Annotated in this window: 104 protein-coding genes, 1 riboswitch and 1 other annotated feature (2 of these 106 cut by a window edge); of the genes, 81 read left to right on the top strand and 23 right to left on the bottom strand. The window is 39.5% G+C overall.

Annotated elements, in window-relative coordinates; genetic code table 11:
- The 4 genes in view from AA980_RS24480 to AA980_RS24465 are tightly spaced (at most 24 nt apart) and all read left to right on the top strand, a layout consistent with a single transcriptional unit that may run on beyond the window.
- Positions 1-102, top strand: partial view of a sensor histidine kinase gene (locus AA980_RS24480; protein ID WP_024026511.1) — the final stretch only. It extends 555 nt beyond the left edge of the window; 102 of the gene's 657 nt are visible here — the last part of the coding sequence; its start codon lies beyond the left edge, outside the window; its stop codon occupies positions 100-102.
- A 13-nt stretch (positions 103-115) separates the two neighbouring features.
- Complete coding sequence (locus AA980_RS24475; protein WP_024026512.1) at positions 116-769, top strand: response regulator; 654 nt, start codon at positions 116-118, stop codon at positions 767-769.
- Between the two features lie 15 nt (positions 770-784).
- Complete coding sequence (locus AA980_RS24470; RefSeq protein ID WP_024026513.1) at positions 785-1,231, top strand: GAF domain-containing protein; 447 nt, start codon at positions 785-787, stop codon at positions 1,229-1,231.
- Positions 1,232-1,255: 24 nt separating this feature from the next.
- Positions 1,256-2,323 carry a PAS domain-containing sensor histidine kinase gene (locus tag AA980_RS24465; RefSeq protein ID WP_024026514.1) on the top strand — a complete coding sequence of 356 codons (1,068 nt, stop codon included), beginning with the start codon at positions 1,256-1,258 and terminating at the stop codon, positions 2,321-2,323.
- 143 nt (positions 2,324-2,466) lie between these two features.
- Here the strand turns inward: AA980_RS24465 and AA980_RS24460 are convergent, their stop codons facing one another.
- The gene (locus AA980_RS24460; RefSeq protein ID WP_024026515.1) at positions 2,467-4,122 is read right to left on the bottom strand and encodes a glutamine--tRNA ligase/YqeY domain fusion protein; all 1,656 of its coding nucleotides are present in this window, start codon (positions 4,120-4,122) and stop codon (positions 2,467-2,469) included.
- 690 nt (positions 4,123-4,812) lie between these two features.
- On the opposite strand from AA980_RS24460, the gene AA980_RS24455 reads away from it, so the two are divergent.
- The gene (locus tag AA980_RS24455) at positions 4,813-5,799 is read left to right on the top strand and encodes a Gfo/Idh/MocA family protein (RefSeq protein WP_024026516.1); all 987 of its coding nucleotides are present in this window, start codon (positions 4,813-4,815) and stop codon (positions 5,797-5,799) included.
- Between the two features lie 39 nt (positions 5,800-5,838).
- Here the strand turns inward: AA980_RS24455 and brnQ are convergent, their stop codons facing one another.
- A complete protein-coding gene (brnQ, locus tag AA980_RS24450; protein ID WP_024026517.1) occupies positions 5,839-7,179 on the bottom strand; it encodes a branched-chain amino acid transport system II carrier protein in 1,341 nt (446 codons plus the stop codon).
- Between the two features lie 52 nt (positions 7,180-7,231).
- Positions 7,232-7,537: a binding site (T-box leader), on the bottom strand.
- Positions 7,538-7,778: 241 nt separating this feature from the next.
- Between brnQ and AA980_RS24445 the strand changes: the two genes are divergently transcribed.
- From AA980_RS24445 to kynB, 8 genes are all read left to right on the top strand, one after another.
- Positions 7,779-8,795 carry a 4Fe-4S binding protein gene (locus tag AA980_RS24445; protein WP_024026518.1) on the top strand — a complete coding sequence of 339 codons (1,017 nt, stop codon included), beginning with the start codon at positions 7,779-7,781 and terminating at the stop codon, positions 8,793-8,795.
- A gap of 261 nt (positions 8,796-9,056) precedes the next feature.
- Positions 9,057-9,422, top strand: a complete 366-nt coding sequence (locus AA980_RS24440) for an SCP2 sterol-binding domain-containing protein (protein WP_024026519.1) — start codon at positions 9,057-9,059, stop codon at positions 9,420-9,422.
- A 293-nt stretch (positions 9,423-9,715) separates the two neighbouring features.
- Positions 9,716-11,395, top strand: coding sequence for an ABC transporter substrate-binding protein (locus AA980_RS24435; protein WP_047772057.1), 1,680 nt, complete (start codon positions 9,716-9,718; stop codon positions 11,393-11,395).
- A gap of 58 nt (positions 11,396-11,453) precedes the next feature.
- Positions 11,454-12,410 carry an ABC transporter permease gene (locus AA980_RS24430; RefSeq protein WP_024026521.1) on the top strand — a complete coding sequence of 319 codons (957 nt, stop codon included), beginning with the start codon at positions 11,454-11,456 and terminating at the stop codon, positions 12,408-12,410.
- Between the two features lie 13 nt (positions 12,411-12,423).
- Complete coding sequence (opp4C, locus tag AA980_RS24425) at positions 12,424-13,344, top strand: oligopeptide ABC transporter permease (protein WP_024026522.1); 921 nt, start codon at positions 12,424-12,426, stop codon at positions 13,342-13,344.
- Between the two features lie 9 nt (positions 13,345-13,353).
- Positions 13,354-14,334, top strand: a complete 981-nt coding sequence (locus AA980_RS24420; RefSeq protein ID WP_024026523.1) for an ABC transporter ATP-binding protein — start codon at positions 13,354-13,356, stop codon at positions 14,332-14,334.
- Positions 14,331-15,296, top strand: a complete 966-nt coding sequence (locus AA980_RS24415; RefSeq protein WP_024026524.1) for an ABC transporter ATP-binding protein — start codon at positions 14,331-14,333, stop codon at positions 15,294-15,296. Before AA980_RS24420 ends, AA980_RS24415 begins: the two co-directional genes overlap by 4 nt.
- Before the next feature lie 87 nt (positions 15,297-15,383).
- The gene (gene kynB, locus AA980_RS24410) at positions 15,384-16,007 is read left to right on the top strand and encodes an arylformamidase (RefSeq protein ID WP_024026525.1); all 624 of its coding nucleotides are present in this window, start codon (positions 15,384-15,386) and stop codon (positions 16,005-16,007) included.
- Between the two features lie 145 nt (positions 16,008-16,152).
- Here kynB and AA980_RS24405 read toward each other — a convergent pair whose 3' ends face one another.
- Entirely contained in the window at positions 16,153-16,383 is a 231-nt protein-coding gene (locus AA980_RS24405) for a hypothetical protein (RefSeq protein WP_024026526.1), read from the bottom strand.
- Between the two features lie 270 nt (positions 16,384-16,653).
- On the opposite strand from AA980_RS24405, the gene AA980_RS24400 reads away from it, so the two are divergent.
- The 5 genes from AA980_RS24400 (at position 16,654) to AA980_RS28115 (ending at position 20,559) form a co-directional block, all read left to right on the top strand.
- Positions 16,654-16,905 carry a hypothetical protein gene (locus tag AA980_RS24400; protein ID WP_024026527.1) on the top strand — a complete coding sequence of 84 codons (252 nt, stop codon included), beginning with the start codon at positions 16,654-16,656 and terminating at the stop codon, positions 16,903-16,905.
- Positions 16,906-17,186: 281 nt separating this feature from the next.
- Positions 17,187-17,486, top strand: a complete 300-nt coding sequence (locus AA980_RS24395; RefSeq protein WP_024026528.1) for a DUF5658 family protein — start codon at positions 17,187-17,189, stop codon at positions 17,484-17,486.
- Positions 17,487-17,593: 107 nt separating this feature from the next.
- Positions 17,594-18,739, top strand: a complete 1,146-nt coding sequence (locus AA980_RS24390; RefSeq protein WP_024026529.1) for a DEAD/DEAH box helicase — start codon at positions 17,594-17,596, stop codon at positions 18,737-18,739.
- A gap of 164 nt (positions 18,740-18,903) precedes the next feature.
- Positions 18,904-20,367, top strand: a complete 1,464-nt coding sequence (locus AA980_RS24385) for an amidase family protein (RefSeq protein ID WP_024026530.1) — start codon at positions 18,904-18,906, stop codon at positions 20,365-20,367.
- Positions 20,368-20,424: 57 nt separating this feature from the next.
- Complete coding sequence (locus AA980_RS28115; protein ID WP_268874914.1) at positions 20,425-20,559, top strand: hypothetical protein; 135 nt, start codon at positions 20,425-20,427, stop codon at positions 20,557-20,559.
- A gap of 53 nt (positions 20,560-20,612) precedes the next feature.
- On the opposite strand, the gene AA980_RS24380 is transcribed toward AA980_RS28115, so the two are convergent.
- The 3 genes from AA980_RS24380 to AA980_RS24375 all read right to left on the bottom strand — a co-directional run bounded on the left by AA980_RS24380 (position 20,613) and on the right by AA980_RS24375 (position 22,874).
- Positions 20,613-22,142, bottom strand: coding sequence for an FAD-dependent oxidoreductase (locus tag AA980_RS24380; RefSeq protein WP_024026531.1), 1,530 nt, complete (start codon positions 22,140-22,142; stop codon positions 20,613-20,615).
- 101 nt (positions 22,143-22,243) lie between these two features.
- Positions 22,244-22,417, bottom strand: coding sequence for a hypothetical protein (locus AA980_RS27405; protein ID WP_156351150.1), 174 nt, complete (start codon positions 22,415-22,417; stop codon positions 22,244-22,246).
- 82 nt (positions 22,418-22,499) lie between these two features.
- On the bottom strand, positions 22,500-22,874 hold the full coding sequence (locus AA980_RS24375; RefSeq protein ID WP_024026532.1) for a DUF1360 domain-containing protein: 375 nt from the start codon (positions 22,872-22,874) through the stop codon (positions 22,500-22,502).
- 107 nt (positions 22,875-22,981) lie between these two features.
- Between AA980_RS24375 and safA the strand changes: the two genes are divergently transcribed.
- The 12 genes from safA (at position 22,982) to AA980_RS24310 (ending at position 35,684) form a co-directional block, all read left to right on the top strand.
- On the top strand, positions 22,982-23,596 hold the full coding sequence (gene safA / locus AA980_RS24370) for a SafA/ExsA family spore coat assembly protein (protein WP_024026533.1): 615 nt from the start codon (positions 22,982-22,984) through the stop codon (positions 23,594-23,596).
- Positions 23,597-23,738: 142 nt separating this feature from the next.
- Positions 23,739-24,086, top strand: a complete 348-nt coding sequence (locus AA980_RS24365; protein ID WP_024026534.1) for a lmo0954 family membrane protein — start codon at positions 23,739-23,741, stop codon at positions 24,084-24,086.
- 20 nt (positions 24,087-24,106) lie between these two features.
- The gene (locus AA980_RS24360) at positions 24,107-24,751 is read left to right on the top strand and encodes a PspA/IM30 family protein (RefSeq protein ID WP_024026535.1); all 645 of its coding nucleotides are present in this window, start codon (positions 24,107-24,109) and stop codon (positions 24,749-24,751) included.
- A 161-nt stretch (positions 24,752-24,912) separates the two neighbouring features.
- Positions 24,913-25,647 (top strand): cell wall-active antibiotics response protein LiaF, encoded by a 735-nt coding sequence (gene liaF, locus AA980_RS24355; protein ID WP_024026536.1) that lies wholly within the window; start codon positions 24,913-24,915, stop codon positions 25,645-25,647.
- Complete coding sequence (locus tag AA980_RS24350; protein WP_024026537.1) at positions 25,644-26,690, top strand: sensor histidine kinase; 1,047 nt, start codon at positions 25,644-25,646, stop codon at positions 26,688-26,690. The genes liaF and AA980_RS24350 overlap by 4 nt, the downstream gene beginning before the upstream one ends.
- Entirely contained in the window at positions 26,683-27,315 is a 633-nt protein-coding gene (locus tag AA980_RS24345) for a response regulator transcription factor (protein ID WP_047772040.1), read from the top strand. The genes AA980_RS24350 and AA980_RS24345 overlap by 8 nt, the downstream gene beginning before the upstream one ends.
- Positions 27,316-27,916: 601 nt before the next feature.
- On the top strand, positions 27,917-28,765 hold the full coding sequence (gene efeO / locus AA980_RS24335) for an iron uptake system protein EfeO (RefSeq protein ID WP_024026539.1): 849 nt from the start codon (positions 27,917-27,919) through the stop codon (positions 28,763-28,765).
- Positions 28,766-30,058 (top strand): iron uptake transporter deferrochelatase/peroxidase subunit, encoded by a 1,293-nt coding sequence (gene efeB / locus AA980_RS24330; RefSeq protein ID WP_024026540.1) that lies wholly within the window; start codon positions 28,766-28,768, stop codon positions 30,056-30,058.
- Between the two features lie 27 nt (positions 30,059-30,085).
- Complete coding sequence (locus AA980_RS24325) at positions 30,086-31,852, top strand: FTR1 family iron permease (protein ID WP_024026541.1); 1,767 nt, start codon at positions 30,086-30,088, stop codon at positions 31,850-31,852.
- A 109-nt stretch (positions 31,853-31,961) separates the two neighbouring features.
- On the top strand, positions 31,962-33,296 hold the full coding sequence (locus AA980_RS24320) for a polysaccharide biosynthesis protein (RefSeq protein ID WP_034723083.1): 1,335 nt from the start codon (positions 31,962-31,964) through the stop codon (positions 33,294-33,296).
- 84 nt (positions 33,297-33,380) lie between these two features.
- Positions 33,381-33,905, top strand: coding sequence for an RNA polymerase sigma factor (locus AA980_RS24315; protein WP_024026543.1), 525 nt, complete (start codon positions 33,381-33,383; stop codon positions 33,903-33,905).
- A 39-nt stretch (positions 33,906-33,944) separates the two neighbouring features.
- Complete coding sequence (locus AA980_RS24310) at positions 33,945-35,684, top strand: aromatic amino acid hydroxylase (protein ID WP_024026544.1); 1,740 nt, start codon at positions 33,945-33,947, stop codon at positions 35,682-35,684.
- A gap of 36 nt (positions 35,685-35,720) precedes the next feature.
- Here the strand turns inward: AA980_RS24310 and AA980_RS24305 are convergent, their stop codons facing one another.
- The 4 genes from AA980_RS24305 to AA980_RS24285 form a co-directional block, all read right to left on the bottom strand.
- Entirely contained in the window at positions 35,721-36,359 is a 639-nt protein-coding gene (locus AA980_RS24305) for a Bax inhibitor-1/YccA family protein (protein ID WP_024026545.1), read from the bottom strand.
- A 174-nt stretch (positions 36,360-36,533) separates the two neighbouring features.
- A complete protein-coding gene (mscL, locus tag AA980_RS24300) occupies positions 36,534-36,923 on the bottom strand; it encodes a large-conductance mechanosensitive channel protein MscL (protein WP_024026546.1) in 390 nt (129 codons plus the stop codon).
- 175 nt (positions 36,924-37,098) lie between these two features.
- Positions 37,099-38,331 carry an aminopeptidase gene (locus AA980_RS24295; protein ID WP_024026547.1) on the bottom strand — a complete coding sequence of 411 codons (1,233 nt, stop codon included), beginning with the start codon at positions 38,329-38,331 and terminating at the stop codon, positions 37,099-37,101.
- 685 nt (positions 38,332-39,016) lie between these two features.
- Positions 39,017-40,282, bottom strand: coding sequence for an MDR family MFS transporter (locus tag AA980_RS24285; protein WP_024026549.1), 1,266 nt, complete (start codon positions 40,280-40,282; stop codon positions 39,017-39,019).
- Between the two features lie 127 nt (positions 40,283-40,409).
- On the opposite strand from AA980_RS24285, the gene AA980_RS24280 reads away from it, so the two are divergent.
- Complete coding sequence (locus AA980_RS24280) at positions 40,410-42,599, top strand: DNA topoisomerase III (protein WP_024026550.1); 2,190 nt, start codon at positions 40,410-40,412, stop codon at positions 42,597-42,599.
- A 657-nt stretch (positions 42,600-43,256) separates the two neighbouring features.
- Entirely contained in the window at positions 43,257-44,783 is a 1,527-nt protein-coding gene (hutH, locus tag AA980_RS24275) for a histidine ammonia-lyase (protein WP_024026551.1), read from the top strand.
- A gap of 34 nt (positions 44,784-44,817) precedes the next feature.
- Here the strand turns inward: hutH and AA980_RS24270 are convergent, their stop codons facing one another.
- The gene (locus AA980_RS24270) at positions 44,818-45,018 is read right to left on the bottom strand and encodes a hypothetical protein (RefSeq protein WP_024026552.1); all 201 of its coding nucleotides are present in this window, start codon (positions 45,016-45,018) and stop codon (positions 44,818-44,820) included.
- A gap of 509 nt (positions 45,019-45,527) precedes the next feature.
- Between AA980_RS24270 and AA980_RS24265 the strand changes: the two genes are divergently transcribed.
- Together AA980_RS24265 and AA980_RS26695 are read left to right on the top strand one after the other, a co-directional pair.
- Positions 45,528-46,505, top strand: coding sequence for a carbohydrate kinase family protein (locus AA980_RS24265; RefSeq protein WP_024026553.1), 978 nt, complete (start codon positions 45,528-45,530; stop codon positions 46,503-46,505).
- A 257-nt stretch (positions 46,506-46,762) separates the two neighbouring features.
- Positions 46,763-46,854: riboswitch (cyclic di-GMP riboswitch) on the top strand.
- Positions 46,855-46,884: 30 nt separating this feature from the next.
- The gene (locus AA980_RS26695) at positions 46,885-47,034 is read left to right on the top strand and encodes an anti-repressor SinI family protein (RefSeq protein WP_024026554.1); all 150 of its coding nucleotides are present in this window, start codon (positions 46,885-46,887) and stop codon (positions 47,032-47,034) included.
- Between the two features lie 69 nt (positions 47,035-47,103).
- On the opposite strand, the gene AA980_RS24260 is transcribed toward AA980_RS26695, so the two are convergent.
- Positions 47,104-47,430 carry a helix-turn-helix domain-containing protein gene (locus AA980_RS24260; RefSeq protein WP_024026555.1) on the bottom strand — a complete coding sequence of 109 codons (327 nt, stop codon included), beginning with the start codon at positions 47,428-47,430 and terminating at the stop codon, positions 47,104-47,106.
- Positions 47,431-47,723: 293 nt separating this feature from the next.
- Between AA980_RS24260 and map the strand changes: the two genes are divergently transcribed.
- Positions 47,724-48,473: a type I methionyl aminopeptidase gene (gene map, locus AA980_RS24255; protein ID WP_024026556.1), complete on the top strand. Its 750-nt coding sequence runs from the start codon at positions 47,724-47,726 to the stop codon at positions 48,471-48,473.
- Positions 48,474-48,665: 192 nt separating this feature from the next.
- Here map and AA980_RS24250 read toward each other — a convergent pair whose 3' ends face one another.
- Positions 48,666-48,890 (bottom strand): DUF1128 domain-containing protein, encoded by a 225-nt coding sequence (locus AA980_RS24250; protein ID WP_024029733.1) that lies wholly within the window; start codon positions 48,888-48,890, stop codon positions 48,666-48,668.
- A 378-nt stretch (positions 48,891-49,268) separates the two neighbouring features.
- Between AA980_RS24250 and AA980_RS24245 the strand changes: the two genes are divergently transcribed.
- Together AA980_RS24245 and AA980_RS24240 are read left to right on the top strand one after the other, a co-directional pair.
- Positions 49,269-49,673, top strand: coding sequence for a YtxH domain-containing protein (locus AA980_RS24245; RefSeq protein WP_024029732.1), 405 nt, complete (start codon positions 49,269-49,271; stop codon positions 49,671-49,673).
- Positions 49,674-49,687: 14 nt separating this feature from the next.
- Positions 49,688-50,524 (top strand): YihY/virulence factor BrkB family protein, encoded by an 837-nt coding sequence (locus tag AA980_RS24240; protein WP_024029731.1) that lies wholly within the window; start codon positions 49,688-49,690, stop codon positions 50,522-50,524.
- A 227-nt stretch (positions 50,525-50,751) separates the two neighbouring features.
- Here AA980_RS24240 and AA980_RS24235 read toward each other — a convergent pair whose 3' ends face one another.
- Together AA980_RS24235 and AA980_RS24230 are read right to left on the bottom strand one after the other, a co-directional pair.
- Positions 50,752-52,668, bottom strand: coding sequence for a heavy metal translocating P-type ATPase (locus AA980_RS24235; RefSeq protein WP_024029729.1), 1,917 nt, complete (start codon positions 52,666-52,668; stop codon positions 50,752-50,754).
- Between the two features lie 347 nt (positions 52,669-53,015).
- On the bottom strand, positions 53,016-54,191 hold the full coding sequence (locus AA980_RS24230) for an MFS transporter (protein ID WP_024029728.1): 1,176 nt from the start codon (positions 54,189-54,191) through the stop codon (positions 53,016-53,018).
- Positions 54,192-54,382: 191 nt separating this feature from the next.
- Between AA980_RS24230 and cax the strand changes: the two genes are divergently transcribed.
- The 10 genes from cax to AA980_RS24180 all read left to right on the top strand — a co-directional run bounded on the left by cax (position 54,383) and on the right by AA980_RS24180 (position 65,999).
- Positions 54,383-55,441, top strand: a complete 1,059-nt coding sequence (gene cax, locus AA980_RS24225) for a calcium/proton exchanger (protein WP_024029727.1) — start codon at positions 54,383-54,385, stop codon at positions 55,439-55,441.
- 484 nt (positions 55,442-55,925) lie between these two features.
- A complete protein-coding gene (locus AA980_RS24220) occupies positions 55,926-56,726 on the top strand; it encodes a YfkD famly protein (RefSeq protein ID WP_407937485.1) in 801 nt (266 codons plus the stop codon).
- A gap of 128 nt (positions 56,727-56,854) precedes the next feature.
- Complete coding sequence (locus AA980_RS24215) at positions 56,855-57,052, top strand: SE1561 family protein (RefSeq protein ID WP_024029725.1); 198 nt, start codon at positions 56,855-56,857, stop codon at positions 57,050-57,052.
- 165 nt (positions 57,053-57,217) lie between these two features.
- Positions 57,218-58,762 (top strand): fumarate hydratase, encoded by a 1,545-nt coding sequence (locus AA980_RS24210; RefSeq protein ID WP_024029724.1) that lies wholly within the window; start codon positions 57,218-57,220, stop codon positions 58,760-58,762.
- A gap of 710 nt (positions 58,763-59,472) precedes the next feature.
- Positions 59,473-60,438, top strand: a complete 966-nt coding sequence (locus tag AA980_RS24205) for a nuclease-related domain-containing protein (RefSeq protein ID WP_024029723.1) — start codon at positions 59,473-59,475, stop codon at positions 60,436-60,438.
- A 57-nt stretch (positions 60,439-60,495) separates the two neighbouring features.
- The gene (pdaA, locus tag AA980_RS24200; RefSeq protein WP_024029722.1) at positions 60,496-61,263 is read left to right on the top strand and encodes a delta-lactam-biosynthetic de-N-acetylase; all 768 of its coding nucleotides are present in this window, start codon (positions 60,496-60,498) and stop codon (positions 61,261-61,263) included.
- Positions 61,264-61,376: 113 nt separating this feature from the next.
- Entirely contained in the window at positions 61,377-62,765 is a 1,389-nt protein-coding gene (gene rlmD / locus AA980_RS24195) for a 23S rRNA (uracil(1939)-C(5))-methyltransferase RlmD (protein WP_034724592.1), read from the top strand.
- Positions 62,766-62,975: 210 nt separating this feature from the next.
- Positions 62,976-63,194 carry a YjcZ family sporulation protein gene (locus AA980_RS28205; RefSeq protein ID WP_024029720.1) on the top strand — a complete coding sequence of 73 codons (219 nt, stop codon included), beginning with the start codon at positions 62,976-62,978 and terminating at the stop codon, positions 63,192-63,194.
- A 64-nt stretch (positions 63,195-63,258) separates the two neighbouring features.
- The gene (locus tag AA980_RS24185) at positions 63,259-63,681 is read left to right on the top strand and encodes a collagen-like protein (protein ID WP_024029719.1); all 423 of its coding nucleotides are present in this window, start codon (positions 63,259-63,261) and stop codon (positions 63,679-63,681) included.
- A gap of 242 nt (positions 63,682-63,923) precedes the next feature.
- Positions 63,924-65,999 carry a DUF4179 domain-containing protein gene (locus tag AA980_RS24180; protein WP_024029718.1) on the top strand — a complete coding sequence of 692 codons (2,076 nt, stop codon included), beginning with the start codon at positions 63,924-63,926 and terminating at the stop codon, positions 65,997-65,999.
- Between the two features lie 286 nt (positions 66,000-66,285).
- Here AA980_RS24180 and AA980_RS24175 read toward each other — a convergent pair whose 3' ends face one another.
- Positions 66,286-67,728, bottom strand: coding sequence for a L,D-transpeptidase family protein (locus AA980_RS24175; protein ID WP_024029717.1), 1,443 nt, complete (start codon positions 67,726-67,728; stop codon positions 66,286-66,288).
- A 272-nt stretch (positions 67,729-68,000) separates the two neighbouring features.
- Here AA980_RS24175 and AA980_RS24170 point away from each other — a divergent pair, with 272 nt between their 5' ends.
- The 13 genes from AA980_RS24170 to AA980_RS24115 all read left to right on the top strand — a co-directional run bounded on the left by AA980_RS24170 (position 68,001) and on the right by AA980_RS24115 (position 79,805).
- Complete coding sequence (locus AA980_RS24170; protein WP_024029716.1) at positions 68,001-69,035, top strand: ABC transporter permease; 1,035 nt, start codon at positions 68,001-68,003, stop codon at positions 69,033-69,035.
- A gap of 1 nt (position 69,036) precedes the next feature.
- Complete coding sequence (locus AA980_RS24165) at positions 69,037-69,717, top strand: ABC transporter ATP-binding protein (RefSeq protein ID WP_024029715.1); 681 nt, start codon at positions 69,037-69,039, stop codon at positions 69,715-69,717.
- A 14-nt stretch (positions 69,718-69,731) separates the two neighbouring features.
- Entirely contained in the window at positions 69,732-70,412 is a 681-nt protein-coding gene (locus tag AA980_RS24160; RefSeq protein WP_024029714.1) for a response regulator transcription factor, read from the top strand.
- Positions 70,409-71,788, top strand: a complete 1,380-nt coding sequence (locus AA980_RS24155) for a sensor histidine kinase (protein WP_024029713.1) — start codon at positions 70,409-70,411, stop codon at positions 71,786-71,788. Before AA980_RS24160 ends, AA980_RS24155 begins: the two co-directional genes overlap by 4 nt.
- Before the next feature lie 575 nt (positions 71,789-72,363).
- Positions 72,364-73,068: a FadR/GntR family transcriptional regulator gene (locus AA980_RS24150; RefSeq protein WP_024029712.1), complete on the top strand. Its 705-nt coding sequence runs from the start codon at positions 72,364-72,366 to the stop codon at positions 73,066-73,068.
- 255 nt (positions 73,069-73,323) lie between these two features.
- A complete protein-coding gene (locus AA980_RS24145) occupies positions 73,324-74,100 on the top strand; it encodes an alpha/beta fold hydrolase (protein WP_024029711.1) in 777 nt (258 codons plus the stop codon).
- An 80-nt stretch (positions 74,101-74,180) separates the two neighbouring features.
- Positions 74,181-75,089 carry a fumarylacetoacetate hydrolase family protein gene (locus AA980_RS24140; protein ID WP_024029710.1) on the top strand — a complete coding sequence of 303 codons (909 nt, stop codon included), beginning with the start codon at positions 74,181-74,183 and terminating at the stop codon, positions 75,087-75,089.
- Between the two features lie 83 nt (positions 75,090-75,172).
- Positions 75,173-75,427 carry a hypothetical protein gene (locus AA980_RS24135; protein WP_024029709.1) on the top strand — a complete coding sequence of 85 codons (255 nt, stop codon included), beginning with the start codon at positions 75,173-75,175 and terminating at the stop codon, positions 75,425-75,427.
- A 238-nt stretch (positions 75,428-75,665) separates the two neighbouring features.
- Complete coding sequence (locus AA980_RS24130; RefSeq protein ID WP_024029708.1) at positions 75,666-76,949, top strand: metal-dependent hydrolase family protein; 1,284 nt, start codon at positions 75,666-75,668, stop codon at positions 76,947-76,949.
- Between the two features lie 83 nt (positions 76,950-77,032).
- Entirely contained in the window at positions 77,033-77,260 is a 228-nt protein-coding gene (locus AA980_RS24125) for a DUF1450 domain-containing protein (RefSeq protein ID WP_160310258.1), read from the top strand.
- 21 nt (positions 77,261-77,281) lie between these two features.
- Positions 77,282-77,452, top strand: coding sequence for a hypothetical protein (locus AA980_RS27400; protein WP_156351204.1), 171 nt, complete (start codon positions 77,282-77,284; stop codon positions 77,450-77,452).
- A 354-nt stretch (positions 77,453-77,806) separates the two neighbouring features.
- The gene (locus tag AA980_RS24120) at positions 77,807-78,997 is read left to right on the top strand and encodes a macrolide family glycosyltransferase (protein WP_024029706.1); all 1,191 of its coding nucleotides are present in this window, start codon (positions 77,807-77,809) and stop codon (positions 78,995-78,997) included.
- Positions 78,998-79,046: 49 nt separating this feature from the next.
- Positions 79,047-79,805: a GNAT family N-acetyltransferase gene (locus tag AA980_RS24115; protein WP_024029705.1), complete on the top strand. Its 759-nt coding sequence runs from the start codon at positions 79,047-79,049 to the stop codon at positions 79,803-79,805.
- Between the two features lie 30 nt (positions 79,806-79,835).
- Here AA980_RS24115 and AA980_RS24110 read toward each other — a convergent pair whose 3' ends face one another.
- Positions 79,836-81,260 (bottom strand): glutamate decarboxylase, encoded by a 1,425-nt coding sequence (locus tag AA980_RS24110; protein ID WP_047772055.1) that lies wholly within the window; start codon positions 81,258-81,260, stop codon positions 79,836-79,838.
- 389 nt (positions 81,261-81,649) lie between these two features.
- Here AA980_RS24110 and AA980_RS24105 point away from each other — a divergent pair, with 389 nt between their 5' ends.
- Positions 81,650-82,138 carry a YehS family protein gene (locus tag AA980_RS24105; RefSeq protein WP_024029703.1) on the top strand — a complete coding sequence of 163 codons (489 nt, stop codon included), beginning with the start codon at positions 81,650-81,652 and terminating at the stop codon, positions 82,136-82,138.
- A 66-nt stretch (positions 82,139-82,204) separates the two neighbouring features.
- Here AA980_RS24105 and AA980_RS24100 read toward each other — a convergent pair whose 3' ends face one another.
- Positions 82,205-83,989 carry an ABC transporter substrate-binding protein gene (locus AA980_RS24100; RefSeq protein ID WP_024029702.1) on the bottom strand — a complete coding sequence of 595 codons (1,785 nt, stop codon included), beginning with the start codon at positions 83,987-83,989 and terminating at the stop codon, positions 82,205-82,207.
- A gap of 104 nt (positions 83,990-84,093) precedes the next feature.
- Between AA980_RS24100 and AA980_RS24095 the strand changes: the two genes are divergently transcribed.
- Together AA980_RS24095 and AA980_RS24085 are read left to right on the top strand one after the other, a co-directional pair.
- Positions 84,094-85,320 carry an MFS transporter gene (locus AA980_RS24095; protein ID WP_024029701.1) on the top strand — a complete coding sequence of 409 codons (1,227 nt, stop codon included), beginning with the start codon at positions 84,094-84,096 and terminating at the stop codon, positions 85,318-85,320.
- Positions 85,321-85,708: 388 nt separating this feature from the next.
- Positions 85,709-86,161: a MarR family winged helix-turn-helix transcriptional regulator gene (locus AA980_RS24085; RefSeq protein ID WP_034724581.1), complete on the top strand. Its 453-nt coding sequence runs from the start codon at positions 85,709-85,711 to the stop codon at positions 86,159-86,161.
- 115 nt (positions 86,162-86,276) lie between these two features.
- Here the strand turns inward: AA980_RS24085 and AA980_RS24080 are convergent, their stop codons facing one another.
- Positions 86,277-86,777, bottom strand: a complete 501-nt coding sequence (locus AA980_RS24080) for a CarD family transcriptional regulator (RefSeq protein WP_024029698.1) — start codon at positions 86,775-86,777, stop codon at positions 86,277-86,279.
- A gap of 242 nt (positions 86,778-87,019) precedes the next feature.
- On the opposite strand from AA980_RS24080, the gene AA980_RS24075 reads away from it, so the two are divergent.
- The 6 genes from AA980_RS24075 to AA980_RS25980 all read left to right on the top strand — a co-directional run bounded on the left by AA980_RS24075 (position 87,020) and on the right by AA980_RS25980 (position 96,115).
- A complete protein-coding gene (locus AA980_RS24075) occupies positions 87,020-88,468 on the top strand; it encodes a DHA2 family efflux MFS transporter permease subunit (protein ID WP_047772053.1) in 1,449 nt (482 codons plus the stop codon).
- A gap of 71 nt (positions 88,469-88,539) precedes the next feature.
- Positions 88,540-89,013 (top strand): universal stress protein, encoded by a 474-nt coding sequence (locus AA980_RS24070; protein WP_034724577.1) that lies wholly within the window; start codon positions 88,540-88,542, stop codon positions 89,011-89,013.
- A gap of 458 nt (positions 89,014-89,471) precedes the next feature.
- Complete coding sequence (locus AA980_RS24065) at positions 89,472-90,872, top strand: purine-cytosine permease family protein (protein ID WP_024029695.1); 1,401 nt, start codon at positions 89,472-89,474, stop codon at positions 90,870-90,872.
- Between the two features lie 734 nt (positions 90,873-91,606).
- Positions 91,607-93,301, top strand: a complete 1,695-nt coding sequence (gene abc-f / locus AA980_RS28200; RefSeq protein ID WP_024030569.1) for a ribosomal protection-like ABC-F family protein — start codon at positions 91,607-91,609, stop codon at positions 93,299-93,301.
- A 592-nt stretch (positions 93,302-93,893) separates the two neighbouring features.
- Complete coding sequence (locus AA980_RS24055; protein WP_024030570.1) at positions 93,894-94,601, top strand: M48 family metallopeptidase; 708 nt, start codon at positions 93,894-93,896, stop codon at positions 94,599-94,601.
- A 314-nt stretch (positions 94,602-94,915) separates the two neighbouring features.
- Positions 94,916-96,115: a C40 family peptidase gene (locus tag AA980_RS25980; RefSeq protein WP_024030571.1), complete on the top strand. Its 1,200-nt coding sequence runs from the start codon at positions 94,916-94,918 to the stop codon at positions 96,113-96,115.
- Positions 96,116-96,707: 592 nt separating this feature from the next.
- On the opposite strand, the gene AA980_RS24045 is transcribed toward AA980_RS25980, so the two are convergent.
- On the bottom strand, positions 96,708-97,046 hold the full coding sequence (locus tag AA980_RS24045; protein WP_024030572.1) for a hypothetical protein: 339 nt from the start codon (positions 97,044-97,046) through the stop codon (positions 96,708-96,710).
- 84 nt (positions 97,047-97,130) lie between these two features.
- On the opposite strand from AA980_RS24045, the gene AA980_RS24040 reads away from it, so the two are divergent.
- The 6 genes from AA980_RS24040 to AA980_RS24015 all read left to right on the top strand — a co-directional run bounded on the left by AA980_RS24040 (position 97,131) and on the right by AA980_RS24015 (position 104,994).
- Positions 97,131-97,730 carry a hypothetical protein gene (locus AA980_RS24040; protein WP_024030573.1) on the top strand — a complete coding sequence of 200 codons (600 nt, stop codon included), beginning with the start codon at positions 97,131-97,133 and terminating at the stop codon, positions 97,728-97,730.
- A 134-nt stretch (positions 97,731-97,864) separates the two neighbouring features.
- Positions 97,865-98,542, top strand: a complete 678-nt coding sequence (locus AA980_RS24035; protein ID WP_024030574.1) for a response regulator transcription factor — start codon at positions 97,865-97,867, stop codon at positions 98,540-98,542.
- On the top strand, positions 98,539-99,897 hold the full coding sequence (locus AA980_RS24030) for a sensor histidine kinase (protein ID WP_024030575.1): 1,359 nt from the start codon (positions 98,539-98,541) through the stop codon (positions 99,895-99,897). Before AA980_RS24035 ends, AA980_RS24030 begins: the two co-directional genes overlap by 4 nt.
- A 303-nt stretch (positions 99,898-100,200) precedes the next feature.
- A complete protein-coding gene (locus AA980_RS24025; RefSeq protein WP_024029145.1) occupies positions 100,201-103,317 on the top strand; it encodes an efflux RND transporter permease subunit in 3,117 nt (1,038 codons plus the stop codon).
- A gap of 168 nt (positions 103,318-103,485) precedes the next feature.
- Positions 103,486-103,923, top strand: a complete 438-nt coding sequence (locus tag AA980_RS24020; RefSeq protein WP_024029144.1) for a DUF4870 domain-containing protein — start codon at positions 103,486-103,488, stop codon at positions 103,921-103,923.
- Between the two features lie 159 nt (positions 103,924-104,082).
- Positions 104,083-104,994, top strand: coding sequence for a Gfo/Idh/MocA family protein (locus tag AA980_RS24015; protein WP_024029143.1), 912 nt, complete (start codon positions 104,083-104,085; stop codon positions 104,992-104,994).
- Between the two features lie 118 nt (positions 104,995-105,112).
- On the opposite strand, the gene AA980_RS24010 is transcribed toward AA980_RS24015, so the two are convergent.
- From AA980_RS24010 to AA980_RS24000, 3 genes are all read right to left on the bottom strand, one after another.
- Positions 105,113-106,603, bottom strand: a complete 1,491-nt coding sequence (locus AA980_RS24010) for a peptide MFS transporter (RefSeq protein WP_024029142.1) — start codon at positions 106,601-106,603, stop codon at positions 105,113-105,115.
- A 283-nt stretch (positions 106,604-106,886) separates the two neighbouring features.
- Positions 106,887-107,999: a GIY-YIG nuclease family protein gene (locus AA980_RS24005; RefSeq protein WP_024029141.1), complete on the bottom strand. Its 1,113-nt coding sequence runs from the start codon at positions 107,997-107,999 to the stop codon at positions 106,887-106,889.
- A gap of 144 nt (positions 108,000-108,143) precedes the next feature.
- Positions 108,144-108,509, bottom strand: a complete 366-nt coding sequence (locus tag AA980_RS24000) for a DoxX family protein (RefSeq protein ID WP_024029140.1) — start codon at positions 108,507-108,509, stop codon at positions 108,144-108,146.
- A gap of 262 nt (positions 108,510-108,771) precedes the next feature.
- On the opposite strand from AA980_RS24000, the gene AA980_RS23995 reads away from it, so the two are divergent.
- From AA980_RS23995 to AA980_RS23970, 6 genes are all read left to right on the top strand, one after another.
- Positions 108,772-110,541, top strand: a complete 1,770-nt coding sequence (locus AA980_RS23995) for a zinc ribbon domain-containing protein (RefSeq protein WP_024029139.1) — start codon at positions 108,772-108,774, stop codon at positions 110,539-110,541.
- 2 nt (positions 110,542-110,543) lie between these two features.
- Positions 110,544-111,743: an ABC transporter permease gene (locus tag AA980_RS23990; RefSeq protein ID WP_024029138.1), complete on the top strand. Its 1,200-nt coding sequence runs from the start codon at positions 110,544-110,546 to the stop codon at positions 111,741-111,743.
- Positions 111,740-112,891 (top strand): ABC transporter permease, encoded by a 1,152-nt coding sequence (locus tag AA980_RS23985; RefSeq protein ID WP_024029137.1) that lies wholly within the window; start codon positions 111,740-111,742, stop codon positions 112,889-112,891. The genes AA980_RS23990 and AA980_RS23985 overlap by 4 nt, the downstream gene beginning before the upstream one ends.
- Positions 112,852-113,643 carry an ABC transporter ATP-binding protein gene (locus tag AA980_RS23980; protein ID WP_024029136.1) on the top strand — a complete coding sequence of 264 codons (792 nt, stop codon included), beginning with the start codon at positions 112,852-112,854 and terminating at the stop codon, positions 113,641-113,643. The genes AA980_RS23985 and AA980_RS23980 overlap by 40 nt, the downstream gene beginning before the upstream one ends.
- Positions 113,644-113,748: 105 nt before the next feature.
- Positions 113,749-114,513 (top strand): MerR family transcriptional regulator, encoded by a 765-nt coding sequence (locus AA980_RS23975; protein WP_024029135.1) that lies wholly within the window; start codon positions 113,749-113,751, stop codon positions 114,511-114,513.
- A gap of 196 nt (positions 114,514-114,709) precedes the next feature.
- Positions 114,710-115,343: the 5' portion of an ABC transporter ATP-binding protein gene (locus AA980_RS23970; protein ID WP_024029134.1), read on the top strand. 380 nt of this gene lie beyond the right edge of the window; the window shows 634 of its 1,014 coding nt (coding positions 1-634); its start codon is at positions 114,710-114,712; the stop codon falls past the right edge of the window.

Genomic DNA, 115,343 nt, shown 5'->3' with positions numbered 1-115,343 from the left:
GCAATGCAGGAAAGAATGCTTCTAACTGGCGGACAGTGCACGATATCCTCTAAAATAGGGGAAGGAACATCTATTGAACTATCCCTGCCGTTAAAGGATTAAAGGAGAGTTAAGAATGATAAAAATCCTCTTGGTTGATGATCATGCTGTTGTGAGAAGTGGATTGAAAATGTTGTTAAACACAAACCCTGAAATAGAAGTAATCGGGGAAGCTTCGGAAGGAAATGAGGGCATCAAGAAGGCGTTAAAACTAAAACCAAATGTCGTGGTGATGGATTTAAGTATGCCCCATGGTAAAGATGGCTTGTCGGCGACAACAGAATTGAAAAAACTGATGCCTGAGATTAATATTTTGATTCTAACCATGCACGATGATGAGGAATACCTCTTCCGGGCGATTCAAGGAGGGGCATCCGGCTGTATATTAAAGAGCGCGCCGCACGATGAATTAATGTCTGCGATTGAATCGGTTGCTGCTGGAGATGCCTACCTTCATCCCTCTGCACAGAAGCGTTTAATGGAGGAATATATGGCGGGTGTGAAGCAGGATGGCAATGATACGTATAATCTACTATCTGAACGGGAAAAGGAAGTTTTAACCCTTATCGCAAAAGGTTACGCTAACAAAGAAATTGCGGAGCAGCTTGTCATCAGTGTGAAAACAGTCGAAACCCATAAAGGCAACTTGATGGAAAAATTACAAATGAAAACCCGGCCCGAGCTCGTGGAATATGCCGTTAAAAAGGGGTTATTAGGTTATGATATTTAAGGGGAATCAGCTGAGATGTCAGAGATAAGGGAATTGCGACCGGTTCTTGAAGTGTGCGACAGGTTAATGGCGGAGGCAGGCTGTGATTTTGTTGGGCTTGCGATCCAAAATACTGTTGGCCCTGATGTTAGGTGGCATTATGCCGCCGGAAATTTAAATGATAAATATGAGAGAATTACCGTCCGTTTCGGAAAAGGAATCGCTGGAAAAATTATTTCAAGTGGAAGTGCGATGATGTTGGCCGATTTTCCAAATGATATTTTTGGAAAAGTGACTGACTATCCGATTATGCTTGCTGAAAAACTTGTCTCCTCCTATGCGGTTCCTTTATTTTTTAATGCTGTTCCAAAAGGAGTATTGCTTATTGGCAAAAGAGAAAGCTTTACTTTTCCAGAGCATGTTCAGTATCAGGTTAAAGATGCAGCCGAAGCGTTGGAGCAGTTACTAAAAGAGCATTTATAACTATTCGGGGCAGGGGGGATGGAAATGGACAAGGAAATCCGCGAGCCTTTGAATGAGCTGGCAGACCTTGAACTAGAATTAAAAAAGTCGATGCAAGAATTGGTCGATATCAAGTTTGCGCTTGATGAATCTTCGATTGTCGCCATCACAGATTCCCGAGGAATCATTACATATGTAAATGATCAATTTTGCCGTATCTCCAAATACTCAAAGGAAGAACTGTTGGGCCACGATCATCGAATTGTCAATTCTGGATATCATTCCAGGGATTTTTTTCAAGAAATGTGGCGGACAATTGGGTCTGGTCAGGTTTGGAAGGGTGAAATTCGCAACAGGGCAAAGGACGGATCGTTCTATTGGATGGATACAACAATTGTTCCGTTTTTGAATGAAAAGGGGAAGCCTTATCAGTATCTCGCCATCCGCTATGAAATAACCGAGAGAAAGCGTGTCGAACAGGAATTACAAAAAATGATGTCTTCCATCATCGGTGTGCAGGAAGAGGAACGAAAGCGCTTGTCACGTAACCTCCATGATGGTATTGGTCAAAATCTTTATAGCCATTTAATAACGATCAATCGTTTGCTTTCAGAGATGGATCATCCGCTACTGCAGCAGATGCAGACAGAAGCAACCCAATTAATCGAGGAGATTCGTGAAATCTCATGGGAATTACGGCCATCGGTCTTGGATGACCTTGGTTTAGTTCCAGCCATTCGTTCCTTTTTAGCACGTTATTCAGAGCATTACAATATCGATGTATTCTTTGATTGCGTTTTAAACCAGCGCCTTGATATCAGTATCGAACTGACCATTTACCGGATTATTCAGGAGGCGTTAACGAATACTCGCAAATATGCGGCTGTTACAGAGGCCATGGTGACAATAAGAGAAATGGATGATGTCGTACGAGTAATGATTGAAGATAAGGGAAGGGGCTTTGACATCAGAAAACAAACTCCAGGAGTCGGCTTGTTCAGCATGGATGAACGAGCCCGTGCCGTCAATGGAGGATTTTCTATCTACTCATCCCCGGGAATGGGAACGAAAATCATTTTAGAAATACCGATTTCCACAGCTGAAGACGATTAAAAAAAGAGAGGGTGTCAGGCACTAATTAACAGTGCCTGACACCCTCTTCCATTTACCCGATGGGAAAGTATAACTCTCCATCGGGCATAAGTGCAACTACGCCTCATGAACCACCTAATGGCTCGCCAATCGGCGAGTTTTCTTTATATTTTAAATGAACTCTTCAAGGAAACGATTCTGTTAAAGACCAGCTTATCCACTGTAGTATCTTTCGGATCGACGTTGAAATAACCGTGTCTAAAGAATTGGAATTTTTCCTGTGGACGGCTTTCTTTCATGTTTGGCTCGACAAATCCCTGTAAGACTTCAAGTGAATGGGGATTTACGTTATCAAGGAATGTTTTCCCCTCGTCACTAGCTTCTTCTTCTTCGTCCAAAATAAGCGGTTCGTATAAGCGGAATTCGGCTGGAACGGCATGGGCTGCTTCTACCCAATGAATCGTTCCTTTTACCTTTCTTCCTGTGAAGCCAGTGCCACTCTTGGTTTCTGGATCGTAAGTGCAGCGTAACTCGACAACTTTTCCGCTCGCATCCTTAACAATCTCTTCGCATTTAATGAAATAGGCGTTCTTTAGGCGGACTTCATTTCCAGGGAACAGACGGAAATATTTCTTCGGCGGTTCTTCCATGAAATCGTCCTGTTCGATATAGATTTCGCGCGAGAACGGAATTTTACGTGAACCCATTTCAGGGTTTTCCGGATTGATTTCCGCATCCAGCAATTCAATTTGGCCTTCCGGATAATTCGTAATGACTACTTTTAAGGGATTAATCACACCCATGGTCCGCGGCGCTTTCAATTTCAAATCTTCACGGACAAAGTGTTCAAGCATTTGAGAATCAACCATACTGTTATTCTTTGAAATAGCCGTTTCGCTAACAAAGGTGCGAATCGATTCAGGGGTAAATCCTTTTCTTCTCATCCCAGAAATCGTCGGCATCCGCGGGTCATCCCAGCCATCCACGAACCCTTCATCGACGAGCTGCTTAAGCTTCCGTTTACTCATAACTGTATTCGTCACATTCAAGCGGCCAAACTCAATTTGCTGCGGCGTGTTCTCCATCTCACATTGTTCCACAACCCAATTATAAAGGGGACGCTGATCCTCGAATTCAATGGTACAGATGGAATGTGTGACACCTTCAATCGCATCTTCAAGCGGATGGGCAAAGGCATACATCGGATAAATGCACCACTTATCACCTGTGTTATGATGTGTCGCATGCGAAATTCGGTAAATTACAGGGTCACGCAAATTAATATTTGGTGAGGACATGTCAATTTTTGCCCGGAGCACCTTTTGACCGTTCTCGAACTCACCACTCCGCATCCGTGTAAATAAATCAAGGTTCTCCTCAATGGAACGCTCGCGGTAAGGGCTGTTCTTGCCAGGCTCTGTCAGCGTGCCACGGTATTCTCGGATTTCTTCAGCCGAGAGATCATCAACATAGGCAAGTCCTTTATTAATTAACAGTACAGCTCTTTTGTACATTTCTTCAAAATAATCGGAGGCAAATAATAAGTTATCCCATTCGAATCCAAGCCATTTGACATCTTCCTTAATTGAATTAACATATTCGATGTCTTCCTTTAATGGATTCGTGTCGTCAAAGCGTAAATTGGTTTGTCCCTTAAATTCATCTGCCAGACCAAAGTTGATGATAATTGATTTAGCGTGGCCAATATGTAAATAACCATTTGGCTCTGGCGGAAAGCGCGTCACGATTTTTTCGTGCTTTCCCGATTCCAAATCTTTTATCATAATATCTTTAATAAAATTTGATGTGTAATTGTCCACCCTTTTCAACCTCTTTCATTTATCTAGCTCCGGGCGTCATCGGCTCGAGTCATAAGCCGGCCCCTTACGTTTTCGTTATGTCTACTACTTATAAATACCATAAATATTGATATTTTTCCATTGTACCCAACAAATCAACGGAAAAACAACTTTAAGAGAGAATTTTTTTTGAAAAATTTGTGGTTGGATACAAGGGAGAATGGGCGAAGAACCTATTTTTGGGACTTATGATTTTAATTTGCCACTTACTACCTATTTTATTGGGCTTACGACATAAATTCGGGTAATTACTACATAATTCCGACCTCTTACGACATAAAATCCGGAATTTACGACATTACCTGGATATTAATTGGGAATTTGTCCGCCGCTCCGAAACTTATGACATATTTTCGGGCACTTACTACATAATTCTGGCCTCTTATGACATAAAATCCGGAATTTACGACATTACCTGGATATTAATTGGGAATTTGTCCGCTGCTCCGAGACTTATGACATATTTTCGGGCACTTACTACATAATTCTGGCCTCTTACGACATAAAATCCGGTACTTACCCACATTCGCTGGATATTAATTGGAATATACGACCGGAATTGCGGCAATCTCTAAAGGTCTCCTAAAGTTAGCATATTCCGCTTATTAACGTTAAAATTAGTATAAGTAAATCATAGGAAGGGGAAGTTCCATGCTTAAATTTGCCACAGTTGGAACCAGTTGGATTACAGAAAGCTTTATTAAGGCAGCAATCGCAAGCAAACAGCTGCAGCTAATCGGGGGTTATTCCCGCACAGAGGAGAAGGCAAAGCGAGTTGCAAATACATATAACGCTCCATATTTTTGGACGGACTTAGAGAAAATGGCGAAAAGCACGGAGTTCGAGGCAGTCTATATTGCTTCGCCCAACTCTGTTCATTTCGAACAAGCACTAACCTTTTTGAAAAATAAAAAACATGTCATCTGCGAAAAGCCGATTTTTTCAAATACTGCAGAATTAGCAGAGGCATACCAGACAGCGGAGGAGAATGGCGTCTATTTATTTGAAGCGATTCGCAATATCCATACGCCTAATTGCACTATATTAAAGGAGAAGCTTCATTTAGCAGGCAAATTGCGAAGCGCACTGCTCCCGTATATCCAATATTCCTCCCGGTATGATTTATTTTTACAAGGAGAGGAGCCAAATATCTTCTCTGCCAACTACTCTGGAGGAGCACTCGTTGATTTAGGCGTTTATCCTCTGTACTTAGCAGTTTGCCTGTTTGGAGAGCCAAAAAAGGTTACCTACCATCCTGTGGTCTTAACGAGCGGTGTGGATGGCAGCGGCACACTCGTGCTGGAATATGAAGAATTTGTCTGTACAATTCTTTGTTCAAAGATATCTCATTCCGAACTTCCATGTGAAATTCATGGAGAGGCTGGAACCTTCGTTCTTGAGGATGCCGCACCTATTTCGAGTATAAAATTCTTAGATAGCCATACAAAAGAAAGTCAAATATTGAGTGTCGAGCAAGAAGAACAAGACATGGTCTATGAGTGTATCAATATCGCAAAAATCATTGAAACGAAAAATGTTCAGGAATACGAGCGCTTAAAAAAATGGAGCAAAATTGTCCTGCGCATTACAGAAGAGGCAAGAAAGCAGAATGACATTATTTTTGCGTCGGAGAAATAATGGAACAGCCAGTGGCGATGTCGATCCACTGGCTGTTTATTAAGAAGCTTTTTTCAATTCTACTGCTTTGCTGCTTGATGTTAATCGGCTTAATTTCTCCCAGAAGATTCCCACTAAGCCGCCAGCCACCGCCGGCACGACCCAGCCTAAGCCGACTGAAGCAAGCGGAAGAGTGTCCATCCATGATTCTAACAAGCCCCACTTTAAGCCAAACAATTTCAACCCATCATACAAGCTGACAATGCCTGTTAGAGCCATTGCACATGCATAAACCTTTTGCGAACCGCTGAAGAAACGGTGTAAAAATGCGAGCGATACAAGTACAATTGTAAGCGGGTAGGCCATTACCAGGAATGGAACTGATACTTTAAGAATTTGGTTCAAGCCAAGGGTTGCAATCGAAAAGCTAACAACGGTTACAAGTGTGACAACCATCCGATAACTTAATATCGAAGCAATTTTTGAAAAGTACTGTCCGCAAGCAATCGTCAAGCCGACACAAGTAGTAAAGCAGGCAAGGGTAAAAATAACGCCCAACAGGATTTTCCCGCCGAATCCAAGGAGAATCGTTGCAGCGGATGATAACACGTCTGTCCCGTTTTCATAGGTTCCGTAACCAGCCATCTTTGCCCCTAATAATCCAATCCCGATATAAACCAATGCAAGAGCTCCCCCGGCGATAACACCTGTCTTTAGTGTATAAAGAGTTACTTGTTTTTTGTCTGAAATTCCTTTTTGTTTCAGGGCAGTGATAATAACAATCCCGAATGCAAGTGCCGCAAGAGCATCCATTGTCGAGTAGCCATCGATAAAACCTTTAAACAAGGAAGCGGTTTGATAGGTTTCTGTAGGTGCTTTTAACGGTTGGTTCAAATTAAGGAATCCTGTTACACACAAGATTACGATTGATAATAAAAGAACGGGGGTAATAAAACGCCCCATGTAATCGACCACTTTAGATGGGTTTAAGCTTAATAGATAGACGAGTAAGAAAAACACTACTGAAAAACTGCTTAAAGGCACTTGGCCGCTAACTGATATGGTTCCTAGAAAAGGTTTGATCCCCATTTCAAAAGCAACATTCGCATTCCTGGGAATGGCGAGAAATGGTCCGATTGATAAGTAGACAACAATGGTGAAAATAGTGGCAAACCAGGGATGAACCCGGCTGCCAAGTGTGTTAACTCCGTCCTTCACCAGTGCAGTCGCCATTAGAACAAGTAATGGCAGTCCGACAGCGGTAATGATAAATCCAGTGATGGCCGGCCAAAAGGAAGTCCCTGAACCCATTCCTAAAAACGGCGGAAAAATTAAGTTCCCTGCTCCAAAAAACATCGAAAATAACATCAAACCAACAAACAGCGTATCCTTCTTTTTCATTCTTCTCGCTCCCTTTTCTAATTTCTTTCAATACAAAAAGCCCGCCCCTATGGATAGGGACGAGCTAGCTCGCGTTACCACCCTACTTCCGCAACAAAAAAACAATTGCGGCTCTCGTTCAACGTACAATCATACGTGTCCCTAACTTAACGGCGGGCGGTCCGGCAAAGGCTTACTAAGATGTCTAGTGGATGCTCCCAGCAACGAAGGTACGTTACAAAAAAGTCGCTTCCGCTTTTCTATTTTCGGCCTTGCATCTCAGAGATGATTTTCACTTGTGTCCTGACACCGCCTTTCACCAACCGCCGGCTCTCTAAAGTCAAAATGAACAAACTACTCTTCTCGTCATTAATTTTGATTTTTTTAAAAATTCTATTTAAGTAATTATATTATATTTAAATAGTTTTGCAACATCAAATTTTCGATAAATTATGCAGTAATCGTTTCCATCGCTGCTATGACAATAATAAAAAATTTTATGACAGATTTAAGTCGCTAATATGACATTTTGTTGAATTGAATCTTTGCAATGATTTATATCACATCCCCTGTTTTTTTGCTTCTTTATAGTAAAAGTAAGGAAGAATGGAGGAATCGTGATGAAGTCAAAAGCGTGGTACAGGAAACAATTGAAAAGGAAGCCGGTTCAAATCACTAGGTATACTGTTCAGGCCTTGTTTCTTTTGTTTTTACTATATGTAGGCCTGCAGTTTTATCAATTTTATCAGCATTTTGAAACACTCGGAAAAACCCCTTTTGTTGAAAGGCCGTCTGCAGTGGAAGGTTTTTTGCCCATCAGCGCATTGGTTGCCCTGAAGGTTTGGCTGACAAGTGGCGATTTTGATGTGATTCACCCGGCAGGGCTAACCTTGCTGGCATTCTTTGTCGGAGCTGGTATCATTTTTCGGAAATCATTCTGCAGCTGGATTTGCCCTGTTGGAACGGCGAATGAACTGATCGGCTGGCTCGGCAGGAAAATTTTTAGAAGGAATTTTGATATGCCGCAATGGCTAGTGTGGTTTTTAACGCCAATAAAATATGTTCTGCTATTATTCTTTGTGGCAATGGTTATACAAATGGATACCTTCAGCGCGAAAAGTTTTCTTGTGGATCCGTATAATAAGGTTTCCGACGTAAAAATGTTATTGTTATTCCTTAATATTGGCGGCTTTACGTTGAAATTTGTCATTGTCGTCTTTATTCTCTCGTTATTCTTCAGAAACTTTTGGTGCCGGTTCCTTTGCCCGTACGGTGCATTGATTGGCCTTGGCTCCATCTTTCGAATTACAAAAATACAACGGAATGAAGACACTTGTACAAACTGCGAAATGTGCACAAAGGTTTGTCCGCAAAGATTACAAGTTCATAAGATTGAAAAAGTAAATTCACTTAATTGTTCCGCCTGTATGTCCTGTGTGGAAGCCTGCCCAGTGAAGGATACACTTAATATGACGGTGGCCCATAAAAAGGTAAATAAATGGTTCGTTCCAGTTGCCTTCTTCGTTCTGTTCTTCGTGGTTATCGGGATTGCAAAAATAACCGGCCACTGGGATACAATCATATCTTATAAAGAATGGAAAGAATTGATTCCAGATGCACGTTATATCGGTCATTAGAATTCATAATCAAAATTTATATCATTGGACTTCGAGAATTGTCCAGCTCCAGCGCCCCTCGAGGTCACAAGCCAATCCGGCCAAAAGGTTAAAAAGCAACCTTTCGTCCGGCTCGTCTTGTGCTATGCCTGAGGCTGAGCAAGGCGCTTGCGCTTATCTGTGAATGTTCAAAAAATGTCCATTGTCGCCATGGGTATGTCTTAGTATGATGGTTATATAGGGAATATTTTGGTATTTTTACCTTCGAGGGGGAATTGGCAGGTGGCAAAAAAAGTTGATGACTATTCTTTAACAGAGTTGATGGTAAGAATTGAAGAAATTTTTAATGAAAACCCGGGACCCATTCAAGGATTCGAAGCAATTGTTCAATATGACATTCACGGTGAGGCAGAAGCAACCTATCAGCATTTTTTCCATAATGGAAAGCTCACGATTAAAGAAGGAGTGGAAGCAACTCCAAACGTAACGATGGCATTATCGTATGATAACTTCAAAAAATTCCTATTAGGTAAGCAAAGCGGCACGATGGCTTTATTGACAGGGAAGGTAAAAGCCAAAGGAGATATTGGCAAGGGAATGAAAATCGAAACAATTCTTCGGAAATATAACATAAAAGAACCATTCTAAAATTCAGAAAAATAGTACATTCATCCGAGTGTGCTATTTTTAATTTTTAAATTTCTAGAGATAATGAACTATTAATAGCAATTTAAAATGAAATAGTAAAATAATAATTGACAATTTTGTTTTAAAAAAGTAATCTTTAAATTGTGTTAACAAAACCAATCGGATTTATCGGCTTTTAAAAATTTGCTGATGGTCAAGTGATTGGTTTTACATTTTAATTAAAAACCAAGTAAACAGGGGGGAATAAAGTGAAAAAGGGTTTGAAAGGTTTATTTAGTGTAATCATCCTTTCTATGATTCTATCTGCTTGTGCTTTAGATAGTTCAAGCACAAAAGATTCATCGGCATCGGACAAGAAAGGGAACACGGAAAGCTCTAGTGCAAAGAGCACTGAAGTAAAAGAATACAAAGCAACAAACTTAGAGGCACTTCCAAATAAAACAAAGGCAAGGAAAGATACATTCATCGCGGGCATATCAGCACCAGGTGGAGTATTTTTGCCGTATTTCTATGAAAATGGCTGGGATGGAAACGCAACCGACCCAATGTTTGCGCCGTTGGTAAACTTAGATCCTACTGGGAAACCTGTGGGGATTTTAGCAGAAAAATGGGATGTCTCTAGTGATTTGCTTACATATACATTCCATTTGAGAAAAGGCTTGAAATTCAGTGATGGTTCGCCATTAACAGCAGATGATGTTGCCTTTACCTTAACGTTATTACATGACCCGGCTTATGCTGGGGAACAAGATATTTCGCTTACTGCTATTAAAGGCGGTAAGGAATATAAAGAAGGTAAAGTGAAATCAATTGAAGGAATTAAAGTAGTAGATAAAGAGACAATTGAAATTACAACTGAAGAAGTGAATGCAAAATCTCTTCTGATTTTAGGCGGACAGGTATTATCGAAAGCTTATTACGGAAAAGACTATCAATTTGGCAAACTGGATTATCTAAAAGAACTTTATCCGAAGCCGCTTGGTGCTGGACCTTACAAATTTGTTAAGTATGTGCCAGGCCAAGAAATTCGTTATGTTGCCAATGAACATTACTATGCTGGTACACCAAAAATGAAGAATTTAATCTTTAAAGTAATTGATACCTCAACTTCTCTTCAATTGTTTGAAACGGGTGAACTTGATTATGCCGGTTTCTCTGCAGATGATGATACAGTAGAACAATTGAAAAGTTTAGGATTTGCGAACCTTGAAGTTGGTCCGGTTAATGATTATGGTTTTATTTATGTTAACAATTCACGTCCACAGTTCAAGGATAAAGCAGTAAGGCAAGCTTTGGTTTATGGTTTGGACCGCCAAAAAATTGTTGATGTTAAATTTAAAGGCTATGGAACTGTTGCGAATGTCCCAGTTTCTAAAGTTTCATGGGCTTATAATGATGAAGGTATTAACAAGTATGAATTTAATGCTAAAAAAGCGAAAGAATTACTTGATCAGGCAGGCTGGAAGGTTGGTTCCGACGGCATTCGTGAAAAGGATGGCAAAAAATTCGTTATTCGTTACTTAACGAGAACAGCAGATGATCCAATCATCCCGATTGCAAAAGAAAACTATCAGGATATCGGAATAAAATTTGAACCGGAAATTATGGACTTTAATGCGATTGTTGCCAAATTAGGCACGAAGGATTATGACTTTGCTGCCGTGTCTACGTCACAAATTTTAGATCCAAGTGATCCGGTTGAGGAGTTTGCAACAGGTAACGCAAATAACGCGGCAGGCTATTCGAATCCAAAGGTAGATGAGTTAATTAAAAAGGGATTAAATACGTTAGATATTGAAAAACGTAAAGTTATTTACCATGATCTCTACAAAGAATTAAATGATGATCCACCTGTTATTCTAATTCACTATCGTCAAAGTGCAAAAGCAATCAGCGGCCAAATCGAAGGCTTACATCCTGACAACTTTACAGGCATCAGCGCTAGCTTGCCAAACATTTCGATTAAAAAGTAACCAATAAAGTGCCTAGCGGATTAAGCTAGGCACTTTGTTCTGTAAAGGTGGAGAGTATATGAAACAGTATGTATTACAACGATTTTTACAAATGATTGTCATTTTATTCGGGACCTCATTTATTATTTTCTTCTTGTTTGCGATGCTGCCAGGGGATTACATTGATTCAAACATATCGTTAACCCCGCAAAGAGCGCAAGAATTAAAGGCCCTTTATGGGTTAGATCAGCCTGTGTTACAAAGGTACTTTACATGGCTTGGAAATGCCTTGCACGGTGATTTTGGCTACTCATTAAAGCACCAGGAAAAGGTTTTATCGCTATTAAATAAGTATGTGTGGAATTCCTTTTTTGTTGCGATTTTCGCGCTAGTTTTAACGTGGTCCATTGCTCTAGTATCGGGTGTTATCTCTGCCATCAAGCAGTACTCTTGGTTTGATGGTTTCGTGACATTTTTTGTGTTTGCAGCTATGTCATTCCCGTCGTTTTTTATTAGTTTACTTTTTATCAAATGGTTCGGTGTCGACCTGCAGATCCTGCCAATCGGCGGGATGATCGATACGGGAAGTGATAGTACGGGGCTGGCTCATCTTCTTGAAGTAGGCAAGCATATGATTCTGCCAGTGACTATTTTAACCCTGCTTAGCATTGGCTCATTAACGCGTTATTTTCGAACAGGGATGCTCGAGGTTATTCGCCAGGACTATATCCGAACAGCTCGCGCGAAAGGCTTGAAGGAACGTGTGGTTATTTTTAAACATGCGTTAAAGAATGCGATTCTACCAGCAATCACCCTGCTTGCCTTTGAATTGCCAGGTCTGTTTTCCGGAGCGATTATTATGGAGCAAATCTTTAATTGGCCTGGTGTCGGACGAATTCAGCTGGAGTCAGTTAGTTTCCGGGACTATCCTGTCTTGATGGCCTTTACGATGTTTTTGTCGTGTCTCACGATCATCGGGAACTTTTTAGCGGATGTAACCTACGCTGCTGTAGATCCAAGAATTAGATTGAAGTAAGGAGGGAAGCAGAATGGACACTCCAAATCCGATTGTAAATAAACAGGTGAAGACAGTTGTGAAATCACCTTCGATCTGGAAGCAAACCTTTCGTCGCTTAAAAAAGAATAAATTAGCGATGATCAGCTTGTTCTTTTTACTATTTATGTTTTTGCTTAGCTTCATCGGGCCGTACTTTTCCCCGTACATTCTCGACAGGACGAATGTAGCGAATATGAATCAGCCTCCAAGTGCAGCGCATTGGCTTGGCACAGATAATTACGGGCGGGATGTACTAACTCGACTCATGATGGCGGGGCAAATCTCGTTAACCATCGGGATTGCCGCAATGGTATTGTCGGTTATGATTGGTTCCTTATTAGGGGCAATTTCAGGTTTTTACCGCGGTGTTGTTGATATGGTCATTATGCGGGTAGCTGATATTCTTATGTCCATTCCTGGTTTGCCGCTGCTCTTGATATTAGCAGCCATTTTATCAGAATGGAAAGTTCCGGCTGAATACCGTCTTTATATTATTATGATTATGCTTAGCTTTGTTGGCTGGCCGGGACTTGCACGACTAGTGCGAGGCCAGATTTTATCATTGAAAGAACAGCCTTTTATGCAGGCAACAGAAGTTCTTGGATTAAGCGACCGGCGAAAAATTTTGCATCATCTAATCCCGAACACGGTTCCACTGCTCTTGGTTGTGGCAACCTTGAACGTGGCGGGTTCAATATTAAGTGAGTCGGCCCTTAGTTTTCTAGGGCTTGGCGTGGTTCCGCCAACGCCATCTTGGGGGAATATGATGGATGCGGCCAATAACTTCATGGATTTTAGAAAACGTCCATGGTTATGGATCCCGCCGGGAACTGCTATTTTTCTAACGGTTGTTTCGATTAATTTACTAGGAGACGGACTGAGGGACGCGCTTGATCCGAAAATGAGAAGGTAGGGATTACGAATGAATGAGACGCTGCTTCAAGTAAAGCACCTGCAGACAAACTTTTACACGGAAAACGGCGTCGTTAAGGCAGTAAATGACGTCAGCTTTGCAATCCGTGAAGGGGAAACGGTTTGCATTGTTGGTGAGTCTGGCTGTGGAAAAAGTATTACTGCTTTATCTTTAATGCAGTTAATTCCGGAAAACGGAAAGGTCGAAGGCGGCGAAATTAATTTTTCTGGGAAAAATCTGCTGGATTTATCTAAAAAGGATATCCGCCGTTTAAGAGGTAATGAGATTGGCATGATCTTTCAAGAGCCAATGACTTCTTTGAATCCAGTGTTTACCATTGGTGAACAAATGATTGAACCGATACAAGAGCATTTATTACTGAGCAAAAAGGATGCTTATAAAAAGGCAATGGAACTGATTACAATGCTGGGAATTCCTAATGCTGAAAAAATTGTCAATCTTTATCCCCATGAATTAAGCGGCGGGATGCTGCAGCGGATTATGATTGCGATTGCCCTTAGCTGTAATCCGAAGCTCATTATTGCCGATGAACCAACGACTGCGCTGGATGTGACCATTCAGGCGCAAATTCTAGATCTGTTACGTGATATCAAAAAGGAATTTAACACATCGATGCTGCTGATCACTCATGATCTCGGTGTCGTAGCGGAAATGGCTGATTATGTTGTCGTCATGTATGCCGGAAAAGTGGTCGAAGAAGGTCCGGTACTTGAGCTGTTTAAGAATCCGCAGCATCCGTATACAAAAGGATTGTTAAAGGCCAAACCTGTTATTGGTGAGAGGAAGGACCGGCTCTATACGATTGCTGGACAGGTTCCTAATTTAGTAGATTTGCATGAGGCTTGTTACTTCGCAGACCGCTGTGAGCATGCAATGGATATTTGCCGGATGAAGCAGCCTGTTTTAACGGAAATAGCTAAAGGACAAAAAGCAGCATGCTGGTTATACGAGGACGGTGAAAATCGATGAGCGAAGCACTATTAGAAGTACAGAATTTAAAAAAATATTATTCTGCCTCTAAAGGAATGTTTAAGAAATTTGGCGACTCCGTTAAAGCAGTTGACGGGGTTAGTTTTACAATTGAAAAAGGCGAAGTATTTGGGCTTGTCGGTGAATCAGGCAGTGGCAAATCGACGATTGGCAAAACAATCTTACGCCTCCATGAGAAGACAGACGGTGATGTGATGTTTAAGGGAAAGGATGTCTTTTCATTATCCAGAAAGGAGCTTCGTCAGCTTCGAGTCCAAACGCAGCTTGTTTTTCAAGATCCATTCAGTTCGTTAAATCCACGACTGAGGGTCGGTGATGCAATCGGCGAAGCGATGGTAGAACACGGTCTTGTTTCTAAAAGGGAAGTCCGCGAGCGGGTGCTGGAGGTAATGGATAAGTGCGGTCTGTCCCCCTTTCATATTGACCGCTATCCTCATGAATTTTCCGGAGGCCAGCGCCAGCGGATCGTCATTGCCCGTGCAATGGCTCTTAATCCTGAGTTTATCGTAATGGATGAACCTGTAGCCGCTCTAGATGTATCGATACAGGCACAAATTATTAATCTATTTAGTGACCTGCAGCGGGAAAACGGATTATCTTATTTGTTTATTTCACATGATCTAAGTGTAGTGGAGCACCTATGCACGAAAATTGCGATTATGTATTTGGGGAATATCGTGGAATTAGCTCCAAAGGAAGAGTTATTTGATCATCCCTTGCACCCATATACAAAAGCGCTTCTTTCAGCAATTCCGATTCCAGATCCAACGGCTAAAAGAGAACGAATAATATTAACAGGCGATATTCCAAGTCCAATCAATCCGCCTTCAGGCTGTAAGTTCCGTACCAGATGCCCGATGGCTACAGACCTTTGTGCCGAAAAAGCCCCGGATTACCGTGAAGCGGGCGCCGGTCATTTTGTCGCCTGTCATTATGTATAATTTATAATAAATAATGGAAAAGGATTAGGACAATATGAAATAATGAGTGTAGAAGTGCAAGTAGGATTGGAAGAGGAGTGAAGATGGATGAGGATTTTCGATATCTCAAGAAAGCTGGTCAATGGGATGCCTGTTTGGCCGGGAGATACCGCTTTTCAATACGAGGTCTCATGGCCAATGGAGGAAAGCGGCTCGGTTAATGTTGGTAGACTGGAATTAAGTACCCACACGGGCACACATGTCGACGCACCATTTCATTTTGATAACGACGGAAAAAGAATCTCTGAACTGGATCTTAATCTTTACATCGGTCCTGCAAGAGTCATTGATTTACCGCCGGAAATTGAGAGCATCAGCATTGAGGAATTAAAAGAAGTTGACTTGGACGGAGTCACAAGAGTTTTGTTTCGAACATGTGCTTGGAAAAACGGTACCGTCTTTCCAGAGAAAATTCCTCATATCGAACCAGAACTAGCTCCATATTTAGCTAAGAAGGGCATCCGATTAATCGGATTAGATGTACCTTCCGTTGACCCGATTGACAGCAAAGAGCTTCCTGCCCACCACAGTTTGAATGAAAACGGAATTCACATTTTAGAATCACTAATCCTAGATAAAATTGTCCCAGGCGACTACGAACTAATCGCCCTACCCCTCCCGCTAGTCGAAGGAGACGGCAGCCCCGTCCGCGCCATCCTCCGTCAGTGGTAAAGAAGGAGAAAAAATGGGTGTCAGGCACCATTTTACAAATAAAGTAAAATGGTGCCTGACACCCTTTGTAATTTTTAATGCAAAATAGCCCGCCGTGATAGGCGGCGGGCTAAAAAGTGGGATAAATACCATTTTATTTTGACGGTTAGGCTTGTTTTCTTCTGTAAATTAGCCAATAGCTTCCGAAGCCAACGACGATCAATAAACCAACTGTACCTGGTACAACATAATCTTTAAATGAAGGCTCTTCAGCGCCAGTCTTTTTTGTTATCGAGGATGCGTGGTTTGTCCACTTATCTAACTGTTCAGTTGCAAAAACATTGCTCCCTAGTAGAAAAAACAACAGCGAAGCGATAAGAGAAATCTTCTTAATCATATTTTCAACCCCGTTATATTGTTATCTTATTGTTGTTCATTTTATCACCAATCCCACAAGCTAATATCAATTTGACATTAATGTTCACAAATCTTTCGAAATTTCATTTTTCAAAATAATTACCGTATTTTTGTATAAAGCCAGGAATTTCAACGGGTTGCGCTGCTTTTACGAAGTTTTAATCTAAGCCTTTGACTTGATATAAATCAATTCCTTTCGAAGAAAAAGGTGCTACAATGAGCGTAAAATAGCCAAGGGGGTTCTGAAATTATGTTTGAGATTGTTGATAAAAAAGCCATCATGGATATCCGCGAGCGTGTAGCAAAGGGTGAACATCCGCGCCGGGAAATATTAAACTTTATTAAAGCAGCACCTGTGGGTACCATTTTTGAAATTCATTTACCGCATCGCGGGGAGCCGCTGATCGCAAATTTACAAGCACTCGGAATGAATGTCGTTGTTAACGAACTGGAACCGATGCATTTCCGGCTCATGGCAGTAAAACTAACTGAACTCTCATGATAAAATCATTCAATCAGAAGAAATGAATCGCAACCAATATAAATTAGCATTACGAACCTTTGATTAACTAGAGCTGCTCATAATGTGCAGTTTTTTTTTGTAAAGATGCACCTTAATTAAGAACAAAATTGTGCATTTTAAAAGAAAAATATTATATAATAAAACAATGGACTACTCTCAAAGTCAGCCTTCATACACTCAAGGTGTTCTCAATAAAGCACGAATAATTGTGCGAAAGGATAGAAATAATGGATACTGATCATTTTAATGGAGGTTGAACGATGAGACTTTGTTTATTCCTGCTTATTGCCGGTGTGGTGGATGCGGTCATGACCCATCTTGGGATTGTTTCAGGTTTTGTAGAGGAAGGGAATCCGGTAATGCAGTTTTTCATTGCCAAAAGCTGGTCTTATTTTTATCTGATTAAAATCTTCTTACCGTTAGCCCTGCTAGGTTTATTTTACCTTCGACCATTAAAAGGGTGGATTAAGAAGCTTTTGATTTCTACCTGTGTCCTTTATTTCTCCGTCTTGGTATATCATATGGTCTGGATTGTCCTCTATTTAAATACTAAATCATGATTCACACGTTCGTTGATCACTAGACACCTCAGGGTTATTAAGTTAGTATCAATAAGATATGGATAAACAAATAATATGGAAAATGACTATACATAAAGGAGTATATTATGTTAGATAATTTAAAGCCTTTTTTACAGGAAGCATGGCAAAAGTCAGGATTCGAGCAGCCTACTTCGATTCAAGTTGCTGCAGTCCCGATGATTCTTGACGGAAAAGATTTGATTGCCGAGTCACCGACAGGAACTGGTAAGACGCTTGCTTATTTACTTCCATTGTTAAATTCAATCGATGCCAATCTGCCATCCTTACAAGCAGTGGTCCTCGCCTCCTCGCAAGAGCTAATCATGCAGGTGTATCAAGAATTCCAAAAATGGTCAGAGGGAAGCGGCATTAGAGGCACTTCGATTATTGGCGGCGCCAACGTCAAACGGCAGTTGGAAAAATTAAAAAAACGTCCCCAAGTTATTTTCGCGACACCGGGCAGGTTGCTTGAGTTGATCAAGCAGAAAAAGGTAAAAATGCATGAAGTCAAAATGATTGTTTTGGATGAGGGAGACCAGCTCCTGATCTCTGAACACCTTAACACGGTTCAAAGCATTGTTAAATCCACGATGAGTGACCGTCAAGTCTTGTTATTCTCGGCAACGATGAAACCGGGGATTGAACAGCAGGCAATCGCGATCACAAAGTCTCCAGAGATCATTCGCATTGAAAAGGATGAGGCAGCCTCTTCAGGAGACGTAGAACATATCTATTTCTTGTGCGAACCAAGGGATAAAATCAAGCTTTTAGAAAAAATTACCCGCCTAGATGATAGTAAATCGCTTGCGTTTATTAATGACATTGGTGAAATAGAAGTGTTTAAAGAAAAGTTTCGCTTTAAAGAGCTTTCAACCGGAATCCTCCATAGCGACATGAAAAAGCTCGAGCGCCAAGCTGCGTTAAAGGCTTTCCGGGATGGAAAAATGAACATGCTTATTGCTACAGATGTCGCGGCCAGAGGTCTTGATATTCAAGGGATCACCCATGTGGTTCAGATCGATCTTCCGAAGGATATTTCGCAATATGTCCACCGAGCCGGTAGAACTGGGCGGATGGGGGCAGATGGAATCGTCATCTCGCTTGTGACCGAAAGGGAAGAAAGAGAACTGAAGCGTTATTGCCGCGAGTTAAAGGTCCCGCTCTATAAAAGAGTTTTTTATCAAGGTAAAATTGCTGAAGAAGGACAAAAAAATCAAAAGCTTAGAAGATAAAGGCAGTGGGAGAAATCCCACTGTTTTTTGTTTGGTGAAGGGGCGGCGCGGAGCTATAAGGAATCAATAAATCTAGATTGTGAAACGCCCTATTAGTTTTGTATAAAAAAGAGGAATTCCGCCGCTCATCTTGAATAGTAAAAAAGAGAAACGGAGGGGAAACGATGGAAAATCCAAAATTAAAAAAATGGCATGATGACTGGCTAGAGGAAGCAACGATCAGCCAGCTTCAAGAAAAAATGGAGTGTGGTGAGCTTACAGCGAAAGAACTGGTCCTAATGTATTTACATAGAATTTCCGTTTACGACAGCGGTCTTCATTCCGTTCTGGAAGTGAATCCTGACGCCTTGCATATTGCTGAAGCACTTGATGCTGAACGGAAAGAATCAGGACCGCGAAGCCGGCTACACGGGATTCCAATTTTAATAAAAGATAATATTGATACGCATGACAAAATGCATACAAGTGCCGGATCTCTTGCCTTAAAGGATTCAATTGCGCTTCAGGATTCTTTTGTAGCCGAGCAATTACGCAATGCTGGCGCTGTTATTCTCGGAAAAACAAATATGACCGAGTGGGCAAATTTCATGGCCCTCGGAATGAAAAGTGGCTATAGCTCACGCGGCGGTCAGGTATTAAATCCGTATGGACCTGGTGCGTTTGATGTCGGCGGCTCAAGCTCTGGATCGGGCGCTGCGATTGCCGCAACCTTTGCTGCCGCCGCAGTTGGAACGGAAACATCCGGATCGATTTTAAATCCATCCTGCCAGAATTCGTTAGTTGGAATCAAGCCAACAGTGGGCCTTATTAGTAGACGGGGTATCATTCCTATCGCCCATACTCAGGATACCGCAGGGCCGATGGCTAGAACCGTTGAGGATGCCGCTCTCCTATTGAATGCACTATGTGGAAAAGACGGGCGCGACCCTATCACCAATACAAATCCATTCAATGGATTCGACTTTACTGAATTTCTTTTGAAAGATGGTCTTAAAGGAAAACGAATCGGTATCGCTGCGGAAGGATTTATCGAGCTTTTAAGTAAGGAAAAACAAACAGTGGTGGCAACAGCATTTGAAGTATTAAAAACCTCAGGTGCCGAAGTTATCGAAAATATTGTTATTCCTTCTGCTAAAGCAGCTTGGAAAAATAATGTTTTAACGTATGAATTTAAACCAGACTTAAATGCATATTTGAGTCAATTGCACCCGTCCATACCTGTAAGAACTTTAGCTGATCTGATTGAGTTTAATGATAAGGATGAAGAAAAAATGCTAAAATACGGGCAGGCCGTGCTCCAAAGATCAGAAAAGACGAGCGGTACATTAACTGAAGCTGCCTATGTGGAAGCATTGGAATTTGACCTCTACCATGCAACCGAGCAAGGAATTGATTTTGCTCTAGAAAAATATAATCTGGATGTGATTGTTTTTCCAAGTGAGGAAGGTTCACATATCAGTGCTAAAGCTGGCTATCCGACTGTAGCAGTCCCTGCAGGTTACACAGCGGCAGGAGAGCCAGTTGGAATTACTTTTGCTGGATCGGCTTTTAGTGAACCGCTGTTAATTCAAACGGCCTATGCGTTTGAGCAAATGACAGCCTTTCGTAAGGCACCCGTCCTCGAATAGGTTTGCCTGAATTCAAGCATACTATCAATGAATTTCTTAGGAAAGGAGATGGTAGCTGTGGGAAGAACGAAACTAGGGAATGCCAATGCCCAGCGGAACAACAACACGAAAAAGCCAATGAAAACAAGCTCAGAGCTGGTCGAATTTACAACTGGGGAAGATTTAAAACGAAACCGGCCAAACAGTAAATAACAATGAAACGCCTCCCGTGAGTTGGGAGGCTTTTTTGGGTTGCACCATAAATCCTACTCTTCTGAAAGCAATGGCAGCGGTTTTTTGGTGGGACCTTCGATGACGTCGCCGGAATAGGCATACCGTGATCCGTGGCACGGGCAATCCCACGTTTTTTCAGCCCGATTCCATTCACATTCACAGCCAAGATGCTGACAAGTGGTGTCGACAACATATAGCTTACCATTTTCATCCTTGTAGGCACCGGCTCTTTTTCCGTTAAACATGACAACCGAACCTTCACCAACCTGCAAGTCATCAGGAGCCTTGTCCGTATACTCAAGCTTGCCTTTAATGAGGTGCTTAGCGACATCGGCATTGGTTGTTACAACGCTTTTTAAATCTGGATCAGCCTGGAATCGCGATGGTGAGTAGAGCTCTTTGTAGGGGGTATCCCGGCCGAGGACATAATCGGTCAATAAGTGTCCGGCAAGGATACCTGTGGTCATGCCCCACTTTTTATAACCCGTTGCCACCAATATTTGCTCACGCTCTGCCGTGATTGGACCAATATATGGAAGCTTATCAAGGGTGACTAAATCCTGCGCCGACCAGCGGTAATCGTATTCCTTAATGCCAAAAACCTCTTCCGCAAAGTCTTCAAGTGCATCGTAATGCTTAATTGTATCAATGCCTTGTCCCGTTTTATGATTTTCTCCGCCAATAATAATTAACTTTTCTCCATCAATCGGTGTATAGCGGATGGAACGGGATGGGCTGTCAGCGCTGATATACATGCCTCCAGGGTAGTCTTTATCCGTTTTTATTCCGATAGCGTAAGATCTATCCGCATGCATCCTTGCAAAATAAAGGCCAGGTAAATCGTAAAATGGAAAGTGTGAGGCGATAATTACCTGATTACAACTGACTTTTTGTCCGGACTTGGTAACCACCTTTGGCTGGGTCTTATCGTCCTCAATGTCGGAAGCAACAGTATTTTCGAATACAGAACAGCCACTCTTAACAGCCTCATCCAAAAGAAACTTCAAGAATTTAAGTGGGTGAAACTGACCCTGTTTCCGCATAAGTAAGGCCGCTTTAACTGGGATAGGAAAGGGGATAGTATCCTTTAAGGCACCATCGATTCCAAGCGTTTTATAGGCTTCCCATTCCGTTTTTAGCTTTTCTGCATATTCCTCGGTCGTTGCATACATATAGGCGTCTTCATTGCTGAAATCACAATCTATTGCCTTTTCCTTCACACTACTTTCGACGAACTGAATGGCATTCATATGGGATTCGAAATAGAGGCGGGCCCTTTCTTCACCAAAATGATTGATAAATTCATCATATACTAATCCATGCTGCGCGGTTACTTTTGCCGTTGTATGTCCGGTAGTCCCATTTAAAACGCTGCCAGCATCAAGTAAGGCAACTTTCTTTCCTTCCTTTGAAAGTAAATATGCGGCTGTAATACCAGTTATTCCGGCGCCAACAATTGCTACATCGACAGATAAATCTTCAGTTAATTTCCGAAAAGCAGGTAATTCGATTTCACGCCAATATGTCTTTGGAAATTGTGGGATTTTTTCAGATGAACTCATACATACTCCTCCAGCTTTATAATGAACTCGTGTTTAATTTTTCCTAAAGTGAGAAAATCATGTGAAAAAGGTAAAAAGAAAAAAGGATGAAACCTGATTAGTCAGGGTTCATCCTCTGTTGGAAAAAATAATTCTTCCTCTTCACTGTTTAATTTGTCAATTCGAACAGCATCTTCTGAATCAAGAGCTCTGCCTAAAAAATGAAAGATCATTCCGCCCACTAAACCAAGGCAAAGAACAAAACCAATGGTTGTAGTTAACCATATAGCAGTCATTCAAGTTCCCCCTTATTCCTGCTTAAGCTCTTCTAAAGATATATGCAGAGAGGGGACGTATCTTGCTTATTATCGGGCTTTGTCAATCTTTTTTCTTTAGTTCCGAATAATAATCCACCTTTTTAATATTGACGCCGACAAAGGTTTCAAGGATCGACTGGCCGCCGGCAATTGAGAAAATGAGAATAACCACGAAGGTTACTCTTGGAAAAAGTAAATAGGCACCTCCAAGTAAAACGGCACTCCAAACACCGGCACACCAATAACATTTCAAGAGATAACCAAACATCGATGTCGGGACTTCCTTTGTTTCAGTGCCAGTATCCGTTTCTACTTTTACTTTTTTCACAAATGGCTTGCGGATAAATTCGGTAATTTTATCAAAAACAATTAAATGGGTTAAACGGTAGCTTGCTAAAATTAACATAATATAGGTCATCCATGAAATATCGCTCACATTTTGCTCCTCCGAAAGCCCGCTAATGGCCAGCTAAATATAATTTTTCAGTTCCTTGTATATTTTGAGCCTGAAATCAAAATTATATATTCGGAGGAGGCGAAAAAATGAAAAAATCTTTTTGGCTTTGTTTTCTGTTTTTACTATCTCTTTTATGTATTCCAAGTGTCTCGTTTGCCCAGCAAGTATACACCGTTCAGCCGGGGGACTCCCTTTGGAAAATTGCCGTCAGGTATCAGGTTGGAATTACGGAGATTATTCAAGCAAACCCGCAATTTAAAAATCCTAATTTGATTTATCCGGGTCAAAAGGTAAACATCCCTGATTTAGGCGCTGTAAAATCAATTGAAAGTCAGGTCATCCAGTTAACCAACCAAGAACGGGCGAAGAATGGTCTAAAGCCATTAACAGCAGATTGGGAACTCTCAAGGGTAGCCCGCTATAAGGCAATGGATATGCGCGACAAAAATTATTTTAGTCATACGAGCCCAACCTATGGCAGTCCCTTTGATATGATGAAGAACTTTGGGATTACCTATCGTTCAGCAGCTGAAAATATTGCAGCCGGGCAAACGACAGCAGCATCTGTTGTTCAAGCGTGGATGAATAGTTCCGGTCATCGCGCCAATATTTTAAGTCCACAGTCTACCCGCATCGGCGTCGGCTATGCAAAAGGTGGCTCCCAAAGGTACTACTGGGTACAGATGTTTATATCAAAATGAAGTGGCAAAGGGTCAGTTTCCATTAGGAGGCTGACCCTTTCTACGTCTCAGGACTGATATAAAAATCAAGCTCTAGCGCAATTATGAAAAGCTTTAGAAAAAGGTAAGATGAAATCAAGAAAAGAAAGGAGTGAATGACAAAATGAAAAAATTTGGTTTACTGGTAGCTGGCGGGATTGCCGCTCTCATCTTGCTTTCAACAATTGGCCCGATGGTGGGGTTAGCCGTAAGTGTGGTGCTCCTATATTTCATCATTAAGCAATTTTTAAAGACTGAATCAACTGGGGCAAAGATTGGTCTTGGATTCATCGGCTTCATCGTCCTGATGGCTTCTATCCACAATGCACCAGCCATCATTGGTGTCGCAGCAGCATACGTGCTTTACCTTGTTTATAAAAAATGGAACGAGAACAAGCACACGAAGATCAAAGAAGACTCTGACCCATTTGCCAACTTTGAAAAGCAATGGAATGAAATCAAAAATTATTAAGCTTAAAGGAGAGAATAATTATGACAAAGTTATTTACGAGAATTAAAAACACCATTACTGCCGATTTACACGAGGTTCTTGATCAAAAAGAAAAACAAAATCCAATTGCTTTGCTCAATCAATACCTTCGCCAGTGTGAGCAGGAAACAGAAAAGGTTAGAAAGCTGTTAGAACGTCAATATACGTTGAAGGATGAGTTTACGAGAGAATATCATCAGGCAGCTGAATTAGCGGAAAAAAGAAAATACCAAGCGGAAATTGCTTCGAAGGCAGGGGAAACAGAGCTGTATCAATTTGCTGCTGCTGAACATCAGCAATATGCAGACCGCGCCCAGCGTCTCAGTGCTTCACTTGAACAAGTCAAAGGACAGCTCAGTGATTTAGAAAGAAAATATGAAGAAATGAAGCACAAGCTAAAGGATATGAATCTTCGCCGAATGGAATTAATGGGCCGCGAAAATGTAACCCGCGCCAACGTTCGCATCAACCAGGTGCTTGATTCCAATACGTACTCGGATAAATCTTACTCGAAGTTTAAAGACATTGAAAACTATTTGGACCGCCTAGAGCATCAAGTGAACAGTTCCTTTTACCGGAATACCATCGATGCAAGAATTGCCCAACTAGAAAAAGAAGCGAAATTAGACGAAAGCAAGTCCATTTAGTTGTAAATATGGTATTCTAAAAAGGCGTAGAGTCTCTGCGCCTTTTACCTATATTAAAAAACGGATTCGCAAATAAAACGTCAAAAATTCGCAAATAAAACAACCGGTCGTGCAAAAAAAAACGTCATTTCCGCAAATAAGAAAAAAGGGAGGTTGAGCCAATGTTTAAAAATGCAAAAAATGATTATATTGGATGGCTGTTCTTAATCGGCATTGTTATCCTGCTATTGGAGATTTTATTTTTCAACAGAGGACTTATATTCTCCCTTTTCATTTCTGGCGGGATGATCTATCTAGGCCGGAAAAAGGCAGGTAAGAAGCTCGGGAAAATTCTATTCTTCGGTGGAATTATCTTTTTTATTATCAGTATTTTAAATATGATGACATTTAAGTTTTTGTTGTTAGCGATTTTACTGCATTTTTTTATTCAATTTTTAAATTCTAAAAAGAATCCTAAGAAAATCACCCCGGATATCATAAAAAATGAACCTGCTCACCAAGAGGAAACAATGATTCTATCAAAGCCGCTGTTTGAAAATATCTTTTTTGGGCAGCAAAAGACTCCTTTTGGTGTTTATGAGTGGAATGATGTAAACATCCAGACCGGCATTGGCGATACGACAATCGATCTTAGTTACACAATGCTGCCAAAAGGAGAAACGGTCATATTTATTCGTAATATCATTGGAAATATTCAAATCCTTGTACCCTATGAAATTGATGTTAGTATCCACCATTCATGTGTGGCAGGGTCGGCAACGGTATTCGGAAATCATCACTCGAAAATTTTCAATCAAGTTTTTCAGCTTAAAACACCGGGCTATGAAAAGTCGGAGCACAAGGTAAAAATAGTTACCACGCTCGTTGTCGGGAATATCGAGGTGAGCCGGATATGAGTACAACCCAGCGCCAAATTGTCTGGAATGTCGGCTTCTCCTTCCTTATTGCCATCATTGTCGGAGTTGTTTTCTTTTTTGTCTTTCCGATAGGATGGTCCGAATTATGGGATCGCCATTTTATGGATATTCCAATTGTTATTTTTGTTCCTGCCTTTAGTATTGCCGTTGGGATTCTGCTAGGCGGAGCTTCAGGTCTTTTTTGGCGAAAGCAGTTTCTTGCGATTGAACACTCCTTGCACCAATTGGAGGAAGGAAGACAGATGGAGGAGAAAGGGAAGCCTGCGATCACGGAAATGCAATCCATTGCTGAGCGGATTGAAAAAATCGGCAAACAAATGACAGAGCAGGCTAAGCTTTCGCAGCGATTAGCAACCGAAAAAGTGGAAGACCAGGAAGCAAGGATTCAGGAGATCATTGAACAGGAACGGAACCGTCTAGCTCGTGAATTACATGACTCCGTCAGCCAGCAGTTGTTTGCCGCATCGATGATGATGTCGGCGATTAATGAGACAAAACCACTTTCAGAAACTGACCGGGAAGCGAAGCAATTGAAACTTGTTGAAGAAATGATTCACCAATCACAACTCGAGATGCGTGCACTGCTTTTACACCTGCGTCCTGTGGCCTTAAAGAATAAAACGCTCAAAGAAGGAATTGAAGAGCTGTTAATCGAATTATCTCAAAAGGTAACAATGGATATTAACTGGAAGGTTGAAGCTTTTCCGTTAGACAAAGGTGTAGAGGATCATCTTTTCCGCATCCTTCAAGAATCTGTCTCAAACACCCTTAGGCATTCGAAAGCGAACAAGCTCGAGGTTCTGATGATTAAACGGGATGACCTTGTTATTTTAAGGATTGTTGATGACGGAATTGGTTTTGAAGTAAACGAAATGAAAGCAGGATCCTACGGAATGCAAAATATGCATGAGCGAGCAGTTGAAGTCGGCGGTACGTTAAAGGTGATAAGTGTGAAAAATAAAGGAACAAGGCTAGAAGTGAAGGTTCCAGTGATGATTAATGGAGGTGGTGTGAATGATTAGAGTTGTTTTTGTTGATGACCATGAAATGGTGCGAATTGGTGTTTCCTCTTATTTATCGGCACAGCCGGACATTGAGGTCGTGGGGGAAGCGGCCGATGGGAAAAAAGGGATAGAACTGGCGCTTGAACTCCGCCCGGATATCATTTTAATGGATTTGGTGATGAAAGAAATGGACGGGATTGAGGCCACAAGACAAATTATTGAACAGTGGCCTGAAGCTAAGGTGATTATCGTTACAAGTTTCCTAGACGATGAAAAAGTCTACCCAGCACTTGAAGCAGGGGCAACTAGTTATATGTTGAAGACATCGAAGGCTAGCGAAATCGCCAATGCCGTTCGTGCCACCTACCATGGGCAATCGGTTCTTGAACCAGAGGTAACCGGAAAAATGATGGTAAAAATGCGCCAAAAGAACACACACCTGCCACATGAAGACCTCACCAGCCGAGAATTAGAAATATTACTGTTAATGGCGGAAGGCAAAGCTAATCAGGACATTGCCGATGAATTATTTATCGCCCTCAAGACCGTCAAAACCCATGTTAGCAATATTTTAAGCAAATTAAGCGTCCAAGACCGCACACAGGCTGTCATCTATGCGTTTAAACATTCATTAATAAAATAAACCCGAAACCAAGGCTATCTCGTAATAGCCTTTTTTTTGTGGAGATTTTGTGGAGCCATATTACAATATTTGATATTTTTCGAAGGGATGTGCACCATTGGGCGTGATCAGAGTGCCCGTGGAAGCTAAAAAAAGAAGGGGACGGGCACTGTGGAGGGTTCAGAATGCCCATGGGAGCTGAAAAAAGAAGGAGACGGGCACTGTGGAGGGTTTAGAGTGCCCGTGGGAGCTGAAAAAAGAAGGAGACGGGCACTGTGGAGGGTTCAGAGTGTCCGTGGGAGCTGAAAAAAGAAGGAGACGGGAACTGTGGAGGATTCAGAGTGCCCGTGGGAGCTGAAAAAAGAAGGAGATGGGCACTGTGGAGAGGTTAGAGTGCCCATGGGAGCTGAAAAATTAGTCGTAACAGTTACAAAAAAATTAATTGTGCCCATTGAAGGAAAAAAAGAGCCGCAACGGTCACAATCTCCCTATTTCGGTATCCAGCCCTCCACTTTTACATATTCAAAAATAAAAAAACAATTGAAAATACTTCTCAATTGCTGTTATTATAATTATTGAAAATGATTATCATTATTAACGAAATTGGGGGAACTAATTACATATGAAATTATTAAAAGTATCAGGAATATTATTGCTATCTAGCAGTCTTCTATTTGGATGTGCAACTACGGACAAAGCTACATCCACTGATAAGGTGAAAGAAACAAAGAATGCAGCATCAGAAGCTCTGAAAGGAGTAACAGATGAATACCGTAAATATGCCATTGGCGAAATTGAAGAATTTGTTAAAGCGACAGAAGCGTTTACAACCGCTGTTAAAAACGGGGAATTAGCTAACGCAAAGGATCTTTATGGGCCTGCCCGGATGTATTATGAACGTGCTGAACCAATTGCTGAAGTGTTTGGCGACCTTGACCCAAAAATCGATGCACGTGAAGGCGATGTCCCGGAGGCGGAATGGACCGGCTACCACCGAATTGAAAAAGGTTTATGGGTGGAGAACACGACAAAGGGATATGAACAATATGCCGACCAGCTAATGAAAGATGTGAACCTGCTCCGTGCTAAGGTAGAAACCGTCGAAGTCACACCAGACATATTAATTACAGGTGCGGTCGATCTCTTAAATGAAGTATCAACCTCGAAGGTAACAGGGGAAGAGGACCGTTACTCCCATACCGATTTATATGATTTTGCGGCGAATGTACAAGGAGCAGAAAAGATTTATCAGCTCCTCAATCCGGTATTAAAGAAAAAAGATGAAGAACTTTCAAAAGAAATTCAAACACGTTTTAATGAGGTCTATCAGTTATTGAACCAGCAAAAAAGTGGCGATGGCTATAAGCTTTATACAGAATTAACAGAAGGACAAGTGAAAGAACTAAGCCAGGCCGTGGATGCTCTTGCCGAACCGCTTTCACAAATAGGAATTGTTACGGAGGCGTCTTAATTGACAAAGAATATTAATAGCCAAGAGGAAGCTGTACTCCATCAAGCAAAGATTTCGCGAAGAAATATGCTTAAAACAGCGGGGGTTGGGGGTGTTGGCGTCCTCCTCGGTGCAACAGGACTGGGTGGCTTGCTTACGATAAAAGAAGGGAAAGCAAACAGCACCGGTAAAAAGGATATCATTCCTTTTTACGGTAATCACCAAGGTGGGATAACCACGAAAACGCAGAACCATGTATATTTTGTTTCCTTAGATGTAACGACGTCGAAAAAAGAAGAGGTAGTAAAGCTTTTCAAGGATTGGACCATCGCGGCAGCATTATTATCTGAGGGAAAGCCAGTCGGGGATCTTTCAAGTAATGAATTTCTTCCACCAAAGGATACTGGGGAAGCAGAAGGGTTATCAGCTTCAAATTTAACGATCACATTCGGGGTTGGTCCCAGTCTGTTTGTGAAAGATAACCAAGACCGATTCGGTTTAAAACAAAAGCAGCCCAACGAATTAGTCGATCTCCCTAAATTCCCGCTAGATGCGTTGGAAGAGGCATGGACTGGCGGCGACCTTTGTATCCAAGCTTGTGCTGATGATTTGCAGGTGGCCTTCCACGCTGTAAGGAACTTGATTCGGATTGCACGGGGGAAAGCGATATTACGCTGGGCGCAAACCGGCTTTCAACGTACGAAACAAGCCGACCCGGGTCAAGGAACGCCGAGGAATTTATTTGGCTTCAAGGACGGGACAATCAATCCAGATGTAAAAAACGAAAAGCAGTTGAATGAACATGTATGGGTCCAACCTGGTGATGGTCCGAATTGGCTTGTAAACGGCAGTTATCTCGTTGTCCGCCGAATTCAAATGTTTATTGAAGTGTGGGACCGGACCACATTAAAAGAGCAGGAGAAAACGTTTGGACGCTATCGTGACAACGGAGCACCGCTTGGACAAAAAGATGAATTTGAATCACTAGACTTGAAGCAGAAGAATGATCAGGGAGAATTTTACATACCGGTTGATTCACACACTAGGCTATCACATGGGGATGGGTCACAGCGAATTCTTCGCCGGGCGTACTCCTACTCCGATGGTATGGATGCTAAGACAGGGAGCTTTGATGCGGGTCTGCTATTCTTATGTTTCCAACGGACACCAAGTAAGCAATTCATTCCAATCCAAGAGCGTTTAGCAAAAATGGATAAATTGAATGAATATATTTCCCACCGTGGCAGTGCCATTTTTGCCTGTTTACCAGGAGTCAACCAGGGCGGATATATAGGGGAGACACTTTTCAACTGATGTGTTCCTTTGTGAGGAGAGAGATTGATGCAACGATGTTCAACGATATGCAAATCTGTACTATTATTAATGATCCTTTTGGTTTCTTTTCAAACAATCCATCCGGTCGCAGCGGCCGAAAATCATGACGAGCTATTTGTACTTATTGGCGATAGCTTAATGAAAGTAAAGGCTGGGGATTATACAGCTGTTACGAAAAATATGGAACTGTTTGCAAATGAATGGGCAGCAATGAAGCGTGCTGATAGCAAACAGGCAAAAAAGGTAGATCAAGAGCTGAAAAAGGTTCAAAGATTACTAGCTGCTAGTATGGAAGACACAAAGGCCCTTTCAGAGAGCCTCTCATCCTTATCGAGCGCTGTGGTTCAATATGATCAAGAACAGAATCCTAAAGATAAAGTGAAAGGAAAAGAGCAAGTCAAAAAGTTGCTGCCACTGATAAACAATCTTAAAGGGGCCATCATGGATGAGAATCTAACGGGGATAACAGCAAAGTATCAAGCGCTGCTAAACCAATGGACGGCATCAGAAATAGCTGTCCATGATGAGAGTATTGCTTCCTACGGGAACATTGAAAAATACATGGCCCTTATTCGAATTGCCATCACACAGGAACCTTCCGATTGGAAAAAGGCACAAACGAACATTGAACAATTGACAAGCGAAGTGGAAAACTACTTAGCTGGAAATGTCTCGAAACAGCTTGAGGGAAATTATACGCTTTCAGACCTTTCCTCGTTATTAACGAAAGCGGAAAAACAGATTGCACAAAATGATTACAAAGGTGCAAGCGCCGATTTAAATGAAACCCTGACCATTTGGCCGATGGTGGAGGGTGATGTTCAGACAAGGGATGCTAAATTATACAGTGATATAGAAACCAAAATTCCTGCCGGGATAAGTCTGTTAAATTCAAAAGTGGTGAATGCCGAAAAGGCTTCCGACATCATTAGGGAATTAAACACACGGATAGCTCCATTACTGAGCAAAACGAATTATTCGATTTGGGATGCGGCTCTGATTTTATTACGTGAAGGTTTAGAGGCCTTATTAATTGTGGCAACATTATTGGCTTTTTTGAAAAAGATGGGTCAATCCTCAAAACAAAAGTGGATTTGGTCCGGTGTTGCCGCTGGTATTTTCGCTAGTGCGATTCTGGCGATTATTATTAACATTGTTTTTTCACAAATTATTGCTGCTTCAAGCCGGGAATATATTGAAGGGCTAACAGGTGTTATCGCAGTTGTGATGATGCTGACGATCGGGGCTTGGCTACATAATAAGTCGAGTATCGGTCAGTGGAATAAGTATATTAATCAACAGATACAGCAAGCCATTGCCAAAGGAAGCCTGATTTCATTTACATTTATTAGTTTTCTTTCGGTCTTCCGTGAAGGGGCAGAAACGATTATTTTCTATGCCGGCATTACTCCATATATAGGTATAGCACAGCTTGTCACTGGAATCATTCTCGCGGTTGTCATTTTAGCAGTCAGCGGCTTCGCGATTATTAAATACAGTGTAAAAATTCCGATTCGCTTATTTTTTAAAGCGGCAACCATTCTCATTTACTTTTTAGCCTTTAAAATTCTTGGCATCAGTATTCATGCCTTGCAGGTTTCCAAGGTGGTTTCGACGACAACGGTTGAAAAACTGCCATTTATTGATTGGCTGGGACTTTACCCGACTTGGGAAACTACTGGAACACAACTGCTTTTATTGGCCGTGATTGTGTTCATGACCTTCTTGGTTAAAAAAAATGACGGTAAACAAATCGTTACTCCAAATGTGTAAAAAGGGCTAATTAATTGCCCTTTTTTACGTTGTAAAAAAAATTCCCTACTATTCAAAGTACTTGTCTCATAAGTTTATAAAAGTGAGATAGGAAAGAGGGAATTTGAAAGTGGCTATTTATTACAGAGGGATATTTTTTTTAGCGGCGTCTGCTTTCTTAGGAGAAGGCATTGAAGTCCTGGTTAATATGATTCTGGCACGGGAGTTGGGTTCACACGGGTTAGGGATGTATATGTCGATTCTTCCTACGATATTTTTAATTGTCCTGCTTTCGAGCTTTGAACTGCAGGTGTCGATTTCCAAATTCGTTGCCGAACGGGAGGAACGTTTCCATCGAAATATTCTTTATCACGCGCTAACGATTACCATCATCTTTACCAGTATTCTCTTTTTAGTGGCTGCGGCGATACTGCCGTTTATTCCGGTATTTAATACCTATCACCCCTATGTCAGATGGCTTGTGATGATCCTCATCCCCGTCATTTCGTTCACTTCTGTTGCCAGAGGCTATTTCATGGGTATGCAGCAGATGGGAAAAATCGCCGTCTCCAACTTTCTCAGGAAAATCATTCAACTCGGTGGTCTGTTTGTTCTGTTTCGCTTCTTTGCCTTCGATCCAGAAGCAGCATTGCTGGTTGCCATTGGCACTCTGATTGGCAGTGAAATTATTGTGTTTCTTTATTTAATCTACCTGTTTATTGCGCAATTTCAGCAGCTAAAACGGCAGCCTTTTTCCAATTTAAACAGGAAAGTGGTTCGGAAAAATTTAATGGCGGTTTCGATTCCAACAACTGGCTTGCGTTTGTTTTCAGCCTTCACTGGAGCGATTCAGCCTTTTATCATTAAGGCGGCATTGGTACGCTCGGGTATGACCGATATATTGGCTACAGAGCAATTTGGGATGCTGATGGGGGTGGCCATGTCCATTGGGTTCTTCCCGGCATTTATCGCCCACTCATTACTGATTGTTCTCATACCGGCCGTGTCGAAGACTCATTCTCAAAAGGATTATCCAACCTTGCAAAAAATGCTTCAGCAGGTGATGAAACTCACGGTGGTATACGGAGTTGCAGCCGTGACCCTTTTCTATTTTTTTGCTCCAGAATTAACTTCCTTGTTTTTTAAATCAGCAACATCTGCTGTTTTTCTGCAATTGCTATGGCCGTTTTTCTTATTTCATTTCTTTATCATGCCGCTGCAGGCCTTCATGATTGGCCTCGACATGATAAAAGAGGCGTTTATTCATATCGTTTGGTCGACTGTCATTTCCTTTGCCCTTATTCTCTGGCTTGGTTCATCAATGGATTGGAGAATGAATGGGGTTATTATTGGGATGAATACAGGGTCTGTTTTATTAGCGCTGATGCATTATTTAACGATTTGTAAGAAGATTGGTGTTTCGATATTTATGAAGGGATTGGTTCAAAAGGCAGCGAATCGATAAAAATATTATCCATTCATCTGTAGGGGTAAGCAAGGTCCTTTCCGTCTAATAGAATGAACAACATTTTACAGAAGGAAAGGTAGGATGAAAATGCTTGAAGGATTTACACAATCTTTTGAAGAATTAGTAAAGGAACATGGAAAAGCCATTTTTAAATATATTTTTTCGTTAGTAAAACATAAAGAACTTGCGGAGGATCTTTATCAGGAGGTTTTACTCTCTGCCTATTTGGCTTATCCCTCGATTAAGGAAAAAAGTAAATACAAAAGCTGGCTTTTTACCATCGCGATTAATAAGTGCCGTGATTATTGGCGCAAAGAAAATAAGTCAAAACATTTCTGGAGGGAAGAAGTATATTCCTATTCCGTTACATTCGAACCTGCGTTTATTCCGGAAGAGGAAGTCTTACATAAATTTTCAGCAGAACAAATGGCTGAAAAGATCAACCTATTGCCCGAAATTTATCGCAATCCTATCTATCTTTATTACTATCAAGATCTTTCTTTAGTAGAGATAGCTAGGAAAAGCAATCTGCCGATGTCGACTGTAAAAACAAGAATGAAAAGGGCGAAAGACAGGCTGCGGCCGAAAATGCTGTCACTTGCTTGATGGCTTCCAAAATATTCTTTGAAAAGGGGAAGGTTCACGATGATTGGAAATGTTGTAAAAAAGATTCCTGTCCAATTAAAGCAATTTATTTCTAAACAGTATTATGATAGCTATTCTCCGATCGATCATGCAGTCTGGCGGTTTGTCATGAAGCAAAATCATTATTTTTTAAAGGGAATCGCCCACCCCTACTATGTAAATGGGTTAAAGGATTCGGGTATCAAAACGGAATCAATTCCAAAGGTAGATGACATGAATACAAGCCTCGCAAAGGTGGGCTGGGGGGCTGTGACAATCGATGGGTTAATTCCCGGCTCCGCTTTTTATGGCTTTTTAGCAAATGGCATCTTACCGATTGCGACAGAAATACGAAAGATAGAAAACATTGCCTATACACCGGCACCGGATATGATTCATGAAGCAGCTGGTCACGCTCCGATTTTATTAGATGAATCATACCGTGGATTTGTGAAAAAGATCGGCGAAATGGGTTCCAAAGCTATTTCTAGTAAGGAAAAGCTGGAAGTGTTTAAAGCGGTTCGTCATTTAACAATTGTCGCTGAAGATCCTCATTCGACCGAAGAGCAAGTGAAAGAGGCGGAACGTCAGGTAGCTGAAGCACGCACAAAGGTAAAAGGTATATCTGAAGCCGATCAAGTGTCCCGGCTGTTTTGGTGGACAGTGGAATATGGCCTAATTGGCGAGCTCAGTGATCCAAAAATTTACGGAGCAGGTTTGCTTTCATCGGTAGGCGAGAGCCAGAGCTGTTTAGCGGATGATGTCCAAAAGATTCCATTTACCGTAGAAGAGTGCGTGAGGACCCCATATGATGTCACCAAACCTCAGCCGCAATTATTTGTTTGTAAAAACTTTGGTGAATTAGTTTCAGCTATCGATCAATTTGCCGCCACGATGGCATTTCGCAAAGGCGGCACGGAAGGTCTGGAGAAAGCACTGCAGTCCGATAGTGTCGCTACGATTTGTTTTTCTTCTGGTTTGCAGGTAACTGGCACGGTAGCGACAATTTTGAAGGATGATGACGGGGAAGCTGTTTATTTGTGGACAAAAGGACCGACCGCATTATCCTTCGAGAATAAGCAATTAACGGGGCATGGCATCGAAACCCATCGTAAAGGCTTTGGAACGCCGATTGGCCTTTTAGATGCTGGTATTGCACTTGAAGAATGCTCGGAGGATCAAGTACGCGATCTAGGAATTAGCGAAGGAAAGGCAGCATTGCTTCATTTTGAAAGCGGTGTCATTGTTAAGGGCACAGTCACTGGCATTCTGTCCTCAGGAGCGAAGCCAATCTTAATTTCATTTAAGGATTGTACTGTGACTTATGAGGATCAAGTCCTTTTTGAACCAGATTGGGGGACGTTTGATATGGCTGTTGGTGCCGGCATTCCATCTGTATTCGCAGGCGCGGCAGATCCTGACGCCTATTATCAGTTCAAGCCTGCTGAAGAAATTGAAGAAAGTGCAGTTCAGCGAAGTTGGAATGAATTAGAGACGCTGTATGAAGAAGTACGTAACATACGTGAGGGATCGAATTGGAATGAACAAAGTTTATCCCAGGTTGATAGAATTTTAGCCGTCCTGGAGGACAAATATCAACGCGAATGGCTATTGCGGCTGGAACTGCTAGAAATTTATCAAAAGCATAACCCAAGTCATCCTACTGTTACTCAGCTTGTCGAAAAGCTGCAAAACACCGACTGGGACCCTTCCGTCCAACAAATGATTCAGCGCGGATTAACCTTATTTTATTATAATTAAAAATTAAAGGAGCTTGGATATCCAAGCTCCTTTTAACTAATCTCTGCTATTAAGAATCCCAAATATACGCAGGATGCTGATGAATAGATTAATAAAATCTAAATATAAATTTAAAGCCATTAACGGCACATCTTCAGCTCGAACTCCATAGTGTTTCATTCGGCTAAAATCGAAAAGAACATAGCCGCTAAAAACTAATACACCGATAAAAGAGTATGCAAGCATTGCTGTAGATCCTAGTGGAGAGAACATGTTGAAAATCCCAATTGCCACCATAGCAAGTAGGGCTGCAAGCAGGAATCCACTTAAAAACGAGAAATTATGCTTTGATTTTGTTGCGTAAATGGCAACGCCTGTAAAGACAACTGTTGTACTGGCAAAGGCCATGGCAACAATATTGGCACCGGCAGTAGCTGAGTAAAAAGCTACAATTGGATATAAGGTAATACCTGAGATAAACGTGAAAATGTAAAGGAATGAATAGGACATTGATTTTTTACGTCTAAAGAAAAAAGCAGTTAAGAGCATGACAAATTCCAGAATAGCTAACGGCAGGAATAAAGCTGGTGGAACAAATACCCCTATCATTGTGCCCAAGAAGGCAATCGCAAGGGATAGCGCAAACGTCCGTAAAACAGAAGGTAAAAATTGAGTCGATGATGTTTGTGTATACAATTTATTCACCTCTAAAAAAATATTCTTATTGTCCAGCTACAGCGCCTAGCCCCTCGAGTCGCTTCGGACCTGCCAATGAAGTCAAAGAGCGACTTCACCGTCAGGCCCTCCAGCGCTTGTCGGGTCTGACCAAGGCGCTTTCGCTTTTCTTATTTAAGTTATACGAAAAAGTAGTCAAGATGTTTCATTTTTTCTTGAAATATCTCTATCTTCTTTTAATAAATCGCGAATCTCGGCTAAAAGTTCCTCACTTCGGTCTACTTTCTCAGGGACCTCATCTAATTCCTCTTTCTTCCTAAACCGATATAGAAACTTCACAAAAAGGAAAATGGAAAAAGAAATAATTAAGAAATCAACAACCGTTTGGATAAATTGGCCGTATTTTAATTTCCCATAGGCTAAATCACTAAAATCTACGACCCCGATGATCATTCCAACCAACGGCATAATAACATCGGCGACAAGGGAAGAAACGATTTTGCCAAATGCACCGCCGATAACAACCCCGACCGCTAAATCGATGACATTGCCTTTCATTGCAAATTGTTTAAAGTCATTCCACAAGAAGGATTCCCCCACAAACAGTTCTTATTTTCTTAAAAGTATATTTTAGCTTTAACCAAGGTGAAAATTCAAGTGCTATGTTCTTCCAACAATAGAAAAAAGAGCAGAATTCCTGCTCTTTAATAATGCTGTAAACTTAAACCACCAGTTACACAGCTCTTAATGAGCCTGCAAACTAAAATGCCCAATTACCTGCTCTAAATAGCGGTTCAATCTTTCCATCAGCAGTAATTCCGTCGATGTCCATTTCCGCTGAGCCAATCATAAAATCGACATGGGTAAGACTTTCATTAAGACCATTCTTCTCCAATTCTTCAGCAGACATTGTCTTGCCGCCTTCGATACAGAAGGCATAGGCACTTCCGATTGCTAAATGATTAGAGGCGTTTTCATCAAACAAGGTATTGAAGAAAAGAACATTGGACTGTGAAATAGGTGAGTCGTAAGGAACAAGTGCGACTTCACCAAGATAATGTGAGCCTTCGTCAGTGTCCACAAGACGCTTCAAAATCTCTTCGCCTTCCTCAGCTTTTACGCCGACAATTTTTCCGTTTTCAAAGGTAATTGAAAAGCGGTCAATGATATTGCCGCCATAACTTAACGGCTTTGTACTTGCCACAGTACCGTTAACACCTGTTTTCAATGGGACAGTGAAAACTTCTTCTGTCGGCATGTTGGCCATAAATTCAAATCCCTTTTCATTCACGCTGCCGGCTCCAACCCAAAGATGTTTTTCCGGAAGTTCAATCGTTAAATCAGTGCCTGGTGCTGTATAATGAAGCTTCTGATATCGTTTTTCATTTAAATAGTCAACCTTAGCATGAAGAGTTTCGTCGTGTTTTTTCCATGCCTCTACTGGATTCTCTACGTCGACACGAGTAGCTTTGATAATTGCATCCCAAAGCTTGCTTACTTGGGTTTCAGCAGGTTCATCCGGGAATACTTTCGCGGCCCATGCCGGTGAGGCTGCGGCAATAACGGTCCAGCTGACTTTATCTGACATCATTGCTTTTCGGTAGTTTTTTAACGCCGTGCCAGCCGCTTTATTGAAGTTTGAAATACGTTCAGGATCGACGCCTTTTAATAAATCAGGGCTCGAAGATACGACTGACATAAAGGCGGCCCCTTTGTCAGCAAGCTCTTCCATTTCTTTGGCACGCCAAACTGGATACTCTTGGAAGGCCACATCTGGTGCTAAATCATATTTTGTTCTTGTAACCGTATCGTCGTTCCAGTTGACAACGACATTCTGCGCCCCTGTTTCATAGGCTTTTTTTACAATTAAACGGACAAATTCTGCAGCATCGATGGAGGCATTGATGGCTAACGTTTGACCTGGCTGAACATTAACGCCTACCTTGACGGCCAGCTCAGCATATTTTTCAAGGTTTTTTTGAAATTCACTCATATGTATAATCTCCTTTTTCAGAATCTTCCTATATTGTAGCGTTTTTAATTGGAAAAAGAAACCGGAACTTCTAGTCTAAAAACGCAAAAAAAAAGTAAAGATTTTCATCTTTACCGTAGCTTGCTACCATATACTTTTATATTAAAATAAACACCTGCTGAAAATAGAACTAAAAATGTAATAATGCCTGACAATGAAGTTGGAGCCATGAACTGTGATAATTCCATTAATTCCACCGTCCTTATAATAGAAACCTTTACAAGGTAATTATAATATTAAAAGGGGTAAATGTGAACAAATTAGTACAATTTATTGACAATTTGTTAAAAAATATTTATGAAATCTTAGTGTGCTGAAGACAATTTAGATATTCTATAGCCACGCTGCCTTAAGGTGAAAAATGGATATCGGAAAGGTTCTTGTTTTAGATGATTCGATGAAAAATAGTAAATATTCGCTGATAAAATCAAAAATTCGCCGATCTGAACTAAAACCGCTGATAAAACATAAATTTCCGCTGATAAATAAATCACAGAGGGCATTGGTCCACCGCAAATCTATTTTATTTGCGAATTTGTGCTGTTTATTTGCGAATCTAGTCCTTTTATTTGCGAATTTATGCTGTTTATTTGCGATTCTCAACCTTTTATTTGCGAATTGCTATTTACCTTATGTGATTTCTTATTTAAGCTGAAATTTTTTGTTTTTCAAATGAATAAAACATCACCCAATACAAGCCCGCACTGACCAAAGCGAGAATAGTTAGAACGAAAAACGTCCAGCCATAGCCAATCCAAACCGTCATCGGGATGGAAAGTGGTGCAATTGTCCGACCAAGTGTGTAGCGCAAGCTTGCGGCGGCAAAATATTGTCCCCGCATATGCTCAGGAGCAAGTCTGGAAACGAAGCTTTGCTGCAGTCCGGCACCCATTAATTCAGCAAACGTGAATACCGCCATCGCGATTATTAATCCCCAAATCCAATGCGTTTGACTGAAAATAACAATTGAAATCGCGTAGACTACCGAGGAAAGAACAAACACGTTTCTTTCATAATATTTTCCCATCCACTTCGTCACGAAAACTGTAAATAGGGCAACAAGGAAGCCATTTTCGGCAAGGACAATTCCAAATGCCTGCTCACCCTTTAGAGTGAACGACCAATTGCCAATGGAAAAGAGGGTTTGATTTTTTACAAAATCCTTTATATAAACTGGAATTAATAAGTCCAATTGCATAAATGTCTGTCCTGCTAAAACCCCCGCCATGATAAATAACAGAAAGGTTTTATCCTTAATAATAAGCCCATAATCTCTCAGCTGATTTACTAAAAAGTAATACCACTTTCCACCGCTGGAAAGCGCAGCTGTTTTTTGAATGGGTGCGGTTTCCCGCGTCCATTTCGCCAGGATTAGACCCAGTAATATGCACACTGCACCTGCTACCAGCAACAGCTGAAAGCGATAGTGGACATAAAAAATCGCCCCTAATATTGGACCGACTACCACCGCTATATTGATAGACGTATAAAAAATGGCAAACACATTGCTCCGGTCCTTTTCGGGCACAACATCGGCTACCATCGCTTGGCTCGCAGGCCAGTAAAAAGAACCGAACACACCAGCAAATGCAAACGAGACAAAGCCCATCCAAGGGGATTGAAGCCATGGTGAACTGGCGATGGCAAAGGCTAAGAAGGAAAGTCCTTGCCCGATGGAAGAAAGAACCATCATCCGTTTTCGCCCAAAACGATCGGCACAATATCCGCCCATCAGATTAGCAATCACGGAAAAAATCTGTGAAAAAACTAATAACAGCCCTGCTTTATTTTTACCGAACTCTTCCGCAAAATAAATCGTTAAGAACGGAAAAAACATCCAAAAGGTAATATTCATCATCGCTTCCCCAAACAAGCGAACCTTTAAATTAGAATCCCAATCCCTTATCCTCATGTGAAAAATCCCCGTTTCTCTATTTTCATGCCTTTTTATCATACTATCCAGCCGGAAGTAAGTACAAGATAAAAAGCAAGCACGTATGCTATATTTAACTTATGGAAATTCGAAAGGATGTTTAACTATGGTAAAAAGTATTGTCATTGCTGAAAAACCTTCTGTCGCACGTGATATAGCACGTGTGCTGAATTGTAATAAAAAAGGAAACGGGTATCTTGAAGGAAATAAATATATCGTTACGTGGGCACTAGGACACCTAGTTACACTTGCTGACCCAGAAAGTTATGATGTGAAATATAAAACTTGGAATTTAGAAGATCTGCCTATGCTGCCTGAGCGGTTAAAGTTGACAGTCATTAAACAGACTGGAAAGCAGTTTAATGCTGTGAAAAGTCAACTGATTAGAAATGATGTCAATGAAATAATTGTGGCTACAGACGCAGGGAGAGAGGGAGAATTAGTCGCACGTTGGATTATTGATAAAGCAAAAGTCAATAAACCAATTAAACGTCTATGGATCTCATCTGTAACGGATAAAGCGATTAAAGACGGCTTTGCAAACTTGAAGCCAGGCGCATCGTATGAAAATTTATATGCATCAGCTGTTGCACGTTCAGAAGCTGACTGGTATATCGGTCTTAATGCAACACGTGCATTAACAACCAGGTTCAATGCACAACTAAACTGTGGTCGTGTACAAACACCTACTGTTGCAATCATTGCAGCCCGTGAGGACGAAATTAGAAACTTCAAAGCACAAACTTATTACGGCATCGAAGCGCAAACAATAGACCAATTAAAGTTGACATGGCAGGATGTAAAAGGCAACAGCCGCAGTTTTGATAAAGATAAACTCGATGCGATTGTAAAAAAACTTGGCAAGCAAAATGCCAAGGTAACGGAAATTGAAAAAAAGCCGAAGAAGACTTTTTCTCCAGGTCTATATGACTTAACAGAACTACAGCGCGATGCAAATAAAATCTTTGGGTACTCTGCAAAGGAAACATTGAATATTATGCAAAAGTTGTACGAGCAGCATAAAGTTTTAACGTATCCACGGACAGACTCACGGTTTATTTCATCCGACATTGTTCCAACTTTACCAGAGCGTCTGAAGGCATGTGGAATTGGTGAATATCGCTTACTAACAAGCAAAATCTTAAAAAAGCCAATTAAGGCATCAAAAGCTTTTGTTGATGACAGCAAGGTATCCGATCACCATGCGATTATTCCTACAGAAGGATATGTGAACTTTTCAACTTTTACAGATAAAGAACGGAAAATTTATGACTTGGTTGTAAAACGCTTCCTAGCAGTATTATTCCCGGCATTTGAGTACGAGCAATTAACGCTTCGTGCAAAAATTGGTGAGGAAAACTTCGTTGCTAAGGGCAAAACTATTTTATCGCTTGGTTGGAAAGAAGTTTACAATAATCGACTTGACGAAGACGATGAAGGTGATGATCTGAAAGAACAGATTTTACCACGGATTGAAAAAGGCGACACCCTAAACGTAAAACTAATCGCTCAAACATCAGGTCAAACGAAGCCGCCTGCCCGCTTTAATGAGGCGACATTACTGTCGGCAATGGAAAATCCAACGAAATATATGGATACGAAAAATAAACAATTAGCAGATACCTTAAAATCCACGGGTGGGCTTGGTACTGTTGCTACACGGGCGGATATCATTGATAAGCTATTCAATTCATTCTTAATCGAGCGTCGTGGCAAAGACATTCATATTACTTCGAAGGGTCGTCAATTGCTAGACTTAGTTCCTGAGGAGCTTAAATCACCGACTTTGACAGCCGAGTGGGAACAAAAGCTTGATCAAATTGCACATGGTAAGTTGAAAAAAGAAGTCTTTATTAGCGAAATGAAAAACTACACGAAAGAAATTGTTGCTGAAATTAAAGCAAGCAATAAAAAGTATAAGCACGACAACATCTCTACAAAGAATTGTCCAGACTGTGGAAAACCTATGCTTGAAGTAAACGGAAAAAAGGGTAAAATGCTTGTGTGCCAAGATCGGGAATGTGGACATCGTAAAAATGTTTCCCGCGTCACAAATGCACGCTGCCCACAATGCCATAAAAAACTGGAGCTTCGCGGCGAAGGGGAAGGACAAATTTTTGTTTGTAAATGCGGGTATCGTGAGAAACTATCTACTTTCGAAGCGCGCCGTAAAAAAGAATCTGCTGGTAAAGTGGATAAACGGACTGTACAAAAATATTTAAAAAACCAAAACAAGGAAGAAGAGCCAATTAATACGGCTTTGGCAGATGCTTTAAAAAACCTAAAATTGAAGTAAATCTTCATAAAAAAAGGGTTAGTTAATCTAAAAAATTGATGTTCTCTCAAAGAAAAGGACTTGGTACAGTCCTTTTTTTCGTATCCTCAACTTAAGAGCCCGGTATTCACAAAGAAAGCTTTCTTAAATAGATGTCGTAAGTTTTGAAAAATAGGTAATAAGTGACCGGAAATACTTCGTAAGAGGCTAAAAAAATGTCGTAAGTTCTCTAGATACGAGTAAATTACCAATTAATACCCAGGAAATGTCGTAAGTTATGAAAAATAGGTAATAAATGACCGGAAATACGTCGTAAGCGTCAAAAAATACGTCGTAAGCGGCTAAAAATATGTAGTAACCGCACAAATATATGTCGTCAGTGCCCGCCACCTTAATTTGAGGAATTACAAACACTCCAAATTCCCTTTTACATACTATCCTGCTAAAGTATTATCGTGCTAAAATTCAGAAAATTTAATTGACAGGAAAGCTTTTCTTCTCATACAATAATTATTAGAAAGAAAGTTAATCGAATGGAATGATAACCGATGAGGCATTTCCAAAAGACAGATCAATATGCGGTAATTTTTATAAAAGAGGCTGGACTCCAAATCTAATCTGATATGGAATCCAGCCTCTTTCTTTATTGTGATAAAGTGGTAGAGGAGCGGGATAGAAATGATTACACTTACAGGTGGAAGTTTAACATTAGAGCAAATAAATGCTGTTTTATATCACAGTCAAAAGGTCAGCGCATCCGAAAAAAGCATGGAAGGTGTCGCAAAGAGTCGCGAAGCAGTTGAAAGAATAGTTTCAGAAGCAAAAGTAGTTTACGGAATTACCACGGGCTTTGGAAAATTTAGTGATGTTCTCATTGATAAAGATCATGTGCAGGACCTGCAGCTTAACTTAATTCGTTCTCATGCCTGTGGAGTGGGCGACCCGTTTCCTGAGGCTGTGGCAAAAGCAATGGTTCTCCTTCGGGCCAACGCCTTGTTAAAAGGTTATTCCGGGATAAGACCGCTTGTTATTGAAAAACTATTAGACTTAGTAAACCACAACATAATTCCCGTTATTCCTCAGCAAGGGTCACTCGGGGCGAGCGGGGATTTGGCGCCGCTATCCCACTTAGCTTTAGTTTTAATCGGTGAAGGTGAAGTATTTTACAAAGGACAGCGGATGGAGGCACTAATTGCCTTACAGCAAGAGGGGATACTACCTGTCACATTGGAGGCAAAGGAAGGCCTGGCCCTCATTAATGGTACCCAGGCGATGACGGCAATGGGGGTTGTCGGCTATCTTGAAGCCGAGCAGTTAGCACATGAAAGTGAACTCATCGCGTCGATGACGATGGAGGGTTTAAACGGGATTATTGACGCTTTTGCAGAAGAAGTGCATATTGCAAGGGGCTATAAACAGCAAATTGATACTGCGGCTAGAATCCGTCAGTATTTAAGCGACAGTTTGTTAACGACACAGCAAGGGGAGCTTAGGGTTCAGGATGCCTATTCACTTCGCTGTATCCCGCAAGTTCATGGTGCTTCTTGGCAGGTGCTTGATTATGTAAAAGAAAAACTAGAAATAGAAATAAACGCTGCTACTGACAATCCATTAATTTTTGATGATGGTGACAAAGTCATTTCCGGGGGGAACTTCCATGGTCAGCCGATCGCCTTTGCGATGGACTTTATGAAAATGGCTGTCGCAGAGCTAGCGAATATTTCAGAAAGACGGGTTGAGCGACTAGTGAATCCGCAGTTAAATGATCTGCCCCCATTCTTAAGTCCTGAACCAGGCTTGCAATCCGGGGCTATGATTATGCAATATGCCGCAGCTGCGCTTGTATCAGAAAATAAAACACTGGCACATCCAGCAAGCGTAGACTCAATTCCTTCCTCGGCCAATCAAGAGGATCATGTCAGTATGGGAACGATTGCCTCAAGACATGCGTATCAAATTATCCAGAACGCCAGAAGAGTGCTGGCAATTGAGTTGATTTGTGCGATGCAGGCAGTGGAAATCCGCGGGGTCGATAAAATGGCCAGCCATACGAAGCTGTTCTACGAAAAAGGACGCGAGCAGGTTCCTTCGATTAAACAGGACCGAGTTTTCTCGAAAGATATCGAAAATGCGGCTGAGTGGTTGAAAACGGTTGAGTTTTCGCAATTCATTAGAAGTTTAAATACAGAAAATACAACATACTAAGTTCCAAATAAAAGGCGTGAGAAGTCCACGCCTTTTACTCCATTTGTTCCGGCAGCAAACGGGCAGTATCTCCGCGCATATCCTCTTCTTCGACTCTATTTTTAAAGGCTTCGCGGGTTACAAGGAATTCTTCATCCCCAATTGCTTCCTTTACATGTTTTTCCGTTAGACTGTCCTTAGGGAAATTACCAGGATGGTTTTTCTTTTTGTGTTCAAAATGTTCTCCACGTGACATACTTAAGCACTCCTTTCATCTACCCTTATAGCATTCCCTATGTGTAGTGAAATAATTACTTTTCTTTGAATCCAAAAGAAAAAGCTGTGTGAAAGAGACGATCTAATTAATAGATTTACTCCTCACCAGCTTTTTTAATTGGTTTATCAGGTTTGCACATTCGATCAAGTAGAAAACCAGCAAATACAATAAACGCAATCGGGATTGAAAAGTTTAACACATGGATAAAGGTCATAGCATGATCCACCACCATTATTCTGAATATTAAGTAAATTTTAAAGTTGTTTATATTATATTCTAAATGTCGCAATTTAGACAAATTTTTTTGTAGTAAACAATGAAAATAAGTATTAATACTGCATACCTAGCGGTTTTATCGGCTTTAATCCTCTTAATTCCCATTAATAACCAAGAGGATTTCAAGGATTAATATCTAATAGTTATAAGTAGAGATTATTATTGCCTTTCTGACATAACTCAATAAGGTTATAGAGGAGTGAGGACTGACAATGATGAAACAGAATGCAATAATTTCAGAAGAAAAAAAACTTCTTTGTATTGGCGGTGCCAACGTGGATTTGAAAATTCAAGCACTGAAACAATTAGAGCTTGGTACTTCGAATCCTGCGATTAGCACGAAATCCAGAGGCGGCGTAGCACGTAATGTCGCGGAAAACTCTGGGCGCCTAGGGCTTAATGCTTCGTTATTAGCCTATATTGGATCCGATACTGAAGGGGAATGGCTGCTGCAAAACACTAATCATTTCGCAGATATAAATCTAACAGAAATAATCGATGGGAAATCCACGGGAACCTATACAGCAGTGCTTGATGAAGAGGGTGAAATGTCTGTCGCTTTTGCAGACATGGAAATATACGATGAGGTTGAAGAATCCTTTATTGAAAAAAATTGGCCCCATATTCAAAATGCAAAAATGATTCTATTAGATACGAATTTTCCCGCTGAAATAATCAATGAAGTGATAAATTGCAGTAAAGACGAAGGAATTCCGCTTTGTATTGCGACTGTGTCAGCAGCTAAAACGGCTAAATTGCCAGTCTCCTTAGACGGTGTAACCTGGCTGATTGCCAATAAAAAGGAAGCCGAGGCCCTGTCAAAATTAGAAATTAGCTCTGAAGGCGATTTCTATCGTGCAGCAGAAATAATCTTAAAAAGCGGTGTCGAGAAAGTAGTTATTACTAGGAATGAAAAAGGATTAATTTATTTTACCAACAATGGGGAAGCAGGTGCCATTGTACCTCCAAGTGTTCCGATTGTGGATGTAACAGGAGCAGGCGATGCCCTTATATCCGGAATCCTATTTGGCTATTTAAAAGGTCTTAACACAGAAGATTCCTGCAAAATTGGGATTTCATGTTCAATGATTACAGTCCAAACGAGCGAAACCGTCCACCCCGATTTGAACCAGCAAAAATTACTTGAAACATTTCAGAAATACTTCAGCAAGGGGCTAAGCCATCGGTGATAAGAAAAGCGGAGGGAATTTGTACTAAAATCAACCTCCCTTTTTTTTTACAGAAATTATAAAATAAATGGGTACTTTTGTCGAAACTTGCCAAAATTTGCAGTAAAAAGAAGTGTGAAAATTCAAATGAAATGACAAAATATAACACCCTGTTAAAAAAGAACTAGATATAATGAGGATATCATTTGTAATTATGAATAAAGAACTAGTTGTTGCTTAACGAGATAAGAAATCGGTGATGGTCTTGAGAAATTTGAATCAGAAAAAGGCAAACCTGTTGAAAGGCAGGGACGCAAAGCCTAGGGTCTAAGGCAGGTGAAACGCTTGCTATGATGGCCGGGATGCCTGAAATACGAATTGTATTTTAGGGGTGAGGATATTGGTTATAACAGAAAAAGAGGTTGATGTTATCGATCAGGAATGGATGACCCTCATATTAGAAGCGAAGGAACTTGGACTAACCATCGAAGAGGTTCGTGACTTCTTTAATCAACATGGAGGATTAGAGCTAATCACGAATAACAACTGAGCAATTACATAACGAAAGAAAAGCATCCTGCAAAAATATTTGTAGAATGCTTTTTTTCTTGTTTACTGCTTAATCACTATTTTGTTTGTTCCGCCATTTATTAAATTCAAGGTAATCACGAAATTGTTCTTTTGAAACACCAGAATTCATTGCCTCTTGGACTAGGTTCATCCAATCGCTGTCTAATTGATCCTTATCAATTTGTTCATGGATTAAATGTTCAATGGGAATATTTAATACTGCAGCAATTTTTTCAAGAAATTGAATCGAAGGATTCTTTTGCAGGTTTCTTTCAAGAGAACTTAAATAAGATTTTGCAACTCCCGCCTGTTCAGCAAGTTCGGACAGTGACATTTTCTTTTCTGAGCGGAATTTTTTTACGCGGTCACCAATCATTGATTCTCACACACCTAATTATTATTATTGTTATTGTTGATATATTAATTCTACCAAAAAGAATAAGAAAGTACCATATAAAGAACGGCGTAATATTACAAAATAATGAACATTGAAAAATATTGTTTAAAGCTTTTCAAGCAAGATAGAAATTTTGAAAAAATGCTAGGTTAGCGTTACTATTAAAAGTGTTGCCATAGGTGTCCTAAGTATAATTTTCACATGGAAAAATATCTAAGATGAACAATATGGTTCATTATACATAAAAATAATTCAAAAAGGCAGGGAATAACATGATCGTCCTTAAATCACAACGAGAAATTGAAGCCATGAAAAAGGCAGGAGAAATACTGGCAGCCTGTCATAAAGAAATTTCAAAATTAATTAAACCAGGTGTTACAACGTGGGAGATTGAAGAATTTGTTGATGAATTTCTAAGACAAAAGGGGGCATCTCCAGAACAAAAAGGATATAAAGGCTATCAATATGCAACGTGCGCGAGTATTAATGATGAAATTTGTCATGGCTTTCCGAGGAAAGAGCCGTTAAAAGAGGGCGACATTGTCACGATTGATATGGTTGTCAAATACAATGGTGCTTTAGCTGATTCTGCTTGGTCCTATGCCGTTGGCCAGGTCTCCGAGGAAACAGATCATTTATTAAAAGTGACTAAGGAAGCTCTTTACAAGGGAATTGAACAGGCGGTAGTGGGTAATCGCATAGGTGATATTGGCCACGCGATTCAAAAATATGTTGAAAGTGAAGGACTATCAGTTGTTAGAGACTTTATCGGCCACGGGATTGGCGCGGTGATTCACGAGAAACCGGATGTTCCGCATTATGGGCTGCCTGGTAAAGGGGCAAGAATTAAAGAAGGAATGGTTTTTACAATTGAACCGATGGTAAATGTCGGCTGGTACCAAACAAAAATGGATGAGAACGGCTGGACAGCACGTACGCTTGACGGTAAATATTCAGCGCAATATGAGCATACGATCGCGATTACGAAAGACGGCCCGATTATCCTAACAGATCAAAAATAGACAAAAAACCCGTTATTCAGACGCAATAACGGGTTTTCGAATGGCTAGCTCCAGCGCCCTAGCGGCTAATGTCCTTCGCGCTCCGCCCTACGATAAGTCAACATCGGTTCGCTTCGCTCACCGTGTTTCCTTTATCTCAGTTGGAGCACTCCAGGCCATACGCCGCTGACCAGGGCGCTTGCGCTTTTCTGATTATTTCTTTCTTAGACTTCCTAGTTCTTCCACCAATGCCTGCATTTCATTTGGGCTAAAAGAATTTTTCCTTAGGACCATCTCATAAATTTCCTTTAATTCCTCGTACATTTCTTCATCAAAGTGTGACGGTTTGATTGCTCCGAGGTTGAGGACCTTTAACTTTTCTTTTATTTGTTCAATCATATATTCGACATTTTCAACAGATTTTTGAGATAAATTCATTTCGGCCACCCTTTCCGAATTAATATTCTCATCTTTTCATGTTAAAAAGCATCTGTCAATACAAACCTACTTATGGAAAAGGGGCGGAGCGCCGCAATAGCAAATTAGTATAGTCTAGTTTAGTGTTTGATGTACATTTTTGGACAATGAATGAAGTGAACCTTAGCTCTGCTCACACCGCCTTTATTGGCAGGAATGATTCTCTGAATATGTCTCCATAGTAAATGGTGGTGTGGAACGCCATATTGGTTTTGAATAAGAGGCCTTATATTTCCGGTAGAAAGTATATAAAAGTTTGGACGGGCTTGCAAAAGGGAATTGATATAAGCAAAATAAAGTTGAGCTTATTTTGGTATAATTTTCATTGGAGAAAGATTAATGATAATTATGATTGTGGAAGGAGAGTTTAAGATGACGAAGAAAAATCAATTCTGGAGAGGAATGCTAATCGGTGCGATTGCAGGCGGAGCAATCAGCCTTTTAGATAAACAGACCAGACTGGCAATGAAGGAGAACGTTCAAAAAACATCCAGCAAGGTTTCCGAAGTTCTATGTAATCCTAGAGAAATTATCGATAAGGCAAAAGAAACTGCGGCCAATATCAAAACAACCGCACAGCAGGTAAAGGAAGATATTTCCTACATAACAACTAAGGTTGATGAAATACGCGAGCTGACACCGCAAGTGACTGATATCTTAAAAGACACAAAAGATGCCTTTTCAAAGAATGAGGAATCACAACTCATAGAAGACGTAATGGGTGAAGAGGAAAAAATTAATTAAAAGGAGGGCTGGACATGGAAAAGACAGGGAATGTACGCTCCTCTTTATTAAAATTGCTTTGGCACCGGATTGGAGAAGATGACATTCCAGGATTGAGTGCGCAGTTAGCCTATTTTTTTCTTCTTTCCTTGTTTCCACTCCTGATTGTATTATTCACACTGCTGCCCTATTTACCGATTCAACAACCGGACATGCTGGGAATAATAAGGGATTTTGCCCCAGTTGAAGCGATGGATCTCATTGAAAAAAATGTAAAAGAGATTATGAACCATCGGAATGGCGGTTTGCTTTCATTCGGGATTATCGGGACGATTTGGTCTGCCTCTAACGGAATAAATGCTATCGTAAGGGCGCTTAATAAGGCCTACAATGTGAAGGAAAGCCGTTCATTTATTGTTTCAAGAGGAGTGGCAATACTATTAACATTTGGGATGATCTTTGTCTTTATCCTTGCCATTGTTTTACCGGTTTTCGGCAAGGAAATTGGACTATTCTTGTTTTCAAAATTTGGTTACACCAGCGAATTTATTAAGCTGTGGAATGCGTTAAGCTGGCTGGTAAGCGCCATTATTTTGTTCCTGATGTTTACCGGATTGTACTGGATTGCACCCAATGTGAAATTGCGATGCCGCAGTAGTTTTCCCGGCGCCATTTTCGCGACAATAGGATGGATTATCTCCTCAATAGGATTATCCTTCTATGTCGGGAACTTTAGTAACTATTCACTTACTTATGGAAGTATCGGGGCCATCATTGTGTTAATGATTTGGTTATATATATCGGCATTTATTATTATTATTGGCGGAGAAATCAATGCCTTTTACAGTGAAAGAAATCGTACGAACTGCTAATACTTTCCTTTATGAAAAAATCTTATCTGTCCAAACTATCCATATGGGCCTTCGCCCTAACATAAAGGGAGGTTTTACTGTTGACAAAACATACGAAAAAAGATGGCGGTACAAAGCAAAAAGGAAATAAGAGTAACCCAAAACAAAAAACTTCAGGGTCAGCAAATGGCTCGAATGGATATCATTAACAATTAGTCATAAAAAAAGGACCCATTGGGTCCTTTTTTTCACGACTTTAACAGCCGAAGACTATTTAGAATAACAAGGATGGTGCTGCCTTCATGGCCGATAACTCCAAATGGCAAATCAAGCATCTGAAAGAAATTTGATGCAATCAAGAGCATGATAACCGAAATTGAGAAAATGACATTCTGTTTGATAATTTTATTCATTCGTTGTGAAAGGTTAATGGCGTCAGCTATTCGCGGCAGGTCATTCTTCATCAGCACGATATCGGCTGTTTCCAGTGCAACATCTGTTCCTCCCCCCATCGCAATCCCGATGTTGGCAATCGCCAGTGCAGGAGCATCATTGATCCCGTCTCCTACCATGGCAACAGTTTTATATTTGGCTTTAAGCTGTTTAAGGTGTTCTACCTTTGATTCCGGCAGGCATTCAGCAAAAAATTCATCAACATGGCTCTCAGCGGCTATTGCACGAGCGGTTTTCTCACTATCACCCGTAAGCATAACGGTATGGATGCCCTGTTTCTTTAAATGATTAATTGCCAACTTCGTTTCCTCGCGAACGACATCCTTTAAGGCAATCATCGCACAAAGCTCCCCATTGATTTCAATGAAGACAAGGGTATTACCACGAATTGCGAGTTCTTTCGCTTTTCCATCAGCAAACTGGTCGACATCTTCCTTCCCAACGAAAGCGGCCTTGCCAATTTTCCATTGTTCTCCATTAATTTCTGCCTTAACCCCCCAGCCGGGTATATCTTCGAGACTGTCAGGATGAAAAAGTTCTTTTGTTACATTCCGCTTAGCATAATTCACAATCGCTATCGCAAGTGGATGGTTCGAATGGCTCTCTATCGATGCCGCCTGCCAAATGAGCTGTTCCTTTTTAAGTCCTTCTTTCACAAGCACCTCGGTTACTTCCGGTTTCCCCTTTGTAAGGGTGCCGGTTTTATCTAATGCTATTGCTTCAAGATGACCTAAATTTTCAAGATGGACACCGCCTTTTACTAATATCCCATGTCTGGCCCCATTCGAAATCGCCGATAACGACGCCGGCATGATCGAAGCCACCAAAGCACAAGGGGAGGCGACCACTAATAAAATCATTGCGCGGTAAAACGATTCATGCCAGCTCCATCCTAGTAAAAAATGAGGCAGGAAAAACATAACAACCACGACGAGCAGAACAACCTTGACATAGGTTCCTTCAAAGCGTTCAATAAACAACTGCGACGGTGACTTTTCACTTTGAGCGGATTGTACAAGCTGAATAATTTTTCGAAAAAGGGTGTCACTGCTTTCCTTTGTCACCTGTACGGTAATAGAACCTGTCATATTTACGGTTCCGGCAAACACATCTGCCTGCTCTCCTTTAGAGACGGGCATCGATTCACCGGTAATCGCTGCTTCATCAATATTTGTCTGTCCTTTAATAATCATTCCATCAGATGGCACCCGTTCACCTGGTTTAATCAGAATATGGTCGCCAACTCGAAGCTCCGAGACTGGAACTCGCTTTTCATAGCCATTGCTGATTAGCAAGGCTTCTTCCGGCTGAAGCTCCATTAAAGAGGAAATTTCCTTATGGCTTTTATTCATGGTGTAGGTTTCTAAGGCACCGCTGACGGCAAAAATAAAGATTAAAATGGCCCCTTCTGTCCAGTAACCAATAATCGCCGAACCAACAGCGGCAAAAATCATCAGCATTTCTACATTTAATTCCTTGTTTTCATACGTGGCTTCAATGCCTTCCTTTGCTTTTGCAAACCCGCCGATGACAAATGCCAGCAAGTAAAAAATAATGGAGTCCGTTCCAAATCCATATTTATCGAAAATCCAGCCAAGGGCAATGAAAACACCACTTAGCGATGCAGCAATTAGTTCCAAATGTGGTTTGATTTTTTCTAAAAGGCTACTATTCTGTTCCTTTTTTGTGAGTACTTTTGCACCTGAACTCATCTTGATCTCCCCCCTAATAATTTGATTGTACTGCGAGAAAAAGTGTCTGTCAATTCTAATTGATAAAATGTGTTTTTAATTGAGAATGAAAATCAGTGGTAATTCAAATAATATATGGTTTTTCATTAAGTTTGGTTAATTATAATTAATAATTATTATCATTTGATATATAGAAAAAATTGAAAGAAGAAAAAAACTTATTGGGAATTGAGAAGAATAATCAACCTCAATACCCCTAAAAAACACGAAAGCTGTCACCATAGTGATGACAGCAGAATTCTCTAAACTTCAATATTTTTTTTATTTTACCATACATATTATTCGTTAGATATCAATTTGCTTCTCTATTAGTTTTGTTGTTCGAGTACCACTTGGTTCTTCTTGCCAAAGGTAAAGATAATGAATGATAAGGCTAAGAGCATCGTACTAATAATGTAGAAGAAGCTGACACTTTGCAAGAATTTAATAAATAGGCCGCCGATGATTGGCCCGCTTAAGGACCCGAGGCTAAAAAAGATGCCGCATAATAAATTTCCAGTCGGTAATAGGTCCTTCGGTACTAAATCGGTCATATAACTGATGCCAAGCGAGAAAGTAGAGCCAACGACCATCCCGGAGATCAGGAATGCGATAAACAGGCCGATAAAAGAATGTTCAAGAAAACTAGCGGCTGTAAAGCTGAAAAATCCAAGGAAAAGGACGGTCATCAAGATATTTCGCCGACCGTATTGATCACTTAATATCCCTAACGGCAGCTGGGTAATAATACTGCCAATCGCAAAAGCGGACAAAACGAGCGAGACACTAGAAACATCAATATTCATTCTTAAGGCATAAATGGGGAAACTACCATTTAACGATGATTCTAAAAAACCGTAGGAAAATGGCGGCAGGAAGGCGACCCAGCCATATTTCAAAGCTCTTCTAAACTGCTTTATCGTTGCCAAGAATGAATTAATCTTTACCACTTGTTCTGGAAGTTCATTTTTTAAGGAAAAGACAAACAGCCAGCCTGCCAAGCAAACAATTGATGAGATAATAAAGGGCAGGGCTTCATTCACATTAACCAATGGCGTCATTAACGGTCCCGTTGCAAAACCAATTCCAAAAAACAAGCCATATAAGGAGATATTCCGACCTCTCTTCTTAGCGGATGAAAAGGATGTGATCCACGTCTGGGTGGCGAAATGCAAGGAATGGTCCCCAATGCCGATTAGCAATCGTAAGGCAAACCAAAACCAAAATGTTTTCCATAATGGAAATAAGGCAAGTGAGACGAATACAAGTGCACCGCCGAATATAATGATCGGTTTATACCCGTATTTTCTTAGCGGCATTTCCATAAATGGGGAAACAAGAAGAATGCCGATATAGAGAGCGATCGCGTTTAGCCCGTTTAAGGAAGGGGAAACACCGCCTTTTTCAAATATTACCGCGATAAGCGGCAGGAGCATCCCCTGGGAAAAGCCAGAAATGGCGACAATACTGACAAGTATCCAGAAACGAAAATATTGTTTATTCATATAACTTCCTCAATTCTACTTTCCATCAAAAAATATATGTCCTAAATGATGGTAACGAGAATATTCTGCATTTGCAAGAAAAAAATTGCCTAGTTATCATAAGTTTTTCTAGGCAAATATCAGAATAAAGGGAAACAACAAAGATAGGAGAAAAAATAAGCGGTTCAAAAATAATCTGTGGAGGGAACGCGATGACGAACAAAATATTCATGCTCCTGACTTTCATTGGAGTTCCACTTTCGGTCATTGGGACACTAATGCACTGGCCGAGTATTATTCTATTTATTCTTTACTGTATCACCATTATTGCGTTATCAAGCTTTATGGGTCGGGCAACCGAAAGTCTTGCGATTGTGGCCGGTCCGCGAATCGGCGGGCTGCTAAATGCAACCTTCGGAAATGCAGTGGAATTGATTATTTCTATCTTTTCCCTTAAAGCAGGACTTGTAGGGATTGTTCTTGCCTCGTTAACTGGTTCGGTCTTAGGAAATTTACTTCTTGTAGCAGGGCTTTCGTTTTTTATCGGCGGACTTAAATATAAGCGCCAAGAATTTAATGTCTTTGATGCCCGTCATAATTCGGGACTGCTCATTTTTGCGGTGATGATTGCCTTCGTCATTCCAGAAGTTTTTTCAATGAATATGAACGAAACGAAAACCATTTCATTGAGTATCGGGATTTCGGTCATTCTTATTGTTCTTTATCTGGCGGCCTTGTTCTTTAAACTTGTTACCCATCGCGGTGTCTATCAGCCTAGCGGGGAAACGGAGGACCATGAAGAGGAAGTACCGGAATGGAGTAAAGGGAAGGCTATCACAGTTCTCTTTATTGCAACAATTGCTGTCGCCTACATATCGGAGCATTTGGTTCATACGTTTGAGTTTGTGGCGGAATCCTTTGGCTGGACGGAGCTGTTTATCGGCGTGATTATTGTCGCCATTGTGGGAAATGCAGCGGAACACGCATCCGCAGTATTAATGGCCTACAAGAATAAAATGGATGTGGCGGTGGAAATCGCCATCGGCTCTACCCTGCAGGTGGCGATGTTCGTACTACCCGTGCTTGTCCTCATATCCCTTTTCTTTGATCAATCGATGCCGCTACTTTTTAGCTGGCAGGAACTAATCGCCATGGTATCATCAGTACTCCTGATGGTCATCATCTCCAACGACGGCGAATCCAATTGGTTCGAAGGCCTAACACTGATAGCGGCCTATGTAATAATGGGAATTGGGTTTTTCTTACTTTAGGCACCATTTCTTCAAAAAAATAAAGACTCTGAGCCAAGCTGGCTTAGAGTCTCTTTTTACTTTTTTCAATTTTTACAATGTACAGTTTAATTCTAATTGGTGTGCTATAATGAAACAGCACATTTTATTATGGGGAAAAATCAATCGCTTCTCTATAGGATCATCCATCACCAACCTTCATGTTTAGTTCGTAACAAGGAAAACACGAGTGTTGAATGTCATATTATACGAGAATCCCAACCTCCTTAAGGAATTTAAATAAATGGTTAGCCGATTGATTACAGCCCTCCTTTTTGAAAGGTTACTTATATTATAAATGGTAAATCGAATTTTGTAAATGTTCAGATTATTATATTTTCATTTCTTTTTATCAATATCTGAGGCGAAATATTGAAGAGGAATGGATAATATTTATCAACTCCGAAAAAACTAATAACAGACTTAGTATTGTTATTAGTGAAAGGAGTTAAACATAGTGAAAAAAATGGTTTCTGTCCTCATGCCACTGCTTTTAATGCTCACTTTTATTCCCTCCGCTTTCGCTGAAAAAGCGCCAGAGAAAAAAAGCTCAGTAAAATATCAGGTGCCACCCTCTGTTCGGAACATTTCGAAGGAGAATACCTATCCGAATTCGACACAGGACGTACCATTATTGCAGCCAAGCGATTTAACCAAAAAGTTAATCAATTCTTCGAGGGTCAAAATTGAAAATCCGGATTTAATTCGGATGCTGAATGAGTCGAGTATAAACAGCACTCCGTTTGCCCTTGGCTACCGGGCCATTGTTTACTTAGGCCAATGGCCATTGAATTACGAGTCCGCTGAGACATCACCAAACTGGGAGTTCCAAAAAATTAATACGAATTACTTTGATAATCGAGGCGGTAAAGTACCTTATCAAATTAAGTATGTTCAGGAATCGCAAAAAATTATCAGAGGCGGTCTCACAGCGAAAATCCCAAATGCGGAAGATGTCAAAAAGATGATGCTGCTAAAATCGATGGAAAAGACCCGGCTTCCGCTATCATTTGAAACGATTATCGGTTCAGGCACGAAGAATGACCATATTTATAACATCCCGGCAAATCGCTTAGGCTACTTGTATGCCTATGCACCTGGTGTAAACGAAAAAGGGAAAGTGACTTACGGTGAAGTTTATTTAATGCTTAAAGGCAATAAAAAATCTATCGTAATAAAAAATGTTACCTCACAGGGAATTGGTGCCTGGATTCCAGTTCAGGATTTTGTTTCCTTTGGCTTTCTCGCCTCAGAGCGGCCGAGGTAAGATTCGAGAATTGTTCATTAGTAAGTTAGGACTCCTCATGCAGGGGTCTTTTATTCATATAGAAAAAAATTTGTCAAAGTTTCATTCTTTCGGTAGGATGGAAGAGAAAATGAAAGGAGAGAAATTAGTTGGGTATCCCGATAAAAGATAAAAATTCACAAGTAGACTTTTTAAAACAACGCTTAAATATGTTCATAGATGTGCTCGATGCCATTGATCCTGAAGATACGGATCTTGAGGATATTGACCGCTTAATTTCCATGCTTGATGATATGGAATCAAAATGCAAGGAATTTAATAATCGTGAAGTGAGTGAGTCTGTATAATAACAGGCTCTTTTTTGTTGCTTAAAAATCCCCGTATTCTAACATGTATTCGTTTTCAAGCAAATCCTTTAATTCTAATGGCTATAGGAGTATAATGTAACCGTGCAAAATGTTGTAAAATTAAAATAGATTACTTAGAGGAACAAAGGGAAAGGGGTACTCGAATTGAATATCGCGAAATTTCAAGAAAGCATGTACAAGCTTGTTGTTGAAACTTCTACCAAACTTCCAAGGGATGTCCGCCGGGCAGTTTTATCGGCAAAGGAAAAGGAAAATGCCGGCACTAGTGCCGCAATGAGCCTTGATACGATCACAAACAATATCAAAATGGCGGATGACCAAGTGTCGCCAATCTGCCAGGATACAGGGTTACCGACTTTTAAAATAAAAACGCCGGTCGGTGTCAATCAATTAGATTTAAAAGAAGCCATTCGCAATGCAATCGTGCTTGCCACGAAAGAGGGGAAATTGCGTCCAAACTCAGTTGATTCCCTAACAGGTGAAAACAGCGGTGATAACCTTGGTGCGGGGGTCCCGGTTATTAAATTTGATCAATGGGAAAAAGACTACATTGATGTCCGCTTGATTTTAAAAGGCGGCGGTTGTGAGAATAAAAATATTCAATATAGTCTGCCATGCGAGTTAGAAGGGCTAGGCCGTGCCGGCCGCGACCTTGATGGCATCCGCAAATGTGTCATGCATTCGGTATACCAAGCACAAGGACAAGGCTGCAGCGCAGGATTTATCGGTGTCGGTATCGGCGGTGACCGTTCATCAGGTTATGATTTAGCAAAAGAACAGTTATTCCGTTCGGTTGAAGATGTGAATCCAAATGAGGACCTTCGCCGGTTGGAAGAGTATGTGATGGAAAATGCGAATAAATTAGGAATCGGCACCATGGGCTTTGGCGGCGAGGCAACATTGCTTGGCTGTAAAGTCGGAGTCATGAACCGGATTCCGGCCAGCTTCTATGTTTCTGTTGCTTACAACTGCTGGGCATTCCGCCGTTTAGGGGTGAGCGTTGACGCTGCTAGCGGGGAAATCAATGAATGGATGTACCAAGATGGTGAGTTCATTGACTTTGCTGCTAGTGAGGCTGAAAAAGAAACGGCTGCTTCTAGGACTGAAGACGTGATTACATTAGAGGCACCAATCACAGAAGAGAAAATTCGTTCGTTAAAGGTCGGAGATGTTGTTCAAATTAACGGCTTAATGTATACCGGGCGCGACGCGATTCATAAATACTTAAGCGATCATAAAGCACCTGTTGATTTAAATGGGCAGGTAATCTATCACTGCGGCCCGGTAATGTTAAAGGACAAGGCTGGCGAGTGGCACGTTAAGGCTGCCGGTCCAACGACTAGTATTCGCGAGGAGCCTTACCAAGGTGACATCATGAAGAAATTCGGTATCCGCGCTGTGATTGGTAAAGGCGGCATGGGACCTAAGACATTGGCAGCATTAGAGGAGCATGGCGGCGTTTATCTCAATGCGATCGGTGGAGCGGCTCAATATTACGCGGACTGCATTAAAGGGGTCGAAGGCGTTGATTTGATGCAATTCGGTATCCCTGAAGCAATGTGGCACCTTCGCGTCGAGGGCTTTACAGCCGTAGTGACAATGGACTCTCACGGCAACAGCCTGCACGCAGACGTAGATAAATCATCATTAGAAAAATTAGCGCAGTTTAAGGAAGCGGTTTTTAAATAGGATGATGAGAAGGATAGGCGTGCTGCGTTGGGCGCCTATCCTTTTTTTGTCCTTTAATTGGATTAAATAATTGGAAATTTGAGAGAAGTGGGTTCTAGAAATATCCAGTAAATGTCGTAAGTTTAGAGATATTAGGTAGTAAGTGCTCGGAAATACGTCGTAAGCGGCTAAAAATATGTCGTAAGTTTTCAAGGTTCAAGGTGATTACTAATTAATATCCAGTAAATGTCGTAAGTTTAGAAAAATGGGTAGTAAGAGACCAGAAATATGTCGTAAGTGGGGAAAAGTAAGTCGTGAGTTCTCGAGGTTCGAGATGATTACCAATTAATATCCAGTAAATGTCGTAAGTTTAGAAAAATGGGTAATAAGTGACCGGAAATATGTCGTTAGTGGGGAAAAGTACGTCGTGAGTTCTCGAGGTTCGAGGTAATTACCAATTAATATCCAGTAAATGTCGTAAGTTTAGAAAAATAGGTAATAAGTGACCGGAAATATGTCGTAAGCAGCTAAAAATACGTCGTAAGTAACTAAAAATGTGTAATAAGCTGCATGAATTCAAATTATTTTTAATAAAATTGGTCTAACAAGCAGCGGAAATTTTTCATAAAAAGAAATAGACACAAATATGTCAAAATAACTGCTTAAAACGGGTAGGAGTTTCCAGAATTTCTATTGAAGATATTCCTAAAACAATTAAGGAGGAAAGAATTTTGAATGAAAAGGATTTAGTTCCCCCCACCTTCTTACTTCAAGCGGAGGCCTTGGAAAGAAGGGTAACAGAAACCCATGAGAAAATCCCGGATATCAAGTCCAAAATAAGAATTTTAAAATCGGGATATAATGGAGAAAAAACATTAAAATATTATCTAGATCAAATCCCGGAACATAAATACCACATTTTTTACGGTCTCCGCCTCCCATTAGGAACTACCTTCTTCCAAATCGACGCGCTACTTTTCTCACAAAAGCTCATTCTCATTATTGATGCTAAAAATCATTCAGGAATATTAAAATTCGAGAAGAATCAATTAATCCATGAATATGGGGAAAATAGAGAGATATATGAAAATCCAGTAGCGCAAGTGAATCGGCACAAAATTTCATTAAGAATTTTATTTGATAAAAATAAAATACCTTTTATTCCTATAGAAAATCTTGTCGCAGTATGTAAACCGTCTACTGAAGTCATAATCGGACCTAACTACAAAGAAGCAGAGCGAAAAGTCATAAAAGCCTATGATTTATTAAATAGAATCAATGAGCTAGAGGAAAGATATAGTGAAAAAAAGATTAATCAAAAGACAATTTGCCAAGTGACAAATCTTTTATTATCACTACATACTCCTCAAAGGATTGATATACTAAAATTTTTTCAAATAATACTAGATGAAATAATCACAGGGGTTCAATGTCCAAGATGCTTGCACATACCTATGGAATATAGAAGAGGAAAATGGATATGCCCTAAATGCCTTTTGTATTCAAAAGATGCCTTTTTAAACGGGATAAATGATTATTTTCTGCTGGTAAAACCCTCATTTAGCAATCCTGAAATACGGAAATTTCTTCAAATGCCTTCTTCTAGAACAACAACATCAAGATTGCCTTCCTTACACCTTCCCAATACAGGTACAAAAAGAGGGCGAATCTACCATCAGTCACAGCCATTTCCTTAATATGCTAATAATGTTTTTCCCCCATAAAACAAACACTAAAAAAAAGGGGGAACATAGATGAAAAAATTTTTAGGCATCCTTAGTATGCTGCTTTTACTAATACCGAATGTTACATACGCAGCAGTACCCAATAAACCAATTCACTGGGGATTCAAAAAAGCGGTAAATGAACAGCCGGCAGATGCAGGAGCGGAGTATGATCAGCTTCTTGAAAAATATGGAGCGTTCTACAAAGGCGATCCTAACTCAAAGACCTTGTACCTTACCTTCGATAGCGGCTATGAAAATGGTTATACTCCGAAAATTCTGAAGGTCTTAAAAAAGGAAAAGGTACCTGCCACTTTTTTTGTGACGGGGCATTTTTTAAATTCACAACCGGAACTTGTAAAACAAATGGTTAATGAAGGGCATATTATTGGTAACCATTCCTGGCATCATCCTGATTTCACAGCGGTGAGTAATGAAAGAATCCGCGACGAGCTCAATCGTGTAAAACTAAGAACAAAAGAATTAACGGGTCAAAAAAAAATGAAGTATTTACGTCCGCCGCGTGGGGTTTTTAGCGAAAGAACGATGCTAATTGCAAAAGAAGAGGGCTTTACGCACGTATTCTGGTCACTCGCTTTCGTTGACTGGAATGTTAACCAGCAAAGAGGGTGGCAATACTCATACGACAATATTATGCGACAAATCCATCCGGGCTGCGTGCTGTTGCTTCACTCCGTCTCGAAAGACAACGCAGATGCACTTGAAAAAGCAATCCAAGATTTGAAAAAGAAAGGCTATAAATTCAAAAGCCTAAACGATTTAACAAAGAAAAAATAATACACAAAAAAGCCGAATTCGTCAGCAATTCGGTTTTTCTCTGTGAATCATGCTATAATACGGGGAAAATAAAAATGGAACTCAAGCTTTATCCAAAAATTTGGAGTGAAAAAATGAAAACAGAACCAGGAATCAAAATCCAATTAAATCAAACATTCCCACTAACGATAAAAAGACTTGGCATTAACGGCGAAGGTGTAGGCTATTTTAAAAAACAAGTTGTCTTTGTTCCGGGTGCTCTCCCAGGTGAAGAGGTGGTCGTAGAGGCAACAAAAATAAACCCTAAATTTGCTGAAGCGAAAATCAAAAAGATTCGGATTAAATCCCCGTACCGAGTGCAGCCGCTGTGCCCGGTTTATGATCAATGCGGCGGCTGCCAGCTTCAGCATCTGCATTATGACCAGCAGCTCAAAGAAAAACGTGACATTGTCATTCAATCTCTAGAACGCCATACGAAGCTGGCAATCGACAAGCTTGATATTCGTGAGACGATTGGCATGGAGAATCCATGGGGCTACCGGAATAAAAGCAGTTTTCAAGTTGCTCAACTAGATAACAAGGTCCTTGCCGGACTATATGGACTTAATTCGCACCAACTCATTGACATTGAGCAGTGTGCAGTACAGCATTCGCTAACAAATGAAGCGACTGCAAAAGTGAAGCAAATTTTAGAAGAATTAAGAATCCCTATTTATAATGAAAAGTCACGAAAGGGAATCATCCGAACGATTGTCACTCGCGTAGGGGTGCAAACAGGGGAACTTCAAATTGTGCTAATTACTTCACAAAAAGAAATTCCAAAAATCGAGATTATCATTGAAGAAATCCAAAAACGGCTGCCAAATGTGAAATCCGTCGTCCAAAATATTAATGGCCAGAAAACATCGCTTATTTTTGGCGAGGAAACAGTACCGCTCGCAGGCGAAGAATTTATTCAAGAAACATTGGGCGACTTGCAATTCGAGCTATCCGCTAGAACCTTTTTTCAGTTAAATCCTGTTCAAACCATCAAGCTTTATAACGAAGTGAAAAAAGCGGCGGCGCTAACTGGCAAGGAAAAAGTGGTGGATGCCTATTGTGGAGTCGGAACCATTGGGTTATGGCTCGCCAATCAAGCTGTAGAAATCCGAGGTATGGACGTAATCCCTGAATCGATTGAGGATGCCAAGAAAAATGCGAAGCGCCATGGATTTACCAATACTAAATATGTACCTGGAAAGGCAGAGGAAGTCCTGCCAAAATGGGTCAAAAAAGGCTGGAAACCAGATGTCGTCGTAGTCGATCCGCCAAGAACGGGCCTCGACGGTCAACTACTTCAAACCATCCTGCAAGTAAAGCCAGAAAAACTCATTTATGTCTCATGCAACCCGTCGACGTTGGCAAAAGACATCCAAACCTTAAGTTCTAAATATGAGGTTAAGTATATCCAGCCGGTAGATATGTTTCCGCAGACGGCACATGTGGAGTGTATCTCGCAACTCATTTTAAAGAAAGGCAACTAACCCTCTGGGCGTTGCCTTCTCAAGTAATAAACCCTTCAACCAGTTGGTATGAAGGGTTTATTTTTTTGCTAGTTATTAAACTCCAATCAGGCAATGAAACTACCTTTTCTTTCTTTAATTAAATAAAGACGGGCTCCAATTTCCATTTTGAGTGTAATATATAGTGTAATGGCGTATTAGCTCTCCATACATTTGAAAGGAAGTGTAAAAATGGATAATGCCTTTCCGATTCCAAATGCAATACCGATTCCAAATGCATTACCAATTACTTCTGGTGTAAATTTTATTCCCCAACCTCCATTGTCTTACTCCTATGCAGCTCCTGTTTATGCAGATTGTTTTCCTGCACGTGGGTGCGGTGATTTTATAATCATAGTAGTGCTGTTTATTTTATTAATCATTGTTGGTGCAGTTTGTTTCTGTGGTTAAAAGATATGACTGTATCTATTAAATACTTTAGAGATTTTTTTAAGATAAGGTGGTGATCTTTTAAATGTATAATCAGACAGTATACTCCTTTTTAAATAATGATCAGCAATTGGAGCGTCAATTTCCAAGTTTACCAGTGCCTTCGTTGCCAGGACCATCAGGTTTACCGGGCTTTCCAGGACCTGAGTTTACGGGACCATCAGGTTTTCCAGGTCTACCAGGATCACAAATTCCACAAGCTCCAACTGCTCCTCCTCCACCATTTATTCCTCAACAAGCAGTTGCTTCACCATTTGCTGTAGATCCAGGAGCAATTAGGTTGTGCCTGTTTCGTAATACTTTTATTTGGCTCAGCAATGGTGAAGGATTTTGGTTTTATCCCATTTTCGTAGGTCCAAGATCTGTTGCTGGTTTCAGATGGAATGGTATATCCTGGATGATTTTTGGCGTTGATACAAGGAGAATTATTTCGTTTACGTGTTATTAAAAACTATGAGAAAAACGTTTAGCTCGGTGATTTGTTAATGGTGAAAGGCACGACGATTATGTATAACGGGAAAATGTTTATTGGCAAAATAAATAATATCCATCATATAGCATCTGCAGAAAAATGCAGGTGTTCTTGTTTGTTTAAAATGCCGGATAATAACTATATATTTAGTGCGTAATCCGATATAATTAATGGTAAATTATAGTCAATTGCTAAAGTGAAGAGGGGAAAACACATTTATGATCCCAGAAATAATAGATTCCATGTCAATCATAACAAAAAGAGAAAAAGGCGTGGAATCGATCGTCGATTGGTTCGATCAGCATAAACAATCGTTCTACATACTTGGTTTGTCCTATCTTAGTAATCAGCAGCAAATGGAAGAGCTTTTTTACCGGTCGATTATAAAAGTCCACAAGGAATTGCCGCGATTTAAAAGTGAAACATCATTCGAAAAGTGGGCTACATCCATGTTCATCCATACCTGCCGGGAGCTTTATCATGATGGAAGTTTACAAGCTTCAGAGGAAAGTGAACAACAAAAGGATTTCTTTAAAGCGCTAAATCAATTGAAAGAGTATGAGAAAGAAGCGGTGGTCCTTACATATATAAAAGGATTCTCCCATGAAGAAGCGGCACATTTTCTCCAAGTCTCAGTGGAAAAGATAAAAGCGCTTTTGTTTTCTGGAATTCAGTCACTTAGAAAAGAGACGGGGTACGGATTAAACGTTAATGGCTGTAAAGAGTTTCATAAGGATTACATCGATTACTTAGAAAAAACACTAGATCGGTCGGAAAAAATTGATTTTGAGGTACATATTTATCATTGTCAAGACTGTCAGGAGGATTTGGCAACATTCCAGGATGTCATGTTAACTCTGTTAAATCTTACTGAAAGGCTTGAGGATTTCCATGTGCCACCTGGTTTCATGGGAAACATCAAAGCTAGGCTGGCAGAAGAGGAGAAGCACAGACAACTGAAGAACAAGAAACGAAAAAGAATGGTACTTGTTTTTGCAAGTGCTTTCGCATTATTAATAGGTATAGGTTTGTTTACAGGGGCTTTTACCAACCTCTACTATACATGGACAGAAGAAGATCCGCAATTGCGTGCCTTTTTGCAACAGGGCCTGGGTGAAAGGCTGAACCTCGAAGCGGAAAACAATGGGGTGAAAATTAAGATCAAGAGCGTGATTGCTGATGATGTTCAGACGCTTGTTTTTTATGAAATAGAAGATATAGAAAAAGACAATCAATATATGATGAATTATCAAAATGGGGTTTCTGTGGAGAACGAACATGAAATCATGGGTCCTGAAACATATCCAAGGTACTATCCCTATGACTTTAAATCGGATGTAAATAACGAAAAAAAGAACTTGTATCGAGGGACGATAAGTCTGCCGCCACTTACAACTGAAAAGGGGACAATCAAACTCAAGATCACAATGCTTCAGAAATTGATTCGTGATTCCTCTGATCGGAATGCTTTGAGGACTGATATGGAAAAGGAATATGGATTTGGGAAGTGGAGCTTCGAGATCCCTGTTACAAAAAAGCCCTCTATCGAATATGCACTGAATGAAGATAAAGAAGTAGAGGGGATTCCGGTTCGATTTAATAAACTAACCATTGCTCCAACTGCGACGATTCTGCAATATGCAATTAATAATGAACACCCAGAGAAGCGGATAAACTTTGTTAATTTTGACAATCTGGAAGTGAACAATAAAAAAGTGAAAGCTGATATGTATGGCAGCTCTTTTTTAGATTTACAGCAAGATATAAATTGGACTGCTCTTCAAACACAGTTTGACCCTTTTTTGGGGGAAAAACCAAAAGAGGTCAACATTCAATTCAAATCTGTCTACTTAACGGTTGAAGACACATATATTATCGAATTGGACGGTATTCGAGAATATCCTCAAACCTTTGAATATGCAAGCAGTACAATCTCCATCGACAAGGTGGAAGTTGGGCAGCAATCCAATGTTGTCATAAGCAATCATGAAATTAAGAATCGAGCATATGAGTCGCTTCGCTTAGAAATTGTGGGTGAGGATGAACATGAAACTAGTTCAATCGAGATGAATTCTGAAGGAGTGCTTGTTGATAAAAACGGAATTGAATACGATATGAATGAAAACCCTGTAGTATATGATGAAATCGAGCAGCCCCGTTATTTCACTACAGTTCAAAGTATGGCGTTACAAGATAACACGACTGGAGATAAAGTGATTCCTAAAATGCTGAAGATTTATGGATATTATACAACGAAATATTTGGATGATGTTGTAAAGATTTCGTTGGAATAACATTTATCGTTTCCCTACGGACCAAAAATTCTTGGTTCTATAGGTTAAGAGTAATTGTGTTTAAAAACTCACCAGCATCCTATGTATTGCCACATGCATACTGGACATGTGGGGTGCGTCACGCAAACTATTTTAAAAAAAGGCAACTAACCCTGTCTGTGAACTGGGCGTTGCCTTCTTACGTTTCTTATTTTTTTACATATTAATTTTATAAATCAATTATTGTTTGAAAAGAAAGAGGCAGCTGTTCCTAAAAAGTCATACTTTTGGGACAGCTTTCCGTGCCTCAATAAATAACAACTGGCTCATAAGTGCTGAGATTGTCATACACGGTTTTCATAATGCTTGGCGGTGTGTTGACACAGCCATGCGATCCTGCCCCAAGATAGGCATTACTTGCCCAATTACCTCGCCAGCTGGCATCGTGGAAACCCTGTCCGTCATTCGTAAAAGGGGCCCAATAATTAACAGGAACCTGATAAGTGATTTTTCCGTTTTCTCTGCCCGTTAATACGGAAGGTGATTGCTTATAGAGGATATACCATACACCTGGTGATGTATCATGACGGTTATCATGCGTACCGGTAACAACATTCGTTGTGACGACTAATTTCCCATTTTTGTAAATCCATATTCGCTGCTCTGTAATGGAGACTTCAGCATACGTATCGCCAATGCCATTGTTTGCGCTTGTGTCATATCCGTAGCCTTCACCCTTCCAGCCATTTCCGTAAATATTAGAGGCGGAAACCGTCTTCCCCCCATTTTCAAAAGCTTCGATAATTTTAGGTATTTCTTTTTCAACATCAAGGGCCCAGCCATAGCCTTTCCCTTTAACTGATATCACCGAACCTGAATGGGTCTTGAATTTGAAATCCTTATTTAATGTTGATTGGGAAATGTTAATTTCAGTGATTCTTTCCTTAATAACACCGGCATCATCCATCTTAATCTGTAAATCTTTTGAAATAGATGCATTTTTAATTAATTCGCTTGCCTTTAACGTAAAAACTTTATCCTGCACCTTGTAATCAACGGTCTGAGCAAGGAATTCTTCAAACTTTTTCTGTTGATTTTGTATAAACTCGCTGTCTTCTTTAATTGGCTGTATATATTCTGGATTGAGCCGGATTTCACTAATATAGTTGTGATTTTCGAAGCCCTTCAAAAGACTAGCGACATCATACTGCTCGCCGCTAATGCTGCTAGTGACGACAATTTTGCCTTGTTCCAAACGTACCGCCGCATTTTGTGGCGCTTTTAAACCTTGATTCATGGCTAATAGCTTTTCTTCCACCTGTTTTTTCAACGTCTGGTTTCGATACTGATCCTCATTACGGGGTTTTAATAAATACTCTTTCGCTCTTGAAGAAGGAAAAAAAGTCCACTGGCTCTTTAATAACTTTTTAATAGCAGGCAGATCCTTATCCGAAAAAACCATCTTTGTATCTTTTCCATCTAAAATTTGTTGATCTCCGATATAGACAACATTTTTTAAAACGGTTGCTTTAAATTTTTTTAGTGTTTGATCCGCAGTCATTCCACCGACATTGATGCCATTAATCTTGATTTGTGAATTAAAATGGTTTGCCTGATAGTAGCTGCCTGCAGAAATGAAAAGCGCGATAATAATAATGATACTTGCTGTAATAAACCTCCAGTTTGCATACCACTTAGTTGAATTTACCTGTTGTTTCTCAATTTCTTGATTGTTTACCGTGCTTTCCATAAAGTATCCCCCCATACCGACCTTCCGCTGTTATTTCTTATAGCATTAGACGATTGAATTGTGTCATTGATTACAGACTTTTTTCAAAAATGTGGATTATATTACCATTCTACAAAATGTCATATTCGAACATTGTCGGTTTTTGTGCATACAAAAATTTTTATACTGTAAAGAGCAGGAAAACAAAAATTTAGCAATTGTAATTTTCTGTTCATCTTCCGTTCACAGACCGAACTTAAACTAAGTGTGTAATTAAGATTGGAGGAATGAAGATGAATATTGCTTGGAAAGAAATGAAGAAAAGTAAAGCAAAATTTATGATTTTAGGTTCCATTGTTTTTCTCGTTAGTTTATTAACGTTTATGATATCTGGTTTGGCAAATGGATTATCACAAGAAAGTGCAGGTCTAATAAAAGATTTGCCGGCTGGACAATTTTACATGACGAAGGAAGCCAATCAGACCTACAGCATGTCTAGGATTGACCACAGTATCCAACATCAAATTTTAAGCAAACAAAAGGATGCCACAGCATTTTCCATTCAAATGGGGTTTTTGAATGATCGTGATGGTAAGCAGCAAAGTGTCGCTTTTGTGACAGCGACCAAATCGAAGCAGTTTATAAATGTAGAAAAAGGAGAAATTGTACTCGACAAGTCAATGGAGGATAATGGGATCAAAATTGGTGATGCTTTAACCAATAATCAATTCAAAGGCAAGTTTGTTGTCAAAGGCTTTGTTAAACACAGTAAATACAGCCATGCCTCTGTCGCTTATATCAGTATGGAGGATTTTAAAGAAATTTATGGGACCGCCGAAATGCAGTTGATTTTTGTACCGGAAGGGAGCCCAGAACCAACATCCTCTAGTATGGAATCCTTTTCGAACCATCAATTCCTTAATACCATTTCAAGTTATAAATCAGAACAGATGTCCCTTAACATGATTATATGGTTTTTAGTTGTCATTAGCGGAATGTTGTTTGCAATCTTCTTTTACATGATGAATGTTCAAAAGATTGGTTTATACGGTATTCTTAAAGCGATTGGTGTAAAAACAAGTTCGTTGTTTAAAATAATGTGGACGCAAATGGTGTTTATCACCGTCATTGCACTTAGTATAGCCATTTTCCTCAGTCAAATTTTTACTAGGGTAGCACCTAAAGGAATGCCTTTTAGTTTAACAACTGAAACAACAGTTCAATTGTCGATCGTCTTCCTCATAATAGGATTTATTGGCGCAACCCTTTCCGGCTTACAAATTAAATCAGTTCAACCATTACAAGCTATTCAGCAAGGAGAGGTTTAAGATGATCTTTAAAATAGATAATGTTAAAAAATCTTATAAAAATGGAGAAGTGACGGAAGAAATCCTAAAAGGAGTGAATCTTATTCTTCGAGAAGGGGAGTTAACCTCTTTAGTAGGGGCATCAGGTTCAGGTAAAAGCACACTTCTTACCATAGCTGCAGGACTCCAGCCAGCATCAGATGGACAGATAACCTTCGAAGGAAAAAACTTGACTTCTCTGAATGCGGAACAAGTTCGGAAAATCAGGGCTCATCAATTTGGCTTCGTCTTTCAATTTGCCCACCTGGTGCCTTTTCTTACAGTAGAAGAGCAGCTGTTACTCATGTTGGATGTATCTGAATCTAAATTAAAAAAACGGGAACAGAAAAAAGAAGTTGACAAAATCCTAAAATTGGTTGAAATGGACCATCGAAAACATGCCTACCCCTCTTCATTGTCCGGCGGTGAAAAGCAGCGGGTTGCAATTGCCCGTGCCATTATCCACAAACCGAAAGTTCTCTTTGCAGATGAACCAACTGCAAGTTTGGATTCGAAAAGGTCAAAAGATGTGATGACATTAATCAGTAATTTAACAAAGACACTCAATATTGCCACATTAATAGTAACGCATGACGAAGAAATGCTTTCATTTGCTGACCATATCATTAAAATGAGTGATGGGCAGATTTTGCGAAAAGTGTAGGAGAAAAAAATGATATGACAAATATTTTAATTGTGGATGACGATATCAATATAGTAAAACTTGTTGATATTCACTTATCTGAACATGGATATAATGTATTTCAGGCAAAAGACGGGATGGAAGCATTAGAAATACTTAAAAAGGCAGCCTGCGATTTAGCGATAGTGGATGTGATGATGCCATTTATGGATGGCTATACCCTTACGAAAGAGATTCGAAAACAGTATGATATTCCAGTAATCCTTTTAACAGCTAAAAGTGAAATTGAAGACAAGGAGCAAGGATTTCAAGCCGGAACAGATGATTATTTGGTCAAACCATTTGAACCAAAAGAATTAACTTTTCGGATGAAAGCATTGCTGCGGCGTTATGACCACCAGCCGGATGAAGCCATACTACAAATTGGCAATACCACGATAAACAAAAAAAGCTATGAAGTTCAGGTAGAGAAGCGTACCTTAATCTTACCGCTAAAAGAATTTGAGCTTTTATCTTATTTAATTTCTAATCCCAAACTTGTGTTTTCTAGGGAACACTTGATTGAACAAATATGGGGCTTGGATTATGAAGGAGATGCGAGAACGGTAGATGTTCATATAAAAAGATTAAGGGAACGTTTTTCTAACTTAACGGATGATTTTCAAATAAAAACAGTACGAGGGGTTGGATATTTATTGGAGGTCCACCGTAAATGAAAACACTTTATGTGAAATTTATTGTCATAACTATTGGAATGATGTTTATTAGCTTTCTCTTAGCTTTTGTCATTTCAAATACCTATTATCAACAGAAGTTAAAACCATATAATGACAATAAAAATACAAAAGTCGCATTAGATATTGCTGCTTTTGCTGAAAGTCATCCAACAATAAGATTGACAGAGTATTTGGACAGCATTTCTAATGTTGGATATCAAATATGCCTAGTAGAAACAAACGGAAACAAAACTTTTTTTGGCGAACCTTTCAGGAACAAAAGTCTTTCTATTTCAACACAACAAGATGTCATAAACGGCCATATTTTTCACGGTATACTTCAATTTCCACGAGGAAAATTTGTTACAGGCTTTTTTGCCAATGAACTAAATAATACCATTGGCGTGCCATTAAAATTTAATGAAAAAACCTTTGCTCTTTTTATTAGGCCAGACATCAAATTCCTCTTCAACGAGATGCACATTTTATTTGCATGGATTCTTGGGATAGCCATTACGTTAACCATCATTATGGTTGTTATTAATACAAAATATTTAGTAAAACCGATTTCTAACCTGACAAAAGCGACAAAATCACTGGCAAATGGTGATTTTAATGTAGAACTGGATGTGACACGCCATGATGAGATAGGGGAACTTTCCCATAGCTTTTTGCGGATGGCAAGAAAGTTGGAACAAATGGATGATATGAGAAAGGAATTTATTTCGAATATTTCTCATGATATACAGTCACCACTGTCTAATATAAAAGGATATACCAACTTATTAGAAACTGATTCTATAAGCAAAGAAGAAAGATCCCAATATGTATCCATCATTAACAGTGAAATTAAAAGGCTTTCAACCTTAACAAAACAATTGCTGCTTCTGGCCTCATTAGACAGAAATGAGGATGTTATGAAGAAACAAACCTTTAACCTCGGCCTGCAATTGAAGAAATTGGTGCAAAACTATCAATGGGCAGTAAGTGACAAGGAGATTATGCTGAGTTACTCATTGCCGGATATCGAGATTTTCGGTGATCCATCATTGCTCAATACGGTTTGGGACAACCTCCTATCCAATGCTATTAAATACAACAAACAGAATGGCAGCATTGAGATATCTATTGATAAAAAAGAAGACACAGTTATCGTAACCTTTGAGGATACTGGAATTGGGATGAATGATCCAGAATTAGAAAGAATATTTGAACGCTTTTACCGGGCCGATAAAGCACGTACACGCACAATCGAGGGCACCGGCCTAGGTTTATCAATCGTCAAGACAATTGTCGACTTGCACAGCGGCCATATCAATGTAAGAAGTAAACAAAATGAAGGAACAACTTTTATTGTGGAATTGCTGAATAGATAGAATCCTTAATAGGGATTAAATTAATTAATATTTTTTATTAAGCGAGAGATATTATTTGGGTTTTTTTTAGTAGATTTAACTGTGGAAAAAATTATAGAAGCCATCAGTAATAACTTTGCAGACCTTTGTGATTTTACCTCAGGAACAAGTTAATGCGTGCCCAGAAGATGGGTTGAAATGGTTCTCATTTTCTGTATCAAACCCTTTATTTAATCGAATAGTGTTATCCGCAAGTTGGGTCGCACTTCTCCTCTTTAAACCTCTAAGATGCCTCATAAGTAACCCTTCACTCCAATTGGTATGAAGGGTTATTTTTTTGATTTATAATAATTAACAAAGTTTCCCAGTATAATATCCGAGGTGTTTGTTTATAACAAAGTATTAGGTATTATAAATTGCCGCATAAATAGTAGTGTACGACTTTTATTAATATAATGGAGTTGATTAGTGTCATAGACAGCTTTCTTTGTATATTTGACAGTGGGATGTTAAAATCTTAATATAATATTATTTGTCAAAAAATTTATTATTTTTAAATAGATATATGCAATTCTACTTTAAAAGGGGAGAGGTTAGTGGCAATTTATAATTTAACAGATCAATTGATTCATGATCTCGGAAAACAAATTATTACAGGTGATATTATTCCAGGAGAAACACTTCCTAAAATAGAAACGTTAAGTGAGATACATGGTGTTAGTCGAACCGTGGTACGTGAGGCATTTAAGGCGCTGGCTACTCGTCGTTTAGTGAAATCCGTACCAAGGTTAGGGACGATTGTTTCCCCACGTTCCGAGTGGCAATGGTGGGATACCGATGTATTATCTTGGGCATCGGATTCGGGGAATAATCGAAATTTTATATTAAAATTGAATGAACTCGGATTTGCTATTGAACCTATTGCAGCAAAATTAGCCGCTAAGAACGCAACACAAGCTGATATTGTAAAAATAACAGATTGTTATGATCAACTGGAAAAGTCATTAGGCGACAAGGATGCCTGGGCCCAGACCGATTATGAGTTCCATAAAAGTATTTACGACGCTTCCAATAATGAACTTCTTGTGAATATGTTGCAAATGTTGTCTAAAGTTCAATTAGATTATCGTTTCGCTACAATAACAAGTATCAAGGAACAACAATATGCAACAGAAAGATACTTACAGTTTCATAAAGAGTTACTTATTGCTATTAGTAACCATGATGAAAAATCCGCCCAGCAAAAGATGTATGATCTACAAGAAGAGCTTGCGTCCATTCTGGCAAATTCCAACCCCTGAAAAGGGGTTTTCCAATTTGAATGACAAATATATGAGTGGAGTTCCTATTCAGAATCCTAAATTCCAGTGAATTTAGGATTTTTTTATTTAATTGGATAGAGAAAAAATATTATTATATTATTTATTTGAATATTGACAATATAAAAATAAATAATATAATAATATTTATTGGAGTATTCTAACAATTTAGGGAGGGCGATAAAAAGTCTTTATTTAAATTGCAGTTTGATAATATATCAAAGTTTGGAGGATATTATGAGAAAGCTGATTAGAGATATTAAAGTTAAAGTAGAGGTAAAAGGAACAGGAGATGCAGTAGTTTTTGTCCATGGGCTTGGAGGGGACTTGAATATTTGGCATAGTCAAGTAAGTGCATGTTCCCCCCATTTAAAAACGGTTACATATGACCTGCGTGGATCAGGACTAACCGATGTTTCACATCCAGATTATTCTATTGAAGTATTTGTTGAAGATTTAAAGGCACTATTAGATAGTGAAATGATTGAAGGCGCACACATTGTTGCGCATTCAATGGGTACAATGATTGCTGAACATTTTGCGGTAGTCTACCCTGAAGCTGTGAAAAGCCTGACGCTTATCGGCGGATTTACCGAACCACCAGAAGGAGCAAGAAAAGCATTAGCAGATCGTTCTACTTTGGTTAGGGAGAATGGAATGGAGTCAATTGCAGATGCGATTCTGGAAGGCGGATTCTCCTCTTTCTCCAAATCAAATCAAGTAATGATGGGTCTAGTGAGGTCTTTACTCTTGAAAAATGATGCTGAAGGATATGCAGCTTCTTGTCGGGCACTTGCGGAAGCTAAAGCGATTAGTCATCAAAATGTGAAAGTTCCGGTATTGTTGATTGTCGGGGACGAAGATAAAACCACCCCGCTATCAATGTCAAAGGCTCTATACAATAGCTTTCCTAACGCTGATTTGGAAGTTCTCCCCAATTGTGGACATTGGGCAACAATTGAAATGACAAATGAGGTAAATGCAGCCGTTTTAAAATTTATCAATAGGATTTAGTAAGGTTAAGTCGCTTGCCTGACAGAAGAGCAACTGTTAAAAAAGCTTAACAAACTATTAAACTATCTAGGAGAATAAAAATGTATCTTGTATCTTTTTTTCATGAAGGAAATTTAAAATTTGGAGTTAGAACATCGGACGAAAGTGCGATTATCGATGCTGTCGAGGCGGAAAAACAACTGTTTTCCCAAGCCATCTTGCCGAATGCATTGCAGGGAGTTATTGGAAATTCGGAGGCTTTGGAACGCCTTAAGGAAATAAGCCAGAGGGAGCCGGAAGTAAACGGAAATGCGATTCTTCCTTTCTCTGAAGTAGTACTAGAAGCTCCAATTCCACAGCCTAAACGGGATATCATTTGTTTAGGACTTAATTATCGAGAGCACGCCATCGAATATACAACAGCAATGGAGGAGGAACAAAATCTTCCGAAATATCCTATTGTATTTACGAAAGCGACCACAACGGTCATTGGACCTGATCAAAAGATTAAAAGTCACCGTCATGTGACAAGCAAGATTGACTATGAAGCAGAGTTAGCCATTGTAATAGGGAGAGAAGGAACCAATATCTCAAAGGAAGAAGCCTATGATTACATTTTTGGATACACCATTATCAATGATGTATCGGCACGTGATCTCCAAAAACAACATAGCCAATGGTTTTTAGGGAAGAGTTTGGATACTTTTGGACCAATGGGGCCATTTCTTGTTACGGAAGATGAAATAGGAAGACCGGTAAAGCTTGATGTTCAATGCCGGGTTAATGGAGAGCTAAGGCAAAATTCTAATACGGAACTACTCATTTTTGATATCCCAACAATTATCGAAACGGTTTCAGGTGGTGTAACGCTAAAACCGGGGGATATCATTGCGACCGGAACGCCAAAAGGTGTTGGACTTGGTTTTGAACCGCCTAAGTTCTTGAATGAAGGCGATGTGGTGGAAGTGGAAATTGAAAAAATTGGGGTATTAAGGAACATTATTTCTTAAGAAGTTTGTTTTCTTATTTTATAGAGGAATAGAGGGGATTCTCCCCTCTCCTTTTTGAAGATTTTGGAAGGGATGATTGAGTGATGTTAGATAAGGTACTTTTAGCTAAAAATACTGTTTATTATACGGATCAACAATTAGATGCCATTTCTAAGGGATTTTGCCCGAATTGCATACCTAAATACTCTCCTTATCGTATTCTGGGAACCTATTATGATGAAAAACTTAAAATAAGCTTTCATCATGTTAAATGTGATAACCTCGTTGAATGTGAGTGGGATGAAGAGGTTCCAGCAGTCCGAGAGGATAATGGGCTGGAAGGGTTTTTCAATTCGTAATATCCACTTTCAGTTGGCTTGGATAGAACTGCTTTTGTTTTACCTTTTACCTTTTTTGCTCCTGTTTTAATTAGCAATCCCAAGAATTTGATTCAAATGCGATTCTTACATTTATAGTCTGTGGAATTTTATGTCTACGATTAGTGTTAAAGGGTTTCAAACCTTGCCCTGAAGCAAATTTCGGGATCAAGCGTTGAACATACATTTTTTTATACAAAATAATGAAAGGGGTTTCAAAATGAAAGTGAAATTATTAAAAAATGGTTTACTGATTGACGGAACAGGAGCTGAGGCAAAACACGAAATCGATGTGCTGGTTGAAGGTAACAAAATCACTGCTATTGGGTCGAACCTTTCTATTCCAGATAGCTACAGCACAAACGGAGTAGACATTATTGAATTAAACGGAAAAACCATTATGCCTGGAATGGTTGAAGCGCATACTCATTTTACTTGGCAGGATTCAATCTATATTCAAGATATCGATTTTAAGCCGATTGAAGAAACCATGATTGGGGCTATCAAAAATGCAGAAACGATGCTTAAAAGTGGATTTACATCTTGTGTAAGCGCTGCCGCTAGAGGTCGAGTAGATATTGCTTTGCGTGATGCCATTAATCGGGGACAAATAGCGGGACCCCGTATGCTTGCTAATGGTGCAGAGGTATCAGCAACAGGTAGTTTTGTAGATTTACATCCTAATCATGTTCGAGTGCATGGACTATCTTTTTTAGCAGACGGTGAAGATGAGGTAAGAAAAGTAGTGAGAAGTTTGTTTAAGGAAGGGGCAGACCTTGTCAAGGTAAATGTGAGTGGGGAAAGCTTAACGGCGCATGCAACCGGTGAAATGACACTTTATACCTACAAAGAGGTTAGAGCTGCTGTAGAAGAAGCTCATGCCCGCGGGAAAAGAATATATGTACACGCTAGAACATCAGAATCTGTAAAAATATGCGTTAAAGCAGGGGTAGACATTATTGGTCATGCTGATTTTATTGACGATGAAGCATTTGAAATGCTCGTCCACAATAAAGACCGCTTATTTGTTGTCCCTGCCTTAAATTGGCTTGTATCGACATTAGAGCATGGGGCTGATTATTTTGGACAAGAAGCCGTTGATGCAACAGGTTATAAGGAAGGGTTACAAATTGCCCTAAAAAATATGAACAGACTGTATAAAGCAGGGGTACGTGTACTGCCAGGCGGGGATTATGGCTTCAAATGGTGCCCACACGGTGGATATGCCCGTGATCTTGAGCATTTTGTTAAGTTGGTTGGAATGACACCAATGGATGTAATTGTATCTGCTACCAAATATGGAGGCCAAATTATGCAGTTGGAAGATCAGATAGGCACCATTGAAGTTGGGAAGCTTGCAGATATTCTTGTAGTAGATGGTAATCCATTAGATAATATTGCTATCCTGCAAGATCACGACAAATTAAATATTATCCTCAAAGATGGAGATTATGTCGTTTGTTCACTAGAGGTAAGTCGTGAAGTTGAGGGTGCTGCCGTTTAATGATAAAGGCCATCGCATATTGCGATGGTTTTATCTATATTATCGTGAAATTATTATGTAAATACTTAACAAAGAGGACAAATATGACTCAAACAATTTTGTATTGTTTCCGAAATAGAACAAAACAAGCGGAAGAACAGATTAGAAAAACACTTGAAGGAAAAGATATTGAGTTTTCCATCACTCCAACTTATTGTATGAAACTTTGCATGTTTTGTGAAAAGTTGAATGTTGCCATCGTGAATCAAGAAATTGTTATGGAGAAAAATGAAGATCAGTTAATAACAAAAATATTGGAGAGGCTTGTGTAGCTAGATAAAGGAGTTCTGATTATGCAAAAACAAGAAGATAAGAGTTTAAAAAGGGACTTATTAGCTTCATCTGAAAACGAAGAAAATAATATATTTACTCCAGCAAGACAAAAACAGAACAAACTTCAGAGTCAACAAGCACAAAAAAATAGAAGTAGAGGGAGAAGTCCAAATAAAAAATATGGGTATTAAAAAAATTTTGCACACACATCATTCTTCACATTATCAAAGATAGCTCAGCAAATAATTAGATATAAAGCCCTTTCCACAGAATAGGGCTTTTTAAGTTTATTAGTCGACAAAATTCGGGTAGTATCGGGGCGTACCTGGCACTTCTTTAGGTGCCACATACATGAAGGACATCGTATAAGTACACTACCCGCAAATTGTCGAATGCACCTCGACACAATTCGAGTAGTGGCATGCACTTTTATTTAGTACAGTACTATGATAAATTTAATTCATTATTTGAGTTTGGCAATGGTAGGGAATGGTGACGCCTACTCATACACAATTTGAGAATTATTTACCTAAGGAGTGGTTGAAATGGCACGTGTTTTATTTATTAATGCCGGATCAGAAGGACATGTCAATCCGACTATTGGTGTTGTCCAAGAGCTAATTTCGCGTGGTGAAGAGGTAGTGTACTTTACAATCGAAGATTTTCGAGAGCGCATTGAGAAGACTGGTGCAACGGTAAGAACCTTTGATGTCCAAGAATTTTTAAAAGCCTTTATCTCAGGCGGGAGAAATAATTTACTCGAAAGAATCAACGGTCTTTTGCATACGGCAGATATTATGATACCTAGAGTTCTAGAGCAAATTGAAGGAGAGTATTTTGATTACATCATCCACGATTCTATGTTTGGCTGCGGCCTTTTACTTGCCCAAATCCTTAAGCTTCCAGCCATCAGTTCGTGTACTTCTTTTGCCCAGTCTAAAAGCTCGTTCGATATCATGTTCGAACAACTTTCTAGAGAGATTCCTGAAGAAACATTTGCTGAATACCAAAGGCTGACAGCAAAGATAAAGGCAAAATACGACGCCCCGATCCATTCCCCTTATGAAGTTTTTTGTAATCCTGAACCGCTTACAATCGTTTATACAACGAGGGAGTTTCAACCTTTTGGAGAAGATTTCGACCAAACATACAAATTTGTGGGTCCATCCATCTCTTCTCGATTAACGCAAGAAAACGTTGATCTTACGGTAATACAAGGGAAAAGCCCAATTTATATTTCACTCGGTACGGTTTTTAACCAAGCACTTAATTTTTATAAGCTTTGTTTCGAGGCATTTGGAAACACAGAACATACCGTGGTCATGTCTATTGGGGAAAAACTTCAACTTTCTGATTTGGGGGAGATACCTAAAAACTTCATTGTAAAAAATTATGTCCCGCAAACAGAGGTACTGAAATACACAAAATTATTTATTACACATGGCGGGATGAACAGTGTCCATGAAGGTCTCTATTATGGAGTTCCGCTAATTGTTATCCCGCAAAGCGCGGACCAGCCGGTCATTGCCGGACAAGTTGCCAATATCGGGGCCGGTATTCAATTACAAATGGAGAATTTGACGGCAAATCAGCTGAGTGAAGCAGCAGAGCATGTGTTAGGCCAGCCGTCTTTTCATAAAGCGGTTGCGAATATTCGGGACTCCTTTCAAAAATCGGGTGGATTTAAACGAGCGGTTAATGAGATTTTCGAATATAAAAGTCAATTTGGTATCTAAAAATAGAAATTCACCCAACCATTAATTTAATATTTGAGGAGAATGTTTCATGAAACAAATAACTTTTGAAGATATTTATACACTTGGAAATGTAGTTGCTGAAAATAACCAATACAGACATTTTCATTATCCCGAGATGCTAATCAGATATGATAGTAATTTTATAGAGTTTAAAAATCTACCCTCTTTAACAGAATTTAAAGAAGTTGAAAAGTATTTAAGAGATTTTCATAGGAAGAATGGTCAACAACATGTGAAATTCTATTTTCCTGCTGATAGGGAACCAACAAAAGAACTAATTGCCTATTTGACTGATACTGGGTATGAAACAGGTTTTCTAGAATTATATGCTATTCAGCCGAAGCAATTTCCTTTCGTTCCAAACCATCAAGATATAGATATTCAAGTGGTGACAGATAAAAGCCTGGAAAAATTTCTTGCCCTAAAGCACCAGCATGATTTGGAGTTTGGAAGTGAATTTGCAAAGCAGAAAGCGGAGTTGATCAAACGTCAATTTGAAGATCCAAATATTATTCAGATCCTGGCATTTTATGAAGGGTCTCCGGCAGGATATGTAGATGTGATTGTTTCCAAGGAAACGGCAGAGATTGATGATCTGTCTGTTGATGAGCAGTTTCAGCGTAAAGGAATCGGCAGCAGGTTACAAAAGTTTGTAATGGAATCATATCCTGAGAGGATGGTCATTTTAGTTGCTGACGGTCAAGATACCCCTAGGGAAATGTACCAAAAACAAAATTATCAGTACCTTGGATTTAAATATGAAATACAAAAAGTCTATCAATACTAGATTTTAGGTACTAGGCACCGAAATCGTAAATCAATGGTGAAAACTGATATCACAGTTCGAGTCATGTGGTATTGGTTTTTCAAAGGAATCAAGAAATGAGACAGACTGGATAAGGTTGTTCAAGAACAAGTGTGCCAAGTTCATGGAAAATCCATTTCGAACTACAACACGCATAAGCGTTACATTTTCCATATCTGGTGGTAGGGAATATGCCGGAACTTGCCAGCCAAATGTGCGCAATTGTTGGGATAAATTGTAGAGATTCCAGTTTGCTGTATATCCTTCTTTTAGCCGAAACGTAATTACCGGAATATCCGAGCCGTCTGTAAATAGTTCAAAAGGTTTCATGTCTTGAATTGCCTTGCCAAGAAAACGCGCCACTGTTTTAGAAGTTCTTTGTACCTGGTAGTATCCGGCTTTGCCTAACCGGAGAAAGTTGTAATATTGCAGAAGGATTTGTGAACTGGGACGGGAGAAACTTAAGCCCAACGTTGGCATGTTTCCGCCTAAATAGGCCACATGAAAGATGAGATCCACTGGGAGATCTTCAGCCTCTCGCCAAATGATCCATCCAATTCCCGGGTATACTAATCCGTATTTATGTCCGGAAACATTGATGGATTTCACCCTAGTCAACTGAAAATCCCAAACTAAGCCTGGCTGGAGGAAAGGGGCTATAAGCCCTCCTGAAGCAGCGTCTACATGTATCGGAATATCAAGGCCTGTTCTGGATTGAAGGTCGTCCAAGGCATCCGCGATTTTCTCAACCGGTTCATAGAGGCCTGTATAAGTTAAACCAAGAGTCGGCACCACACCAATTGTGTTTTCATCAACGGCACCAAGTACACCCTCGGGATTCATATAGGGATGATCTGGGGTAATGTTCACATAACGCGGTTCAACATCCCAATAGTTCGCGAATTTTTTCCAAACGATTTGGACAGCGGAACTAAATACGATATTTGGCCGATCAATCGGCTTCCCTTGTCTCTTACGCGCATTTTGCCAGCGACGCTTTAATGCAAGCCCCCCGAGCATGCATGCTTCTGATGATCCAGTTGTCGAAACACCCATTGTATTTTGCGGGCGGGGTGAATGCCAGAGATCAGCTAAAATTCGTATACAACGATCCTCTATCGCGGCCGTCTGCGGGTAATCGCATTTATCAATCAAATTCTTGTTGAATGATTCGGCGTATAAGCGATCTGCGGTAGGTTCCATCCATGTGGTAACGAATGTTGCAAGATTGAGATTGGCATTGCCATCAAGAGCAATTTCATCGTGGATTTTTTTGTACGCTGTTTCAGGTACCATGCCTTGGTCGGGCATTCGAAAAGGCGGAACAGACCCTTCCCCATTACGAATGAATAGAGGATTTATAGAAAATTCGGGTGGCAATATTTTTCGTGAGCGGCGCGGGGGACATTTTGCGTTGTTTCTCCTTGCTGCTGCCACATGAAGATTGTAAAAAGGATTATAGAATGGTTTCCATAAGGTTCCTGCCCTTAGTATCTCTTCAGAGGGTGAATGTGTAAGGTTTGTCTGCTGATATCCCTTATATAAATTATATGGAGAGGAGTATGCTTCAAGTTTTATTGGTGTGTAAGGATTGAAAGGGCTAAAATAGGGTCGGAATTTTTTCAATCAAGGACCCTCCTTTTTCAACAATTAGTTAATTATTATGAGAAACATTCCTTATCTAGAAGGTTTACCATTAATTTAACATGCCTGTTGTCAAAAGAATCGTTTGTTTTTTGAAATCCAGTTTATAATCATGTAATATTAGATAAATCAAATGGTGCTGGATTATTAGACAGGCACTAATTTTGTTTTGGAGGCCAATTGTGGAGAATAACGATATATTAATTCGATTGAGATATGCGCTGGAAATAAAAAATAAAGAAATGGCAGAGATATTTAGACTTGGCGGCGAGGAAGTAACCGTACCAGAAGTGATTAAGCTTCTTACAAAATCAGATGATGAAAGTAACGAACAAATCAAATGTAATAACAGTATGTTAGAATCCTTTTTAAATGGGTTTATTATTAATAAAAGAGGTAAACAAGAGCCAAAACCTGGACAGCCTGATCCGTCTGAACCGTTTAAAAAGAATAGTGCAAACGTTAATAATCTGTTGTTAAAGAAAGTAAAAATCGCCTTATCATTAACTACTGAGGATATGTTGGATATATTTGAAAAGGCGGGAATCACGGTTACAAAAGGAGAACTCGGCGCTTTATTAAGAAAAGAAGGGCATAAGAATTATAAAGAGTGCGGCGATAAATACGCGAGGAATTTCTTAAAAGGGCTGGCGATTAAATATCGAGGATAAGCCTTAAAACTGGTGATGACTATAACAATCATCCAATTCAAAAAAAGATGAAATAATGGTTCGACATTATTTCATCTTTTTCGTATGCTCCGGTTTGATCCAGATGTTTTTGAAATCGACTTGTCCGTGGGAATTTAACTGTACTCCTCTAATCGATGGATGGAAAGTTGATTCTATATTTTTATGGACAAGGAACACAACTGCCTGTTCGGTAATGAGGCGTGCTTCTATTTCTGAAAAAAGAATTGAACGAGCCGTTACCTCTGATGTTGAGATAATAGCTCCTATTTTTCTATCAACAAAATCAGCTGTTTTCTGATTGAGATGCTTCCTTAAAAAGCTATAGTCAGATTGGTAGAGTTCGAGTTTCGACAATTCCTTTTCTCCCCATACTGCCTCAAATAAGATACAGTCTGCTTGATGAATGTTTTCCTCTTTCAGTATTTCACTCCAGCCAAGAATTGTTACATGAATAGGGATGCCATATCGGACTGCTTCAGCCTTGATCCATTCCGCATCAGGTTGATGGCGGTCATAGGTGAAAAGTTCGACAGTTTCCCCGAGATAGCCCGATGTTTGCAAAAGAGACTGGATTTCCTTATCCTCCGCGTTTTCGGAAGTCTTACGCAGCGAGTGGTTTATTTCAAAACTAAAAGATGGAATCATCCTTGGTGGGCCAAGATCGGCAATCATTTTCTTTCGGTCAATAAGTTTGTTGAGCGCTTTTCTAAAATAAATGTTTTGCTGCGGACCTGTCTTTTTCCACAGATTGAATGTAAACATGGTGCTTCCTTCATATGCTCCTTCAATCAGTTCGCGGGATGGGTCGCCATAGTAATTGCTTTCACCCGTGTTGACAAAAATGCTGCTTTTATCCTCCACCAATTCTTTCTCATATTCTTTTGGTACATTCAAGATTTCAAACCGATCGACAAAGGGCCTTCCCTCATAATAATGGGGATTGGCTTCGAGAACGCAGTAATTTTTATTGTAGGTATGAACCAAGAAAGGTCCGGTTCCGATGTAGCCTGTACTTCCGGAAGGAATGATCGAGAGTGTTGGAAAGCTAAGGAATGGTAAAAACAGTGCGTTTGTTCTGTGTAAATGGAAACGGACTGTATATGAGTCCAGGCATTCGATGAAACGAATATTATCGACAAGCCAATGTTGTTCAAAATCCGGGCGGGAAAGCATTGAAAACGTGTAATGTATATCTGATGACGTTAGCTCCCTACCGTTGTGAAACAGGATTCCTTTTTTTAAATAGAACGTCCACTCTGTTTGATTCTCGTTCCATTCCCAATGATGGGCAAGTTTCCCTTCCGCCTTTTCAGAAGTATAATCATATAAAACAATCGTGTCATATACCTGCCTGATGAGATGGGCATCAAAGTCGAAGAACGCTTTTGAAGGAATCATCGAATTGAAGGTGCGAAACATCGGGAGACGGATGATATCCTTCACTTTTTGTTCAGTTTTCTGTTTTTCATAACCGAAAAAATGATTCAGCCATTGCAAAAGCCGCATGTTTAAAGCGGGAGTGCCGAAAAGTGTGGCGAGCTCCAATCCCTCCGTAATCTGTCCCAGTTTGAATAGGGTAATCGCTTCGGCAAAAACAACGTCGTCAACCGATTTTAAAAAAGTAAGCTGAGATTTGTGTCCGCGTCCGCGGCCAGGTGAAAATGATACCCAGCCTGATTCCACCAGCTTCGTCAGGATAAACTTTGTGTTACGCTGTGAACAAAACAGAATGTTCGCGAGCTCCTCCATCGTGACCGCAAACGGTGCTTGCTCAGGGTGCAACTGATAAAAATCACGAATGGCTTTGTAGTCCTCGATTAAACGCTTCATTTTTTTCACTCCAAAAACCCGAAATTTATGGCAAACATTTCTTCCATTTTTACGAGAGAAAAATCCTCTTACAATAAAGGCAAAGATCGAAAGGGGATATAATATTGTCGCTATCATCTGTAAAGGTAAACAAAAAAACAGTGAGTATCTGGAGGAATCAATCCTTCCTCATTCTACTAAGTTCAACGTTTCTGTTGAGCATTGCAAACCGGATTTATGAGCTGTTGCTCCCGTTGATTTTATATGAATTGACGTATTCTTCGGTTGCTGTTACAAACATGCGAACAGCTGAGTTATTGCCCAATTTGGTATTTGGGATATTCATCGGCGTGATCGTCGATCGTGTTAATAAAAAGAAACTGGCTTTATGGTCGATCGGTCTGCAAACCGGGTTGCTTCTAGTTCTTGCATACATGCTAAAAATCAATAACAGCTGGCTTGTTCCCTATTATATCATTGGCTTTTTCTTGATGACCTGCAATTACGGGTACTTTAATGCTCAGGTGGGGCTTGTAAAAATGAATATCCCAACTGAATATTTAAATGAGGCGAATGCCAAATTCTCGTTTATTGAAACATTTATAAGTGTGATGGGACCCGTCATTTCTGGGATTATTCTCCTGATGCCGGTTTTCTATGATGGAGTGTTGATTACCGCTATTGCCTATTTTCTTTGCCTGCTTATCCTGTCCCGTCTATCACACCAGTCAGAAGTACACCGTCAGAAAAGCACAAGTTTTCTTGCAGATTTTCGTGAAGGGTGGCAAGCCTTTCGGGATAATAAAGCGCTTTGGATGATGACCATTTTTATCATGTTATTGAATTCAACGGCCACAGTCGTCCAGATAACCGTTCTTCTTTTTGCAAAAGAAGACCTTGGCCTTGCTTCTTCAGGAGTGGCAGTTGTGATCTCGGCAGTTGGAATCGGCGGAATGGCGGGTAGTCTGCTAGCGAGCAAACTAAGAAAGTCTTGGGGGTTGGGTGTTTTGTTCGGTGCATCTGCTTTTTTCCATGCAATTGCCTACCTGATCATGTATTTTTCAGATAATTATTATAAACTGATTATAGCACTGTTTATCGGCGGAATGGCAACATCATTTTACTCTGTCTGTGCCTATACGTTCAGGCTCGAACAAACATCTCCCGAACTGATCGGCCGAATCAGTGGAATAACTGGAACGTTCTTCCGGATAGGAATGCCGATCACAGTCTTTCTATCGGGTTGGGTAATCGATGCGTGGGGGGCTGCTCCGATTTTTCTAATAGCAGCAAGCATGAACCTCGTTGTATTTGTCGTGTACCGCACAACATTCTTGTGGAAGTTAAGATAGGGAGTGGTCTTTGTGAACTATAAACAAGTTTAAAAACTAACTAGCAATCAAATAAATGATTTATACCGATTGTTTCAAGCTGAATGGTGGACTCAGGGGCGAGAATTAGATGATGTAGGGATAATGGTTAAGAATTCAGATATAATAATAGGTTTTAGCGATGTTGAGACGGATGAATTAATAGGATTTGCCAGGGTCCTTACTGACTTTATCTATAAAGCCCTAATCCTTGATGTTATGGTGAGTAAATCATACCGTGATATTTCAAAGGGCCTATTTCCAAAATAGAAATGGGCTATTTTTTAAAATGTATTTTTTTCGACAAAATCTAACAAACTTCAGGTCGTGACAGACACCGCAAATTGTTGTATAGTAAGTTGCGAAAATGATGATTGGAGTGAATCGTTTGATTTCAAACTCTGAATTACAAAATTTGGACCTTATCGACCTATTAAGCGAGCGGCATAGTTTGGTTCGAAAAATCTCAGAAAAAGCATGGAATGATCAAAGTGAGATTTATATTTCAAATTCTGAATGGTATATCATGGCTAGGATTTATAAAAAACAGCCCAGCATTTCCCATGTGACAAAAAATGTAGAAATTTCTCGTCAGGCGATACATAAGTTTATCAAAAATCTCTCCGAAAAAGGATTAGTTGAAATTAAAAATGTAGAAAACAACAAGAAAGAGAAGTGTATTCAATTAACAGATTTGGGAGAAGAATGCTACATAAAAAACGAGGCCCTTAAAGCCCAACTTGAGAATAGAATTGCAGAAAAAATAGGTACTGAACAAGTACAGATTCTTAAAGATTTATTAAAGTTAGATTGGAAAATATAAAATTTACGTTTGCGGAAAGCAACTAAAAACCCACGCTTTGTTCATCTAGATGGCGAAGCGTGGGTTTTTCTTTCTATTCAGATGGTCAACCTGGTTGAACATTTAGTGATTTTGTTTACGAAGCCTTTATCAACCTTATTACCTTTTCATTTATCTCTTCAAAAGTAGTGTTCAATGATATAGCTAATTCCTTAAATAAGATATTTTGTGTATGATTCAAAAGTCTACGGTCTTTTTCGTAAAGTTTTTTCTCATGACGTTCAGCTTCGATTTGTTTCTGTATAAGTGTATTTACTACTGTAGCAATTTCTTTTCGATCACCTGTATTTATGATATCAGAATATAACTTGAAACGTATATTAGGATTATCAACCCATTTTATCCCTGGATATTTAAAAGATTCAAGGATATTATTAGCACCTTCTTGATGGATAAGTTCAAGCATGACCACTTTATCATTATTAACAGGAATACTTATGGTTAATTGATGATTATTATCCAAAGGGTGTAATACATAATAGGTTCTTGTCATACCAGAAACGGTTTTGTCGCAGATATCATCAATTTTGCAAATACCATGTGCGGAATAGATGACCAAATCTCCAATATTAAACATTTGCTCACTCCCCATATATCGCAGCAATTAAGTTAATAATAACTTAATAAAAAGTTATTGTCAACTAGGTTGACGTTGTGAAAAAATTTTTGATATAGTTAACAAATCGCTTAGTATCCGGGGGTGTACTGCGGAGTTGGATTATTGCTGATAGTAAAATCACGAAATAGCTACTTCAGCCGGAAAGCAACAAAGGGGTAAACGAATTTTAATTGAAGGAGTTTTAATAAGTGAATCAACAAATGAATACAGCGCAGAAGCAAATCAACACAGGTCAGAATCAACAAAGGAAAGCAGTCCTGAATCAACAAATCAAAACAGGCCCGATCATGGCTGCTCTATTTGTAGCAGGATTTGTCGGACTTTTTAGTGAAACGGCCTTAAATATTGCCTTAGGAGATTTAAGTCAAATATTTAGCGTTAATGCTACGACAATCGGATGGTTAGCAACAGGCTACTTCTTAACGCTAGGTATTTTAGTGCCGGTAACAGGCATATTGATGCAGAAGTTTACAACAAGACAAATGTTTCTCACCTCTATATCACTATCCCTAATCGGGACCATAATGGCTGCAGTTGCACCTTTATTTAGTCTTTTATTAGTGGCACGTGTTATTCAGGCAGCGGGATTAGCCATTGCTTTACCTTTAACGCAGAATGTTATTTTCACCATCTTCCCGCCAAATAAACGAGGCGCCGCGATGGGAGTTATGGGCTTAGTTATGTTGGCTGGTCCAGCATTGGGTCCAACCATTGCAGGTCTTATTTTAGATACATTATCCTGGCATTGGATTTTCTGGGTTACCGTACCTTTCTTACTGTTTTCTCTATTTTTCGGGATTAAGTATTTACCGAATGTGAATGAGGTTCGTAAGGTTTCGATTGATGCAGTATCGGTGATTCTTTCGACGATTGGATTCGGCGGGGTCGTTTACGGATTCAGTGTATCTGGGGATGCCGGTTGGACGAGCGCACCTGTTCTTGGATCAATCATCATTGGATTTGCAGCACTCATTCTTTTTGCCATTCGTCAAACGAAAATGGAAACGCCTATGCTGAATCTAAGAGCATTTAAGACCCCGCTTTTCGTAATTGGAGTTTTCTCAAGTTTTATCACGTTCTTCAATATGTTGTCCATGCTTGTTATTTTACCAATGTATATGCAAATGGCTTTATTAATAGCTGCATTTTCAACAGGTCTCGTCCTGCTGCCAGGAAGCTTGCTTAACTGTATATTAGCTCCAACCATTGGTCGTTTATTTGATAAATATGGACCGAAAGCGGTTATTACACCAGGAACTATTTTAGTAGCGCTTGGTTATGTATTTTATTCACAATTTGGTACAGACACAGCTTTATGGATGATTGTGGTCACACATATTGTCATGATGTTAGGGATAGGGGCGGTGCTTGCTTCTGTACAAACAAACACATTAAATTCTCTTCCAAAACAGTACTATCCAGATGGAATCGCTATTACTCAAACGGTTCAACAAGTAGCTGGTGCGATTGGTATTGCCGTAATTGTTTCGCTTTTATCAGCTAAACAAACTAGTTACCTAGCAGCTACTGCCAATGACCTGCCACAGGCAACAGCAGCCGGATCATCACTTGTCTTTACTATTAGTTTAGGATTAGCTGTGGTTAATGTCGTACTGTCTTTATTCATGAAAAAACCTAATGCTAAATAATATATAAGCAGAAGCTTAAATACTATGCCTTATCTTTTAATAGGGGTAGTATTTATAACCACATTCAATTCATGTTAGAAGGAGGATGCAAGCAGGTGGACCATTATAAAAGTATTCTAGTAGCTGTGGACGGTTCAAAAGAAGCGGAATACGCATTTCGCAAATCAATTGATGTTGCAAAACGTAACAAAAATTCAGTATTAACTATCATAAATATAATAAATACTCGTTCATTCGAAGCATATGACCGCTCAGTTGTTGAGCGAGCACAGAAGTCAGCGGAGGAACTGTTAAATGGCTATAAGTCACAAGCTGAGTATGAGGGAGTTAAAACTGTAAAGGTAATAATCGAATATGGTTCTCCGAAAACAATGATTACTGGAGAGATGGCTAACTTAGCCAAGGCGGATTTAATTATGTGTGGTGCAACGGGGCTAAATGCGGTTGAACGTTTCTTGACTGGTTCCGTTTCTGAAGCAATTGTACGGTCAGCCAACTGTGATGTTTTAGTGATTCGCAGACCTGTTTTACATGCTGTTAAATGAGAAGTATACTTTTTGAAAAAATGCATTAAAAAATTTATAATACGTAAAAATGGGCATCTATTTAAAATTGTAGATGTCTTTTTTATAATATACCCCTTAGGGCTCCAGCAATGAAATTATCCAGATATCACGGCTTGCGAATTAGGGTTATTTGATTATGTAAACTGATTGTGGTATACTACTTAAAGATTAATGATTCGTTATTCGGTTTTTTAGTTTAAATTATCCTCCAGCTTACCCTTGGCTACCTGAAATTTGCGGTTTATTCTCTCCGAAAAGTATAACCTAGATCTGATTGAAACGATCGAATGATTCTATAGCAGTGATGAAGAATCAAAAAAATCCTAATTACTACATATTGATACTTTTCAATTTTGTTGAATTATTTGATCAATATTGTATTTCTATAAATAATAAAACTATATGTGAAATTATTCACAAATGAAAGGAATGATAAAATGAGAACTGGTCAAGAAGCAGATCTCAAAGCAAAAGAAGAGATGCAGGATGATTATTCATACGATAGGGTACCAACAGAAAAAAGGAATATGGGCTGGTTTAGTATTACAAATATTACGTTTGGAATTGCAACGGCTATTTTTTACTTTCAAATGGGAAGTGTAATGGCACTACAATTCGGAGCTGTTAACGCAATCATTTCAGCTATTTATGCAATCATTGTTGCTGGGATTCTTGGAACAATCATTGCCTATTTGTCGGCTAAATCTGGTATGAATGTAAATTTATTATCTAGAGGAGGATTTGGATATATAGGCGCTTCATTAACCTCGTTCATTTATGCATCAAACTTTATCATGTATTGTGCATTTGAGGGCATGATATTAGTTGCTGCAATACATGCATTTTTCCCCGTCATACCAGTATGGCTTTTAATCATCGTCTTTGGTTCAATTGTTATACCTTTAAATTGGTTTGGTATAAAACAATTAGATAAATTGCAAAAATGGTCATTGCCAATATTCGGTGTTTTTTTGATCACCACAATTATAGTCGCATTCAATAAAACTTCCATTTACGAAGGAAGCTTTTGGTCATATATGCCTGAGGGAGTCCAAGCTGGCGGGACGGCCTTGCTGCTCTGTATAGGGATGCAGCACGGAATAATGGGCTTAACAGCCCTTCTAGCTTCAGATTATGCACGTTTCCTTAAACCTAAGGATATCAAATTAGGATCATTCATGATTGGATTTGTCCCGCAGATTTTCTGCTTTGGGGTAATGGGTGGTCTTGGTATATGGTTTGGTGTTCGTTTAGGAGAATCCAACCCGGGTGTTTACATTGTCTCACTCCTTGGCCTCGGTGGCGTTCTGTTTACCTTGTTAACTCAAATAAGAATTAATATTACCAATATATATAGTGCCTCATTATCGCTTTCTAATTTTTTCGAGAATGTGTTTAAATTTAAACCTGGCAGACGATTTTGGATTGTTGTGGCAGGGGTAATATCCATGGCCTTGATGCTTGGCGGGATACTGGATCATTTAGATACTGCGATGACGTTCCAAGGGGTGTTCCTTTTGACTTGGGCTGCTATTTTGGTTACTGATGCCTTAGTAGTGAAAAAGATATTAAAGATTGGTCCTGGTTATTATGAGGCAAGGCAAGAGAAATTGTATAAATGGAATCCTGTTGGCGTAGTGCCTTTAATTGTAGCAAGTGTTTTAGGAACAATCGCTGCATTAGGATATATGGGTACGTTCTTACAAAGTACAGCCGCCTTTTTTGCAGCAATTCTAGCCTCTATCCTTACTGTAGCTTTCGCTGTTCTAACAAAAGGAAAATATTACTGTATGTGTAAAGCTGAGAATATAAAGGAAGACGAATACATCGCATCATAGAAGGAAAAGGCAAGATATCTTGCTAGTGCCTGCAGGGAAATATGACGATCAGGAGACAACTCCGTGCCATCTTAATTGACTATTGCGACCAGATAAAGTATTTACAAAAAAAAGAAAAAGTGAGATAATAAAGAAAATTCCGAAGGAGGGAAGTAAGTTTATGGAACCAACTAATTGCTAATATTAATTAATTTTAAAATTAATATCGATTTTGTAATGAGTGTTCAATTACCTAAAAAGTTAGGTTTATTTGTTATGCTCTTATGGAATTAGGCAATTTAGAAGGTAACTTACTTTACTGAAATCGGGATCATTATTTATTGGCCAACTGGTGGCGAGGTTTATAGGCATAATAATGCGCTTTTTTGACGCGTTCATTTTTGCTTAGTTCTCCTTAAATAAATTATTTTCACCGACTATTTGAGACTGTAAGAAGAAACCATCTTCTTATGGTCTTTTTTATTTTTTGGCTGTGTTAAAGAACATTGTTGATTTTGAGCACAATGTTGATACGAGTGGAAGGAGCGAGACTCCTGCGGGAGCAGCGGGACAGGTGAGACTCCGCAGGCGCATTAGCGTCGAGTCACCGCCCGCCCCGCGAACCGCTCGCGCCTGGAACGGAAATCAACATTCACTTTTAACACAGCCATTTAATAAATAAATAGTAACTAAAGTCTTCTTTACCCTGTCCATAAAATGCGTAACTTAGATTATGGATGAAAGAAGGAAATAATATGTTAGAAATAAAATTGTATGGTGTAAAAAAATTTATGGAAGCCACGCTTGTGGTTAAAAATATAACCTTTGAAGCCTATGAAGGAGAGAAGCTAGGAATCGTGGGTGCAAACGGAAGCGGTAAGAGCACGATTCTAAAATTAATTGCAGGAATAGAACCGATGAATTACTATCCAGGTTATCCACAGACATCAAGCCCGGGATATGATGAAGGTCTTATTAACTTGCCGAGAGGAGCCACTAAGGCTTACCTCGAACAATCACCTGTATATCCTGAGGGCTTAAAAGTTATCGATGTTTTAAACTTAGCCTTTGAAGAAATTGATGACATTGAAATTCAAATGCGTGATTTAGAAGAGCAAATGAAGATCTTGCAAGATACGGTACTGGAAAAAGCATTAAAAAAGTACAGTGACTTGGTTCAATTATTTGAAGTGAAGGGTGGGTATGATCGAGAAGAAAAATTAAGCAAGGTTTGTACAGGTCTCCAATTTGAGGAGAGTTTTTTAAACAAGGATTTTGATTTATTAAGCGGCGGTGAAAAAACGACCGTTGTGCTTGGAAAGCTTTTGATTCATAATCCGGACATATTGCTGCTCGATGAGCCGACCAATCATCTGGATATGGATTCCGTAGAATGGCTTGAAGGCTACCTAAAGACCTATAAAGGAATTGTCATTATCGTATCCCATGACCGGTATTTTTTGGACAATGTAGTCACAAAGATTGTCGAAATAGAGGATATGGAATCAATCTCCTATAAGGGCAACTACTCCTCATTTATTAGTCAAAAAGAAGAGAACATCAGGATTCAGTATGAGCATTTCAGAGAACAGCAAAAAAAAATCAATACACTAGAAAACACGGTCAAGAGTTTGAGAGACTGGGCGATGAGGGCTGATAATAACAAGTTCTTCAGAAGAGCTGCCAGCATACAGAAAAGGCTTGATAAATTGGAGCGAATTGATAAACCAGTTTTTGAGAGACGGAATATGAAACTCGATTTCAAAGCGGCTGAGCGGTCTGGAAATGAGACCATCAAAGCGATTGGGCTCTCTAAAAGCTATGGTGATAAAGTTATTTTAAAAAATGCGGATGTAATGATTCGTTTTGGTGAAAGAGTAGGACTAATCGGACCTAATGGCAGCGGGAAAACGACCTTCTTAAGAGTGCTGATTGGTGAGGAGCAGTCGGACAATGGCGTTGTGGAATTAGGCGCTAATGTGAAGGCAGCCTATTTACCACAAAAAATTAGTTTTAATAATGAGAAGCTCACGGTACTAGAAGCTTTTAGGGAGGATATTTCAATACTGGAAGGGAAAGCACGGGAGTACCTGTCAAAATTTATGTTTTATAAGAGCAGCGTCTTCAAAAAAGTAAAGCATTTGTCAGGAGGAGAGAGAATCAGGCTGAAGCTGGCAATGCTGCTTTATCAAGATATCAATTTATTAATATTGGATGAACCTACAAATCATCTTGATATTGATTCCATCGAAACTCTTGAGGAAGCACTGGAAGACTTTAAAGGAACCATATTCTTTATCTCTCACGATCGATATTTTATCAATCAAATCGGTGAAAGAGTCATTGCTATAGAGGAGGGTTCCTTCAAAAGCTATCCCGGAAATTACGATTATTATAAAAGTGTTAAAGAAGAGTTAAGCCAGCAGGTTTCAAAAGAGCAGAAAAAATAAACCAGGTGGGGACAATTTAATAATACAATTGGTAACCCTTCAAACTGTTTAGTTTGAAGGGTTGCTTTGAGTGATAAGCCTATATAAGGATTTATATTTTTTCTGTATTTTCTTTAATAGTGGCGGCGATTTCTTCAAATGTTTATTTGTCATTTTTGGGGGTGTTTTTCTTATTCATTAACCTAATTACATGATCTTTGGGACTCCAGCAATTAAATTTATAGGTTGTTTTTGTTTCATAACCTAACCGGCTGCAATAGTATTTTATTCTTTCTGATTTTTTCTCTACTTTAATATGCCTGCATGTCGCACAGCAATGGAAATCGTTCATATTTAGATGCTCCTCTTTCTTAATGCTTTTGTTTTACCATATGGATTTCAACAAAAATATTCAATCACCTTTATGAAAAATAAAAAATTTTCTTTCACTTCGTGGTTTCTCAATTAAGCTGTCATTGTGTTACAATTTTTTCGGACAGCCTATTATGCTAGAGCCATGTTTTAGAAAAACGCAAACGTTAATAATCTCCTTTCAATGAGTGTAAACAAATCCAGGGGAAAACGGCAAAAAAAGGATAGTACAGGTGATGACATGATACATACCTACTCAGGTACGACAATACGTTTTGAGATAAAATACAAGAACCGAACCACCATAGGAATTTCGATAGATAGCTATGGAATTATCGAAGTCCAGGCTCCGAAAGGGACACCTGATGAAAAAGTGCTTCAGCTATTAGAGAGAAAATGGGATCTTATTCGGCAAAAAGTAAATGAAATGAAGGATAGGCTGCAAGGATCACAGGAAAAGGTCTATGAGCATGGTGAAAGCTTCCTTTATTTAGGAATCAGCTATCCTATAAAGATCTCCCAAGACATAAAGATTACGAAGGACTATGTAGTGTTTGAGGGGGAACAGCTGCATATATTCGTGAAGCAGCTCGATGATGAAAAAATAAAACAAGCTTTAAAACGATTTTATTACCAGCAATGTAAAGCATTTGTGGAAAAGAGTATCTCATTCTATCAAAGCAATTTTAAAACTAAACCACGTTCTATTCATATCTCGGATAGTAAAACTACTTGGGGAACCTGTGATTCTAAACTACAGTTAACATTTAATTGGAGGTTGGCCATGGCACCACAGGAGGTAATTGATTATGTAGTTGTCCATGAAATGTGCCATATGGTCCATCTAAATCACGACCGTTCATTCTGGCGCCTTGTTGGAAAAATAATGCCTGATTATAAGGATAAGGAAAACTGGCTGGCGTTATCAAACTGGAAAATGATAGTTTAGTAGCCCGTTAGTACCAAGATTCAAAGTCATCTAAAAAAAAGATGGCTTTTTTTATTTTTGCTCCAACAAAAACAACAATGATATGTATTCAATTAATCTAGGACAAATCGTTTATGTAATTTTGTGTTAATTGGAATTTTCTCTCCTTCTCCAATAATTTCATAAAAGTGTCGATTATTTGTCAGATATTTCTACATAAAATTACATTTATATTACATTACTGACAGATTCATTGTTTTTAGTCAATTTAGACTATAAACTAGTAATATCTTAGAATGCTGAATTAATGATAGGGAATAAGAGGAGATTTTGTTATGATAAAAAAACTAATTAAATTTACGGTATCTGCTGCCGTTCTTGCCACTATGGTTCATTCAACACCTACTTTTGCAAGTCCAGTAGATTCACCAGTAACACAAGGACAAATTGATGAGACACAAGGAAAAATCAATAACTTTGAAACAAAGATTCAACAATTAGATGACCGAATCTCTATATCAATGGAGAAAAGTGAAAAACTGAATAATCAAATTAAAACGCAACAAGAGAAAATTGAAGAAACAGAGGCTGAAATTGAAACAGCTAAAAAGTCATTAGACACTCACAAAAAGGTTTATTCTGAACGATTAAAAAGTATTCAGTTAGAGGGAAAACAGTCAATCGCTACATACGCTGAACTTTTGCTTTCTTCTAAGAATATTTCTGAGTTTTTAACTCGTTTCACTGCGATTTCTCAAATCATGGAAAGTGACACAGACTTACTAAATGGTTTAAATGAAAAGGAACAAGTGTTAAAGGCTGCAGAGGAAAAATTACAAAATGAAGTCGACAAATTAAAAAAGAGCAAAGATGAATTAGCGGTTGAACAAAAACAGATCGAAGCAGACAAAAATGAAATTGCAAAAGAATTAGCAGATACAAAAAACATCTTACAAAACCAACAGGATCAACTAGCGCAACAACAGGAGGAAGAGCGGCAGGCTGAAATCGCCCGACAGGCTGAAATCGCCAGGCAGCTTGCGGAGCAAAAGGCTCGACAGCTTGCCGAGCAGCAAGCCCGATTAGCTCAATCAACCCAACAACAGTCCAAGCCGGAATCTAAGGTTAACAAAGCTTCAAATTCTACACCATCGGCTGGAATAGCAATTCCAACTAACTCTAATGCTACTGCTAGTGCGGTCATTGCGGAAGCTAAAAAATATTTGGGAGTTCCTTATGTTTGGGGCGGGACAACGCCAAGCGGATTTGATTGTTCGGGATTCACATCGTATGTATACCGTTCAGTTGGCATTAATCTTCCGAGAGTGTCACGTGATCAGCAAAATGTTGGAACTAGAATTTCCCCGAGTCAAGTACAGCCAGGAGATTTAGTATTCAGGGGTTCCCCTGCCTATCATGTCGGTATTTATATTGGTAACGGTCAATATATCCATGCCCCACAAACGGGTGATGTAGTGAAAATTGCTCCTTATAATCCGGCTAAATTTACTAGTGCTGCTAGAGTATTGCCATAATAATAGAGATATTTGAAGTAAATAACGATTAACAATAAAGAAGAGCTGTTTTATTTAACAGCTCTTCTTTTTAATGAAAATATCAATTTTACTAGTACATTCGATACTGAAGATGCGCCGAAAGATAAGGATTTTGCCCCTGAATAAAGGCGTCAATAATTGTATATTCCTTTGGAACCTCAAATTCAGTAGCGGTATAAAAGTGTAAGCCCACTACATCCTCAAACAAGCCAGGCTTCTTCCAGGGAACAGAATAAAGTAATGAGTCACCGGATACTATATCTATTAAACCTAACTCCTTGTTTTCCTGGATCTGGTTGGAGGGATTGATATATTCTACACCGGATTTTATTTTTTCAGGTTTAAAGCTTGAGGTTTTCCACCAAATTTGTTTGGCTGTTTGATTCAGTAAAGTATATTCCGACCTTAACTGAACCTCAGTCCCTAAAGGTTTTAATCTATGTGGGCTATAATCATAATGGTGTTCCGAGATGATTAGAAATTTACGATTCCCTTCATTGACAAGCTTAAGTTGAACTCTTTCAAGGCTTGCTGTTTGCGCCCATTTCGATTCTGAATAGCTTTGTAATAATTAATTGTATTCTTTCTTTGACAAGCGGTTCTCATTTTCCCCTGTTACTTTTCTATATATGGTTTGCTCATCGACAACATTCCCGTTAATGCTTTGATAGTGGTCAATTTCCGCTCGAGTCATATGGGAAATATCAATGTCGGAAAAACCCAGCTGCTTTAAATGCTGAACCTCTTCTTTATTTTTTTCAGAAAGGTTTGAGTGGCTTGATTCGAGCTTCTCAGGATTGGTAATAACTAATCCTTGAAATGTCTGGTCAAAATAAATTAAAGCCGTATATAGAAAAAGTAACACCGTTAGTACTGTCGCCACCTGAAGAAAATTTTCTTTGGTCTCCAAATTCCCCCCTGCTTTCCATAATTTGATAGTATAATAATACCAGTAATAGTGAGAAAATTCGAGACAATTCTAGGGGGCAATGGTATGGGCTTTAGCACGATGATAGTCGGCTTTTTCTTTATTTTTTTTGATTTTAACTTTGGTAATATAAATATTCTTCCTGATTTAATTGGCTACATTTTTATATATTTTGCAGCTGTAAAGGTAATCAGCAAAATGGGAAATAAATACTTTGCTATTTTCAAGAAAACTAGCCTTCTATTAATCTACCTGAACGCATTGGATATGGTTATCAAACATTCATCTGTATTAAATGGAGTGATCAATAATCCAGTTGAGCTCCAGGGCAGGGTGTTTTTAGTTCTTTTTACAATTACTTATCTTTCTATAATGGTTTATATGTTTTTCTATCTCGCGAAGGGAATTGAACTGGCGGCGGAAGGACTAGATAATAAGTCGCTAGCTGAAAAAGCAAGAAGAGTTTTTAGACTGGTATTTATTTATTCATTGAGTATTGCAGCTGTCAACTTAACATCGATTATTTTCTTTAAGCATTCATCTCCTACTATTTCTATTGAAGGTCTTAGTGCACTTTTATTGATTATCGCGGTGATGGCTGCTCTCATCTATGTCTTTGTTCAAGTGTGCTCATTATTGAATAGGGCAGAGAACACATTCAGCTAAGGAAAAAAACAATCAATTACTAAAATACACGGATAATGTTTTCCCTTCATGCGCGTAGTATTGATATTTTCTCGAGAAAGCTACAGAATATTGAAAGATGGATATATGATTTATTTGAGGGGAGCATCTGGATAATGAAGCCGACGATTTTAATTGCCGATGATGATTCGAATATTCGCATGGTGACGCAGCTTTATTTGGAGAAAGAAGGGTTTCATACCGCTATCGCTTGTGACGGTGCGGAAGCTATCAACATGTTAGAAACAGAGAAGATTGATTGTGCCGTTATTGACCTAATGATGCCCAATATAGATGGCTGGCAGCTGTGTGAAAAAATAAAAACGTATTTTGAGATTCCTGTTTTGATGTTGACTGCAAGAGCAGAAACGGAAGATATCATCAAAGGATTTCAGCTTGGTACCGATGATTATCTTACAAAGCCATTTCATCCCGTTGAGCTAGTTATGCGGGTAAAGTCGCTTTTAAAAAGGTATCGTGTGATAGGCGCGGGAAACTTACAATTTACTAACATCTCCATTGACGGCAGCAGTTATAAAGTGAAAATTATGGATGAAGTGGTACCGCTGCCAGCTAAACAATTTGAATTATTGTATTTGTTAGCAAGCTATCCAGGAAAAATTTTTACTAGGGATCAGTTGATTGAAAGAATTTGGGGACTCGAATATGAAGGTGATGAAAGAACGGTTGACTCCCATATTAAAAAGCTGCGCAGGCAATTCAAGGAATATGAAGACCAGCTCCAAATTGTAACGGTCAGGGGACTTGGATATAAAGTAGAGATCCTATCATGATCAGGTCTATTTATCTAAAAAATATACTGAACTATTTTTTTGTGATTATCGTCTCATTAATTCTTTCATTCGTAATCACATTTTTCATTTATCAAAAGCAAGTCATTCAAATGCGCGAAGCCGAAACAATCCAGCAGGGGAAGGGAATTATTACTTTATATCAACGATTGGGTGAAGCGGGGTTTAACGAATATGTGGGGAGCCTCACTACCATACCTTATGAAATATATGTTTATAATCTGAATGGATTAGTAACCAAATCACCACAAGCTTCCCAAACAAGTGGATTTGATCAAAAAAACATTGATTATGTCCTTGATGGCGGTGTGTATCGGAATCTATCAGATTCTGGTTCACATCATAAATTGATTGGACTGCCGTTTGATGATAAGAATGAACGGTTGGCCTTGTTCATAAAGCCTAGTCTGAAGGAACAATTTAGTCAGATTCGGAAAATATTATATACGGCGCTATTACTCGTCCTCTTCTTGGGTATTTCGCTTATTTTGGTTACGACGCGCTTTTTGGTAAAACCGATCGTTCGTGTGACCAATGCGACAAAGGAATTAGCAAAAGGAAATTTTCAAATCCGTTTACCGATAAAAAGTAAAGATGAAATTGGTGAACTTTCGAAAAGCTTTAATTTCATGGTTGAGGAACTTGATAAAACGGAACAAATGCGTAAGGATTTTGTTGCGAATGTGTCACATGAACTGCAGTCTCCGCTTACAGCAATTAGGGGGATGGCCATTGCTTTAAAAGATGGTGCGGTCGAGCGTGAGGAAGAAAAGCATTATTTTGCTTTGATTGAACAAGAAAGTGAACGACTATCAAGTTTAACGAAACAACTGTTGAACTTATCCTCGCTTGAAGCAAACCAATCACCGTTTCACCCGAAACAATATCGTTTGGATCGACAGCTGCGGAATCAGATTGTGGCGATGCAATCATTATGGATCGAAAAAAAGCTTGAAGTTGATTTCGACATCCCCGAGCTTAAGGTTTTTGCCGATGAAAGTTTAATGAGTCAGGTGTGGAGTAATTTATTCGCAAATGCTATCAAGTATAATCGGATGAATGGAACGATTACAGTAAGGGGATTTGAGGTTGATGACGATGTCGAGATCGTGATAAGTAATTCCGGAGCCGGGATTCCTCAAAATGATTTACCGCATATTTTTGAGCGGTTTTATCGCGTCGAGAAGGCACGTACGAGAACAACAGAGAGCTATGGACTGGGCTTGGCCGTGGTGAAACGGATTATTGAGCTTCATAACGGTGGAATCTCGGTAACTAGTGTTGAGAGACAGGAAACAGTTTTCATGGTTCGGTTAGCAAAACAGGGAAATTTATGATAGATGATAATAAGAGCAGGCCGAATTCGGTCTGTTATTTTTTTTGAAAAATAAGAAAGTATAAGCTTTTGACTTTGAGAATTGTCTAGCTTCAGCGCCCTAGCGGCTAGTGTCCTTCGCGCTCCGCCCTACGATAAGTCAACATCGAATCGCTACGCTCTTCGTGTTTCCTTTATCTCAGTTGGAGCGCTCCAGGCCATACGCCGCTGAACAGGGCGCTTACGCTTTTCTTGATTAGGCCACATTCAGGACACAAAACTAGTATATTCTTTGATTATTATCATCGAAGAAGGAGTGTTTGTTTTGAGCAACTTAATTAAGTTAAGCTTGAAAAATTCAGTGGCGATCCTCTTGCTTGTGATTCTCGTGATTGCCAGCGGCGTCTATTCTACTAATAAAATAAAAGTAGAAACGTTTCCGAATGTTACATTTCCAGCCCTATTTGTTCAGGCATCTTATATGGGCCATTCAACGCAAGAACTGGAAGAGCTGCTGACAAATCCAATTGAAGACAGTATAAAGCAGCAAAAAGGATATGACACGTTAACCAGTACTTCCAGAAACAATGCGGCGACAGTAACCGTTAACTATCCTTACGGAACAGATATTGATAAACAAAAGACAAAGCTTGAAGAAGTCATAAGTAAGCTAAAGGTGCCGGAAGGGTCAAAGGTTGAGGTTAAACAAATTGATATCGGCGGTCAAGCCGTCTATCAGGCTGCGATTACGGCTGATAAAACAACACAGAATATCCAATCATTAATAGAAAGTGACCTTGTTCCAACACTTGAAAAAGTACACGGAGTCGGAACTGTAACGCTTCAAGGGGCGAAACAGCAGAAGGTTTCCATCGAGCTTAATAAAGAGCAAGCTAAAGAATATGGCATTACCTTACAAAATGTGAAAGACGCCATTCAATTGAAAAATTATAAAGTTTCCCTTGGCCAAGTAAAAAACAGTGGAATAAATATCCCGCTAGAGATGGTAGGGGAAATTAAAACCCTTGATGAGATAAAAGGCATTGAAATCACAGTTGGACAAGCTAACCTTTCACAAAATGAGATGAAAAATGGAGGTTCCTTACAACAGCAAAGCGGCTTAAATCCGTCGCAGCAAGTCGTTCCGCAGCAAACGAAAGTAAAGCTTTCAGATATCGCTGAAGTTAAAATAACAGCGAATCAGGAAGAAATTTCTCGCTTCAATGGAAAGGATAGCTATCTAATCTCTGTGACAAAGACACAGGATGCCAATACAGCGGAAGTCGTCCAGAATGTAAAAGATAAAATCAATACTTTTAAAAAGGATAACCATTTAACGCTATATACCGTGCAGGATCAAGGAAAAGAAGTGGAATCATCGATTTCTTCACTTGTTAAGGAAGGTGGTTACGGTGTACTGTTTGCTGTGTTGATTATTCTGCTGTTCTTACGTAATATCCGTGCAACCTTAATTGCGGTCGTTTCGTTACCGTTATCGATTTTGACTACGATTTCACTTTTGCATCAATTTGACTACACCTTAAATATTATGACCCTAGGAGGAATGGCGGTTGCCGTCGGCCGAATAATTGATGACAGTATTGTCGTCATTGAAAATATTTTCCGCTGGCGTCAAGAACAGGGAGATAGACTAAGCATGAAGCAAGTAGCACTACATGCGACGAAAGAAGTGTTTGGAGCGGTTACATCATCAACTCTTGCAACACTTGTCGTCTTTTTGCCAATTTCTTTTGTTGGCGGGATTATTGGAGAGATGTTTCGGCCATTCGCACTCGCGGTGGTGTTTTCAATCTCTGTTTCCTTAATTGTTGCCATCATCTTAATTCCGGTCTTAGGAAGCATGTTCTTTAAGAAAGTGAAACATGTCGAGAAGAAAAGCTGGTTAGCGGAGCTTTACGAGAAGCTGTTAAGAGCAGCATTTCGAAAAAAAGGAATTGTCATTGCTTTATCGATTCTTCTGTTAATCGGTTCATTCGCGCTAATTCCTAAACTAGGGATTTCCTTCCTGCCTGCAAGCGAATCAAATGCTATGCAAGCAGATGTCACAGTTCCAAGTACACTGAGTCTTGAACAAATGGATACTGTAGCAAAGAATGTGGAGTCTTTTTTGAATAAACAACAAGCGATTGATTACAGTCAAGTATCAATTGGTATGTCAAATGGGCGTGCCATGCTAATGGGTGGCAGCAATAATAAAATTAAACTGTTCATTCAATTGAAAAAAGGCGAAAAAGTAAATGATTTCTTAACTACGTATCAAAAAAATATTGAAGAAATCGTGCAGAAGGAATATCAAGATTCTACTGTGACAGTGAGCGAAACGCAAAAAGGCGGACCGCCGTCAGGAAATACGATTGATATTCAACTATATAGTTCAGATTTAGCGAAGCTAACGGATGCGTCAGATAAAGTGACGTTATTATTAGCGAAAAACAATCAGTTGAAAAATATTACTAGTAACCTCGGTGATGATCAAACGAAATGGCAGCTTGTGATAAGTGATAATGGAGAAAAAGCCGGTGTTCAGTATCTTCAGCTTATGCAAGCCATTCGCGAGTATTTGTCGCCCGTCACGGTTGGTGAATACGAATTAAACGGAAATACGGAGGAAGTCACTTTAAGCTATGATAAAAAAATGACTTCTAAAGAGGATATTGAAGCGATTGAAATTAAAACGCCGGCAGGTTTGAAAAAAGTAAGTGATGTAGCTTTAATCAAAGAAATGAAGGTTCCAACTACTTTGTATCATGATGATGGTAAACCACTTGTCAAAGTGTCTGCCGTGATTAATGGAAACGACACTGCTAGTGTAACAAAGGAAGTTAAAAAAGATGTCAATGCCTTGTCATTACCGAGTGGAGTCGATATTCAATATGGCGGCGGGTTAAAAATGATCCAGGATGGTTTTTCTAATATGGGAATTGCCATGGGAGCAGCCATCGGCCTTGTGTTCTTAGTCCTGAGTGTGACATTTGGCGGCATATTGACACCGATTGTCATCCTATCCTCGTTGATTTTCGTGCCAATTGGGGCTCTCGGCGGGTTATTAATCAGCGGACAGCCGCTTTCAATGAGTGCGTTAATTGGAATGCTGATGCTTATAGGTGTAGTGGTTACAAATGCCGTTGTGCTCCTCGACCGAGTGGAAGCAAATCGAAAAAATGGAATTGAACTTCAAGAGGCAGTCGTGGAGGCAGCGAAGACGCGTCTACGGCCGATTCTAATGACGGCATTCGCGACCATTTTTGCTCTTGTCCCGCTGGCAATGTCAACATCAGAATCATCAGGGTTAATTTCAAAGGGGCTAGCCGTTACGGTAATCGGAGGTTTAACAACATCAACATTGCTAACCCTTATCTTTGTCCCGGTCTTCTATACACTTGTCGGCAAGTTTAGAAAGAATTTAACCTCAGAACTTTAATACAGGTTCTGAGTATATCTAAGGAAGAGACACATAGATGTAGTTTAAATTAAGGCGCCTAATAGGTGCCTGTTTTTTTTATCAATGGGACAAGGAAAAACTTGGCACAAAGATACATAAATATTAATAAACTAGAGTGGACTATTAAAATAACTGGAGGTGTTTTTTATGGTTTGTAACAAATGTGGTAAGCAGCTTGCGGAGAATGCAAAGTTCTGCGACGGATGTGGTGCAGCATTAAACAACGATCCGCAGACGGAGCAGCAAGCTGCGGCTGCGAAAAAAGAGGATCAGGATAATAAGGTGATTTTCGTGCTCTCGTATCTAGGGATCTTATTTTTCTTGCCGCTTGTTGCTTGCCCTAATTCTAAGGTGGGACGTTTTCATGCGAATCAAAGTCTAGTCCTGTTAATTACTGCAGTTGGCGGACAGATTGTTTTCTCGATTATCTCAGCTATGCTGTGGCAATTATGGATCATTATGTCTTTAGTTTCTTCTTTATGGGGTCTGGCATTATTCGCTTTGATGATTATTGGAATGGTAAATGCCTATAAAGGCGAACAAAAACCGCTGCCAATTATCGGCAATATAAAAATTTTAAATTGAATGAATTTGCCCAGTATTAGATGAGCAAAATGCAAGCAAAGCGCAATAAATGAAAGCTGTGTGGATGCAGGTGATCCCACAGCTTTTATTATTGGTAGTTCAAGTTCCAAAGGTGTATGGTAAAGATGGAGTAATTGCGAAAAGAAATGGGGTTTTTCAATGATTAAATTTGGGGTTATCGGACTTGGGGATATTGCGCAAAAGGCCTATCTGCCTGTCTACGGCAGTATGAAGGATGTTGAATTTCATTTTTATACAAGAAATCAAGAGAAGCTAAGGTGTATTGGCGGGCAATACCGTTTTGATCATCTTCATTCTGATTTTGAGTCATTAGTCGAAAGCGGCATTGTTGGTGCTTTCGTCCATTCGGCGACATCTTCCCATGAAGATATTGCTCAACGGCTCCTTAACCGTGGTATTCATGTTTTTGTCGATAAACCGATTACTGACCATTTTGAGGGCGCGAAAAGACTTGTCGAACTAGCAGAAGAGAAAGGTCTTATTCTGATGACTGGATTTAATCGTCGATATGCACCTTCCTACGGGAAATTGAAGGAAGTTGCCAATCCAAATATGGTGCTTGTCCAGAAAAACCGCAAAGGTCTTCCGGGTGAGCCAAGGACCTTTATTTTTGATGATTTCATTCATGTCGTAGATACGCTAAGATATTTATTTCCACATCCAATTGAGGAGCTTCTCGTGAATGGCCGTATGGAAGGCGACACACTTTATCATGTGGTCATCCAGTTTATCTCTAAAGGGGCAACAGCAGTCGGGATTATGAATCGTGATAATGGGACGAACGAAGAAATTGCCCAGGTCATGGGTCCAATGGAGAAAAGAACCGTTTCTAATGTCTCCCAGCTGATGATTTCAAAAGACATGGAAAATATCCAGGTCCGGGGCAGTGACTGGGAATCAACCTTAAGGAAACGTGGCTTTGAGCAAATGGTTGCGAATTTCATTCAAGCTGTTCAAACAAATAGCTTGCCGATGATCACAGCTGCGGACGCATTAAAGACCCATGAAATCTGCGAAAAAATCATAGCAAAATTGACTGAGAATAACTAATTTTGTCTTAGTTGAATAAGTAAAAGTAAGGAGTGGATTGCGGACGGACTGTATAATGCCAATTAAAAAGGTGCCAGTCTCCATCCTTTCGACGGAGGCAGGCACCTTTTTTCTTTTCTTACCGAACACCCTTCATGAAGGTTTGAATCTTTGGTGATAGCATAAATAACAAAATTCCAAGCGCGATGGAGGCTCCGCCGATAACACCAAAATAAGTCATTTCAGTTTCGGGTTTATAAAATCTAACGAGTTGTGCATTGAGCCCTTGTGCAGCAGCATTTGATAAGAACCATAAGCTCATCGTTTGTGCTGAGAAGGCAGCAGGTGCTAATTTTGTAGTTGCTGACAAACCTACAGGTGATAATAATAATTCCCCGAAAACACAAACTAAATAACTAAGAACAAGCCACAAAGGATTTACTAAAGAATTTGAACCGCCAAAATAAGCTGGCAGTAAAATCACTAAGAATGACACCCCTGAGAAAAGCAGTGCGTACGAAAACTTTTGTGGAATCGTTGGCTGGCGTTTCCCCAACTTTACCCATAACCAGGCAAATATAGGTGCAAAAATAATGATAAATAATGGGTTTAATGATTGAAACCAGGCAGGAGAAATATGGATTCCTGCAAAGTCTAATTGCGTACGTTTATCTGCATAATTGGCAAGAATAGTGGAGCCTTGCTCTTGAATCGACCAAAACATAACCGATGCAATAAATAATGGTATATAAGCAAGAATACGCGAACGTTCGACAGCAGTTGTTTTCGAGCTTTTGTACATGACAACAAAATATATAATTGGAATCAAGAAACCAAGAATGGTAACTAAATTGACAAATCCCTTAAATGTCAGTAGTCCGTTAGGGATTAAAATAGCACAAACAATCGCAAGAATTACGACACAAATGCCAAAAATAGTAAAGGTTTTTTTCTTTTCAGCTGGTGACATTGGATTTGCAATGATTGTACCAGCAAGTCCAAGGTTTTTCTTCTTTGTTAGAATAAAAATGACTAGTCCCAAAAACATACCAACTGCGGCAATACCGAAACCAATGTGGAAGCTATAGTCCATTACTGCTCCAACAATTAGTGGAGAGATAAATGCCCCCATGTTAATCCCCATAACGAAAATGGTAAAACCTGCATCACGACGATTATCTTGTTCACTGTAAAGTTCACCGACAACGCTAGAAACGTTTGGCTTAAGCAATCCTGTACCAAGGACAATCAATACCATGGATACGAAGAACATGCTGACACTTCCAGGAATGGCGAGGACAATGTGTCCAAACATAATCAATACTCCGCCGTAAAACACTGCCCTCGATGTACCGAAAACTCGGTCAGCTAACCAGCCGCCAATAATTCCGGACATATAAACAAGTGATCCATAAATGGACATGATAGAAAGTGCAAGGGTTTCGTCAATCCCTAATCCACCTTTGGAGACTTCGTAGTACATATAGAATACAAGAATGGCCCGCATTCCATAATAGGAAAAACGCTCCCAGAACTCCGTAAAGAAAAGTGTGAATAATCCTTTAGGATGTCCAAAAAATCCTGTTTGCGGAACACTATCCACAATTTTCTGCCTATTTAAATTTGACATAATCCAACCTCCTCTTATTATTTTATAATACTTATTGGGGTTTTGAATTGTCAAAACTAATTTTTTGGTAATTAAATATTAAGCGCTTACAAACGTTGATTTTACTAGGGTTTTGGGGAATTTATTAAAAAAAAAGAAAGTTTTTTTGAAATAGTAAATTAATTCCAAAATAGCTAATTATTCAGTCTAAATAGATAAATAGATTTAGTAATATGTAAAATATTAGAATATTTTTGGGAACAGGAAAAGCCCTTCGTCAGATTTGTAAACGAGGGCTTTATTATTATGAGAGAAGAGTGTTTTTTTCTAGCCTTGTTTTCAGTTTAACCAAGGTTTTGGTTATGCCTTCAGCTATTCTGGCAGAATCCCTTGTTTTAATCCATTTTTGCGGAAACATTTGATAACTGCAATTACTGCTTTTTAAATGGCTATGGATAATCTGGGCTTTGTCGATATCATTCCTGCTAACTTTTTGCGGTAAATCGTGTACCTTAGGGTTAAAATTGGTCAAAATAGCGATCTTTATCTGATCAACCAGCAGTTCCAAATTTGTGTTCGGTAACAAATATTTCTGGCTAAATAGAACTTTGTTTCCTTTAATAAGAAACAGTTTAATAGTTTCATCTGTTAACGGTTCTATGATGGCGATATTTTTATTTGCTTCAGTGAAATCAATAATCTGTTCTTTTTTGACTAGAAAGTTTATCACTTCGAGGTAATTTCGATATTTCGCAGCAGTTTCAAAATCAAATCGCTCTGATGCCAGTAACATTCTTTGTTTGATTTCTTCAAGAATACTTGTATCGGTACCTTTCAGCAAAGCGATGATTTTATTTAATATGTTATTGTATTGGGCAATTGCTTGAGGAGCACCAGTGCACATCCCAATACACAATCCTAAGGAAAAATTCAAACATGGACTGTTCTTATTTGCAGAACTGCTGCAGCTTATTTGATAGAATTCCTTAATTCCTTGAACGGCTTTTTCTACTGAATGTTTGCTGGGAAACGGTCCAAATGATAGATAGCCCTTTTTTTCGGGACTATTGCTTACTATTAGTTTTCGCATGTCTTCGTTCAAATCAATCAGGATATAGGCATATGATTGTGGATTTTTCATTTTTTTATTAAATAATGGTTTCATTTCCTGAATTAATTCACATTCCAATAAAAATGCTTCAAATTCTGTATCTGTGAGGATAATTTCAAAATCGTTTATGTTTGCTTGCAGCTTTTTTATCTTTTGCGAGTGGGCTTTAGAGTTTTGAAAGTAGGTCTGTACTCTGTTTTTTAGATTTATTGCTTTCCCCACGTAAATGATTCTAGCAGAAGAATCTTTCATCAGGTAAACACCAGGTGATGCAGGCAGGTTTTTTACCTTTTCTTTTATATTCATAGGAATACTTCCCTTCCTATAGCTTAAATCTTTTTCATTTTACCACAAAGAATGGAATCTGCAGCAAAACGTCAAAAGACCATCCTAGAAAAACTGCCTTGTTAACAGTGCAGTTTATAGAATGGTCCCTTTTTTTCATTCTTCTTATTTTGGATGTCGTTTATATAGAATTATTAGTAAAGCTAACATAACAATATCTAACCGAGCGTTAAAAGCGAATTGAACAAAGCCAGTGTGCAGCGTTGGAATTTTTGTTAATAGAAGGGCTGCAATCATAATGGCGATCAAAGGGATTACTGCGTTTTTAACCGCTTTATTAACCAGTATTAGAATTCCACACCCTACTTCCAGTAATATTACAAGCTTAAGCATGATTTGTGGATATGGAAGTCCTAAACTCATAAAACCATTAGCTAATTCAGCACTTACTAATTTCATCAATCCTGAAGTAATAAAAACATATGCGACAGCATATCGGATAAGTTTATCCGAAGCGAAAGAAGTGTTCATAGGGCCCTCCTTTGTAAAAACTGTATGCACTAATAGGACAAACAAGTACTTAAATCTATGAAATGTAGCAAACCTATTTCACACCTTAGGAATTTTTAAAAAGGACGGTCATTCGCCAAAATTAGGAGTTTTATATCGTAAGGATTGTCTATTTTTGTCGAATCTATGGTGAAATAGTCCATCTTCTCTTATGATGTAAAAGGGAATGAAAGGAAATAATGCTACATAAGTAATAAATAGAGAGAAATAAGGGGGAAATGAAATGAAGTTTTGCGGAAATTGTGGAAAGGAACTTTCAGGTGCAGGGAGGTTCTGTAATTCTTGCGGCGCGCCGGTTGAACAAATGGAGGAAACAGCTTCTTCATTAGAATATGTTGAGACTAGAACCAAGCCAAAATTCAACTTCTCTAAAAAATGGGTATTAATCACAATTGCTGCCTTGGTATTAATCGGCGGGGGAACAGCAGTGGGAATGTTTTTCTTAAATAATAGCCCAAAAGAGCTTTTCTTACTTTCCGAGTACAACTCATATCAGCAAATGGCTGACGATTGGAATGCATTGTATGGGGATGATTTGGCATTCCAAGAAAAACTGCTTGAAAGTCCATCTAGTTCAGAGATTAAGCTTTCTGGAAATCTAGATATTAATGAAGGAAATATGAGTTACCAAGAAGAAATGTTACTAGAATTATTAAAGCAGTCAGCAATTACGATTAAAACAAATCAAAATCCAATTAAACAAGCAAGTCATTCTACAGTTGCTCTAAATATCGATGGAACGAAAGCATTGGATGTTGAGTATGTACAAACCAAAAAACAGGCCGGTCTTAAAATACCGAAGATATACGACCAATTTTTTTACTTGAACTTTAATCAATATGGCGAGTTCATGAGGATGGTTAATCCATATTATCAAGGGCCAGAGACACTTGAGTTAAATAATTTACAATGGAAAGAACTAAAGCTGAGCGAGAAAGAAAAAGAAAGCTTGACAAAGCGATATTCGAAATTCCTGTTAACGGCAATGAAAGAGGAAAACTTTACGCTAAAAAAAGGAGTTAAGTTTGACCATGAAGGCGAATCCCTTTCCTTACGGGAAATTACCTTTCAACTTTCTCCAGAAGAAACGAACGCTTTCATGAACAGCTTTTTAGATCAATTAATAAAAGATGATGAGTTACAAAAAATAATGACAGACCGGGTTGTGAAAGTTGCTAAAGCCGCTTCGTTAGAAGACCAGGTCGACAAGGATTTAACAGATAAAGCAAATGTGAAAAAAGAGCTTATTTCCAGCTTAAAAGAAATGAAAAAAGCAATGAACCGGCTTAACTATCCAGACGGTTTAAAATATGTCTTATTAATTGATAAAAACAAACAAATCATTGACCGAAAAATCAACTTTGCTGTTGGCGAAAATAAAGAGTTTGCTAAGTTTGCCATCGAGACAAAACATGTCCCTCTGAGCAATAATAAGACATTTGAAGAAGTAAGTATCGCGATAGCTCCAGAGGATGCAGCGGAAGGAAAAATGGAACTTCGCTATACCAATACGATTACAAAGGATAAAGATCTAAGAAAAGAAAACTTAAAAGTGTTATTCACGTTCGAAAATCGTGGAGACGTTAAATCAAAAGCGGATTTCACTATGAACTCATTATTTAAAGGAAAGAGCGCAAATAAACAAACAGTTGAAAGAGATTTTAATCTTCGACTGGGAGGAAATGAATTTCAGGATGTGCCGGCTTTCAAGGGAAGTATTTATCAAACAAAAGATATTAGTTTGAAAGATAAATATTCCAAACAAAATTTCGATATTAAGCTAAATGTTCAAGACAAGTTCTCACCTGGAACCATTTCTCTCACAGTGGATTCAAAAACGAATATAAAAGATACTATTAAACTTCCAAGTTTAAATGCGGCAGAGGGAAAAAATGTAGCTGAATTAACAGATGATGACATTGATGAGATCCTCTTTGAAGTGGAAAACAGTATGGAAGGGATACTGGAGGATTTCGGGCTAGCTGATTACTAGATATGAAGGATTTTCTCACTTTACTATTTTTTCAACTAAAAACCTTGGTACATTCTTGGAAAATAACCGTCGTATTGCTACTCACCCCTATGCTGTTTTTTGCAGGCATAGGGTTAGTTTGCATCAAGCTTTTTAGCGAGGAAGCTCATGTGCAGCTTTTTGAAATTGCGATTGTCGATGACGACCAGACACTAGAAACTAAGTATGTCATTGGGCAATTATTAGACAACAGCCATCTTTCAAAGGTAACGAAGGTTACAATCGTTGATCATGCCAAGGCGAGGACACTAATGGAGAAGAACAAGGTGGTGGCGACGATTGTGATTCCAGAAGGATTTAGCCGGGATGTGAAAAAAGGACTAAACACCCCTGTAGAAGTCATAGGAAATGGTGATCGCCCCTTGCAAGCACAATTAGTCCGCCATTTAATGGAGAGTGCAGCAAAACTGACTACAGCTGCACAAAGCGGAATTAATACGATTGATCATTTTTTAGCAGAAGAGAATGTTCCAGATGATGTTCGCCATGCCGAGTTTAAAAAAAGCCTCCTATCATTCTCGCTTCATATCCTTGGCAGGGGGACAATATTCGAGATGAAAGAGAAGAAAAACCTGTTTCAACAGGACATTCTTCAATATTATGTGCTCTCATTTTACCTTCTTTTAATCATGATCTGGAGCTTTGGCTTCCTTGTTTTACTGCGTGAAAGAATAAATGGGCCTCTTCGAAATCGGCTCAATTCTAGAGGAATAACGGAATGGAAAGAAAAATTCGCAGGTTTTGCCGCTGCTGTTGTTTCTGTCTCACTGATTAGTTATTTACTATCCCTGCCGATTACCTGGCTGTTTGGCAGTTCAGCGATCAATTACGGTAACTTATTGTCCATAGTTCGTATTGTGTTAACTTTTTCCGCCTTTTTCATGATGCTTGCGGTCTTTGTCTCGAATGATCAATTGTTTTTATTATTCGGAATTGGCTTAATCATGATTGGAGCAGTGGCAGGAGGGCATGTTATCCCTGTCGTCTACTTTCCTGATTGGTTGGAACGAATCGGGATGTTCACAATAAACAGCTGGGCATTAAGGTCCGTTTTTGACCCAGCAGACATGCAGTCGATCAAAATGCTTGGGCTAATAACAATTTCCTGTTTGGTTATTACCGCTGTTTATTTAAAAACAGGCTATAGAAGGTGTAAAAGGTGAATTTAAGTATTGCCTATTTTAAAATCAGGGAAATCCTTCTTCATCCACTCTCCCTTGTCTTGATCTTTTTCATTCCGCTGGGATTAACGCTTATTGTGGGGCACTTGGTTGAAAAGGGTCAAAAACAACTTGAAATCCCGATTGCCATAATTGATGAAGATCATTCGGATTTTTCAAGATTACTAGTTGAGAGAATATCGGGCCAAGCCAAAATCCATCTTTATCAGGTCTCAGGTGAGAAAGCGGAGCGAATGCTGCTGCGAAATGATGTTGATAGTGTATTTGTCATCAAAAAAGGTTTCCAAAAGAGGCTGTTAACCGGCGAGCGTGAACAGAGTATTGAGGTTTGGATTTCACCATTTTCCATGGCGGAAGGAATTGTAAGAGAAGTGATTGCAAGTGAGACGGCTCGATTAACAAGTGATGTGAAGGCAGCTGATTGGGTTGTGAAGGTATATAAGAGTTTAGATATTCAAATGGATTCATCGAAAACTTGGAATGCCGCCTACGACTATACTGACAGTCAGTGGGAACCTGAGCCGTTGATGACCATTCAGTATGACCAACTTTATTTAGAAGAATCCGGAGCGGGTAAGTCGGGATTTGGGGATTCTCCGTACCTGAGGCTGTGGACTTTTTTTACAATGCTTGGCTGCTTTTTAACATCCGATTGGATTGTGAGGGAGAAGGGTGTCCTGTTTTTTAGAATTCAGAGCACCTATCATGGACTTGTGTCCTATTTGATTCAAAATACAGTTGCTCTTTTTCTTTTTCATCTCTTCCAGACTTTACTGACTTTTTATATATTTGTAAAAACAAATATCATCCAGATGCGGCCTGAACTTTTGTTGCTGATGTTTGTTTATTTGTTCGTCTGTTTGTCATTCAGCATTTGGTCGGCGAGCTTTATAAATCAGATTGGCAGCTATTATATCGTAAGTTTTTTATTCGTAATAATTATTGGGATTTTAGGCGGGAGCTTTTTTCCTGTCCAAGAATTTTCGTCTACACTATTAAAGTTGTCTGTGATTTTTCCACAGAATTTACTGTTAAGCAGTAATCAGATGAATATCCAAACGCCGCTTTTCATTTCTGGAGCGATAGTTTTATGGATACTTGCGATTCGGAGGTTGTGGATAAAGCGATGATACAAATTGAAAATGTGAGTAAATTTTATGGCAAAAAACCCTCGCTTCAGGGGGTGACATTAAAGATAGAAAAAGGGGAGGTATTCGGTGTCCTTGGACCAAATGGTGCAGGAAAATCGACATTATTATCAATTTTGTCCGCGATTTCCATGCCTGCTTCCGGCAGGGTCGAAATCAATGGCTTAGACCTGAAAAAGCAAGCAAAGCTAGTCAGGGAGCAAATTGGCTATGTCCCGCAGGATATCGCATTATGGGAGCATCTAACGGTAAAGGACAACTTGATTTTTTGGAGTAAATTCTCCAAACGAAGGGTGTCAAAAGAGGAACTTTTTGAGCTTTGTCGGACCGTCCGTTTACAGGGGAAATGGAATGAGAAGGTTTCAAGTTTATCAGGAGGCATGAAACGGAAATTAAATATTGCTGCTGCCTTAATTCATAATCCAGATATCCTGCTTATGGATGAGCCAACCGTTGGAATCGATATTCAGTCAAAGCTTGAGATTAACCAGTATATTAGAGATTTAGCCCGCAACGGGAAAACGATTGTTTATTCGACTCACGATATGAGTGAAATACTTTACTTGTGCAATCGGATTGGGGTTTTAAAGAGTGGTGTTCTTCAGTTTTCGGGAACAATAGCCGAGGCAAGGGAAATGGTAAAAAGAAAAGGTTTCTTGCCTAATAGTGATGAGGAATTAATTTATTTATTGTTACAGGATGATAGTCTAGAAAAGCCGCTGCCATATTTTTGAGGCAGCGGTTTTTAATTGCAGAATTTTTTTCAGAAAAAAAGGCATAATGGTTGTTGACATTGACGCTGCGTAAAGGTGTATCGTTTAGTTTAGGGAGGTGATCGGATGGAATATACAGTGCAAAAGCTGGGCAGTTTGGCAGGGGTTAGCACCCGAACGCTTCGGTATTATGACGAGATTGGCATTCTTAAGCCGGCAAGAATCAATTCATCAGGATACCGCATTTACGGGCAGAAGGAAGTTGACAGGCTGCAGCAAATTCTTTTTTACCGGGAATTAGGTGTGAGTTTAGACCGCATAAAGGAAATCGTTACCTCTCCTTCTTTTGATGGTGCCGCTGCACTTAGAGAACATCGTGAAAAACTCCTTGAGAAAAAAGAGCAGTTGGAGTTATTAATAGCTAATGTGGATAAAACAATTGCATTAACCGAAGGGAGAATGGAAATGTCAGATAAAGAAAAATTTGAGGGATTTAAGAAAAAAATGATTGATGAGAATGAGGAGAAATATGGAAAAGAAATACGTCAAAAGTATGGCGACGATACGGTTGATAAGTCGAACGCCAAATTACAGAATATGACTCAAGCGCAACATGACGAGGTAACCGCACTTGCGGAACAAATAACGGTAACATTAGCTGAAGCATTTAAAACGGGAGATCCTGCGGATGAATTGGCTCAAAAAGCAGCCGAGCTGCACAAGCAATGGCTTTGCTACTATTGGAATGAATACAGCAAGGAGGCCCATGCCGGTCTTGCACAAGTGTATGTCGATGATGAGAGATTCACAGCCTATTATGATAAAGAACAGCCAGGAACAGCGGCGTTTTTAAAGGATGCTATTCACATCTATACCGGGATGAAAAGATAAGTTCTTGTAAAACGGAGCTGCAAAAATATTGGTGCCTGACACCCTGCGATCGCGAAGGGTGTCAGGCACCTTTTTAAATTATTTTTAGATAATTGACAAATTTCGATAGCATCATCAGAATTAATATGCCATAATAGTTTTAAAATTTAATGTATTATAATATTTCAGAAAAATAAATCTTCAGGCAGGTGGAAATATGGACAAAGAGTCTATTCTACGCATAAAGGATTTAAAGGTTTCGTTTCAAGCGGGTAAAAGATTCTTCCCCGCCGTGGATGGCATCAGTTTTGAGTTAAAGGATGGGGAAATCCTTGGAATTGTTGGTGAATCAGGGAGCGGAAAGAGCGTCACTTCCTTGGCGACGATGGGGTTGATTCCTACTCCACCGGGAAAAATCGAGAACGGAGAAATTATTTTTGAAGGAAAAGACCTCAAGAATATCTCCGAGAAAGAATGGCGAAAGATCCGCGGGAATCAGATTTCGATGATCTTCCAGGAGCCGATGACATCACTGAACCCCTTGTTCACAATAGGGAATCAATTAACGGAAGCCATTCGACTACATACTGGTCTGTCTAAAGCACAAGCAAAAGTAAGGAGTATTGAATTACTGAAGCTGGTCGGCATTCCTAGGGCAGAAGGCATTCTTAAAGATCATCCCCACCAGCTATCGGGCGGAATGCGGCAGCGGGTCATGATCGCAATGGCTATGGCCTGCAATCCTAAGGTGTTAATTGCGGATGAGCCCACAACCGCTCTCGATGTAACCATTCAGGCGCAAATCCTTGCTTTAATGAAGGATTTGAATCAAAAAACCAATACCTCAATCA

The organism is Neobacillus vireti (genome assembly GCF_001026695.1).
GTDB classification, from domain to species: domain Bacteria; phylum Bacillota; class Bacilli; order Bacillales; family Cytobacillaceae; genus Neobacillus; species Neobacillus vireti.
This window is presented reverse-complemented; position numbering and strand designations above follow the sequence as displayed.

Coding starts and splice junctions, on each gene's coding strand:
- AA980_RS24475 (WP_024026512.1), top strand. CDS start 116: ATGATAAAAATCCTCTTGGTTGATGATCATGCTGTTGTGAGAAGTGGA.
- AA980_RS24470 (WP_024026513.1), top strand. CDS start 785: ATGTCAGAGATAAGGGAATTGCGACCGGTTCTTGAAGTGTGCGACAGG.
- AA980_RS24465 (WP_024026514.1), top strand. CDS start 1,256: ATGGACAAGGAAATCCGCGAGCCTTTGAATGAGCTGGCAGACCTTGAA.
- AA980_RS24455 (WP_024026516.1), top strand. CDS start 4,813: ATGCTTAAATTTGCCACAGTTGGAACCAGTTGGATTACAGAAAGCTTT.
- brnQ (WP_024026517.1), bottom strand. CDS start 7,179: ATGAAAAAGAAGGATACGCTGTTTGTTGGTTTGATGTTATTTTCGATG.
- AA980_RS24445 (WP_024026518.1), top strand. CDS start 7,779: ATGAAGTCAAAAGCGTGGTACAGGAAACAATTGAAAAGGAAGCCGGTT.
- AA980_RS24435 (WP_047772057.1), top strand. CDS start 9,716: ATGATTCTATCTGCTTGTGCTTTAGATAGTTCAAGCACAAAAGATTCA.
- AA980_RS24430 (WP_024026521.1), top strand. CDS start 11,454: ATGAAACAGTATGTATTACAACGATTTTTACAAATGATTGTCATTTTA.
- opp4C (WP_024026522.1), top strand. CDS start 12,424: ATGGACACTCCAAATCCGATTGTAAATAAACAGGTGAAGACAGTTGTG.
- AA980_RS24420 (WP_024026523.1), top strand. CDS start 13,354: ATGAATGAGACGCTGCTTCAAGTAAAGCACCTGCAGACAAACTTTTAC.
- AA980_RS24415 (WP_024026524.1), top strand. CDS start 14,331: ATGAGCGAAGCACTATTAGAAGTACAGAATTTAAAAAAATATTATTCT.
- kynB (WP_024026525.1), top strand. CDS start 15,384: ATGAGGATTTTCGATATCTCAAGAAAGCTGGTCAATGGGATGCCTGTT.
- AA980_RS24405 (WP_024026526.1), bottom strand. CDS start 16,383: ATGATTAAGAAGATTTCTCTTATCGCTTCGCTGTTGTTTTTTCTACTA.
- AA980_RS24400 (WP_024026527.1), top strand. CDS start 16,654: ATGTTTGAGATTGTTGATAAAAAAGCCATCATGGATATCCGCGAGCGT.
- AA980_RS24395 (WP_024026528.1), top strand. CDS start 17,187: ATGAGACTTTGTTTATTCCTGCTTATTGCCGGTGTGGTGGATGCGGTC.
- AA980_RS24390 (WP_024026529.1), top strand. CDS start 17,594: ATGTTAGATAATTTAAAGCCTTTTTTACAGGAAGCATGGCAAAAGTCA.
- AA980_RS24385 (WP_024026530.1), top strand. CDS start 18,904: ATGGAAAATCCAAAATTAAAAAAATGGCATGATGACTGGCTAGAGGAA.
- AA980_RS24380 (WP_024026531.1), bottom strand. CDS start 22,142: ATGAGTTCATCTGAAAAAATCCCACAATTTCCAAAGACATATTGGCGT.
- AA980_RS27405 (WP_156351150.1), bottom strand. CDS start 22,417: ATGACTGCTATATGGTTAACTACAACCATTGGTTTTGTTCTTTGCCTT.
- safA (WP_024026533.1), top strand. CDS start 22,982: ATGAAAAAATCTTTTTGGCTTTGTTTTCTGTTTTTACTATCTCTTTTA.
- AA980_RS24365 (WP_024026534.1), top strand. CDS start 23,739: ATGAAAAAATTTGGTTTACTGGTAGCTGGCGGGATTGCCGCTCTCATC.
- AA980_RS24360 (WP_024026535.1), top strand. CDS start 24,107: ATGACAAAGTTATTTACGAGAATTAAAAACACCATTACTGCCGATTTA.
- liaF (WP_024026536.1), top strand. CDS start 24,913: ATGTTTAAAAATGCAAAAAATGATTATATTGGATGGCTGTTCTTAATC.
- AA980_RS24350 (WP_024026537.1), top strand. CDS start 25,644: ATGAGTACAACCCAGCGCCAAATTGTCTGGAATGTCGGCTTCTCCTTC.
- AA980_RS24345 (WP_047772040.1), top strand. CDS start 26,683: ATGATTAGAGTTGTTTTTGTTGATGACCATGAAATGGTGCGAATTGGT.
- efeO (WP_024026539.1), top strand. CDS start 27,917: ATGAAATTATTAAAAGTATCAGGAATATTATTGCTATCTAGCAGTCTT.
- AA980_RS24325 (WP_024026541.1), top strand. CDS start 30,086: ATGCAACGATGTTCAACGATATGCAAATCTGTACTATTATTAATGATC.
- AA980_RS24315 (WP_024026543.1), top strand. CDS start 33,381: ATGAAAATGCTTGAAGGATTTACACAATCTTTTGAAGAATTAGTAAAG.
- AA980_RS24310 (WP_024026544.1), top strand. CDS start 33,945: ATGATTGGAAATGTTGTAAAAAAGATTCCTGTCCAATTAAAGCAATTT.
- AA980_RS24295 (WP_024026547.1), bottom strand. CDS start 38,331: ATGAGTGAATTTCAAAAAAACCTTGAAAAATATGCTGAGCTGGCCGTC.
- AA980_RS24285 (WP_024026549.1), bottom strand. CDS start 40,282: ATGAGGATAAGGGATTGGGATTCTAATTTAAAGGTTCGCTTGTTTGGG.
- AA980_RS24280 (WP_024026550.1), top strand. CDS start 40,410: ATGGTAAAAAGTATTGTCATTGCTGAAAAACCTTCTGTCGCACGTGAT.
- hutH (WP_024026551.1), top strand. CDS start 43,257: ATGATTACACTTACAGGTGGAAGTTTAACATTAGAGCAAATAAATGCT.
- AA980_RS24270 (WP_024026552.1), bottom strand. CDS start 45,018: ATGTCACGTGGAGAACATTTTGAACACAAAAAGAAAAACCATCCTGGT.
- AA980_RS24265 (WP_024026553.1), top strand. CDS start 45,528: ATGATGAAACAGAATGCAATAATTTCAGAAGAAAAAAAACTTCTTTGT.
- AA980_RS24260 (WP_024026555.1), bottom strand. CDS start 47,430: ATGATTGGTGACCGCGTAAAAAAATTCCGCTCAGAAAAGAAAATGTCA.
- map (WP_024026556.1), top strand. CDS start 47,724: ATGATCGTCCTTAAATCACAACGAGAAATTGAAGCCATGAAAAAGGCA.
- AA980_RS24250 (WP_024029733.1), bottom strand. CDS start 48,890: ATGAATTTATCTCAAAAATCTGTTGAAAATGTCGAATATATGATTGAA.
- AA980_RS24245 (WP_024029732.1), top strand. CDS start 49,269: ATGATAATTATGATTGTGGAAGGAGAGTTTAAGATGACGAAGAAAAAT.
- AA980_RS24240 (WP_024029731.1), top strand. CDS start 49,688: ATGGAAAAGACAGGGAATGTACGCTCCTCTTTATTAAAATTGCTTTGG.
- AA980_RS24235 (WP_024029729.1), bottom strand. CDS start 52,668: ATGAGTTCAGGTGCAAAAGTACTCACAAAAAAGGAACAGAATAGTAGC.
- AA980_RS24230 (WP_024029728.1), bottom strand. CDS start 54,191: ATGAATAAACAATATTTTCGTTTCTGGATACTTGTCAGTATTGTCGCC.
- cax (WP_024029727.1), top strand. CDS start 54,383: ATGACGAACAAAATATTCATGCTCCTGACTTTCATTGGAGTTCCACTT.
- AA980_RS24220 (WP_407937485.1), top strand. CDS start 55,926: ATGGTTTCTGTCCTCATGCCACTGCTTTTAATGCTCACTTTTATTCCC.
- pdaA (WP_024029722.1), top strand. CDS start 60,496: ATGAAAAAATTTTTAGGCATCCTTAGTATGCTGCTTTTACTAATACCG.
- rlmD (WP_034724592.1), top strand. CDS start 61,377: ATGAAAACAGAACCAGGAATCAAAATCCAATTAAATCAAACATTCCCA.
- AA980_RS28205 (WP_024029720.1), top strand. CDS start 62,976: ATGGATAATGCCTTTCCGATTCCAAATGCAATACCGATTCCAAATGCA.
- AA980_RS24185 (WP_024029719.1), top strand. CDS start 63,259: ATGTATAATCAGACAGTATACTCCTTTTTAAATAATGATCAGCAATTG.
- AA980_RS24180 (WP_024029718.1), top strand. CDS start 63,924: ATGATCCCAGAAATAATAGATTCCATGTCAATCATAACAAAAAGAGAA.
- AA980_RS24175 (WP_024029717.1), bottom strand. CDS start 67,728: ATGGAAAGCACGGTAAACAATCAAGAAATTGAGAAACAACAGGTAAAT.
- AA980_RS24170 (WP_024029716.1), top strand. CDS start 68,001: ATGAATATTGCTTGGAAAGAAATGAAGAAAAGTAAAGCAAAATTTATG.
- AA980_RS24165 (WP_024029715.1), top strand. CDS start 69,037: ATGATCTTTAAAATAGATAATGTTAAAAAATCTTATAAAAATGGAGAA.
- AA980_RS24160 (WP_024029714.1), top strand. CDS start 69,732: ATGACAAATATTTTAATTGTGGATGACGATATCAATATAGTAAAACTT.
- AA980_RS24155 (WP_024029713.1), top strand. CDS start 70,409: ATGAAAACACTTTATGTGAAATTTATTGTCATAACTATTGGAATGATG.
- AA980_RS24145 (WP_024029711.1), top strand. CDS start 73,324: ATGAGAAAGCTGATTAGAGATATTAAAGTTAAAGTAGAGGTAAAAGGA.
- AA980_RS24140 (WP_024029710.1), top strand. CDS start 74,181: ATGTATCTTGTATCTTTTTTTCATGAAGGAAATTTAAAATTTGGAGTT.
- AA980_RS24135 (WP_024029709.1), top strand. CDS start 75,173: ATGTTAGATAAGGTACTTTTAGCTAAAAATACTGTTTATTATACGGAT.
- AA980_RS24130 (WP_024029708.1), top strand. CDS start 75,666: ATGAAAGTGAAATTATTAAAAAATGGTTTACTGATTGACGGAACAGGA.
- AA980_RS24125 (WP_160310258.1), top strand. CDS start 77,033: ATGACTCAAACAATTTTGTATTGTTTCCGAAATAGAACAAAACAAGCG.
- AA980_RS27400 (WP_156351204.1), top strand. CDS start 77,282: ATGCAAAAACAAGAAGATAAGAGTTTAAAAAGGGACTTATTAGCTTCA.
- AA980_RS24120 (WP_024029706.1), top strand. CDS start 77,807: ATGGCACGTGTTTTATTTATTAATGCCGGATCAGAAGGACATGTCAAT.
- AA980_RS24115 (WP_024029705.1), top strand. CDS start 79,047: ATGAAACAAATAACTTTTGAAGATATTTATACACTTGGAAATGTAGTT.
- AA980_RS24100 (WP_024029702.1), bottom strand. CDS start 83,989: ATGAAGCGTTTAATCGAGGACTACAAAGCCATTCGTGATTTTTATCAG.
- AA980_RS24085 (WP_034724581.1), top strand. CDS start 85,709: ATGATTGGAGTGAATCGTTTGATTTCAAACTCTGAATTACAAAATTTG.
- AA980_RS24080 (WP_024029698.1), bottom strand. CDS start 86,777: ATGTTTAATATTGGAGATTTGGTCATCTATTCCGCACATGGTATTTGC.
- AA980_RS24075 (WP_047772053.1), top strand. CDS start 87,020: ATGAATACAGCGCAGAAGCAAATCAACACAGGTCAGAATCAACAAAGG.
- AA980_RS24070 (WP_034724577.1), top strand. CDS start 88,540: ATGTTAGAAGGAGGATGCAAGCAGGTGGACCATTATAAAAGTATTCTA.
- AA980_RS24065 (WP_024029695.1), top strand. CDS start 89,472: ATGAGAACTGGTCAAGAAGCAGATCTCAAAGCAAAAGAAGAGATGCAG.
- abc-f (WP_024030569.1), top strand. CDS start 91,607: ATGTTAGAAATAAAATTGTATGGTGTAAAAAAATTTATGGAAGCCACG.
- AA980_RS24055 (WP_024030570.1), top strand. CDS start 93,894: ATGATACATACCTACTCAGGTACGACAATACGTTTTGAGATAAAATAC.
- AA980_RS25980 (WP_024030571.1), top strand. CDS start 94,916: ATGATAAAAAAACTAATTAAATTTACGGTATCTGCTGCCGTTCTTGCC.
- AA980_RS24040 (WP_024030573.1), top strand. CDS start 97,131: ATGGGCTTTAGCACGATGATAGTCGGCTTTTTCTTTATTTTTTTTGAT.
- AA980_RS24035 (WP_024030574.1), top strand. CDS start 97,865: ATGAAGCCGACGATTTTAATTGCCGATGATGATTCGAATATTCGCATG.
- AA980_RS24030 (WP_024030575.1), top strand. CDS start 98,539: ATGATCAGGTCTATTTATCTAAAAAATATACTGAACTATTTTTTTGTG.
- AA980_RS24020 (WP_024029144.1), top strand. CDS start 103,486: ATGGTTTGTAACAAATGTGGTAAGCAGCTTGCGGAGAATGCAAAGTTC.
- AA980_RS24015 (WP_024029143.1), top strand. CDS start 104,083: ATGATTAAATTTGGGGTTATCGGACTTGGGGATATTGCGCAAAAGGCC.
- AA980_RS24010 (WP_024029142.1), bottom strand. CDS start 106,603: ATGTCAAATTTAAATAGGCAGAAAATTGTGGATAGTGTTCCGCAAACA.
- AA980_RS24005 (WP_024029141.1), bottom strand. CDS start 107,999: ATGAATATAAAAGAAAAGGTAAAAAACCTGCCTGCATCACCTGGTGTT.
- AA980_RS24000 (WP_024029140.1), bottom strand. CDS start 108,509: ATGAACACTTCTTTCGCTTCGGATAAACTTATCCGATATGCTGTCGCA.
- AA980_RS23995 (WP_024029139.1), top strand. CDS start 108,772: ATGAAGTTTTGCGGAAATTGTGGAAAGGAACTTTCAGGTGCAGGGAGG.
- AA980_RS23990 (WP_024029138.1), top strand. CDS start 110,544: ATGAAGGATTTTCTCACTTTACTATTTTTTCAACTAAAAACCTTGGTA.
- AA980_RS23980 (WP_024029136.1), top strand. CDS start 112,852: ATGGATACTTGCGATTCGGAGGTTGTGGATAAAGCGATGATACAAATT.
- AA980_RS23975 (WP_024029135.1), top strand. CDS start 113,749: ATGGAATATACAGTGCAAAAGCTGGGCAGTTTGGCAGGGGTTAGCACC.